Source organism: Alteromonas aestuariivivens, from assembly GCF_003367475.1.
GTDB classification, from domain to species: Bacteria; Pseudomonadota; Gammaproteobacteria; order Enterobacterales; family Alteromonadaceae; genus Alteromonas; species Alteromonas aestuariivivens.
Genome location: NZ_QRHA01000001.1, coordinates 57672 through 173014, shown reverse-complemented (window position 1 = coordinate 173014; position 115343 = coordinate 57672). Strand labels below are relative to the sequence as shown.

Sequence of the window (115343 nt, the reverse complement as noted above, 5' to 3'; positions counted from 1 at the left end):
TACCTTTCCACGGACCAGGCCACGGCCCAGTTACTGAACTATCTCGGCGACGAAACAGGTAACACCTCCGTTCGCGAGATTCGTTTCTCCACAGGTTATCGCAAGCGCTTCTGGCACAAGAACTGTGTCGCAATTGGCTTGTCTGCCGGTTTTCTGGAACCTCTCGAAGCGTCGGCACTGATGTTGATTGAACGCAGCGCCACCTTGCTGACCGACCAGCTCCCTGCCACCATCCAGGTGATGAACAAGGTTGCCAGACGCTTCAACCAGATACTGGAGTACCAGTGGCAGCAAACGATTGCCTTTCTGAAACTGCATTATGTGCTCAGCAACCGGGACGAAGCATTCTGGCGGGCCAACCGCAATGAAGACACCATCCCTGCTCCGCTGCTGGATTTGCTGGATGAGTGGCGCTACCGCCCACCACTGGACAGTGATTTCAGTCATGTTGCTGAGGTGTTCCCTGCCCAGAGTTACCGGTACATTCTTTACGGAATGCAGGCAAGCACAGACCCGACGTTTCTGGCGCGGACACTTCAGGATACCGAACAGGCACAACGCCAGTTTTCCCTCAATCGCGTGCTTAGCGAACAGTTATCGAGAAATCTGCCTTCGCACCGTACCCTGATCGAATTCATTACCAAGAACAACAATAAAAATATGTGAGTATTTGCCATGTCCGACAACAGCACTCTAACCCCACTTAACAGCGAACAGCACCGCAATCTGGGCCTGCTCGAAGACAAGAGCTACGCTCACAGCGCCCACTCAGGAGCAGTTGCCATTGCATTCAGTGAACTCGCATCCCTGTCTGGCTGCATGCCAATCGTGGCACTTAAGGGCACCGACAATCTGCCCCCGGCACTGAGTGCTTTACTGGGGTTCGGGCCTGCACAAAACCTGTTTCACCACAGCGGACAATGGATGGGGCACGCTGTCCCCTTGACTATTCAAAGCTACCCGTTCCACTTCACTACCCGGCAACAACACACCCTGTTGTTGATTGACGAAAACGCGGGCTGCATCAATAGTGCAGGTGCGCCTCTATTTGGTTCTGACGGCAGCGCCATGCCGATGCTCAAAGGGTATCAGGAGAAAATTGCCCAGTTGTCCGGCGGCCTGAAAATGAGTGCAGCCTTTATTGCCGAGCTGCAAAAACTGGACTTGCTATCGCCAATTAGCGTCACCTGCACAGGCGCAGATGGGGAAACCCATACTCTCGAAGGGCTGCTTTCAATAAACGAACCCCGCTTTCAGCAACTACCGGCCGAAACACTGGTTTCGCTCCATGAGAGCGGCATGCTGATGGGAATTTATGCCATGATGTTGTCCCTTCGTCAGTTTAACCGTCTGGTGCAACTGAGCCAGAACACCGCCAGCCCGGTCAAAAAAATCAGTATCCGGAAAAATTAGAACGCCCACTCAATCTCTCCACCCAAAAAACGGGGTGGAGAGTTAACCAAACGGCGCGCCAAAGGTGTAAAACCAGCTGCGATCAAACACCCAATACATGGCCACACAGCCAATCACGTATGGCGGTACTCTGGCCGTCCATACGGGAAATTCAAGCGGAAGCTTCTTAACCACACTTCCAACCAGAAGCACTGCTGTAACGAAAAGCAACTGCCCTGCCTCGACCCCGACATTGAAGGAAAACAACGCCAGCGGCACTGCCGTTTGAGGCAATCCTAGTTCAGCGAGGGCTCCGGCAAATCCAAAGCCGTGCAGCAACCCGAACACAAAGGCAACCAGCCATGGCCAGCGTGCCGTTAGTGAGTATTCACCACGCTGTTTATGCAAAATTTCCAATGCCACCAAAACAATGCTCAATGCAATCACGGCTTCCACTGGCGGTCCGGGTAGCCTTACATAACCCAGTGTGGCCAAGGCAAGGGTAATACTGTGCGCGAGGGTAAACGCAGTGATGGTTCCGATAAGCTTGCGCTTACCCTTCACTATCAGCAGCAATGCGAACACAAACAGAAGGTGGTCGATGCCCAGCAGTATATGCTCTGTGCCAAGTGTAAGGTAAGTTCGAAGCACCTCCCCATCACCGGCTGTTGCGGAAATCTCGGTGGATGGGGAGTCAGCCTGCAGGCGACGCACAAATTCACTGCCATCGGCAAAATCAACACGAATCAGGGCGTCGGTGAAGGTCCTGCTGAGGCCATCAATAGTAACCCGGGCTCCGGCAATACCTTGCGGGCAAGCCATTTGCCAACGCCGCACATGGGCTCCCCCGACAAATGTGCCCTGTGGTTCGCTCTCTTTGCAGGGCAGGCCTTCAAAGCGCACGTTCAATGCCAGACGCCCGGTATCTCCCCGGGCAGGCACTTTCCACATTACCTCGTAATTTGAGGCAGACGTCTGGGTGATCTGTAAAAACGCTGGGCGCAACTCATGGGCAGTGGCGGCAAACGCAAACCACCAGCCTGTAACGAGCGTGAGCGCTACGCGGCCCAATAGCGTCATCCTTCGGAATCTTTCGGTTGAGGCCACTCTATAGTCACCTGGTATTTGCTCAAAAGTTCATTTTCAATTTGCTTGCGAAGTGTTGTACGCCGTTCATGTTCCCACTCCCTGAGCGCAGCGCTGCGTATACTGGCAAACTCCGGAAGCCGGGCGGGTGTGCGCTGGTCAACGCGAACCAGATGCATGCCATAGCCAGAACGCACGGGCTGGCTCCAACGTCCAACCTCAATACCAGCAATCGCTTCAGCGAAATCTTTCCCGAAGGTTGCGGATACTTGCTGCAAGGAAGCCCCAACCATCAATTCAGGCAACAGGGTTGGATGCCCCTTGGGCTGCCCGCCCTGTTGCAACTGCGCCAGGGCTTCGGTAAACACCTTCCCGGCATCTCCACCCAACTGGGATGGATTAAAGAATATCTGTCGAAAGGTTATGGTTGAGGGCTGTTGAAACCGCTCCACGTTCTGCTGCACAAACCTGAGCAACAGATCGTCACTGGGTTCTGCCGCAGCTAAATCGTCGGTAAGAAACTCCATTTTTTGCCTTAATCGGCGACGTATCAGGGTATCGTTGTGGTCCAGACCCGCTGAAACCGCCTCCCGGTAATAGATTTCCTCAAGCACAAAGTCATCGACCATACTTGTCAGCTCATCCTTTGTCGGTGCCCGCTGCCAGGTCTGCTCAAAAATGGCAGCAAGCTGGGTAAGACGCCCGGGTGTTACGTGAATAACATGCTCTTGCGATGTTCTATTTTCAGGATCATAGGCCTGGTAACAGGCAAAAATAACCCCTCCTGCCAGCACAAAGTGCAGCAGAGGGGCTTTAATCAGATAAATAATGAAACCGTATGCTTTAGAGGGCTCACCCTGCATGCTCATATTCCTTTAAAATGCCAGCTCCAATCAATATCAGGGGGTGTACCAGACCGGTGAAGTCCAGGCTCGCTCCTGAATGCTCACAGGCACATCCTCTGGCCGCTTTAGGTTATTGCGCACCGCGTCATAGGTTGACCAACGGGGAGTAGGAATTTCAATCACCCGTGCGTAATACAAAGCCGGAAGAGCCGGATCGAAATCCGGGTCACTCCAGATTGCCATCAATTCGGTTTCTCCTATGCTGTTGCTGTAGGTCGCTTCTTTTTCGTTAACCGTATTGCCTACCGCAGGTATGGTTCCATCCGGGCCGGGCATGCGATCATCCGAAAGCGCCACATCGTATATGCTATGCTGGGGCTGACCACTGTTGTCTACCCAGCCCTTGATTATCTGAATGCGGTCCAGATTGGCACCGTCTGCTTCCTTAAGCGCGTGAACAATAAGCGTCGGAGCTTTTCCTTGCGGCGCAGACACTAGGTCGCCCCCCATGGGCACGCCTTTTTGATAGGCAAGTCTGAGCCCTTCTGTTGATGTCAGACTGATTCCAGTTAAATCCCAGCCTGCAAACAGGCGAACCTTCATGCGCGGGCCTGAGGTAGCGAAAGTTTCTTTACTGCGAATCGCATTAAAAATTCCCTGCCTGGTGTTGGCAGTTGCCCACACACCTGCCACACCTCCGGAACTAAAGCTTCTGACCTGCAAAGCGCCTTTTTCGTCTACCCCGGGCGGACCTTCCAGACGATGCTTCGCAGTAATTTCAAATCCAAACTTTCCAGTGTAATTGTCTTCTTCGATTGACGCCGCCGCATTATGGGTGTCGGAATCGCCAATGAAACCAAATTTGAAAGGATTACCATTACCTTCCTGTTGAAGCTTCAGCCCGCGTATCAACGCCTCTCGGGCGTAGCCGCCCTGTTTGTTTCTGGGAGGGGTAGCCGTTGCCGCCAGGGTGTAATCCCAGATCTCAAAATTGCCAAACTCGTCGTTCGGATAAAGTGCCGGGTGAGTTTCCGATGTGCCCTTTATCTGTGTGAGTTCATACACTGGCTCGTTACGCATGCGGGTTGCCGCATATTCTGCGTCCAGATCGCTGCCACCGTAGGAGGCACCAATAGGAAACATGATGCCGTCGCTGGCATTACCATTGTGAGGAACTGCCAACAGGTCGTTACCTGCCGCGCGTTGCGCGTCCATCCACTTCCAAAGATCTTCCGGCTTGCTGGAATCCAACGCGGTAAACGGAAGTTCGGGAACTTTCGTTGCATCCGGAAAAATCACCACCCGATGCATATTCCGCCAACTCGGAGCTGAGGTCCATTCGTAGCCGGGCATGGTGGTAAATTTACCCGGTTCGTAGTGACTGTCAGCAATGTCAACCACCTTAGACCACACTGTACGGGCCAGTTTGGAATCACCCAGAATAGGATCTACATTTGGCGGATCACTGTACATACCATCACTGATTTCGCCGTAGGCAGCAAACGACTCAGCCGCATCGCCGCCGGTGATGGCCGCGGCAAGCGGGTGTTTACTCACAGGGCTTTGCGGGTCGGCCATCATCGGCAAAGCCCCCAAATACTCGGAATGATCAGAAACGATGTACCAGTCAAGCGGCACATTAATTTTGAGCGGAATGCCGTGCTCTTCATCGCCGGCAATTTCTTCCCCCTTGGCCCATCGGTATGCATCGTCCGGGTCAGTCCAGGCGCCGTTGATGTATCCATCAAAAGACCAGCTGGTGTGTACATGCAGATTGCCAAAATACACATCTTTAGTTGGGTTAACAGGGACTTCCTTATCATCACTGCTTGCGGCAGCGTTAAAGCACACGCCTACAATGAGCGCGCTTGCGAACGCCTTCAGGTTAGAAAAACGTATGAGTTTCATCGCGCAGTTTCCGGTTCTCGGCCACAGAGTGAAAAGTATAGTTTCTAATTCTAAAGGTGAGGAATTTTGAACAGGCTGTATGAGTAAAACTAACAAAAATTGGCTTGGGTGAGCACTTAAGCCGCCGCATTGCACGACGGCTTACTAACATGCTAGTGCTTGTCGGCGCGGCTCTGGAACTTGCGCTCCTCGGTATTCACCTTAATCCACTCTCCGGTGCTGATGTATTCAGGTACCTGCACAACCAGACCGGTAGAAAGGGTAGCGGGCTTGGTACGGGAAGTGGCCGACGCCCCTTTGATGGAGGGATCGGTTTCCACCACTTCCAGTTCCACGCTGATGGGCAAATCCAACGCCACCGGCACTTCACTGACAATAAGAACCTGTATGCCGTCAGTACTTTCGTTGATGAACAGCGCTTCTTCGGCAATGCTGTCTTTGTTCATGTGATAAGGGGTGTAATCTTCCTTATCGAGAAACACATACTCGTCACCGTCCATATAGGAAAACATCGCCGGGCGACGAACCAGATCCGCCATTTCCAGCATGTCGGAATCTTTAAAGGTTTCATCAAACTTTGCACCGGTCACTACATCGTACATGCGCATACGATAAATACTGCCGCCTGCACGCCCCTGGGGAACCGAGCGTTCAATGTCCCGTACAATACAGGTTTTACCGTCAAACACGATGGTGTTATTTTTTTTGATTTCGCTTGCCTTTGGCATGTGTTAGTCCTGCTATTAATGGCCCGCCCAACTGGCATCAAGCCTTTACGTAAAGGCCCTATTCTCCGCGATTTCACGCCAATGAGAAAGCCTGTTAGCGGGTAAAAATACAGATTTCAGCATCTGTGCCGACCAGGACAGCTTACACAGAGTCACACCTGGCTTACTTTAAGTAAATACCAGCCAGGAAATCATTTGCTCATTCACTCACCACCAGGCACGACAAACTCTAACAAAACCCTAACATTACCTCTTAACAACGTTAATTTCATGTTACGCTCTGGCTGCGCCGTTTTTGCGGTTTTTTTTATATAAAACATAAGACGTATTGATACTAACGAGTCTCAATTTTTACATCTGATCGTCAAGAGGTTTGAATGTCTTCACTGCCCCCCTACATACGTATACAAAACCAAACCACCAGCCTTGTTTTCGATTGCCACAGCCGGGTGCCAACGCTGCTTTACTACGGTAGACGTCTGGCAGATAACAGCACCGAGGACATGCTTGCGCTGCTAGCCACCCGTCAGGAAGCCAAGTGTTCCCCGGCCATTGAACCCGATTTAAGCCTGGTTCCCACTCACGCTGATGGCTTCACCGGCAACCCGGGCGTTCTGCTTGCCGGTAAGGGCGATGAATGGGCCGCTGGGTTTGGTTTACAAAAAGTTGAGCAGACTGGTAATACTGTTAAGTTCAAGTGTGAAGACAGCCAACGCCAATTGCAGTTAGTTATAGAAGTCAGCCTGAATGACGCCAGCCCCATTGCCACATTCCAGTGCGAATTTACCAATGGCTCTGCAAACCCGGTGGATTTACAATGGTTATGTGCCGCCACTTTCCCGTTACCTGATCACATCAGTATGCTGAAAACCTTTGAAGGGCGCTGGTCGAACGAATTTCAAACCCGGAACCACGAACTTTTCATGGGCAGCTATGTGCGCGAAAACCGCCGCGGCAAAACCTCCCACGACACCTTCCCGGGCCTGATTGCCTATGCTCGTGGCGCAATGGAGCACAGTGGCGAATGTTACGGCTTCCACCTTGCCACCAGCGGCAACCACAAACTTCAGGCCGAGCAGATGGCCGATGGCCGCAGCTATGTGCAAATGGGCGAGTTACTGTTCCCCGGCGAAGCGGTGCTGTCGTCCGGCCAGAGTTACCGGTCTCCCAAGCTGTATATTGGCTACAGCGAAGAAGGCTTCAGTGGCCTCTCGCGTCATTTTCACCAGTACATCCGCAAGAATATTCTGCGTCATTCCCCCAGCAGCAAGCCACGCCCCATTCATTACAACACCTGGGAAGGGATTTATTTTGACCATGATGCGGAAACGCTAAAATCCCTCGCAACCAAGGTAGCTGACCTTGGGGTAGAGCGATTCGTGCTGGATGATGGCTGGTTCAAGGGCCGCCGCTCCGACAAAGCCGGACTCGGTGACTGGGTGGTAGACGAGGATGTTTACCCACAGAGTCTGCAACCGCTGATTGATCATGTGAACCAGCTGGGCATGGAGTTTGGCATCTGGTTTGAACCTGAGATGGTCAACCCGGACTCAGACCTGTACCGGGCTCACCCGGATTGGGCATTGGCGACCGACGGCAACCCACAGGTACCGTTTCGCAATCAGTATGTGCTGGATCTCTCCAATCCAGAGGTGACCGACTACCTGTTTGAGGCAATTGACAAGATCCTGACCACCTACCCGAACATTCGCTACATCAAATGGGACATGAACCGGGACATCAATCACCCGGGCAACCATATGAACAAGCCTGCAGTGCATCAACAGGTCCAGTGCCTGTACAAGCTCATTGCGCGGGTGAGGACGGCTCACCCCGGAGTGGAGATCGAGAGCTGCTGTTCCGGTGGTGGCCGTATTGATTTGGGTATTTTGCCTTATACCGACCGATTCTGGACGTCGGACTCCAACGACGCACTGGACCGGCTCAAAATTCAGCAGGGTTTCTCTCTGTTCTTCCCTCCGGAGGTGATGGGTGCGCACGTGGGCCCGCGGGACTGCCACATTACCGGCCGCCATATTTCAATTGAAACCCGCGCCGCAGTGGCACTGTTTGGTCACATGGGCATGGAAATGGACCCCAGAGAACTGACCGACCACGAAGTCGGTGTGCTAAAAAGCGCGTTTAGCCTCTATAAACGCTATCGCCCGTTAACCCACAGTGGTGATTTATATCGCCTGGATGACGATGGCATGAACGTCAATTTTGGTGTGGTAGCCAAAGACAAAAGTGAGGCCCTGTTCGCCTACAACAGCATTCTGGAAACACCTCGCACCACACCGGGCAGGTTCCGGTTTGCCGGTCTGGATCCCAACAGGCGCTATACGCTGTCACGGGTGTGGCCACAGCAGCTTAAGGAATACTCACCTTCGGTGCTGAGTGTGGTGGACGGCAAAGTGTTCAGCGGCCAGTTGCTGATGCAGGCGGGCCTGCAATTGCCAGTGCTGTTCCCGCAAACTTCGCTGGTATTTGCGCTGACCGAGGCACAATAGGAGATCCAGAGCCGGCCCTGCGGTGGAACAGTCTGCCGCAGGGCCTCCATGGCCGTTAATGCGTATTAACGGGTTTTGCTTTTGTGTTCCATTTTCATGCCTAACCCGTAACGGTGATCGAACCCTATCCACGGCTGGGCCAGATTGCCGTACTCCCCGGCCTGATCGCTGTTACCTGAAACCTCTAAATACTCACAGAAATCTGCCAGTTTACGAACATGGCATTGCATCCACGCCAACGCAAAATGCTTGTTGATGTCATTGAGACTCTGGGATCGCCAGGCCGGTTCGAAATAATGGCCGATGTCCAGTTCATTGCCCATGGCTTCACGGGGGGCCGGATGGGGGGCAATGTTGTGTCTGGCATTGTAGTAAGTCAGCAACTGGCTGTCGGAAGAACCGGTTTGCTCGAAAAGCCAGCGAATTCGCTCATAGCCGGATATATCATCGTGATCACCCGCCACGTACAGCACCGGGAGGCGAATTTGCTGCATATCGGATGCGCTGAACAGGTCAGGCGTGCCGCCCCAGGGTGCCAGTGCCATCATGGCCTTCCAGCGCGGGTCAACCTCTGCGGATGATGCCTTGCCACCAGCACAGCTGTTCAGTTTACCGCGCAATACCTCGGCCGCCGCCGGATCCTGGGTGCCGGTAAATCGGCCCGCCGACGTCACGTCAAATGCGTAGCACCCTCCCACGGTATTTACAGCACCGAAGCCTCCCATCGAATAGCCAATCAGTCCTGCATCATCTTTGGCAACCACGGCTTTGAACTGAGTCAGATTTTGCACCGCATCCAAGGTGAACAACTGGTCTCGCGAACGGTTAAACAAGGTGCTTGGAAAACCGGCAAACGGCCCGCTTTCATGATCGATGTCTTCGTTGGTCGAGTCAGTATGGTCAATCCCTGCAACAATATACCCATGTGACGCAAGATGTTCACCCAGGTAATACATGATAGTGCGATAGCCGGTATAGCCATGGGAAAGTACAACCACCGGAAATTTTTGCGCTCCACCGGCCACCGCCACATCACGGCTGGCACCCGCTTGCACCGAAAAAACCCTGCCGCTGCGGGTCTCATTGATGTACTCAGCCGGTTGGGTCGACTCTGCCGCCGGGTACCATATTTCCAGTTTGAGGGAACGGTCCGTCAATTCGTTGCTGAATAACTGGGGTTGGTCAGTGTTGGTTACGGTAACCTCGGTTACACCAACCGCATATTGCCCCGAGGCACTCAGTTCGGGGGTCACATCGGCTGGCAATGGGGCATAAAGGCTTTGTGGTTCAGCAGCCTGAACATGGGTTTGGGCAGCAAGTAATATCAGGCAGCCGCAGATCCAGTATTTGGTATTTTTCATAAGCATTCCGTTTCCTTGTATATCGATTACCTTAAAACGTAACTCAATGACCCCGTTCAACCGGGTTTTACGGCACGATAACGCGGCCATTGAGTTTCGCCTCAGTAAAATTTATCCCACCTTCGCCGAATTTCAGCTTAAGTTAAACGTTTACCCATGTTAACATCGCTGCAATATTTTTATTAACTTTATTAACCAGTTTTTCAGAGTGTCACATTTATGGGCCAAGCACTGATTCGATTTTTGATGATTTGGAGCCTGGCCACAGGCTTGTACGCCGAAGAATTTCACGAGGACAAAATGAGTAAGCACCCCTGGGAAAACCCGACCATTTTCGAACAAAATCGCTTGCCTGCCAGAGCGCACTTTTTCGCTTTTACCCGCGATCCGGGCCAGTTTGTCTATTCTCCCTGGGAAAGCCAGGATTACCTTTCTCTGAACGGTGACTGGAAATTCAGCCTGGTGGCCAATCCATTCGAAGTGGACGCCAATTTTGCCAGCGCACAATTCAACGACAGTGACTGGGGAACGATTCCGGTTCCCGGTAACTGGGAACTCAATGGTTACAGCTACCCGAATTACGTGAATACTCTTCCGGACTTCGAACGGCAGGAAGAGCTGGGGCACATTTCCCACACCAACAACCCGACCGGGCTCTATCGCACCCTATTCACCCTGCCGCCGCAGTGGGCGGGCGACGAAGTGGTGCTGTACATAGGCGCGGTAAAATCTGCAGTCAAAGTATGGCTCAACGGCCAGGATGTTGGGTATTCCCAGGACAGCAAGACTGCGGCCGAATTCAACATTACGCCTTACCTGAAAAGTGGCGAGAACGTCATAGCGCTGGAAGTTTACCGCTGGTCGGACGGTTCTTACCTTGAGCTGCAGGACATGTTTCGCCTCAACGGCATTGAGCGGGATGTTTACCTTTACCGCCGCCCGGCCACTCACATTCGTGACATTCACACCACCGCCACACTGAGTGATGACTACCAGGATGGTATATTGAAGGTCAACCTTGATATACAGGGCAAGAGGAATGCAGAATCGGTCTCCCTGACCCTGTTCAACCCTCAGGGCAAAACCGTCTGGACCAAACAGCAAGCCTTGGCTGCAGGCGAGTTTGCAACCGGCACGATCATAAATGCGGTTGAGCGCTGGTCTGCTGAAAGCCCCACTCTGTATCCTTTGCGAATAGCACTGCTCAACAGCAACGGCGAAGTGGCGCAGGCTACCTGGCTGCGGGTTGGCTTTCGCCGCAGCGAGCTGAAAAACGGCAATGTGCTGGTCAATGGTCAACCGGTGCTGTTTAAAGGCGTCAACCGTCACGAGCATGACCCCAAAACCGGCCACGTGGTTGACGAAGCGTCCATGCGCCAGGATATGGCGTTGATGAAACAGCTGAATATCAACGCAGTACGTAATTCCCACTATCCCAACAACCCGTTGTGGTATGCGCTGGCTGATGAAATGGGCCTCTACGTGGTTGACGAAGCCAACATTGAATCCCACGGCATCGGCGTTGCTAACCAGGGCCAGTTCTACAAGCCGGAACAGCATATGGTCACCCGCCCGGAGTGGCAGGCAGCCTACATCGATCGCGTAAGCAATATGTATGAAGCCAGCAAGAACCACGCTTCTGTGGTGATCCTCTCGATTGGTAACGAAACCGGCGACGGCCCCAATACGGAAGTGCTCTACCACTGGCTGAAAGAGCGTACATCGCTGCCGGTGATGTCGGAGCAGGCGCAAATGAAGCCCCACACAGACATGTACGCACAAATGTACGCCAGCATTCCGCTAATGGAACACTTTGTTGAGCTGGGTAGCGATCGCCCGATGATCCTGTGTGAATACGAACACGCCATGGGCAACTCGGTAGGTAACCTGCATGAATACTGGCAGTTGATCCGTAAACACCCTTCCCTGCAGGGTGGGTTCATCTGGGACTGGGTAGACCAGACCATCACCACCTCCTCAGAAGATGGCGTTGAGTATCAAGGCTATGGCGGGGATTTTGAACCCCAGGGCGTATACCACGACGGTAACTTTTCGGCCAACGGCCTGCTTACTGCAGAGCGTGAATTTCACCCCCATGCCTATGAAGTCAGGCAGGTTTATCAGGATGTGGAAGTGCAGGCCGAAGCACCGGAAAGTGGTAAAATCGCAATCTTTAACCGCCGGTTCTTTACCGATTTGAGCGACCTGGCCCTCAACTGGACACTGGAAGCCAATGGCGAACCGGTAGCATCCGGCTCGCTAGACTCCCTAACCACAGGGCCGCGCCAGTGGCAAAACGTGCAGCTCGGCCTTCCCGCCGAAAGAGAGGCAGGCAAACGCTACTACCTGACCCTGCGCTTCGTGCAAAAGCAGGCCATCGCAGGCGTCGACACCGGCACCCTGATGGCGACAACGCAACTGGCACTGTCCTACGTTGCCGCCACAAAGCCGGTTGTAAAAAACGCGGCGCCAGAAGTTATCAATGCCGGCAACATCACCGTTCTGAAAGCCACCAACACCGAATACCACTTCGACAGCCACACCGGCTGGCTCAGCGGGCTAACGGTAAACGGGCAGCAAATCCTGGCCTCCCCCATGGTGCCCTGGTTCTGGCGAGCCCCCACGGACAACGATTTTGGTGAAGGATTTCCGGAAAAAGCCCGGGTATGGAACAACATTCACCAGCAGGCCAGCCTCACTCAGTGGTCGCTGGAAGAAACGTCTGATGCGGTGATTCTGCAAACCGAGCATCAACTGCCACCGGTAGAAAGCCGCTACCGCAGCAAATACACCCTGGGTTCTGACGGCAAGCTGACAGTGGCGGTTGAGTTTCTAGCCGCACCAAACCACTTCTACCCTGAGCTGCCCCGTTTGGGCCACCGCTTGCAACTGCTGCCCGCCTACAGTGATGTCAGCTGGTTCGGTCGCGGGCCGCACGAAAATTATTGGGATCGCAAGCAATCGGCGCTGTTTGGCCGCTACTCCATGCCAGTTGACGCTTTGTCACACGGCTATGTTCGCCCCCAGGAAAATGGCCATCGCAGTGATGTTTACGAAGTGACGTTCAGTGGCACCAATACACCGGCAGTCACGTTTGAAGGCGCTCCCTGGATAGGCTTCAATGCCGAACATCATGACAGTATGGATTATGATCAGTTTGAGAAAGCCGGCTTACACCCGCACGACATTCCCAGGCAGGATACTGTCTATGTGAACATAGATTACAAACAGCGTGGGGTTGCGGGAACCGATTCCTGGATGACAGCACCGCTGTTTAAATACACCCTGCCGTGGCGGGACTATCTGTACTCCTTCACCATTTCGCCCGGTCACTGATCAGGGCTTTCGCCAGGCTGGTCACAACATTTGAATTTGCTTGTGATCAGCCGTTGAGTAAATCAATAAGTTCGCTGAGCTGGGAGCGCATGGCAGCTTCTGCCGTTTTTGCATCGCCGGACGCAATGGCCTCATAAACCGTTTGGGCCTGTTTCAGATTGAGCTCCAGCCCTCCCCGGATCTTACTGGTGTAGCGTTGTGTTACCCGCAGCGCGGTGCCAACAAAATCTGAAAATTGAGCTAAAAAACGATTGCCGGATGCGTCCAGTATTGCAGTGTGAAATTCCACTTCAGCCTCTAATGGGTCGTCCAGACCAACATCGGCTTCATTCAGCCGAATCAGCGCCCGTCTGATCCCGGCAATGGCTTCTTCGTTACCGTTTTTGGTTGCCAGTGCAGCGGCCTGGGGCTCGATGACCACCCGCACATCGAGAAATTCTTTCAATAATTCCAGGGTAGGCTTGCTGACCAGGATCCATTTGAGCACATCACCGTCAAACATGTTCCAGTAGCGCTCCTCCTGGATACGGATCCCCTGCTTGGGCCGGGACTGAATCAACCCTTTGGCAGACAGCATCTTCACCGCCTCACGGGTAGAACTTCGGCTTACTCCGTACTGATGGCAAAGATCTGCTTCCGAAGGCAGAGCACCTGCGTACTCTCCTCTGACAATGGCAAGCCCGAGGGTATTGGTGAGGTTATGGGTAATATTCAGTGTGGTTGGGCCTAGCATGAGTTCATTATTGTTGGAATTTTAACGTGTCCAATTTACTGATATTTAGTAAACCGGAAAGCTGCTAGTGTATACACAAACACCTGGCGAATAAAAGTGTCTCGACGCTTGCCACTTACCCACAGCAAAACCAATCCACCCGCAAGTGCTCTGGTTTATTGCAGTTAATGGCGATTCGTTGATATAACTCTCTGCAGGACAAACACAACAACCCATGGGAACAGGATAATGGCCACCATAAAAGACGTCGCCCGGGCAGCTGGGGTTTCACTTGCCACGGTATCCCGGGTGGTTAACGATGGCCCTAAAGTGGGGGACGCCACCCGCGAGCGGGTCAAAAAAATCATGCAGGAACTGGGCTATCGCCCGAATGCCACCGCCCGCGCACTGGTGACACAAAAGAGCGCTTATCTCGGCGTGGTTATTGCCGACCTGCAGGCGCCTTTTTTTGCGTTACTCGCCCACGGAGTAGAAGTCGTCACCCGCAAGAATAATGTGCGCATCCTGCTGAGCGCCGGCTCGCTTGAAAAAGATACTGAATTACAGGCAATTGAAACCCTGCTGGAACACCGGGTTGACGCAATGGTGGTGCACAGTAAACTGCTGGACGATGAAACGCTGATCGACTTTGCCCGCCAGGTGCCCGGATTCATTCTCATTAACCGCTACATTCCGCAAATTGGCAATCGCTGCATCTGGCTGGATAACGTGGCCGGCGGGCGAAGCATGGCACAGTATGCCTATCAGCTTGGGCATAAGAACATTGCTGTCATCAGCAGCCGCATTCAGATTGACGACCCCCACCTGCGGGTTGCAGGCATAAAACAGGCAGCCGCAGAGGCAGGCAGGACCATTCCCGACAGCATGATTGAATATTCCAGCCCGGATCAGGAAGGCGGTGAACTGGCTACCCAGAACTTGATCGCTTCCGGCCAGCAGTTTTCCGTTATTCTGGCCTACAACGACGCCATGGCAGCAGGCGCCATGGCCACTTTGCTGGACCACGGCATCAAAGTACCCGAAGAGGTTTCGGTGATGGGTTATGATGACCTGGAGCTTGCCAAGTTTTGCCGGCCTAAACTCACTACCCTGCGCTATCCGATTGAAATGATGGCCAGCAAAGCCGCGGATCTCGCTCTGCGCTACGCTTCAGGAGAGGAGCCAGGAGAAGGACTCACGTTCAAATATACTCCGACCATTGTCAAACGGGATTCATTGATTGCGCTAAAATAAGTTCTGAAGCGGAGGAGCAACTGTGAATGGCTGACCACAACCACACCCGCCGGGTGGCCTACCAGATCCTCACCCACTTCGACCAGAGTTACCGCTGGTTCAGCCGCATCACAGGTGGTGCAAAAGAGCGTTTTGAAAAAGGCCTCTGGCAAGAAACCCTGACCGCTTCCAAGCAGCGCATTACCATATATGAACAAAGCCTGTCTGAGGCAGTGGCCGCTGTTTATCGGCAATTATCCATACACCGCAGTGATAATCGGTTCTGGGCCAGTCTCAAACAGGCTTATGCGGCTTTAATTGAAGGCCATCCCCAGTTTGAACTGGCAGAAACTTTCTTCAACTCGGTAATAGGGCGCCTGTTCAAGCATCAAAAAATCGATAATCGCTTTATGTTCGTGCTTTCCGACCGCTGCTTTCTGTCAGGCCAGGACCGGAATAATGTTCTCAATGCCTTTGATACCGCCACCACGGTAGGCGAAATGTATGAATCCGTGTTTCGCATTTACCGATTTAATATTCCCTTTGAAGACTACCAACGGGACCTGAACCATCTCGACATGGCGCTCCGGCGCAGGCTCAATCAGGATCAACTGGCTTCCGTCCATACCGCCGAACTGCTCAAACCCGTCTTTTACCGCGGCAAGGCAGCCTATCTCATTGGCCGAATTTGCATGCCAGATGAAACCCTGCCCTTTGTGATCGCGCTGCAAACCAACCTACAAAATCAATTGTTTGTTGATGCGCTGCTTACCGACCGCAAGGATCTGAGCATTATTTTCGGCTTTGCCCGCAGCTATTTTATGGCCGATACCCAATACCCCGGTGAGGTAGTGGCGTTTTTGCAGGAGTTGCTGCCAAACAAGAAATATTTCGAACTCTATATTGCACTGGGGCATTACAAACACGGCAAAACCGTGTTCTACCGCAACTACCTCCAGCATCTGGAATACAGCGATGATGAGTTTGAAGCAGCACCTGGCGTGCGCGGGCTGGTAATGATGGTGTTTCATTTGCCCTCCTACGGTGTTGTGTTCAAGGTCATTCGGGATGAATTTGCCGAGAGTAAAAAAATTACCCGGGAACACGTAAAAGACTGTTACCGGCTGGTAAAAATGTCGGACCGTGTCGGGCGTATGGCCGATACCCACGAATACGTGAATTTTCGCATTCCGCTTAACCGGATATCAGAAGACTTATTCAAAGAACTGCAACGCTCCTGTGCTTCCAGTCTGGAAACCGACGGTGACGAACTGATCATCCGCCACCTGTACATCGAACGTAAGCTCACACCGCTGAATCTCTACCTGCAACAGGAAACCGATCCACAAAAGATTCGCCATGCACTTAACGAACTGGGGCTGTGTATCAAACAAATTGCCATGGCGAACATTTTTCCCGGTGACATGCTGCACAAGAATTTTGGTATTACCCGCAACGGGCGGGTGATTTTTTACGACTACGATGAAATTTGTCTGATGAAAGAACGCAATTTCCGTGCCCTGCCCGTGTCCGACGACCCTTTTGCCATGGATACCCTGTCTGTCGCGCCAAACGATGTGTTTCCCCAGCAGTTTGAACACTTCATTGTCGGTAACCGTAAAATGAAGGCTATTCTAAAAGAACTGCACGGCGAGTTGATGACCCCCGAATACTGGCAGCAGGTGCAAACCCTAACCGCCAGTGGTGACATCCCCAACTTCACCCCGTACAACCCGGCCATGCGCTTTCCCCGCCCCCTATCGGAAAAAATAATATTGGGTAAAAGTGATCGCCTGGGCACCGAAACCCAGTAGTTAAAACATCCAATTACGGCAAAAAACATAATAAAATCAAATTATGAAAGCATTAATAATTGAAGATGACAGGGAAGTGGCCGCTTACGTCGCCAACGGACTGGAACACGCCGGGCATCATTGTGAACAGTGCCACAATGGCACTGAAGGGTTGAATCGGGCGCTGAGCGCAAGTGTCGATGTCATTATCCTGGATATCATGTTGCCGGACGCCACTGGAATGGAAATACTCACGGCAATACGAAACTCCGGTTTGCAGACCCCGGTGCTGATTCTGAGTGCCAAAAGCCAGGTGGACGACAAGGTTCTCGGCCTGCGCGCCGGCGCCAACGATTATCTCACCAAACCCTTTGCATTTGAGGAACTGCTCGCCCGAGTTGAAGGCCTGGCGGGGCGCCAGTCAGATGCTGAGCAGCCTACCCGCATCAGCGTGGGAGATCTGGTGCTGGATCGTTTAACCCGCAAAGTCACTCGTGGTAACACCGAAATTGAGTTGCAGGGCAAAGAGTTTCAGCTACTGGAATGTCTGCTCAAACACCGGGGTAAGGTGGTAACACGGAGCATGCTGCTGGAGTCTGTCTGGAATTACCACTTTGATCCCCAGACCAACGTTATTGATGTGCATATCAGCCGCTTGCGCCAGAAAGTCGACAAAGCTTTTCATGTACCTTTGATAGAAACGGTGCGGGGAACCGGTTACCGCATTGTGGAGCCGGATGTATGATCGCCATTGGCACCTTCACCCGTAGTTCCAGTTTTCGGGTCGGGGCACTTTTCACCCTCCTGTGCATCGGCACCATGGGGTTTATTCTGTATTTCTGGTCACTGGCTAGCAACCAGACCTTCCTTCGCGAAGCACAGGCAGCCCTGGGTGCAGAGCGTTATGCCATGCAGGCCATCTATGAGACAGGTGGAGAAACAGCTCTTGTTGCACGAGTCACTGAGCGTGCGTCAACCGCTGAAACACGCAATCTTTATGGTCTGGTTCGCAGTCACCGGTTAATTGCGGGAAACCTGAAAACTCTGCCGGAACTGGTGTTCAGCCCGTCGGCTGATTCCGCTTTGCTGGAACTGGATTGGGCAGCAATGACGACAGGCGCGGAAAAAAGTTTTGAGGGCCTTCAGCAGGTACTGGTAACCCGTGTTGAATTGCAAAACGGTGATGAGCTGATTCTGGGTCGAAACGTCGACGACCTGCACTATGCACAGCGGATTGGTCAAACCTTCAGTTGGGCCGTTGTGTCCCTGCTGTTGCTGATAAGTGTTGTCAGCTTTTGGGTTGCGCGGTACGTGGTACAACGTATTAACCGTATGGCCCATACCGCAGACAACATCATGCAAACCGGTGATCTCAGCCAGCGCCTTGAAATTGACAGCAATTGGGACGACCTCAGCAAACTCGCCATAGTATTCAACCGAATGCTCGCTACCATCGAGTCGTCTGTACAAAGTATTAAAACCGTGAGTGACAATATTGCCCACGATCTGCGCACTCCGCTGACCAGGCTCAGAAACACCCTGAGCCGCTTTCCCGCGGGCGAACAGCGCGAGCAGGCACTGTCAGAAGCCGATAACCTGCTGGCCATGTTTAACGGCTTGTTGCGGATTGGCCAACTGGAATCGGAGCAACAACGTCAGGGTTTTACCGCAATTGATTTGGACAGCCTGATACAGGATGTGATCGCATTATATGCGCCGCTGGCAGAGGAACAGCAGCTCAGTCTGACAGCAGAATTACAGCCCGTGCCTTACTTTGCCGACCCGGACCTGATGTTTCAGGCTGTTGCCAATTTGCTGGACAACAGTCTGAAATACGCCCCTGCCGGTTCACAAATCATTGTTACTCTGTCTCTCAGGCAGGACATCATCTGCATCCGTGTGGAGGATACCGGCCCGGGTATGAACCCGAACGACTTTCACCAGCTTACCCGCCGGTTTTATCGTGCCGATGCAAGCCGTTCTACCCCTGGCAACGGCCTTGGCCTTTCCATGGTTGAAGCGGTCGTTCGCCTTCACCACGGCCGCCTCTGGTTTGTCGATAACCCTCTGTTAACTGCATCGGGCTTTGGAGCGACCATTACGCTGCCCAGACGCTCCGTCAACGCTCCGGATTGTCCTCGTTAAGCCAGGCCAGTGCTTCAATTTCATCCTCAAAAAAGCGCACCTCTCCGGCAACGAACCAGCTGGCCAGGCTGGCGGTGGTCTTTTGCCACCTTTGATTGCCAACCACCGCAACCTTGTCCATCTGCCGCCCATGCTTCAGGCCGAGTCTGAAATCATCCCAGGCAGCCCGAAGCTCCCAGCCTTCAAACTCCGTCACGTCCACCAGCATTTTGACGTGCGGGTGCTGTACTTCGGCCAAGGCTCCGTCCAGCATTGGAGTGATGGTTTGATAATCACCATGAGTTAACTTACCTACCGCCTTGAACGTCACAAAAAAGGCGGTGTCAATTCGATGAATCCCTACAGTCAGGCCATGGCGCCGGAATGTCATAGTCCCCTCCGTATCACGCACAAACAGTTATGCAGACAGTATAGAAGGATTGCCAAAGGATGACGTGGTTCGGCAGTTCCCAATATCAATTCTGGGGTTGCTTTTGCATGAATATGGTTACCTCTGCCATGACCAGGCCAAATTTACGGATATAAGACCGGTTCATCATGGTGTCTTCACCCAGGGCGAAGAACCAGTCATCGAAACTGACCATGTAAGACGTATCATCCACGGGTAAGTCCATTTCATAATGGAAACGGAACGCATTGCCGTAAGGCTGCCCCGTGGCCATACCCTCAATGTCGTTTGCCTGCCCCTGATAACTGCCGTCGGCCAGCTTACGAATCAGCCAGGTGCGGGACTCTGGCCCTTCCCCCAACTGGTAGGTGAAGCGCTCATCCAGACGAATCGCGTTACCCTCCCGGTAACCATCAATGTCCACCACAAATCGCTGAACCACCTCCCCCGAGCGATTTTGTACAATGCCCCAGGCACGGACCGGTCCGTCAAAAAAACGCTCGATATCGAATTTGGGTGTTTGCCCGAGATAATCTTTTCCGTCAGGCGAATGTGAACACCCTGCCACAAACACCAGCAGTAACAGTATTATCGCCCGCATGTCAGTTCCCTCCGCGCACCAGTTCCTGTCTGAGTTTGGGCTCAGACGTATTTTCACCCAGCCAGATATTGAAAAACCGCTTACCGAATTCCGGATCGTCTACGCTGCCAACAAGCTCACTGTTAAAGTAGAAGTGGCTGTTTCCCTGTTCATCCAGCACTCCGGTGAGGGTTTGGTACTTTTCAACATCCGGAAAAATTTCCTGCATGGCAGCCAGCCACTGCTGGCCTTTAATGTTGTCATTCAGGCCCTGCTTCTGCATTTCTCGCAATGAGCGCTGGGCAATCTGCTCACCGGTAAAATCCCTCAGATATGTCAGGGTAAGAGCAAAGGGCTGTGTGCTTTGCCAGTCTCCATTAGGTGCAAACAGCGCAATGTCATAAACATTCCAGAACAGATAGGTGTAGCGGCTCTCACCCACCAGCTGAGCATTCGGCACCCAGCGCTGTATTGGGCTTGACCACACGCTGAACGAGAGCGCGGTTAAGGCGAAAACGGTTATTTTTATCCTGATCATACTTCAAACCTTAGTCAATTCATCTGACATTTATTACCCCGTTTGGCCTCACAGCGATCATTAACAAATGTTAATATGGGCACAGCCAGACCGAATGTATGAACCTGTGACATTAATGAATGAAGCGCTGCCTGAACTGAACCTTCCCTCACCCGCTCAACCTTTCAGACCAGACTGGGCAAATGCCGACAGCCTGCAAATTTGGGTAAAACGGGACGACCTCATACACCCGGTAATCTCTGGCAACAAGTGGCGCAAGCTCAAATATGCCCTCCCTTCCTCCTGTACGGGTGCAATCCTGAGCTTTGGTGGTGGCTATTCAAATCATCTGCATGCTCTGGGCTACGCGTGCAATAAGTTGGGGCTGCCTTTTATCGCTGTGGTGCGGGGGCACTATCAAAGCCAGATGACACCCACCCTAAAAGACCTGGCTACTTGGGGGGCCAGGCTCCATTTTGTTGACCGCAAGCAATACGCCCTGCGCGACGATCCGGCTTTTCTGCAATCACTTCAGACACAGTTTCCTGCTGCCACCGTCATCCCTGAGGGCGGCAGTCAGCAAGCCGCCATCCGGGGTGTTAGTGAGCTGCTGACGGAACCGGGCCCGGATTTTGACGTAGTAATGGCCCCAGTGGGAAGTGGTGCCACCCTGGCAGGCTTGATCACCGAATTAAAACCCCACCAGTCTGCAATCGGGGTAGCTGCCCTCAAGGGCCAGGGTTATCTGGAAGAACTGGTCTCCCGTCTGCTACCGCACCGCTACCCACGCTGGCATATTGAACATGAGTTCCACAACGGTGGTTTTGCCAAAGCCTCCCCGGAACTTATCCACTTTTGCACGGTCTTCAACAGTGAACAGGGCTTTGCCATAGAACCTGTTTACAGCGGCAAACTTTTTCACGCTGCCAAATCGCTGATCGAACGAGGCACTTTTGCCCCCGGTACCCGCCTGTTGCTTTTACATACCGGTGGCTTACAGGGTGCGCGAAAAAGTGATCTTTGAACAATCTCATACCGTTCTATTGTTGAGAAACTGCCCGGCCAAACTGCAGTATCAGATTGGCATCCCGGATTTTGTGCATTCATGTAAGGGGATTTATTGTGATCCACGGCCCGCAAAATTTGTCCAGACCACTTCAGCTTCTGGTGGTTCGAGCCCTGTCTCTGTGTGAACTTATTCTGCCTCACACCCGTTCGGTTTTTCCGTTTGCGGCAATTTATGAAAATGGCAAAATCGGCTGCCTGTTCACCGATGAACGTGCCCAGGGTGCGGGAAAAAACAACCTCATTGAACAACTTCAGTGGCGAATCATTGATACTACCACCGATACTGAGAGCTACAGCGTTCTTGTCTATTCCGCGACTGTGAAAACCGATCACAACAAATCCCTCGACGCCATTGCCATTAATGCTGGTCAGCCAAACGATGAAGAAACAATCCTGCTCTACCCGTATTTTCGGGTAGGTAACCGTATAGTGGTTTCTCCGCCCATCAGTCGCTGAGCTGACAACTTCCCACGGCAACCATTCCGCTCGTCCGGCGTAATGCTATTATAATCGCCACTAAGAGCAAAAAATTAAGCAGGCAGAGCGACTTCACTTGCCTATTTGTGGTTCTCTGCTAGCATTCAGCGCAAAATTTGTCAGCCTTGGGAAGTGAACAATTATGTCTCGAGTTTTAATCATTGGAGCAGGTGGTGTTGCCGCCGTTACCGTAAAAAAATGTGCCCGTTTGCCGGAATTCTTTGATGAAATCTTTCTGGCCAGCCGCACCCTATCCAAGTGCGAAGCCCTTCAGCAGGAAGTAGGCGCGGACCGTGTCAAAGGTGTGTTTGCACTTGATGCAGACAATGCCAGTGAAGTGGAAGCCCTGATCAATGAAGTAAAACCGGATCTGGTTATCAACCTGGCATTGCCGTATCAGGATCTGCCGATTATGGATGCCTGTCTGGCTACCGGCACAGATTATCTGGATACTGCCAACTACGAACCTAAAGACGAAGCCAAGTTCGAGTATTCCTGGCAGTGGGCTTACCAGGACAAATTCAAACAGAAAGGTATCATGGCCCTGCTCGGCAGCGGCTTCGACCCGGGCGTAACCAACGTCTACACAGCTTACGCAGCCAAGCATTACTTCGACGAAATCCACTACCTGGACATCGTTGACTGCAATGGCGGTGATCACGGTCAGGCATTTGCCACCAACTTCAACCCGGAAATCAACATCCGTGAAATTACCCAGCGCGGTCGCTTCTGGGAGAATGGTGAGTGGAAAGAAACCGACCCGCTCAGCGTGCGCGAAGATTTGGATTATCAAAATATTGGTGTGCGCGCATCTTACCTGATGTTCCACGAAGAGCTGGAATCACTGGTTAAGCACTTCCCTACCCTCAAGCGCGCCCGTTTCTGGATGACCTTCGGTGACGCCTACCTCAATCACCTGCGAGTGCTGGAAGGCATCGGCATGACCAGCATTGAGCCAGTTGAATTCCAGGGCCAGAAGATTGTACCTCTGGAATTCCTCAAGGCCGTCTTGCCCAATCCGGGATCTCTGGCCGAAGGCTATACCGGCATGACCTGTATCGGCACTTACATTACCGGTATCAAAGACGGCAAAGAGAAAACCATTTTCATATACAACAATTGTGATCACGCCAAATGTAATGAAGAAGTAGGTGCACAGGCAGTTTCCTACACCACCGGTGTTCCTGCCATGATTGGCGCAGTAATGATGCTGAAGGGGATCTGGAAACAGGCCGGCGTGTGGAACATGGAGCAATTTGATCCGGATCCATTCATGGACATGCTGAACCAGCACGGCCTGCCCTGGCACGTAATTGAATGTGACGAGAGTCCATTCAGCCGCTAAGTGGAGAATCAGCGTTGACGGACCTAACTCAAAGGGGCGACCTGCCGTCGCCCTGCTATGTGCTTGAAGAACAGAAGCTACGCAACAACCTGGAATTAATGAAACGGGTGCAGGATGAATCCGGCGTACGCATCATTCTGGCGCTCAAGGGCTTTTCCATGTGGTCAAGCTTCGACATCATCAAGCCTTACCTGCACGGCGCAACCGCCAGTTCTGTGTGGGAAGCCAAACTGGCTTCGGAAATGGGCAAGGAAGTCCACGCATACGCACCGGCCTACAAGCGCTCAGACATCGCTGAACTGAAGCAGCTGGTTAACCACCTATCCTTCAACAGTCTCGGCCAGTGGCAGGCATACAAACATGACCTGCCGGGAGTTTCTCTGGGCTTGCGGGTTAACCCGGAGCACCAGGAAGCGGAAACACCGCTGTATGACCCGGCCGCCCCGGGCTCACGTCTGGGTATCCGCGCCGCTCAGCTGGAGGGCGTTGACCTGAGTGGTATTGAAGGCTTCCATTGCCATAACCTGTGTGAATGCGATTCGTTTGCTACTGAGCGCACACTGAAAGCCATCGAAGCCCGCTTCGGCAAATGGCTGGGGCAGTTGAAGTGGCTGAATCTGGGAGGCGGGCACCTGATGACCCGCTCCGGCTATGATGTTGAACACCTCATTGCAACACTGAAAGACTTTAAAGCACGATATCCACATCTGGATGTGATTCTGGAACCGGGCTCAGCCGTAGCCTGGCAGACCGGCCCGCTGATTGCGGAAGTGGTCGACATTGTTGAGAACGAAGGCAACATTGCCATTCTGGACATATCCGCCACCGCGCACATGCCGGACGTGCTGGAAATGCCCTATCGCCCCACGGTGCGAGGTGCTGGCATGGCGGGAGAAAAAGGCTACGACTACAAACTGGGCGGCAATTCGTGCCTTGCCGGTGATGTCATTGATACCTATTCCTTCGACCAGCCACTGGCAATTGGCGATCGGTTGCAGTTTGAGGACATGATGCACTACACCATGGTAAAAACCACGTTTTTCAACGGTGTTGTGCACCCAGCTATTGCCATTCTACGCCCGGACGACCGTCTGGATGTGGTGCGTACGTTCTGCTACGAGGACTTCAAGTCACGCCTATCCTGACAGCCGTACCAACAGCTGTTTGCAGCCGCTCGACAGGGCGGCTACAACACTCCACTTCCCCTTACATAACCACTTTCACCAACCTTGCCTTCCACCAGCACTTCATCGTCCAGAAACAATTTGAATGGCGTCTGCTTCGGTGCGGCAATGTTATAGTCAAAACCATAGAGGTGATCTTTCTGCAGGCTGATGGAAGCCTCCTTCACCGGGTAGACCAGCTCATAAACGCCATTGTCGTTACTTTCTTTGTAAACATCCACCATCCAGGTGCCCCTGGGTATGTCGATACGCAGAATTGAACCGTTCACTTAGCCCCTCACCGTAGGAAGTCTGCTTCAGTCTTCCCCTGCAAATGTGAGGCCGAATTGATAAAGTGTGTTTTTTTTCAGATTGTGATGTTTCGCCACTATGGCAGCGGCCTTTTTAAGCGGCAGAACTTCGCACAGGTCCCTGAGCAGAAGCTCTGCATCTGCGGAAATTTCCGATTCAGCCAAATCCGCACCGCCAATAATCAAAACAAATTCACCTTTTTGGTGCGCAGGGTCCTGTTGCAACCAGTCAATGGCCTGCGCTGGCGTACCATCAATATAGGTTTCAAAGGTTTTGGTCAGTTCCTTGGCCACAACTATATGCCGTTCGCCCAATACCCGCTGGACATCCTGCAGGGTTTCCAGAATCCGTCGGGGTGCTTCGTAAAAAACGCTGGTGCAGGTGCGATCTGACAGCGACTGCAACAGGTTGGTTCGGGCCTGACTTTTCACCGGCAGAAAGCCTTCGAAAATGAAGCGGTCGGTTGGCAGCCCGCTGGCACTCAATGCCGTGATAGCGGCACATGGACCTGGTAAGGCCACAACGGGGATCCCCTCTTCCCTGCAACGCCTGACCAGCACAAATCCAGGATCACTTATCAGAGGAGTGCCTGCATCACTCACCAGCGCCACAGATTCACCATCTTTGAGGCGATGGCACAACATAGCCGTGCGTTTATCTTCGTTATGCTCGTGCAGCGACAGGGTGCGGGTCTGAATAGCAAAATGCTGCAGTAACCTTTGTGTATGCCGGGTATCTTCTGCTGCTATCCAATTCACCTGGCTCAATGTTGCCAGGGCACGTTCGGAGATATCCTGCAAATTACCGATAGGGGTAGGTACAATAAAGAGAGTTGCCGTATCAGACATGGAGTTGTCAGTTCAATCTTGAAATATTCGCAGTGTAGCACGGCTTAGGCACAGTTTATTGTCACTAACGTAGATTTTCCCCGCGGTTTGGTTAAACTTGGCTGCGAACCCGAGTATAAGGAAGCATTTGTGAGTCTGGCGCGATTATTTCTATTCAGTAAACCAATCACACTATCTGCCGCAGCGCTGGCCCTGGCGGCCTGCAGCAGTCGCCCGGTAACTATCTCACAACCCGAACCAGCTTTGCCGGATGTGCCGGTTTTGGAAACACAGACACCGGATACGCCGGAGCATCTGATAGAACAGGCCCGTCGTGACTGGCGGATCAATCAGGACCTTGTCTCCCGCAACAAAACGCTGCTGCTTGCTGCCGAAGGGTACATTGATCAGCAACAACCCGCCAAGGCACAGGTGCTGCTTAAAGCCATTCATCAGAACCCCGGTTCGGATGGGATTGCTCAGCAGGCGAATCTCATGATCGCACGTATTTACCAGAATGAAGCAGACGCAGAAACCCTGTTACCGCTGGTACAGTCACTTTCCTTCCAACCCGAGGTCCGACGCCAGCAGCTGTTGTTACAATCTGATTTATTTGCCCGCAAGAATCAATGGCTGGCTGCCGCAAATGCCCTGGCTCAAGGCGCTGAGCCTTCAGAACAAACCGTAAGACAGATATGGCAATGGGTGAATCAGGCGTCCCCCTCAACCACAGATTTGTCCCAATCTGACTATACCGCCATCCGGCCCTATCTGGCATTGCAGGAATTACTCAAAACAGAAGGTCTTCACCGCAATCGTCTTCGCCGGGCCGTTGATCAGTTTCAACAGGTCTACCGTGGGCACCCTATCGTGGAATACTGGCCGCAGGAAATTACCCAACTGCTCGAAATGTCTCCTCCGCGTTTGGAAGAAGTCGCTGTATTGCTGCCATTGAGTGGTCGCTACGCCAGCACCGGAGGCACCATAAAAGAGGGCATTCTGGCCGCCTATTTTGAACAACAGGCCAAAGGGAACGCGCTGCGCAATCAAACCAGGCTTCGATTCATAGATACCCTGGACAAAACTCCGCAGCAACTGGTTGAAGACATCGGCGAAACCCAGTGGGTAATAGGCCCGTTGCTCAAGGAAACCGTTGACGGGCTAATGAAGGTTTTACCCACACACGTGAATCTTTTGGCACTGAACCGCCTTTCTCCACTGGCCGATACCACGCCCCAGGAGAACCCTTTACCGGACCATAACGCCTATTTTGCCCTGGCGCCGGAAGACGAAGCCCATCAGCTGGCGGAACATATTTTTCAGCACGGCTACCGTACACCCGTCGTTGTTTCAGCAGAGAGCGCCACACAGCAACGTATGCTGGAAGCCTTTGAACTACGCTGGCAACAGTTACACAACGAGGTTTCCAATCTCCGTCCTCTGACCAAGGTAACCTTTACTGACAGCAATTCCCTGCGCCAGGGGATCACGGCGGCGTTGGATGTTGCCCAAAGCAAACAGCGTATTGACCAAATCCGATACATGGTAAACGAGGAATTATACAACGTTCCCCGCAACCGTCGGGACGTAGACGCCATTGTCGTATTCGCATCTCCGGAACAGACTGAACTGCTTAACCCGATGATAGAAGCCAGTTTGTCACCGTTTGGTGACAAAACCGTTCCCGTGTTCGCCACCTCAAGAAGCATGGAATATAACCGCGGCAAAAACCAGTGGCGGGACCTGCAGAATGTGCGTTTTCTGGATATGCCATGGATGCTTCCTGACACCCCCTGGCCTGAGCTGAAAGCCCAAACCCAAACGCTGTGGCCGCAGCGCAGCACGTCCATGTCACGCCTGTTTGCGTTTGGTGTAGACGCCTACCAGTTGCTGCCCTACCTTCCAAACCTGGCATTGTTACCTCAGGTATCCGTTAACGGGCTTACCGGGCAGCTCGCCATGAACGGCGAACGGGAAATTGTGCGCACACTGCCACAGGCGGTGGTTGACAACGAACGAGTCAAGTTGCTGGCTGACTGAATCATGTCACGGGCCATTGGTGCACAAAAGGAATCGGACGCCTGCCTTTATCTTCAGCAGCAGGGGCTGACACTGGTACAAACCAATTTTCACACCCGTTACGGCGAGATAGATTTGATCATGCGGGAGGGCGACACATGGGTGTGTGTTGAAGTAAAATACCGCAGTGCAAATCAGTATGGCGGTGCACTGGATACCGTAACGCCCGCCAAACTCAGCAAACTCCGAATGGCATTTGAACAATTTGTCATTGGTAAGGGTCTTAGCCCCGTGACCACCCCCATGCGCATAGATGTGGTAGCATTGGACGGTTCTGCCCTGCAATGGCTAAAATGCGTTGATTAACGCCTTGCCCGCGACAATATAGTGATAAATATGATTGATAAAATTAAAGCGAATTTCACCGAAAGCATCCAAACCAAAATTGCCGCTTCCGAAATTCTTCCCGAGGCGATAGAAAAAGCCGCTTCCATGATGGTGGAAGCCCTGATCCGTGGCAACAAGATCCTCAGTTGCGGTAACGGCGGCTCGGCAGGCGACGCCCAGCATTTTTCCTCTGAAATGCTCAACCGTTATGAGCGTGATCGCCCCAGCTTGCCTGCCATCGCACTGAGTACTGATACCTCTACCCTCACTTCCATTGCCAACGATTACAGCTACGATGAAATTTTTGCCAAACAGGTACGGGCACTGGGGCAACCCGGGGACATCCTGCTGGCCATTTCCACCAGCGGTAATTCCAGAAATGTGATCGCTGCCATGGAAGCGGCCCTGTCGCGCGACATGACCATAGTTGCATTGACCGGCAAGGACGGTGGCGAAATGGCCGGATTTTTGAGTGAGCATGACGTGGAAATCCGGGTGCCATCCAACCGCACCGCACGTATCCAGGAGGTACACCTGCTGGTAATACATAACTTATGTGAATGCATTGATGACAGCCTGTTCCCCGCCGAACACGGAGATGAGCACTAGTATGAATATAACAAGGTTAACTGCCTGCTTTTTGGCCTTGTTTGCCCTCACCCAACTTCAGGGCTGTGCCGTTGTTGCGGTTGGGGCGGCCGGTGCGGTAACTGCCAAGGTTGCCAAAGATCGTCGCACTGTTGGTGTTCAGCTGGATGATCAGAACGCTGAAACCCAGGTCGCATACCAGTGGTCAAAAAGCGAGGCACTGAAGCAGCACGCTAACCTGCAGGTTGACGTTTATAACGGTATTGCCCTGCTCACCGGGCAGGCACCGAACCAGACGCTGATCAACGAGGCCGTGGCTGGTGCACAGAAAATCGGCTACATCAAAAAGATTCACAACCAAATCCGTTTGGGCACGCCGATAGATGCCACCGACCAGGCTAATGACATCTGGCTGGCTTCGAAAGTTCGCACCCAGCTGGTTGTGGATGAACGGGTTCCCAAACTGCAGGTCACGGTGGTGGTACAAAATGCGGAAGTGTTTTTGATTGGCAGGGTCAACAACCAGGAAGCCACCGCAGCTGTCGACATCGCCCGTAACGTGGACGGTGTTTCCCGGGTCATCCGGGCTTTTGAAATTATGTAATACCCCCCGATTTACTGGGTAAAGCGGCTGAAAACAGGCCGCTTTTTTGTTTGTTATCACGCATTGTTGTAGCAATGGATTCCGCCAATCCATACACGTATTTGAGCACGCCAAGAATACACAAAACATTAACAACCCAACCACTTTGTCGACAAAAACACCATTAAACACTTGAATGACATCACCAAAAGGGCTAAATTGTCGACACTTAAAACAAGAACCCAACAGATCCCATGGAACTGGCCTCCGAAAAGCCCATTACCAACGCCGACCGTACCTTTTATCAGCTGAGAAAGGACATCGTCGAAGGTGTAATCGAAGCTGGCAGCAAACTCAGCGAGACTGAATTGTCGACAAAGTACTCCGTAAGCCGGGCAGTGATCCGGGAAGCCATTAATCGTCTCATGAGCTGCCATCTGGTTGAACGCAAAGCCAATGTGGGTGCACGGGTCGTTGCACTGACGCTGTCAGGGCTTGCGGAACTCTACCAGGTGCGGGAAGCACTGGAAGGTATGGCTGCCAGGCAGGCAGCGCGGAGTATGCCTGAGGCGGAAATCGCAGAGCTGCAGATTCTGATGAATGACCATTTCGAACGGGTAAAAAGCGGTGACACTTACTACCAGGAAGCCGGAGATGTGGATTTTCACTACCGCATTATTCTGGGCAGCAAAAACCAACATCTGATTTCCATATTGATTGATGGGCTCTACCACCTGGTAAGAATGTACCGGGTACAGCTTGGTATGGCTGGCCCCCGGGTTACCACCGCCTACGACGAGCATCGCAACATTGTTCAGGCCATCGCCAACCGCGACGAGGAACTGGCCGAACTGTTGATGCGCAGGCACATTCTGTATTCCAGGAACAATATCGAAAACAAGTTGCGCCTTTCCCCTTCAACCCTATGACAAGAGAACCAACATGAGCGCAGGAAAGAAATTTCGCCAGGCCCTGGCCGAACACAAGCCACTGCAAATCGTGGGAACCATCAACGCCTATTCAGCCATGATGGCAAAACAAATCGGCCACCACGCCATCTACCTGTCTGGCGGCGGCGTTGCCAATGCGTCTTACGGCTTGCCCGATCTTGGGATGACGTCGCTTAACGACGTACTGGTGGATGTTCAGCGCATTACCTCTGCCTGCGACCTTCCGCTGTTGGTTGACATCGACACTGGCTGGGGCGGTGCTTTTAACATTGCTAAAACCATAAAAGACATGCAAAAGGCCGGAGCAGCCGCGGTGCATATGGAAGATCAAGTGGCACAAAAACGCTGTGGTCACCGCCCGAATAAGGAAATTGTTTCCACCAGCGAAATGGTGGACCGGATTCGGGCAGCCGTCGATGCCCGCACGGACCCGGACTTTTTCATCATGGCCCGCACCGACGCGTTTGCCCAGGAAGGCCTTACGGCTGCCATCGAGCGGGCTCAGGCATACGTAGAGGCGGGCGCGGATGGCATCTTTGCCGAAGCCATTCAGACTGAAGCACATTACCGCGCGTTTGCCGATGCCCTTAAAGTCCCCATTCTGGCCAATATCACCGAGTTTGGTAAAACCGAACTGTGGAATGCCCGCCAGTTGGGAGAATGGGGTGCCGCCATGGTGCTCTACCCGCTCAGTGCATTCAGAGCCATGAACAAAGCCGCGGAGACGGTTTATCACGCCATTCTGACCGACGGCGATCAAAAGTCGGTGGTAGATTTGATGCAAACCCGAATGGAGCTCTACGATTATCTTGGCTACCACGAGTACGAACAAAAACTGGATCGCTTATTCGCCGAGGGCAAAAACAAATAATCACATTGCTCTCAACCTTTGAACCCTACAATCAGATAAATCAGGAGAACAACTATGGCCAAACAACTCAGCGGCGCAGGCCTCAGGGGGCAGGTCGCCGGAAAAACGGCTTTGTCCACCGTCGGTAAATCCGGCTCAGGCCTGACCTACCGGGGTTATGATATCAAAGACCTCGCCAGCCATTGCCAATTCGAAGAGGTGGCCTACCTGATCCTGAAAGGCAAACTGCCAAACCAGCGCGAGCTGGATGATTACAAAACCAAACTGATTGGCCTCAGAGCTCTGCCACAAGCGCTCAAAGACGTGCTGGAACGCATTCCTGCCGCTGCTCACCCAATGGACGTATTGCGCACCGGCTGTTCCATGCTCGGCAATCTGGAAACCGAACAGGATTTCAGCCAGCAGCAGGAGGCCACTGATCGCATGCTGGCGTGCTTTCCAAGCATAATCTGTTACTGGTACCGCTACAGTCACGATGGCGTTCGCATCAATACCCAAACCCACGATGATTCCATTGGCGGGCATTTCCTGCATATGCTGCACGACGGCGCCCCAAAAACGCTGCATGAGCAGGTGATGCACGTCTCTCTTATTCTCTACGCTGAACATGAATTTAACGCTTCAACCTTTACCGCCCGGGTATGCGCCTCTACGCTGTCGGACATTCACTCCTGTGTCACCGGAGCAATTGGCTCTTTACGCGGTCCTCTGCATGGTGGTGCCAACGAAGCGGCCATGGAGATGATTGAAAAATTCACTTCCGCTGACGATGCCGAAAAACAGATGCTGGGTATGCTGGAGCGCAAGGAGAAAATCATGGGCTTCGGGCATGCCATTTACTCCGAATCAGACCCTCGCAATGCCATCATTAAAGGCTGGGCAGAAAAACTGGCGCAGGACACTGGTGATACGGTGCTGTACCCTGTTTCCGTGCGCTGTGAAGAAGTCATGTGGCGGGAGAAAAAACTTTTCTGTAATGCCGATTTTTTCCACGCCTCGGCCTACAACTTCATGGGCATTCCCACCAAACTGTTTACCCCCATTTTTGTGATGTCACGCCTGACGGGCTGGGCTGCCCATATTATGGAACAACGTGCTGACAACCGCATAATTCGCCCGTCGGCGGAGTATACCGGTGAAGCGCTGCGCAGCGTTCCCCCTATCGCGCAACGAGACTAATCGCTTCAGCGGCTGGCGAAATGCCCGCCGCCACGCGTTTTTTTGCCGTTCAGGAGAGCTTATGAATTTTGATTATCGCAAACCCCTTCCCGGCACGGGGCTGGATTACTATGACGCCCGCGAAGCCATAGACGCGATCAAACCCGATACCTACCGTACCCTGCCCTATACAGCAAGGGTGCTGGCCGAAAACCTGCTGCGCAAGTGCCCGCCTGAGACACTGCATGCCTCTCTGGAGCAAATCGCTTATGGCCGGCAGGACCGGGATTTTCCCTGGTACCCTGCTCGCGTGGTTTGCCACGACATTCTCGGCCAGACCGCACTGGTTGATTTAGCGGGGCTGCGAGATGCCATTGCCGCCAAGGGCGGCGATCCGTCAAAAGTAAACCCTGTGGTACCCACCCAGCTGATTGTTGACCACTCACTGGCGGTAGAGCACGCCGGGTTTGAAGCCGATGCCTTCGAGAAAAACCGTGCGATTGAAGATCGCCGTAATGATGACAGATTTCATTTTATCAACTGGACCAAAACCGCATTCAGGAACATTGATGTAATAGGGCCGGGAAACGGCATCATGCATCAGATTAACCTTGAACGCATGTCACCGGTGGCCCATGCCAAAGATGGTGTGGCGTTTCCGGATACCCTGGTGGGCACAGACAGTCACACCCCCCATGTGGATGCCCTGGGCGTAATTGCCATTGGCGTAGGAGGGCTGGAGGCTGAGAGCGTGATGCTGGGCAGGGCATCGTACATGCGCTTGCCCGATATTGTCGGTGTGGAACTTATTGGTAAACCCCAACCCGGGATCACCGCCACAGATATTGTACTGGCTTTGACCGAATATCTGCGCCAGCAAAGAGTGGTATCGGCGTTTCTTGAGTTTTATGGCTCAGGGGTTGCCCATCTGACTCTTGGCGACCGAGCCACCATTTCCAACATGACCCCGGAATACGGTGCAACGGCAGCCATGTTCTACATTGATGATCAAACCCTCGACTACCTGAAACTGACCGGGCGCAGCAGCGAGCAGATAGAGCTTGTGGAAACCTATGCCAAACAGACCGGGTTGTGGGCCGACACTCTAAGAGATGCCAGGTACCAGCGCACCCTGCAGTTTGATCTCAGTCAGGTGGTACGCACTCTGGCAGGGCCATCAAACCCGCATGCCCGCCTGCCCACTTCAGAATTGAAGTCCAGAGGCATCAGCCAGCCAATTGAAATCAACAACGAGCGGATGCCGGACGGCGCCGTGATCATCGCGGCAATCACCAGTTGTACCAATACCAGCAATCCACGTAACGTAATTGCCGCTGGCCTGCTGGCCCGTAACGCCAATGCCAAGGGTCTTGTACGCAAGCCCTGGGTAAAAACATCGCTGGCACCCGGCTCAAAAACCGTCAAACTCTATCTGCAGGAATCCGGGCTGCTGCCGGAACTGGAAAAACTGGGCTTCGGCGTGGTGGCATTTGCCTGCACCACCTGCAACGGTATGAGCGGTGCTCTGGAACCAGAAATTCAACAGGAAATCATCGACAATGACCTCTACGCCACGGCGGTGTTATCCGGCAACCGAAACTTTGACGGCCGCATTCACCCCTACGCCAAGCAGGCATTTCTGGCCTCGCCACCACTGGTGGTTGCCTATGCCATTGCCGGTACCATCCGGTTCGACATTGAAAAAGACCCGCTTGGCATCGATGCCAATGGCAACCCGGTAACACTCAAGGACCTATGGCCCAGTGACGAAGAGATTGACGAATGTGTTTCCCGTTTTGTCAGACCGGAGCAATACCGGCAGGTTTACGACCCCATGTTCGACCTCAGGGTAGAATACGGAGCCCACCTGAACCCTCTCTACCAGTGGCGGGAAATGAGCACTTACATACGTCGGCCGCCATACTGGGAAGGTGCTTTGGCCGCCGAGCGCACACTTACCGGCATGCGCCCGCTGGCCATTTTGGGTGACAACATCACCACTGATCATCTTTCACCGTCCAACGCCATTCTGCCAACCAGCGCAGCCGGTGAATACCTGGCCAAAATGGGCCTGCCGGAAGAAGACTTCAACTCTTATGCCACTCACCGTGGCGACCACCTCACTGCACAAAGGGCTACTCTCGCCAATCCGAAACTGTTGAATGAAATGGTGATGGAAGACGGCCAGGTGCGCCAGGGATCACTGGCCCGTGTTGAACCAGAAGGCAAAGTCACGCGGATGTGGGAAGCAATTGAAACCTACATGCAAAGAAAGCAGCCGCTGATCCTCATTGCGGGGGCTGACTACGGCCAGGGTTCATCACGTGACTGGGCGGCCAAAGGCGTCAGGCTGGCAGGTGTAGAAGCGATTGTCGCCGAAGGATTTGAACGAATTCACCGCACCAACCTGATTGGAATGGGTGTATTGCCGCTGGAATTCAAACCCGGCACCAACCGCAAAACCCTGCAACTTGATGGTACCGAAACCTACGATGTCACAGGTAACCTTACCCAGGGTGCAGAGGTAACACTGGTCATCACACGCAACGATGGCAGCCAGGATAAGGTAGCGCTTATCAGCCGGCTCGACACCGCTGAAGAAGTCTCTATATATCAGGCTGGCGGGGTGTTACAGCGCTTTGCACAGGATTTTCTGCAAGCCGATTCAGCCCATGTTTAACCATTAAGGAGTCACAGAGATGCATTGGCCTGCCCAAATCCGTATTCCCGCCACTTACATGCGCGGCGGCACCAGTAAAGGCGTCTTCTTTAATCTTGCAGACCTGCCTGAGCAGGCGCAATACCAGGGTAAGGCAAGAGATGCCCTGTTGCTGCGCATTATCGGCAGCCCGGACCCCTATGCCAAGCATACCGATGGCATGGGGGGCGCTACCTCCAGCACCAGCAAAGCCGTGATCGTGAGCAAAAGTGCCCGTGAAGGCTTTGATGTGGACTACCTGTTCGGTCAGGTAGCCATCGACAAACCGCTGATAGACTGGAGTGGAAACTGTGGCAATCTGACCGCTGCGGTAGGTGCATTCGCCATTCACCAAGGCCTTGTTGAGCCTGACAGAGTTCCGCAAAACGGGCACGTTACGGTGAGAATATGGCAACAGAACATTGCCAAGGCGATTTTGGTGCAGATCCCGGTTTGCAACGGACAGGTGCAGGAATGCGGAGATTTCGAACTCGACGGTGTGGCCTATCCGGCCGCCGAGATCCGGGTTGAATTTATCGATCCGGCCGACGGCGAGGGCGCGCTTTTTCCCTCAGGTAACCTGACAGACACACTGACAGTGCCAGGGCTGGGAACTGTCAATGCCACCCTGATCAACGCAGGCATTCCGACAATTTTCGTTGATGCCGAAGCGCTGGGCTTCAGCGGCTGTGAATTACAGGGAGACATCAACAGCAACGCGGATGCCTTGAAGACGCTGGAAGCCCTGAGAGCCGCAGGTGCAGTAAAAATGGGGCTGATTTCCGATGCAGCCCAGGCTGCAAACCGGCAGCACACCCCAAAAGTTGCTTTTGTTGCTGCTCCCAAAAACTATGTATCCTCAAGCGGCAAACCCATTGATGCAGGCAGCATCGATTTGCTCGTGCGCGCCATGTCAATGGGCCAGTTACATCACGCCATGATGGGTACTGCGGCGGTAGCCATCGCAGTGGCAGCAGCCATTCCCGGCACTATTGTCAACCTGGCTGCCGGCGGTGGTGCACGGGATTCCGTGGTGTTCGGACACCCTTCAGGTACGCTGAAAGTGGGCGCCGCAGCCAGCAGAGACAACGGTGTCTGGCGGGTCAGCAAAGCGATTATGAGCCGCAGCGCACGCATTCTCATGAGCGGTGCAGTGCACGTTCCGGCCGATTCCCTCTGCCAGGCTTCGACTTAGCTGCGCTGTATCAAATTTTTGAGACGGGCCATCCGGCCCACTCAGTAATTTTCTCTTCATTTTCATCATTACGGTTCAATTATTGCTTAGTAATCAAGCGGTTCCTCAGCAGTAATAGGAAAATGGAAAGATGGAGTTTGGCTGGCTTCTGATTTGTTCAGTACTGGTCTTTTTGATGCAGGCAGGGTTTCTGTGCCTGGAGACCGGGAAAATACGCAGTAAAAACAGCATCAATGTGGCTGCCAAAAACCTCGCCGATTTTATTGTCTGCACCGTTCTGTTCTGGCTGTTTGGGTTTGGCGTCATGTTTGGTGACAGTCTTTGGGGAATCATTGGCACCTCAGAGCACCTTTTTGGTGCAAACCAATCCCCCTGGCAAATTGCTTTCTTCTTCTTTCAACTGATGTTTTGTGGCACAGCGGCTACTTTGATGTCCGGCGCTGTGGCAGAACGCATGTCCTTCGCCGGCTATCTGGTGGTTACTGTGTTGTTGTGCAGTGTGATTTACCCCGTCATTGGCCACTGGTCCTGGTCCGGCATCTATCAGGCAGACAACCCAGGCTGGCTTGAGGCAAAAGGGTTTGTGGACTTCGCCGGTGCCACGGTGGTGCATTCAGTTGGCGGCTGGGTTGCCTTGGCGGCAACCATCGTCATTGGCCCCAGACTCGGCCGGTTCAACAAGCAACGCCAGTTTCCGGTAGGAAACAATCTGCCCCTTTCCACGCTGGGGACACTAATGATTTTTGCTGGCTGGTTTGGTTTCAATGGCGGTAGCACTCTGACTCTCAATGACCAGGTACCGGGCATATTGCTGAACACCTGCCTGGCAGCAGTATGGGGAGGGTTGGCAGCATCCGCACTGTCATACGCCCATAAACGCTTTATCGACGTTTCTTTTATTCTCAACGGCGTAATTGCAGGCCTGGTAGCCATTACCGCAGCGGCGCATTGTGTATCCCCGGCTGCAGCCTCGCTGATTGGGGCTGTCGGTGGTGTGGTCATGTATGCCGGTAGCCTGCAGCTGGAACGCTGGCGTATTGACGATGTACTCAATGTGGTGCCGGCCCATCTTTTCGCTGGTATTTGGGGTACCCTTGCCGTAGCCCTGTTTGGTGCCCCCGAAAAGCTCACAACCGGGCTGGCTTTTGGCCAGCAACTGGCGGTCCAGCTGTTTGGAGTAATCACTATTGGCCTTTATTGCTTTGGTGTGAGTTTCGCCGCCATTCTGTTACTCAACCGTTATCTTCCCCTGAGGGTCAGTGCCCGCAATGAGCATCTGGGCATGAACGTTTCCGAGCATCGCGCCACCACCGAATTGCTGGATTTACTGTCCTCCATGCAGTCTCAGGCCAAACGCGGTAATTTCTCTTTGTCTGTGCCGGTGGAGCCCTTCACTGAAGTAGGCCAGATTGCCCGCCAGTACAATCAGGTGATCCAGCGGGTACGCGATGAAATGTCCGAGCGGGATTTTGCCATCGACAATTTCCGCTCCAGTGAAAAACGCAAAAGCGCCATTCTGGAATCGGCCATGGACAGCATCATCACCATTGATTTTGAGGGTAAAATAATCGAGTTCAACCCCGCTGCGGAGCGCACATTCGGATTGCGCAAAACCCAGGTGCTGGGCAAACGTTTCCTTGATTTATTCATTCTTGACGAAGACCGGCAACTAGTCGCTCACAGTCTTGAGCACAAGTTTTCTGCCTCAAGAGGCTTGCTGCTAAATCGCCGCAATACCATCATCCTGCAGCGCAATTCCGGCGACGAATTTCCCGCCGAAATTGCCATCACCGGCGCCAGTCTGGGCCTGCAGTCAGAGAGTGAATACACTCTGCACATTCGCGACGTAACCCGGCAACGTAAACTGCAGAACAAGCTCAAGCAACTTGCCTACAGCGACCCTCTTACCGGTTTGTACAATCGCACCTACCTACTTGAAAACCTGCAGAAGCGACTGGACCGTTCCAGTGCCGACGGACAGCGGGTTGCCGTGTTCTTTCTGGATTTGGACAGGTTCAAAAAGATCAACGATACCCTTGGTCACAAAGCCGGCGACGAGTTGTTACTGGAGGTGGCCGCCCGCCTGATGCGGGTTACCCGTGCAACAGACACCATTGCACGCTGGGGCGGGGACGAATTCGTTATTTCCATGGCCGGCAATCTCACCGAAGAGGCCGTACTGACCACCGCCAGCAAGATCCTGGACGCCATGCGTGCACCAGTACTCTTAAACGGGCGGGAACTGAAAATTCCCACCAGTATTGGGGTAGCCCTGAATACCGATAACACGCTGCGGGCTGAAAATCTGATTCAGCAGGCAGACATCGCCATGTATTTTGCCAAGGAAGATGGCCGCGACAACGTCAAAATATTCCAGCCCGAAATGGCCAATCAGGCATCCAGGCAATTTCATTACGAGCAGGCCTTGCGTATTGCCATTCAGGAACAATCCCCCTTTGTGGTGGTTTATCAGCCAAAAGTCGATGCCAAAGGTACGATTGTCAGCCTGGAAGCGCTGGTACGCTGGCACCACAGCGACGGAACGGTAATTTCACCCGGCCAGTTTATTCAGGTGGCCGAGGAAGCCAACCTGATTATCGAATTGGAAAAACTGGTGATCAGCCGGGTGATTCATCAGGTTGCCCTCTGGCGAAACAAAGGCCTGCAGCCTATTCCTGTAGCCATTAACCTTTCAGGCCGCCACTTGCTGTCCAGGGAGCTGTATGGTTTTGTCAGTGAGTTACTGGACCAGCTGCAGGTGCCCGGTGAGTGGCTGGAGTTTGAAGTTACCGAAGGCGTATTTGTAACCGACATTGTAAAATGTATCGAGATTCTTACCACTCTCAAACAGCGGAATATTTCCATTGCCATCGACGATTTCGGAACCGGTTATTCGTCACTGAATTACCTGAAAACCCTGCCCGTGGATGTATTGAAAATTGACCGGACATTTGTTGAAGACTGCGCCATTTCGCGGGAAGACGGTAAAATCTGTGACACCATTATCAGTCTGGCTGCCAGCCTCAATCTGAAAACCATTGCCGAAGGTGTGGAAACGCTGCAGCAATTCGAATTTCTGCGCAACCTGGGCTGCAACGAATTCCAGGGGTTTTACTTTTACCGCCCAATGCCGCTGGAAGACATTGAAGCACTGCTTGAACAACTTCCGGCCAAGCAGTTGTCCAACCAGCTACTCGCTTAAGGGCGTTCCTGTTTGAAGGAGCACGAGCTACATCCAGGAACGGCGGCTCTTTTCGACATGATAGAGGGTGAGATCGGCCAGCTCACAGGCGATTCCGGCTGGCAGATACGGAATGGTCACACTGCCACTGGCCAACACCAGTTTCACGGTTGCCAGCTTGCGTACCTTCATCCAGTAACTCTGGTGAATTTTCACCTGCTGAACTTTAAAAAACTCAAAACAGCGTCTGTCGATGCCCACAATACCGCTTCGCACATACACATAGCGGTTGTCCCAAGCCACACCCCAGCGGCGATAGCGAAACTGAACCAGCAAGGAGGCAATCAAGGCCACAGCAACAGAGAGGGCCAATCCCTGCCACAATCCAATCCAGATGGATGTGCATATCATCCCTGCACTCAATGGCATTAGCCACACCAGATACTGGTGAAGAATAAAACGTTTGTTCACTGGCAGATAATCGGCGTCATACATCCTGTTTCCCGGCAGGGCGTCACCCACCAGTTGCCGTACCTCACTGTTGGTAACCGACGGCACCACAAGTTTATTTGCCGCCATCAGTTCCTGATTGGGATCCGTACCCGTCAGGTTTTGCTCAAAAAACAGATTAGCCCGTTGCAGTAACCTGTCCAGCCAGTCCTGCCTGGCTGCTACCATCTGCAAACGTGACAGCTTGAGACTGACTTCCTCCGTACTGAGTAACCCACTTCGGCGAATATAGCGGTCATGCTGTTTGCTCAGTGTGTAACCGTAATAGGTCAGCAGCGAACCAATAACCGAAAGCAAAGCCACAAATGTCATAACCAGCAACAACAGCGACATACCGTATAACCACAGTTGCCACCAGGACTGAACCCCCTGATTGATAAGAGCCTCCAGGTCAATGCCAAGACTGTCGAGCCAGAAGTACAGGAAGTCAGATATTTCATCAAAAAACGGGGCCAATGCACCAAGCAGAATCCAAACCCGGTTATTGGTGACACCGTGAATGACCAAATCTTTAATGCTGCGGGTGTTGAGTACCGTCTCGCAGATTTCAGGAGCACCGTTGCCGTGGTCAATCGTTACCGTTTCCCCGGCCTGGCCTTTAAGATGCTGTTGCCTCTCAAACAGAATCTGTTGTTTCAGAGTCTCGGCGTAATCCCTGGGTACCGCCACCAGTTTCGCCTCTTCGTTCGAAGAACCGGCGGTATCCAGAATTACGACGACAAAACGGGTTAACCTGAAATATACGGGTTGCTCAATTTTAACGCTTTGAATACGCCAGAAGGGCAAATTGATGTGACGACGCTGCAGCACCCCCTCCCGAATATCAAGATGACGCGCTGAAATTCTGAAATGGAAAAACAGATGATTGGCAATACCGCTACCCGCCATGGCCAGGGCAATACACAGGGCAACCGGCCAGAACCATTGTGCCTCGGCAATGCGCGTGATATTCAGGCCCACCGCTACGGCCGGGATCATAAACACCGCAAAGCTAACCAGTTTTCTGATATTACTCGCAGTGAAATAAAGGATGGCCAGGGGCGACAGCCGCTGCCACTGTGCAATCACTGAAGTGGCAGGCCCCACAGACACCGCTTCAGCACCCGTTGGTGAAGAGGAAGAAGAGACTGTCATAGCTGGCCTGTTTGAGCACCCTGATCCTTGTGCTCAAGAATAAACTGGCGCAGTTTGCGTGCCTGCCCGTCAGGCAGGCCCGGGATCTCAAAGGTATGACCGGCGCCGCCAGCAGAGAACACCTGCAGCCGGGTCATTCCTGCCAACCGGTCGATCGGCCCCCGCTTTAATTCAATATGCTGAATACGCAGAATTGGCTGACACAATTGTTTGGTAAAAATAAGCCCCCGCTGCAAAACCAGATCCCTTTCACGCAAGGCAAAACGAACAAGCGGGTCGGCGTAAAAATGGTAAACAGCAAATCCAATACACATTATCGCAAGGCAAACCAGCATATAGGGATAAGCCCAGACAAAGGATTCTGGCAGCCGCCACCACGGCTGCCAGCGGATAAGACTGACCAACACGATCAACATAGCGTACAGGCCGATTTCTAGGGCAATATTCACCCACCGATAACGGGGTGAAACGGCTTGCATGGGCAGGGAAGCAACGCTTGGCAGGCTATCCACCGATACCGTAGCGTTGCTGAAAACCGAATCCTGCATATTTTTCCTCTCGGCGGAGATCAGTCATCCACCATTTGTTCATTCAACCACTTCTGCAAGGCCTTCATGTCATGCTGAACCGCCATTTGCAGTTCCTCGACCCAGTCGTGCACATTCTGCCACCAGGCCGGATGATCGCCCTGCTGGATTTGATTGGCTATGCGCTGCACCCGTGATAACCCGACCGAGCCCGCTGCTCCTTTGATTTTGTGCGCCTGGGAACAGACCTCAGATTTTTCATCTGCACTCAGGCTCAATTGCAGAATCTCCATATACTCGGGCATCTTGTCCTGGAACACCTTAACACTGGCGCGCACCATATCTTCGCCGATGGTATCGACCAGCATCTGCAACAGATCCATGTCCAAAATGTTGTTCAGCGATTTGCTGGAATCACTCCTTGCCGGTTCGGTTCTGGCAGGTTCAGCGCCGTTCACAGGGTCTACAAACAGGGAATTGAACACTTCAATTACCCGGCTCTTTTTAATCGGTTTGGCAATAACATCGTCCATACCATTTTGCAGGTATTCTTCACGCTTTTTAATAACATTGGCAGTTAACGCCACAATAGGCGTCTGCATTACCAGGTCCTCTTCATGCAGAGTGCTGGCAACATCAAAGCCCGTCATATCCGGTAGCTGGATGTCGAGCAGGATCAAATCGTACTGATTCGCTCTGGCCTTATCGATGGCTTCCTGTCCGGTCATTGCCACGTCTACGTGCTGGCCGAGTTTTTCAAGCAGAGCCTTGGCCACCATAACGTTAAGTTCAATGTCTTCAACCAGCAGGATATTCAGGTCACTGACCTGAAGCTTGGCAACCTGCATCGGCCGTTTGGAAATCTGCAACGGCAGTTCAATTTCAAACCGTGTGCCCTTGCCCACTTCACTGGACACCCTGATTTCACCGTGCATCAAGTCAACCATCTGTTTACAGATTGCCAGCCCGATACCCGTTCCTGTGGCTGACTGGTGGTCCGGATGATCAACCTGGTAATACATGGCAAAGATTTTATCCAGTTCCGATTCAGGAATCCCGACACCGGTATCCTCAATAATGTAGGTTACCACACTGACGTCGTTCACCGGGCGGGTTGCCGAAACCGATAAACTCACATGCCCTTTTTGTGTGAACTTCACCGCATTAAACAGAATGTTCCACAGGATCTGGCGCAATCGGGTGCCGTCCACTTCCACCAGCTGCGGAAGGGGCTCGATTATGCTGGTTTTCAGCTCCAGAGACTTGTCCCCAGCCAGCAGCCGGATGATGCTGCTGAGTTCCTCGGTAAAGTCCCGTAAAGATACTGTCTTGAGACTTAATTCCAGTTTGTCTCTGTCAAGCTTGTCGAGATCGATAATGTCATTGAAAATATTGCCCAGAGTAATGGCACTGGCGTAAATGGTGCTGACCCAGTTGAACTGCTCTTCCGTCAATTCGGTATCACGCAGCATGCGGCTAAGACCCACGATGCCATTCAGCGGCGTTCTCAACTCATGGCTGATGGTAGCAATAAAGCGGGTTTTATCGGTGCTGGCCTTGGCCGCTGCACTTTCTGCCTGCTTACGCTCAGTCATATCACGGCCAAATGCCAGCAGACCCAGACGGTTACCCTCATTGTCAAAAAACGGAACCCGTTTCATTTCAAAGTAGCGACGCCGACCGTCAGCAAAGCGCAACCACAATTCTTCGGTCATACTGGCGTTGGTCTCAAGAACTTCATGGTCGCTGGCCACAATTTGGCGAGCTAGCTCCTCCTCAAATACATCGTGTACCGTCAGGCCCAGAAGATCCTTCTCGCTTTTACCGGTCATCAGTTCTGCAACCCGGTTACAGCCTGCGAATCGACCTTCTTCGTTACGATAGTAAATCAGGTCCGGTGATGCATCGATGATAGAACGAAGCAACATGGACAACCTTCTGGCCTGCTCCTCGGAGTAAGATTTCTCTTCGATTTCCTTTTGCAGATCCTTGAATACCGCTTCGCGATCATCCTGGGCCCGTTTGCGCTGCTCAATTTCATGATTCAGCTGGCGAATGTTGGACTGCAATTCACGATTCAGAAATACATCTTCCTCGCGCAGGCGCTCGAGCTGACTGACGACTTCCTTGAGGTTAGTGCGCGAATTTTCCAGTTGCTTGACCAGCTCACTGAGAAAATACAGCACCCAGGGAGCAGACAACATGGTAAGAATAACGGAACTGATAAAGTCATCAGGGTGAACTTCACTGCCAAGGCTGACCCGAATCACATAAGAACCGCCAAGGGTAAAAACCAGCGTCAGAACTACAAAAAGAATACTCAGCTTGAGCGTTCCGAAACGCTTGACGAACTGTGCGAATCGTATTGCCCAGGCGTCATTGGTAAAATCTTGATGCATATTGATAACAACATTAACTTTTTGGATATCCTAGCAGGTCTTGAGTGGCGGGAAAACGATTAGCCGATCTCACAACCTCTGACCAGATCCGGATTGCTCATTTTTTGCACAAGCGGATAACTCAGCGTATAGTGGCTACGGGGAATTTCTATATGACCGAGTCGTCTCTAATATGGAAATCCCGTTGCCTTTTAGCCGTCTGGACGGATACTTCATTTTTCAATAATCATTCATTCCGCCACCCATTTTTTAAATATATAACCAATTTTATTGCATCTTTATTCAATTTGAAGGGGTTAGTCGACACTGGGGATTAGTATAATCATACTAAATCTGAGGGGAAAAGCCCAAAATGCCGGTAATTTAACCACACCACGCAACATAGTAAGACATTGTTTTTTAACGATTTCTCATTAATCAAACAAAGATCGGCGGATCGGGACAGTAATAGCATTTGATTTTATTTTTCAATATGGGTATTTTGTACGGCCCGCTGAGCAATAGTGCATAAAAATGCGGTGTACGACTGGTACCCTCAAATAATAAGTAACGACAAAAAATAGACGCGCCGAATATCGCCACTAATCCGATATTTGAAGCGAACGTCTGAACACTGTTGTGATACGCCGCAGCGCGTAGCATTGAGCAACATGTACCTTGCCCAGTCAAAGGTTGAAGGAGTTATAGATGAGTTTATACAATCCCAACGATTCAAGGGATAACTGTGGGTTCGGCCTGATTGCCCATACCCATGGGGAAGCCAGTCATCAACTGGTCCAGACTGCCATTCAGGGACTGGACCGGATGCAGCACCGGGGAGGCATTGCGGCCGACGGTAAAACCGGCGACGGTTGCGGTTTGCTATTGCAAAAACCCGACGCATTTTTTCACGCCATTGCAGAAGAGCATGGCTGGAAACTGAGTAAAAAATACGGCGTAGGCATGATCTTCCTGAGCCAGGACCCAGTTCTGGCTCAACAGGCCCGTGAAGTATTAAATGAAGAACTGGAACGGGAAACCCTCAGCGTAGTAGGCTGGCGTGAAGTTCCTGTCAATCATGACGTTCTGGGTGAACTGGCCCGCACGGGTGTTCCGCAGATTGAACAGGTATTCGTGAACGCTCCCGCCGGGTGGCGCAAGCGCGACGTTGAACGTCGCCTTTATATGGTTCGCCGCCGCGCTGAAAAGCGCCTTGAAGAAGACGCGGATTTCTATGTCGCCTGCCTGTCCGGGCTGGTAACCATTTATAAAGGCCTGGTCATGCCGAAGGACCTGCCCGCGTTTTATGCCGATTTGGCCGACGAACGCCTGCAAAGTGCCATCTGCGTATTCCACCAGCGTTTTTCTACCAATACCTTGCCACGCTGGCCGTTGGCCCAACCGTTCCGCTTTCTGGCTCACAATGGCGAAATCAACACCATTAAAGGTAACCGCGACTGGGCACTGGCGAGAACCGCAAAGTTTGCCACTCCGTTGCTGCCCGACCTGAAAGACGCGGCCCCTTTCGTTAATACTGAAGGCTCCGATTCTTCCTCACTGGATAACATGCTGGAACTGTTTCTAGCCGGTGGAATGGATTTGTTCCGTGCCATGCGTTTACTGGTTCCGCCTGCGTATCAAAATAACAAAACCATGGACGATGACCTCCGTGCGTTTTACGAATTCAACTCCATGCACATGGAGCCCTGGGATGGCCCTGCCGGTATCGTTTTGACCAATGGCCGACATGTGGCCTGTAACCTCGACCGCAATGGCCTACGCCCGGCTCGCTACGTGATCACCAAAAACGGGTTTATCACCCTGGCCTCAGAAGTGGGGATCTGGGATTACCTGCAGGAAGACGTCATTGAAAAAGGCCGTGTTGGCCCCGGCGAAATGCTGGCTGTAGACACTTACACCGGCAAAATCTGGCGCTCTAACGAAATCGATGACGACCTGAAAGACCGCCACCCTTACCGCGAGTGGCTGGACAAACACATTCGCCGCCTGACTCCGATTGAGCAAATGGACGCCACACTGATCGGTCAGCGAGTCTTTGATGATGACACCATGGCGGTTTACCACAAGCTGTTTAACTACAGTTACGAGGAAATTCAGCAAGTGGTTAAAGTACTGGCCAAAGACGGTCAGGAAGCGGTAGGTTCAATGGGTGACGACACGCCAATGGCAGTGCTGTCCTCCAAACCCCGCACTCTGTATGACTATTTCCGTCAGCAATTCGCGCAGGTTACTAACCCGCCGATTGACCCATTACGTGAAAACCATGTGATGTCGCTGGCGACCTGTATCGGTCGTGAACAAAACGTATTCAGTGAAACCTCAGGGTACGCTGACCGGGTGCTGTTTGACTCACCCATCCTGATGTATACCGACCTGAAGCAACTACGGGAATTCAACCCGGACAACTACTACTCAGAAGTGGTCGAACTTCAGTATCAGCAGGAAGAAGGCCTGAAGAAAGCCATTGAGCGCATCTGCAACGAAGTCGAATATCTGGTTAAACAGAAGCGCGCGGCCTTTGTGATCCTGTCAGACCGCAACATCAAGCCCAACCGTTTGCCGGTTCCGGCAGCAATGGCGGTTGGTGCTGTGCAGCGCCGCCTGGTAGACCGCGCACTGCGCTGCGACGCCAACATTGTGGTCGAGACAGCCAGCGCCCGCGACCCGCATCACTTTGCGGTATTGATTGGCCTCGGTGCCACGGCAATTTATCCGTTCCTGGCCTATGAGACCATTGAACAGCTGTGTGACAAAGGTGAGCTTGATATCAGCGTGATGCAGGCCACTCTGAACTATCGCAAAGGCATCAACAAAGGCCTGTACAAGATCATGTCCAAAATGGGCATCAGTACCGTTGCCAGTTATCGCTGTGCCAAACTGTTTGAAGCTGTGGGCATTAATAAAGAAGTCACCGAACTGTGCTTCAAAGGGGTACCTTCTCGCATTGAAGGTGCCGGATTTGAAGACTTCGAGCAGGACATCATTAACCAGACGCGCATTGCCTGGCTGAAACGTAAGTCCATCTCTCACGGTGGTTTGCTGAAATACGTTCACGGTGGTGAATACCATGCGTACAATCCGGATGTGGTGACATCACTGCAAACCGCGGTGGTTAGCGGCAACTACGATGATTATCAGGTATTTGCCAAACTGGTTAACGAGCGTTCACCGGCCCATTTCCGCGATTTGCTATCGATTGAATCGCCATATGATGCCATCGACATTTCCGAGGTAGAAAGCGAAGAGAACCTGTTCCCGCGCTTTGATACCGCAGCCATGTCCATAGGCGCCCTGAGCCCGGAAGCCCATGAAGCACTGGCCATTGCCATGAACCGATTGGGCGGTCAGTCCAACTCGGGCGAAGGTGGTGAGCACCCGTCCCGTTTTGGCACTGAAAAGAATTCCAAAATCAAACAGGTTGCTTCCGGACGCTTTGGTGTAACCCCACATTATCTGGTGAACGCCAGTGTCATCCAGATCAAGGTTGCCCAGGGTGCCAAGCCCGGGGAAGGTGGTCAGTTACCGGGTGACAAGGTCAACAAATACATTGCCCAGCTGCGCTTCTCGGTTCCTGGTGTGACGCTTATTTCGCCTCCTCCGCACCATGATATTTACTCGATTGAAGATTTGGCCCAGTTGATTTTTGACCTTAAACAGGTCAACCCTACTGCGCTGATTTCAGTCAAACTGGTATCTGAGCCCGGGGTGGGCACCATCGCCACCGGCGTGGCTAAAGCGTACGCTGACCTGATCACCGTGTCCGGGTACGACGGCGGAACCGGTGCCAGCCCGCTGACGTCAGTGAAATACGCCGGTAGCCCGTTTGAACTGGGCCTGGCCGAAACCCAGCAGGCGCTGGTAGAAAACGGCTTGCGTCATAAAGTACGGGTACAAACCGACGGTGGTCTGAAAACCGGCCTGGATGTGGTGAAAGCCGCTCTGCTTGGTGCAGAAAGCTTTGGTTTTGGCACCGGCCCAATGGTGGCATTAGGGTGTAAGTACCTGCGCATTTGCCATCTGAACAACTGCGCCACCGGTGTTGCAACCCAGGACCAGAAGCTGCGTGATGATCACTTCATCGGTTTGCCGGACATGGTGATGAACTACTTCAAGTTCATTGCTCGCGAAGTCCGTGAAATCATGGCGGCCATGGGCGTACGCAGGTTTGAGGATCTGGTTGGTCGCACCGAATTGCTGAAAGTACTTGAAGGCGTTACCGCCAGACAAAACAAGCTGGATCTGTCGCCTCTGCTGGTGAAACCCACCGAAGGTGAACATACCCGCCTGTTCTGTTCACAGACCACCAATGCGCCGCTGGACAAAGGTGTTATGAACGCCACCATGTTGCAAGACGCTAAAGAAGCCGTTGTTGCTGGAAAAGGCATCAGCCTGAGTTACGCAATCCGCAACACTGACCGTTCTGTGGGCGCCCTGCTTTCCGGTGAAATCGCCAAACATCATGGCAATCTCGATATGGAAGAAGCGCCGGTTAAGATCCAGTTCATCGGCACCGCTGGCCAGAGCTTTGGTGTGTGGAACGCAGGTGGCCTGCACATGCGCCTGGAAGGGGATGCTAACGACTACGTGGGCAAAGGTATGACCGGTGGAAAGCTGGTTATCTACCCACCGAAAAACATCAGTTTCAATGCCCACACCAGCGCCATTATGGGCAATACCTGCCTGTACGGGGCAACAGGCGGCAAACTGTTTGCCGCAGGCCGAGCTGGTGAGCGCTTTGCAGTACGTAACTCCGGGGCCATCGCCGTTGTGGAAGGCATTGGAGACAACGGTTGTGAATACATGACCGGAGGTATCGTTGCCGTACTGGGGTCTGTTGGTGTGAACTTCGGAGCCGGTATGACAGGTGGTTTCGCGTATCTGTATGATGAGACCAACGACCTGGACAACCGGGTCAACCAGGAACTGGTTGAAGTAATGCCCATCGAGGACAAGGTGATCCTGGCTGAGCATTTGCGTGGCCTGATCAATCAGCATTACGAAGAAACCGGCAGTGAGCATTCGTTATCTTTACTGACTGACTTTGCCCAGACACTGACCCGATTCAAGCTGATCAAACCCAAAACCAGTGATGTGAAAAACCTGTTGGGCCACATCAGTCGTTCCAGCGCCGAGCTGCGCATTCAGGCTCAATAGGAGGTTGTCCGTTTATGGCTAAAAATGTTTATCAGTTCGTCGATGTAGAGCGCATTGATCCGCCCAAGAAGCCCATTTCGGTCCGCAAGAGCGAGTTCGCTGAAATTTATCAGCCACTGAGCCAATCGCAGACCGAAGGCCAGGCCGATCGTTGCCTTGACTGTGGTAACCCCTATTGTGAATGGAAGTGCCCGGTTCACAATTTCATTCCCCAGTGGTTGAGCCTGGCCAACGAAGGCCGGATTCTGGAAGCGGCGGAGTTATCGCACAAAACCAACAGCCTGCCGGAAGTGTGCGGGCGGGTCTGTCCTCAGGATCGCCTGTGTGAAGGTGCCTGTACCCTGAATGACGAATTCGGTGCGGTCACCATTGGCAGCATCGAGAAATACATTACCGACACAGCGTTTAAAATGGGCTGGCGCCCTGACATGTCTGACGTGGTATGGACAGACAAGAAAGTCGCCATTGTCGGTGCCGGTCCTGCCGGCCTCGCCTGTGCCGATATATTGGTGCGCAATGGCGTAAAACCGGTGGTGTTCGACAAGTACGAAGAAATTGGTGGTCTGCTGACCTTCGGCATTCCGTCTTTCAAGCTGGAAAAAGACGTAATCAAGCTGCGTCGCGAAATCTTTACCGAGATGGGTGTGGAATTCGTACTCAACACCGAAGTTGGCAAAGACATGCCGTTCCAGAAACTGATGGACGACTACGATGCCGTATTCCTGGGTATGGGTACCTATAAATCTATGCAGGGCGGTTTCGATAACGAACAGGTGCCCGGCGTTTACGAAGCCCTGCCGTTTCTTATCGCCAATACCAACCGGGTAATGGGGCTGGAGAAAGATCCAGCCGATTACATCGACATGAAAGACAAAACCGTGGTGGTTCTGGGTGGTGGTGACACCACTATGGACTGCGTTCGAACGTCCATTCGCCAGGGCGCCAAACGGGTTATCTGTGCCTATCGTCGTGACGAAGAAAGCATGCCCGGTTCCCGCCGCGAAGTGGTAAACGCCCGCGAGGAAGGGGTGGAATTCATGTTCAACCTGCAACCTCTCGACATCGCGGTTACCGAGGAAGGCAAGGCTGCTGGCGTACGCCTGGTTCGCACCGAAATGGGCCCACCGGACGCCAACGGTCGCCGCCGCCCAGTTGAAGTGGAAGGTTCAGAGCATGTGCTTGAAGCCGATGCGGTAATCATTGCGTTCGGTTTCCAGCCCAGTCCGGCCAGCTGGTTTGCCGACTACGGGATCATTCTCGACGAAAAAGGTCGCGTAAGAGCCCCGGCAAACGGCAAGTTTGCCTTCCAGACCAGCAACCCCAAAATATTCTCCGGTGGTGATATGGTGCGTGGCAGTGACCTTGTGGTCACCGCCATCGATGAAGGCCGCAAAGCGGCCGAAGGCATCATGGATTACATCGGCGTATAGATGTGCAGTTTCCGGTAAGCCTTAGGGCTTACCGGTGCTTTACTTTGTTCTTCATCAAACACATACCCTTATACCCTCCTGCACTCATACATACCTAACACTGCTCCACGCTGATTGCCTTAACCCGACACAACTCCTATAGTAACCTCAGTAATTTAGCATTAGCTCAGATACGCAACGCTGCGGCAGTAATAATTGAGAAGTAACGTTATGATGAAGTTTCCCTGGAAAAAATGCGTGATGGTAAGCGCCTGTCTGTCAGCAATGGCCAGCGCCCAAAGTGAAATCAATCAACCTGACGTTGCGCCCTGCCCTGCAGACTTTTTTTCAGTCACCATTCCTGAACAGGCCCGTCAGTGCCAGATGTTCGATGTGGATGTACCTGCCTCTATGGTGTTTTACACACCACAGGACAAATCCACCGTAATGGCCTATTACCAGAGCACTCTTCCGGCCCTTCAGGTACGTTCAACCTTCAATGAACGAACTCTGATGGCCATTGGCAACCAGCTTCGGATTGTTGTCTCGCCCGATGGCAATGGTTCGCAGGTTGATATACTGGTAATGGACGATTTTCATGCTGATGTTTCGTTCGAAACGCCTTCTCACACAACAGGCGATCACCTTGTTATCGACAAGAGTGATGAAAGCTCGGTTGAGCCGGCTGTTGATGAAACCGCCGCCATCGAAGAACCTGTTGTAGAAGCTACCACAGCAGAAGAAACGCTGCCGGAACTGACCGCAACCCATCCTGAGCTGTTTGATGAAGCAGAGCCGGCTGTTGAAGAAACCGCCGCCATCGAAGAACCTGTTGTAGAAGCTACCACAGCAGAAGAAACGCTACCGGAACTGACCGAAACCCATCCTGAGCTGTTTGAAGCAGAGCCGGCTGTTGAAGAAACCGCCGCCATCGAAGAACCTGTTGTAGAAGCTACCACAGCAGAAGAAACGCTACCGGAACTGACCGAAACCCATCCTGAGCTGTTTGAAGCAGAGCAGGCCAATTTGGATACTGCCAACGAGCTGGCAACTGAGGCTGATAGCACAGAGCAGGAAACAGCTTCTTCCGGCTTCAACCGTGACGATTACCCCTATATCCAGACTGAAGAGTCGGACTGGCTAGAAGGCGAAAATGCAGGCACCTTCATCGCAGAGGAAACAGCAGATGAAGCGAGTACCAGCAATGATCACACCAATGCTGCTGAATCTATCGCTGCAGAGTACGATGATCGCGAGAACGCCCTCGCGGAGGCCCTCAATTCCGCGCCGTCAGCAGAATAAACGAATTATCGTTGAATCAAAGACGGGGCCAAGGCCCCGTTTCAGAGTGTTGATAAAGTCTGGCTATTCACATTAAACACTCTGCAGACTGGAGACAAACGTAGCGAGCGAAGAAAGTGCAAGGAAAAAGTCGCCGAGAAACCGCAGTTTACAAATGGTAAATGAGGATTTTGAGAAGACTTTTGACGCCGCAATTTCGAGCGCAGTAGTTTGTATCAGTCTGAGACGGGGCCAAGGCCCCGTTTTTGTGTGCCTTTTCAACACCTTTCCAAAACACAGCCGTCAAACCTCACCTTGGCACCCCCTTTGCAATTCCCTCTATGTAACTATCAATAATCCGAAAAAACGTCAAAAGTCTGACGAAAATGCGGTTATCAATGCGAGGACTAACATGGAACTGGCTATTATTCTCATGATGCTATTGATTGTGGTGTCTCTGGGCGCCATGAAATTGTCGGATCAGGGTGTCGCTTTCCCGTTTCGGCGCAAATCGCAACTTTTTACCCCTGTTGAGCACTCGTTCCTCAATTTAATTGAACAGGCCATGGGCCGAGAATTTCGCATTCTGTGTCGGGTACGCCTGAGTGATCTGGTGCAGGTCCAGCAACAGGCCGACAAAAAACTGGCCAGTTCAGCCTTGTCTCGTGCATCAGCCAAACAACTGGATTTCGTCCTCTGTGAGCGCGAAAGCATGACCCCTGTTCTTGCCATCGATCTGGTCAATAAGATTGGCAAAGAAGGCTACAAAGCCCAGCGTGACTGGTTTGTCAGTGGCGCCCTGGACGCAGCGGGATTGCCCCATGCACGCATTAAAGTGCAGTCGGGCTACACAGTTGAAGAAATTCGGGAGTGCCTCGAGACCAAGCTGATTCCGTACCGACGCAAGGTCAATAAGCTCGCACAGACACCGCTGCACAATCCTTCCGTCCCCAAGCGGCCGACCCGCCCACTGCGCTCAAGCCGGGCTGCAGCATAATGAATTCTGTTGTGCAGTGCCCCTGACTGACTCAGGCACTGCATAACAATCCTACAATTAGGCTGTCAGTTTATCGGCTTTGCGATTACAATTGCGCCCTTTTCACCGGGCGACTACCGTTCCCCCTTTTTTAACGCCAGCTTGACGGCGACAACAGTAAAACGAATCAACGCTATGAAATTAGGTATTTTAGGTGCCATGGACCAGGAAGTGGCACTGTTACAATCATCAATAACCGACGTGCAAACCTTTGAATGGGCACACCTGACTTTTTACGCTGGCAAACTTCATGACGTTGAAGTGGTTGTTGTCAAATGCGGTATTGGCAAAGTGGCCGCTTCTGTTGCCACCACTGTCATGATCGACCGGTTTGCACCGGACTTCGTGATCAACACAGGTTCGGCCGGTGGTTTTGACACTGCCTTGGAAATTGGCGATCTGGTGATCGGAAGTGGTGTGCAGCATCACGATGTAGACCTGACACATTTTGGCTATGCGCTCGGGCAGACTTACGGTATGCCGGACATCTTCCCCTGCGACGAAAGACTGATAGTAGCGGCAGAGACTGCAGCCGAAGAAGTTCTCCACATAACCAGTAAGCGCGGCCTTATCTGTACAGGTGACTCTTTTATCGGATGCGACGATGCGGCTTCCCGTTTGCGTGGCATGTTCCCGTCAATGTGCGCTGTAGAGATGGAAGGCGCAGCCATTGGCCAAACCTGCTTTATGCTCGACACACCATTTCTGGTTATTCGCTCATTGTCTGACATCGCTGGCAAAACGTCATCGATGTCGTTCAAGGAATACATCGACATTGCCGCCAAACACTCCGCCGAGCTGGTGATGGGGATGATCAGGGTTCTCAAGGCCAACCCGCTGATTAAGTAACCAATGAACGAGGCCGTACTTTCACACCCCACATTGCAAACACTGCTGGTGCTTTGGGTGGCGGTACTGCTTGATGCCCTGTGGCGCTGGCCGGCAGCCAGCCATCCGCTGACACTGCTGCGCTACCTTGCTGAAAAGCTGGCACAAAAGGTTCTGCCAGCCCACGGGGAACCCGCTCGCCAACATTTGATTTCAGGTTCACTGGCAGCAGCGATATTAACCTTACCTGCAGCAGGCTTGCTGAGCTTTCTGCTGGGCATTGCTGAATATCCCTGGTTCTTTGAAGCCGTGCTTCTGTTTGCCCTGCTGGATTTTGGACCAGTGCGATGGCGGTATCAGCAGGTGTTGCTCGCATTAGGCCAGAATAAAAAAGTATTGGCTCGCAACCAGGTTAGCCAACTCGTCATGCGGGACTGTGAGCCCCTATCTGAAATCGGCGTGGCCAAAGCGGCGATGGAATCGCTTATCCTGAGATTCTGTTTTCAGTATTCATCCGTATTGCTGTGGTATGTCATCGTTGGCCCCATTGGCGCACTGATGTACCGAATGCTGCTCACGCTCAGCTGGCAATGGAACCGCAGGCGTAGCGGGTTCGCAGGGTTTGCCACACCGTCCCGCTCACTGGCGCGCCTGATGGGTGGGATACCGGTTGTCATTACTGCTGTGATCATGATGATGGTAACGCACCCCGTGCATGCATTGAGGGCACTCAGACAGTCTCTGCCCAGCGACGGCACTGCCAGGCTGCTGGCTTTATTTGGTGGCGGGCAAGGCATCCAGCTCGGCGGGCCGGTAATGTATGCCGGTAAAAAAATCCGCTACCCCAGAGTCGGAGGCCAACGCGAAGTGCGCTATTCTGATCTGAGCTACACCCGTCGGGCTGTATGGCGCGCTGCGGTTTTGTTGATAGCGTTGATATCTCTGGCTCTGCTGGCAAAATGGCAACTCACTCCCCATCTGGTACAGGTAATAGAATGAAATACCTAGCGGGCTGTATGGTGCTGTTTTGTTTTTGCATTCAGGCTGAGCCGCAACGCATTATCACACTCTCCCCTCATTTGACGGAATGGGTCTACAGCCTGGGTTTACAGGAGCGCCTGGTGGCCGTCAGCGCCCACAGTAACTATCCACCAGAGGCACAGTCGCTCCCCATTGTTGCCGATTACAACGGTGCTGACATCGCGGCCATTGTGGCGTTAGAACCAGACCTGATACTGGCCTGGCAGGGAGGCAACAAACCTCAGGATATCAGCCGCCTCAGCACACTGGGTTACAAGCTATACCTGTCCAGCCCGCATCGTCCGGAAGATATTGCCCGGGAACTGGACGAAGTGAGTCAACTGCTCGGCACCAGCGCGCAATCCCGCTCCCTGACCGATGATTTCCTCAAGCAGTTACAAGCGCTTCGCCAGCGATACCATCGCGAAGCCCCACTCGATGCATTTTATTATCTGTGGTCTCACCCGCTGATGACTGTCGGGGAGCAGGCCTGGGCCAACCAGCTCCTCAAAGTGTGTGGTGCCCAATCCCTGTTCAGTGACTCTGCCGTGGATTACCCCCAGGTCAGCGTGCAGCAGGTGCTTCGCCGGCAGCCTGATGTACTTATTGCTGCCAGTCAGGCCAACAAAAAGAGCCTGGAAACCTTCTGGCAGCCTCACCGCCAGGTTCTGTCCGCACCGCTAATTGTAACCGACCCTGATAAACTCAGCCGTTACACATTGCGTTTGCTACCGGCGCTTAGCACTCTGTGTGATCAGCTCCACAACCACGCCAGCCAGCCTTAACAGCCCTACCCGCCAGGCCGACATATTAAGCCTGCATTCCTTCTGCACTCGACTATCATCAGTAATGATTGAAATTTGTACGCAATTGTTAAATTATTGGTAGCGCTGTACCACTCAGGACAACCACTCTCACCAGCGGAAGACGGCATTTATGAAACCAGATGATCATGTAATGGCAACGGGCGACTACAAAGTCGCAGATATTTCACTCGCCGAATGGGGGCGCAAGGAACTCACTATTGCCGAAAGCGAAATGCCGGCGCTTATGGCAATCAGGAATAAATATCGTGCCCAGCAGCCACTCAGGGGAGCCCGCATTCTCGGCTGTATTCACATGACCATTCAGACCGGCGTGCTGATAGAAACCCTGGTGGACCTGGGCGCACAGGTTCGCTGGTCGTCGTGCAACATTTTCTCCACCCAGGATCACGCCGCCGCCGCCATAGCTGCCGCCGGAGTACCGGTTTATGCCTGGAAAGGAGAAACTGAACAGGAATACGATTGGTGCCTTGAACAAACCATCGTAAAAAATGGCAGCCCCTGGAACGCCAACATGGTGCTCGACGACGGTGGTGATCTGACCCAGATGCTGCATGAAAAGTACCCTCAGGTTCTGGACAATGTGCACGGTATTACCGAGGAAACCACCACAGGTGTTCACCGCCTGGTTAAAATGCTCAAAGCCGGCACCCTCAAAGTACCCGCCATCAACGTGAATGATTCGGTAACCAAATCCAAGAATGACAACAAGTATGGCTGTCGCCATAGCCTCAATGACGCCATCAAACGCGCTACTGATCACCTGCTGGCAGGCAAGAAAGCACTGGTAATTGGCTACGGCGATGTGGGCAAGGGCTCAACCCAGTCACTGCGTCAGGAAGGCATGATCGTTCGCGTTGCGGAAATCGATCCCATCTGCGCAATGCAGGCGTGTATGGACGGCTTTGAAGTGGTATCCCCCTATATAGAGGGCATCAATAACGGTCAGGCGGACAGCATCAACCAGCCCTTACTTCAGAACACGGATGTCGTGGTTACCACCACCGGCAATATTGGTGTCTGCAATGCCAACATGCTCAAAGCACTCAAGCCGGGGGCGGTTGTGTGCAACATTGGGCATTTTGATAACGAGATCGACACCGCTTTTATGCGCAATAACTGGCGCTGGGAACAAATCAAACCCCAGGTGCACAAAATCTATCGCAGCGAGGATGAAAAAGACCATTTGCTGTTGCTGTCGGAAGGGCGGCTGGTTAATCTTGGCAATGCCACCGGCCACCCGTCCCGCATTATGGACGGTTCATTTGCCAATCAGGTGCTGGCGCAAATCCACCTTTTTCAGCAAGGTTTCGCAGACCTGCCACCGCGGGAGCAAGCCCAGCGTCTGGGTGTGGAAGTTCTTCCAAAACAGCTTGACGAAGAGGTGGCCAGATACATGGTCGAAGGGTTTGGCGGGGTGATAACGAAGTTAACCCCCGAACAGGCGGAGTACATCCATGTGGGTGTACAAGGGCCCTTCAAGCCCGACAACTACCGCTACTAAAACGGTTAAAAGCAGGGCAGTCAGGGTAACTATATGAAGCATCAGACATTAATTATCGCAGTTGTGCTTACGCTTCTGCTTTTACCTGCCCTGTACAACCGGGCGGAAACCACGCCGCCCGGCACTGTCCAGGCGTCGGCAGAATTGTTGGACAAAGTCAGTCAGCAGGACTGGTTGCTGATTGACGTACGCAGCGCGGAAGAGTTTGCAGAAGGGCACATACCCGGCGCCATTAATATGCCCTATGACAAAATCGGCGAATACGTGAGTTCACTAAGGGCATACCAGAACAAGCCCGTTGTCTTGTACTGCCGCTCCGGCAGACGGGCCCGTCTGGCAATGGAAGTACTGGCAGAACACCAGTTCAATGACCTTCGCCACCTGGAAGGTGACATGATGGGATGGTATGAGGCAGGTCTGCCCATTGACCAGATGTAAAGGATGCCGGGATAGTCAAAACCTTCGGGCGTTGCTACACTGGCTAATTACTGATTATGCTGTTAATGATCCTTGCGAATGATAATTGATATTGCTACTCCGGCCATGCTGTTTCCGGCCATATCCCTGTTACTGCTTGCCTATACCAACCGCTTTCTGGCCCTGGCCACCATCATTCGAAATTTCACCCGTGAAATTATGGATCACAATACGTCGGCCCAAATCCGCAATTTGCGCCAACGCATACAGCTGATCAAGAGAATGCAGATTGCCGGCGTCATCAGCTTCTTTTTGTGCGTACTTTCCATGCTGGCTATTTACCTGACCTACCAGACTGCAGGCAACTGGATATTTGCCGCCAGTCTGGTCTGCCTGCTTTATTCGCTATGGATGTCGGTAAGGGAAATCCTCATATCGGTGGAAGCCCTGGATGTGCACCTGGAAGCAATGAAGGGCCGGCATGACCAGTAGTGTGGAATACACACCTCTGGATCCGGGTCATTTTGAACAAGTCATTACCCTGGGAAACGAGGTTCATGGCGACAATTATCTGTCGATGTCGTCAATAAAACACATTTATCAAAAGAGCTGGCATCATAACATTAATGCCAGCTGGGTTGCGTTGCAGAACCAGCAGATTGTTGGCTTCCGCCTCACCTACGCCCATTCCCAGTGGCAACCGGACAAATGGTGCAGCCCTGAGAAGTGGCCCGTCGATGCCGAAAAAGTATGTTATTTCAAATGCAATACGGTTTCTCCCCTGGCACAGAAACAAGGAATTGGCAGCAGATTACTGCAGTTGTCAATTGAACGTGCCGCTCAGCAAGGCGCTCAGGCAGGTCTGGCCCATATTTGGCTGGCCAGCCCCGGCAACAGTGCCTACCGGTATTTTGTCCACAACGGTGGCCAGCTCATCAAGGAGCACCCCAATAAGTGGCGCCACGATTCTTTGTACGAAGGCTATGTTTGCCCGGTGTGCCCGGGGCCTTGTGAATGCACAGCCGCAGAAATGATGTTACGGTTTAAATGAATTACGACCCTTTAAGAAGTTTTGGCGTAAGCCCACACCATCCCCATGCCAGCAGTTATTGGCGGGCTAATTTCACCCCCTGCAAGTTTGACACTCTCAATTCCGACGTTACGACCGATGTGGCCGTGATAGGCGCAGGATATACCGGACTGTCCGCGGCCTGCGAACTGGCCCGTCAGGGTCAGAACGTTACTGTAATCGACAGTCACGAAATCGGATTTGGCTGTGCGGGGCGCAATGCCGGATTTGTTCTTTCTGGCACCGGGCGCCTGAGCCTGACAGACATACAAAAAAAGTGGGACAAAGCCACTGCCCTGGGCATGCAAAGAGAGTTTTCCGATGCAGTGACTGAACTCAAAAACCTGATTCATGAAGGTGATATCGACTGTGACCTGGCCGAGGGGCCTTACTACAAAATCGCCCACAGCACCAGGCAGGCTAGTTTGATGCAACAACGCCTGACCCACCTTCAACACCACTTTGATTCCGACGCAGAATATCTATCATCAGCTCAGTTGCAGTCCAGAATGAATATCAGCGGAGCCCATGGCGCCACCGTCCAATCCGGGCTTGCCCTCAATCCGCTCAAGCTTATCGACGGTTACGCCGGACTCGCGAACCGGTTAGGCGCCAGCATTTACACCCAATCGCCGGCAATGGCGCTGGAACGTTCACTTGCCGGCCATCGAATACACACTCCTGGCGGCACCATTACGGCCAAAAATTTACTTGTAGCCACTAACGCGTACACGCCAAAGTCCTTTAGCCCTGCCGTGGATGGCCGTCAGTTTCCGGTGCAGTCCAGCGTACTGGTTACCGCGCCACTCAGCGAAGCCCAACGGGCCTCAACAGGGCTGGCGGGCCCCATGACCATGATGGATACCCGCATGATGAAGTACTATTACCGGGTATTGCCCGATGGTCGTCTGCTGTTTGGGGGGCGCGGGGCCGTGAACGCCAAACAGGCAGACAATCAGTCTTCCTGCCAGCGCCTGACCAGAGCCATGCTCAAAAGCTTCCCGTCGCTGTCAGGGATAGATGTGGATCACTTCTGGAGCGGCTGGGTCAGTGTCTCACTCGACAGTCTGCCCCGGGTAACTTTCGACCCTCAAACCAGGGTTGGGTATGCCATGGGGTATTGCGGCTCCGGCGTTTCGTTTGCCAGCCTGGCAGGAAAACGGCTGGCCCAACGGGCGATGGGCATGAGGGTTAACTTCCAGCTTCCTATCTATCAGGGGGCGCTGCCACGTTATCCTTTTCCTGCGGCAAGACGCTTGGGGCTGCGCGCCCTGTATGGTTGGGCGCGCGTGGCGGAATAATCTAGTTTGTCAGGGTTACCCGGGCAAACTTACGCTTGCCCACCTGATACACCTTTTCTCCCGGCTCGGTCAGCACCAAGCGCGTATCAGTTACCTTTTCACCGTCAATTTTTACCGCGCCCTGTTTGATCATGCGCATTGCGTCGGATGTAGAACCCACCAAATCCGCTTCTTTCAGCAAGTTTCCAATTGCAATTTCACCGTCGGTCAGAGCAAGAGTAACCTCGGGCATATCATCCGGAATGGCGTTTTTCTGAAAACGCTGAATGAAATCCTGATGTGCAGCTTCGGCTGCCTGTTCGTCATGGAAACGGGCAATCAGTTCCTTTGCCAGCAGGATCTTAGTGTCTCTTGGGTTTGCACCAGCTTCCACCTGGGCTTTTAATTCTGCGATCTCTTCCAGTGGGCGGAAACTCAGCAAATCGTAGTATCGCCACATCAAATCGTCGGATACCGACATCACTTTGCCGAACATGTCGTTTGGTGCATCAGTAATACCGATATAGTTATTCAAAGACTTGGACATTTTCTGAACGCCGTCCAGCCCTTCCAGCAAAGGCACCATAACAATGGCCTGTGGTGACTGTCCATTGTCTTTCTGCAGCTCCCTGCCCATCAGGAGGTTGAAGCGCTGATCGGTTCCACCCAGCTCCACATCAGCTTCCAGCGCCACCGAGTCCCAACCCTGAACCAGCGGGTACAGAAACTCATGAATGGCGATTGGCTGGCCGTGGTTGTAGCGCTTTTTGAAGTCATCACGCTCCAGCATACGGGCAACTGTCTGGCTGGCTGCCAGCTTGATCATGCCTGCGGCACCGAGCTGATCCATCCACTCCGAGTTAAACCGGATTTGGGTCTTTTCAGGATCAAGGATTTTAAACACCTGTTCCTGATAGGTTTTTGCATTTTCCAGCACCTGATCGCGATTTAAGGGCTTGCGCGTCACATTTTTCCCTGTAGGATCCCCAATCAGGCCCGTAAAATCACCAATCAGGAAAATCACATTGTGGCCAAGCTGCTGGAACGCACGCAATTTGTTGATCAAGACAGTGTGACCAAGATGCAGGTCTGGCGCAGTAGGATCGAAACCGGCTTTGACCGTGAGGGTTTTTCCTGATTTGAGTTTTTCAATTAGCTCTTCTTCAGGCAGGATTTCATCCGTACCCCGTTTAATTTCAGCCAATGCTGTTTGCCAGTCGCTCATGCTTGATCCCACACTGTATATTTTTCGGGTTGTTACTAGGCCGGGCATTTTACGCATCAGAATGAACCATTGAAAGGTTTGAGCGTCAAAAAGCCGGTTGTAAACCCCATCCACAAGATAAAAAGTTGCTTTTTTGAGCAGTTGATGTAGAAACTATACTGTGAAAGCGATATTCTCAGTTTGGGTTGTATTATGAGAATGAAATTGAATACTTCCGTGATCCTAAACACGTTAAAAACCTTACCCAGGCCCCACCGGGCCGGGCTGGCAGTGGCAAGCTTCTTTATCAGCGCGCTGATTTTCCTGCCTTCCGAACCGGTAGAAGCCAGCCGCCATAAAGACTCCACCATCCTGGATGCCGGAGTCAGGTATCCCCTTACCATCGAACTCGAAGAAGCTCCAGACATTCTGCTCAGCGAAGACGAGACCGACTGGCAGGTTTTCAAGGTCGGCAATGGCGATACACTGGCCAAAATTTTCAAACGAGCCGGGCTTTCAGCGCAGGATACTTACCGCGTAACCCATGCAGGCGAACTGGGTAAAAACCTGGTAACCTTGTTGCCTGGCGACGAACTGGCTCTGAAAACCGGTAGCAACGGAGAGTTTGAGAAACTTCGTTACGAGCTTTCCCCTACCCAGACACTGATGATCGTGGCCGACGCTGATCAACCTGAGTTGCAGGCGAAACTGCAAACCAAGGAAATTGATGTGCGGCACAATTTTGCTCAGGGTGAAATCACGTCCAGTTTCTGGAACGCCGGTGTTGCCGCCGGGCTTACCGACAATCAAATCATGCACCTGGCGGGCATTTTCGGCTGGGACATCGACTTTGCCATGGAAATCCGACAGGGCGATACCTTCAACGTGGTGTTTGAAGAACAGTACATTGACGGCGAGTTTGTTGGTTATGGCGACATTGTCGCCGCAGAGTTTATCAACCAGGGCGAACAGTTCCTGGCAATTCAGCACGAAGACGGTAACTACTACACGCCGGAAGGCCGCAGTATGCGCAAGAGCTTCCTGCGTGCTCCGGTGAGCTTCAAATACGTCAGCTCCAACTTTACCAAGGCTCGCTTCCATCCGGTACAAAAGCGCTGGAAAGCGCACCGCGGAACCGACTATGTGGCTGCAGTGGGTACCCCAATTATGGCGGCCGGTGACGGCAAAGTTATTGAAGCAGGTTACAACAAATACAACGGTAACTATGTATTCGTCCAGCACGGTGAAAAATACACCACCAAATATCTGCATTTAAAAAGCAAAGCCGTAAAAACCGGGCAACTGGTCAAGCAGGGCCAGACTCTGGGTTATCTTGGCAGCACAGGGATGGTTACCGGCGCCCATCTGCACTACGAATTTTTGGTCGACGGTGTGCATCGCAACCCGCGCACGGTAGAGCTGCCCAAAGCCATGCCGATTGACGACAACCAGCGCGAAGCCTTCATGGAAATCGCCCAGCATCGCATGGAACAACTGAATACGACCAAGCGTATTATGCTGGCCATGAAGTAGCCTTATGGCCTATTTCATCGGCCTGATGTCTGGCACCAGCATGGACGGCGTTGACGCCGTCCTGTGCGACATAACAAAAAGCAGTCTTAACACCCTGGATGCCGTCAGCGAAACTTACCCTCCTGCATTACTAAACCAACTGCATGGACTCTGTCAGCCCGAAGCGGATGAAATTAACCGTTTAGGGTTTGCCGATACTGCGGTCGCCAGGGTGTACGCACAGGCAGTGTTCCGTTTGTTGAATAAAGCGGGCGTGCCTGCATCAACAATCAGGGCCATCGGGTCTCACGGCCAAACCATACGGCATTACCCGCCAGCTGAAACTCATGGTTTTACCCTTCAGATTGGCGACCCCAATACTCTGGCCGCACTAACAGGCATTGACGTAGTCGCGGATTTCAGGCGCAAGGACATGGCTCTGGGCGGTCAGGGTGCACCTCTGGCCCCCCGCTTCCATCAGGCACTGTTTGCCGATGAAAATAATCACCGTGCGGTCATCAATATTGGAGGGATAGCAAACATCACCTTACTGCCCCCCACCAGCTCAGATCAGGCCGTAACCGGCTTTGACACCGGCCCGGGTAACACCCTGCTCGATGCATGGTGCATGAAACACATAGGGAAGGCTTTCGACCAGGACGGTCGCTTCGCCAGTTCGGGAAAAGTCAGTCAGAATCTGCTCAACGACTTGCTCGGTGACCCGTATTTCCGCTTATCCTCTCCAAAGAGCACCGGGCGGGAATACTTCAATCTTGCATGGCTATCCGCGTATTTAAGCGGCTATTCGCTGCCTGCCGAGGATATCCAGGCAACGCTGGTTGCGTTAACGGCACACAGTATCGCCCAGTCACTGCCTCTAAACAATGAGGTGAGTGAACTGTATGTGTGCGGAGGAGGAGCCCACAACCCGGTTCTGATGGCTTTGCTGATGCAGTGCCTGCCCAAAATGCGGGTGACTTCAACCTCTGAGTTAGGGCTGGCCCCACAGTTGGTTGAAGGCGCGGGCTTTGCCTGGCTGGCCTGGGCATACATAAACCGGGTTACCGGGAATCTGCCCAGCGTTACCGGTGCCGGCCGCACCGCCGTATTAGGAACACTTTGCCCGGGCGAATGATTAATCCTGAACCGTCAGACTTTTGTATTCATCGTACGCAAATTGATCCGTCATGCCACTGATAAAATCCTGTATCAGGCGGCAACGACAATATTTTTCCCAGATTCGGGGCGCATTTACCGCTTCCTCAATCGGGTTTTCAACCGCATTTCGGTATGCTCGTACGTGCTTACGCGGCAGTTTGTTTATCAGGCGCTGTTCAACCGGATGCTGCCGGGAAAAGCCATAATCCCGCTCAATCAAGCCGCCAAATGCGTCCTTGGGCAGCAACAAAAGCGGCATATAATAGTCCAGCAGGCCCGACAGAATGCGATGCCCCCTGAGCTCCTGCAGTTCAACCTCGCTGTGGCAGAACACCTGCTCAAGGGCCACCTTTTTAAACGCCTCAGCCACAAAATGCGCCGGACTGTGGTCCTCCAGCAAGGGGGCGTTAAAGGTACCGGCAAAGATGGCATCGAAATTATCGACAAAACGCTTTGCAGCAAAATTTACCAAAATATGCTGCAACTGAACCCGCAGAGAGATAAAAAACTGGTGATCTTTATCAACCGTCTCGCGGCTATAGCTCTCGTACGCCGTTTTCAGCATATCCGTAAAACGGATTCTGCGGCCGAAATACTCCAGCGTAGGATCATCAACCTTCTGCTTCAGCGATTCAAAGGCCTCGGGTAGCAACGTCATCAGTTCGTTGACACTGAGAATATTCTTTTCTACCGCATCCTCAATGTCTGCAAAGCAATAAGAAATATCATCAGCGGCTTCCATGATATAGCTCAGAAAATGCCTTGACTGCGACGACATATTCAGTGCCCTGTACATTTCTTCTACCTGTGTTTTTTCCGACAGATAATACCCAGGCTTTCTCATCAGGTAAGACCGGGCTTCAGGAATGTCTTTTTTGTCCAGATACGCCGGGCGGGTATATTTGGTCAGCCCCGCTATCTGGCTGTAGGTAAGATTCAGATTCAGCAGCGACGTAACAATACGTATGGCCTGCGCGTTTCCCTCAAACTGCCTGAGGTCATTACTGACGGAAAAATACAACAATGGCGCTTCAAGACGAAGATCGTTGGGAAGTATGCGTTGCAGGTTGTGGGCGAACCAGTCTGAAATGGCCTTCTCGCCAAAGTGCCCGAATGGCGGATTACCAATATCGTGCATCAGGCAGGCCATTTCCACCAGACTTTCAATTGCGCGGAACCATTCACGACAATCGCCAACAATCCCCCGCTGTAACTTTGATAACCGGTACTCGATTTGCTGCACGATGAAACGGCCGACCTGCTGAACCTCAAGGGAATGAGTCAGGCGGCTTCGGACTGCTGCGTTGCGTTCCAGCGGAAACACCTGGGTTTTCTGCTGCAACCGTCTTACCGCCGCAGAGTTGATGATCCGCCCCCGATCGCTTTCAAGCGCGGTCTGCAAAATTGCCGCTGGCTTTCCCAGTTTTCGCTGTGAGGTAAGTTTTGTCGAGAAATCAATCGGTTTCATCTGTGGTTCTGGTCCTTATTGGCACTGCACCAGCCACTCTACTATAAACAACCCTGCTAATGCCATGGCCCCTGGAGCACGCTTCGGCAATTCTGCGCCCTCCTATGAAGGCGTATTTTATAAGGAAGGCTAAAACTTCAGCTGAGACAATTTTTCAAGGCAGTCTACCCAACCCAGTTGGTGCTGATCCCGTTCGGTCTTATTCATAAACCCACTGTGCAACAGGTGCACAGACGACAAATTTGGCCCCAATGCCTCAAATTTTATGTCTACGCTGGTGATAACACTTTCCTCCCGATTGTCCTCCCAGGCCCAGGAAAAGACCAGCTCCTCGTTGGCCAGAATGGTCGCGAACTGGCCGGTCAGCGAGTAACTATCACCGCTGGGTTCCATCATGCTCACCCGGTAGCGCCCGCCTTCGGCAAAATTGGACATCACCTGGGTAATTTGCACGTCTCCGGGGGCAAACCATTGCATCAGCAAATCCGGTTTGTGAAATGCGTCAAACAGATGGGTAACGGAAAAGGGGAAGGTCGCTTTCAGCGTAAAGTGATACATACCAGCACCGGATTAACTTGCTCCCTCACAGTATCGGCAAAGGAGCGATTTCTTGCAAAGTATCCCGTCACCGACTGTATGTCAGGCTAACCAGTCTGCCACACTGCGGAGGCCGCCGTGATACTGTTCACAGACCCGGAGACTGACCTTAAGATACAGTGCATCAATTTCAGATGCCGACATAAAACCGGCTGAAAATCCGGGTACACTGGGGTCAATGAAATGAGCGGCGGTCACAATGAAATGTGCCATCAGCTGTTTGACGTTGTCTGTGCCCATAGCTATTCGCATGGTCGTAGGTTCAATACCCGCTTTCTTCTGCTCTTCGAAACTCATTTCAGAATGCGATGTCAGCGCCGGACATAAAATAATGGTGTTGTTCTGACCAATGCTCACCTGGTGGCTAAAGGCAGGTTCAAGGGCATCAAAGAAACGACGAAATTCTGATTTGGTTAACCCTGCGGGTGCCATATCTACGGTAAACAGGGGGCAGGGCCAGCCATATTTGTGCTGCTTTTCTTTTAGCCCCGCATTCGGATGTTCAACCAGGGCATGGCTGTTTACCCGTATTTTAGGGTGATGGGCAAGAAATTCCGTAAACACCTGGGTATTGATGACCTTGCTCAGCATACGCTGTTCAAGGGTCTTCATTCCATTTAGCACATCAAAAGCCTTTTCCGAATCCAGAAAGGCACCTTTGATGTAGTAAACATCCCAAAACAGGGTTTTCGACCAGTCCACCCCGTTTATGCATTCGCCTTTGGGCTGGAACATCCGGTAAGTTTCACCGATGATCACACCTGCGGTTGTCGCACCACTGCCACAAATATCCTTGGTATAACTGTGCACTACGTAATCCGGGCGCGCACACTTGTCCGGGTGGCGCAATGGCTGATGTAAAACCGGTGTGGCCAGGGTCGCGTCCAGCATCACCAGGGCGTTGTGTTTATGCGCTTGTCGGCATATGGCCGGCACGTCCAACACATAACCGTGCGGGTTACAGGGCGACTCCAGATATACATGCATGGCCGCTCCGGCTCCAAGTTCCATTTCATAGCGGCGTCTGGTGGCTGCCATGAATTCGATAAACTCCTGCTCAGTGTAGCCATCGAACCAGGCCAGCTTAATATCAAACCGCTCCGCCTTGGCGTAATAGTCGTGCAACAACTGATACACGCCGCCATAGACATTGCGGGAAACAATCAGGATGTCACCGTGATGCAATACATTCGAAAGCAAACCATCAATTGCAGCCATTCCGGAATTGAAATTCCAGGCCAGATAGCCTTCTGCATACGGGCCCGCTTCCAAATCCACGATGGCGTTTGCCAGCGAAATGTTGGTGGGATTGAGTAAACGGGAATAAATTTGGTGAGTAGCTTCCTTACCCTGGAACGCATCGTCTACCCATTCGGTACAGGCATATACATAGGTTGCTGTGCGCACCACCACCGGAGTCGCCGAAAAAAGCGCGGTCACATTATCAAACAGCGGGTAATGGTTCTGCCCCCCATCGGGACCGGCCAAACTTTGATACACTTTTCGAAACGGGTTCTGTAGGCTGTCGAGGATTTTGGCAATCTGAAACGACAAAAACTTCTTCGCGTTGAAATACGCCACCCTGTCTTCTTTACTTAACGTTTTCAGTGTGTTGCTGGTAATATTCCACAGCTCCATTACATCGGCCTGGGCCTCGTAGAGATGTCGGGCAGTAGCGCCAAGTGCCTGGCCATAATCACTTTGCCCGTCAATTCCGAAGTGTTGTAATTGCTCAGAAACCAAGGTCTCCATGCTGGTTGCCTGGGTTGAATTTCGCATTGGTGACAGTATTTTAGCTTGTTGTAATCGAGTCATTAGCGCTTCCTTTTGGTGTTACAAAAATGTAAATCGACATTTGCCTTTAATAAACAGCCAAAGAGAAAGTGATAATTCCGCCATAAGGAAACAAATCTTTACTATGAATGCCGCAAATGTTCAGCCTGCTTTACACATCAGTATTTTAAGTGCAGACGCCAATGCGTATGAGGCTCAACTGAATGCCTGCCTTCCACACAATGCCAGAGTGATCCAGGCCGCCAGCAACAGTGATCAGATTGATTGCAGTAAAATTAGCATCCTGCTGGCTGATCCTAATCTGGCAGCCCAGGTAATTCCGCACAGCCCCGGGCTTATCTGGTGCCAGTCAACCTGGGCGGGTAATGCGCCGCTGCTGAAACTGGCCAGGCGGGATTACCGACTGACCGGTGTAAAAGGCGTATTCACCCGACAAATGCGGGAATACCTGTTTGCCTATCTGCTGCATTTTTCGCGCAATGTGGACGGGTTCAGACAAGCGCAGTTGCAGGCCCGGTCCCGTTGGTCAGTTCCCGGGTACTTCTCTTTGCAAAACAAAACGATTGGTATTTTAGGCGCAGGTTCCATTGGGCAATCGCTGCTGCCAGCGCTACACATGTTCGGGCTTCGCTGTGTGGCTCTGGTCAATTACGGGCGGCGTATGGAAGGATTCGATGCCGTATACCCCCCTGATCAGAAAGCCGGGTTTGCGGCCGAATGTGACTTTGTGTTCAATCTTCTTCCGGACACACCATCAACCCGCCATATGATTGACGCTGAATTTCTGAAAAATCTCCATCCGGAGGCAGTGCTGATCAATGCAGGCAGGGGATCAGTGCTGGAGGAGCAGGCATTGCTCGAAGCGCTGGACAACCAGCAGTTAAGGGCGGCGGTGCTGGATGTATTCGAGCAGGAACCTCTACCCGACGAGCATCCTTACTGGTCTCACGAAAAAATCTGGATAACCCAACACACAGCAGCAGAGTCGCAGCCCGAAGATATTGCAGAAGTGTTTCTGAACAACCTGTCACGCCTGCAACAAGGCCTGCCGCTGCTGTATGAATTTGATTTCACGAAAGGCTATTAACCTCATTCCCGTGGATCGGTGGCGGTAATCTCTATACGATCCACGTGCTTCTCGCGAAACGCTTTAAGATGGTCATATCCTTTCAGGCTGTGCAACTGGCGAAATTCAACCCAGTCGATTAGGGTATAAAGGCAGATTGCCGGGTAATCCCAGCCTTCGAAACCACCCAGTGCAACCTGCTTGTTCAGCGCTGCCAGCGTGGCCTCAACCCGCTCCTTCTGCAACCGCAAAAACAACCGGTCTTCCCCTGTATCATAGTCAGAGCGCTTCATCAGCAGCAAAGACACCAGCGAATCATTGGCTGCGTCCACCAGTGTCAACTGGTTTTCCTGCTCCCAGTTCAGTGTCGTAAAATCAAATTTGTCGGCAAGATAGCGGTAAATTACCCTGGAATCGAATATCATCTGCCCCTCGTCTTCCAGGCATGGTACCTTCAGCGCAGGATTTCGGTTTGCCAGGGTATCGCGGTCATCGCCCTCAAAAATTTGCAGATTGATAAACTCATGTGGCGTTTGTGAAAGAATGATTCGAATGCGTCGCACATAAGGTGACGTAGTGGAGCCAAAAAGTTTCATATGCCTACTCACGTTCCAACCGGGTGTTTTGTGATAATGGATCACCAAAAGCTAACATAGTTTGACAGACAATAGCGAAAACGGAAGGTTCCGCCCAGTAAAAGCCAGTAAAAGTGAATAATCGAAGTGCAGTCTCGGAAGCCTGGGCGCCACCACTGGCTGACGCCCTGAACTGAATCAGATACTGAAGCTGGAGCCACACCCACAGGTTGTTGTAGCATTGGGGTTATTGACCAAAAACCGGGAACCTTCAAGGCCATCGACGTAATCCACAGTGCCGCCAACCAGATATTGCAGGCTCATAGGGTCAACCACCAGAGTCACATCTTCCTTTCTGATGGTCATGTCACCTTCGTTAACTTTTTCGTCAAACGTAAAGCCGTACTGAAAACCGGAACAACCTCCGCCGGTCACGTAAACACGTAATTTCAGTGCCGGATTTTCCTCCTCAGTTACCAGCTCTTTTACCTTGCGGGCAGCGGCGTCGGAAAATTCAATCGGCAAGGCCATCTCAACAGACATAGTTACCTCATAATGATTTACCCGGCGGGACCTCCCGCAGAGCTTTCCTGCAGCATCGAGGGCAGGAAGATTAGCTGGCAATTATCTAATAACTGCCAGCGTCTATCAACTCATTAGCGCCAGTCTCGCGGGAGCCAGCGTCAGGTTCATCATACACCTGCAACCAGGCCACGCGCCGCTGATAGTCACCCCGCTTGGTTGTGTACTGATACACTTCGGTGGAAAACTCAATGTACTCCGGAGTAAAGCCTTCGGGTAACTGAAACGGAATTTCCACTGCCTGAAAGTACTTGAAACGATAGACCAAGTCGCCTTCGGGCATAAAGTCAGGCTGACCGGGGTTCAGCTCGGCCGGTTTATCACCCAGCACCCCGAGAATTTTAATCGCCAGCTTGCCTTTCACAACCGCTTTGTTCTGACGCTGCTGCAATAACACGAAACTCAGGCGATAAAGGCCACCGCCACTTGGGTTGACCTGCAGTCCGTCGACAGCGAAGCCATCCTGTGTCGTTTCGGGAGCAACCACCCGCTGATAAAATCCCAACTTTTGTTGTTGCTCACGGCTCTGCTGGTTCAACTTAATCATTTCATCCTGCAAAGATAACAATGCCCGTTTGGAGAGTTCTGCATCCACCTCCAGACGGGCCAGTTTATCCCGCAGCCCGGCATTTTCCTCCACTAGCATGGCACTGGTTTGCATGGCGTTATCAAGTACTTTGGCGTTGTTGTGCCAATGATAGCCGGCCAGGCGGTACCCCAGATATACCATGGCCAGCATGGCCGCAGTAATAAGCACCGTGAGGCGCAATGGATTGAACTGTCGCTTGAGGTCAGACAGTGATACCACAGTCAAAAATCCTGCCAGTTGAAGGGAGTCGTCATTAGATTCACCTTACATGAGTCATAACATTATGAAAAGCAAACGCTTGTGGTAAGCTAACCAACATACGCAGTTTATCTGAATTTTCCATGCGCCTTTCTGCACTCAGACAAGAATTAGCCCACCCCCGTACCACGGTGCAGCTTTGCCTGCTAGGTATTGTCGGAGGAGTCTGCGCCGCTCTGCTGATCATTCTGTTTAGACTATGCGTGGAATGGCTGCAACACAACGCCCTGACCCATTATCAACTGTGGCTGGGCGATGCCGGCTATCTGGCCTGGGCTCTTTTGCCCATATCTTCGGTTTTGCTGATTCTGCTTATTGCCTTTATCACCGGGTTCAAACATTACCGGTTAGGCATTCCGTTTGTCATTCACCGGGTGAAGTACTATTACGGGCACATTCCTTTTCGTACCACCATAAATCAGTTTTTCGGTGGCATGCTGGCGCTCGCCGGTGGATTTGTCGTTGGCAGGGAAGGCCCATCCGTGCACCTTGGCGCTGCCGGCAGCAGCTTTCTGGGGCAATGGATGCGACTGCCCTACAACAGTATCCGGATTTTGGCTGGCTGTGGTATTGCGGCAGGCATTTCCGCGTCGTTCAATACCCCATTTGCCGCAGTCATATTTGTAATGGAAGTGGTACTCAGAGAGTACAAAATCCATATTTTTGTACCTGTTATGCTGGCCGCTGCCTGTGGCTCTGTGCTTACCCGCATGGTGTTTGGCGAGGTCAATGAGTTATCCTTTCTGTCCTTTGCCGCATTCAGCCAGTGGATGTATCTGTACCTGATTTTACTGGGCATAAGTCTGGGCATTCTCGCCACTCTGTTCAACAACCAACTGATGAGAATAATGCAACTTTTCCGGCCGGTGAGCATGGTTTGGCGACTGGTACTAGCCGCTGCCATAACCGGCACCGTCGGAGTGTTCCTGCCTGAAGCAATGGGGGCGAACTCTCTGGACATCGACCGCTTCTTTGATTCAAACCCCACCACCCTTCTGCTGATTGGCGTGCTGATTGCCAAATTTGTGCTGGCGGTATTTGCCATAGGACTGGGTGTGCCCGGAGGCATAATTGGGCCGGTGGTGATTATTGGAATGCTGGCGGGGGCGGTACTGCTGATGCCGATAAGTTCGCTGCTGAACACAGAACAGTACACAAGCAGTTTTGCGTTGCTCGGTGTCGCCGGAATGCTCACCGCAGTGCTGCATGCGCCACTGGCAGCCTTGTCAGCAGTGATGGAGTTGTCCTACAGCCCGCAAATTATTCTTCCCGCCATGCTGGTAATCGTTCCGGCCTATGTTACCTCAACCCAGTTTTTGGGTAACCGCTCTATCTTTATCCGGCAGCTTGACTACCAAAACCTGCCTTACGCCATATCTTCCATTCGCGAAACGCTTGAAAAAACTGGTGTGCTGGCGGCGATGGAGACCCGCTACAAAGTTTTTCACGACGCTCCGGCCAGAGCACTGCAAAATTACCTGTCCCAACATCCGACCGATGTCGTAGTTCAGGTGTCCAGATTTGAAATTGACGTGCAGTACAAACTGGTTCAGTTTGATGTGAGCCTCGATCACAACGCCCAGCCACTGATTTACCACCAGATGGAGGGCCTCAATGCACAGTCCACGTTGCATGAGGTGTATGAAAAACTGCGCAACAGTCGTTCTGGTGCAATTTATGTTTATGACAACGAACCACAGGAAATCATTGGCGTCGTTACCTGGAACACGTTGCAGAGTTTTTTGCAAAAAGCGCAATATTAACCGTGAGTTGGGCGCGGTATTTCAGTAGACTAAAACGCATCGCCTTTAATTTACCGCCATACTATGTCGATACTCTGGCTTAAAGCACTGCACATTTTTTTCATGGTTGCCTGGATGGCGGGGATATTTTACCTTCCGCGCCTGTTTGTGTATCACGCCATGAGCGACAATCAGGAAGTTAAGGACCAATTTAAAATCATGGAACGCCGTCTATGGTTTTTTGTGACTCCTTTTGCATTTCTGACCCTGATATTTGGTGTCGCCCTGATTTGGACCTACGGCCTGAGTTGGTTTAAGTTATCCCATTGGCTGCACATCAAGTTCATTTTTTTACTTGCCATTTACATTTATCACTTCTATTTATTTAAGCTGATGAAGCAATTCGCCAATGATGATAACCGCCATTCAAGCCGGTTCTATCGTTTTCTGAATGAGGCTCCGGTTCTGGTGCTTTTGGCAATAGTCGTTCTGGCCGTGGTGAAACCACTTTAAAACCCACTCGGAAACAGCCACAAAAATACCGGGTAAAACCGCACCAAACATCCAGATGGTACGTATCTGTTTACGGATACAACACACAACAGACCAATTTCCCTCGGGGGGCTCTATGGATGTAAGCAACGAACATCTGAAGTATCTGCTGGACCGCACAGATGTGGCTTTTCAGGCCGTGATGCGTGAACCTGAATGCGATGAATTACATTTAGAATATGAATACGCAAAAACCGAATTGGACCAGTACGTTGCGGTGGTCAGGCAGAATCTTACTTCCCGCTAGTTTCCCTGGGGTCGCGGCCACGCTGGAATGTTTCAAACTGATTCGGTAGAGCACCAGCCAGTTCACCGGCCAGTGTAACGTATTCCACCAACATTGCCGGCAACTGCGCGAACAGTGTCGGCAAGTTCTGCCTTAACTGTTTCGATGCCGTTTCCGGCCTGCAATCAATCGCCAGCTTCGGATTGGCAAGTACAGTAAACAGCTTCAGACAACGGGTTAGCCTTTTCGCAGGGTCTTCGCCGGGTTGAAGCGATGCCCGGCTCCAGGCCTCCTGCCAGCACGCTTCGAGCCTTTGATGACCATGTAACAAACCCGTTAACCAGGATTCCAGCTCCATGCGCTGAGCAGGCATTTCCGACCATTGGCACGCCGCAGGCAGCAAGCGTTTCTGATCTCGCATAGCCTGAAGCGTTGCACGTAACTCTGCCATTAACGCATCAGCAATGGTATTGACGTGGTCTGCGGTATAACGGGCGCCCTGACCGTCAATGACCCAAGGCATCCATGTTTCAGGCATTGGAATTTCGGGGCTCGCAGCCACGGCAAACACATGCCCTTTAACAAAGAAGAGCGGTGGTAACTGCTGCCGCAGATACGGTTCCTCATACAATTTCGCTAATTGCGCCAATTTTGGCCTCGCTTGGCTATACTGATCACTGCTGAACGGGTGCCTTCCATTACTGTCTTTGCCATGCATGGGAGAGCTCAGCCCTGTCCACAGACTATCATACCAAACCTGTCACAGGATCACTCTATGGCGAAGGATAAATCCGGATTCATCATTGCAGCGGCATTTATCGGCCCCGGCACAATCACCACCGCCAGTGTTGCAGGAGCAGATTTTGGATTTCATCTGGTCTGGGCACTGCTGTTTTCGGTGGTAGCCACCATTGTTCTGCAGGATATGGCGGTAAGGCTGGGTGTAACAACCGGTGAAGGCCTGTCAGCTAACCTCAAAAGTCTGGTTACCCGGAATTGGCTGCGCTGGTTGTTTTCCGCTCTGATTGTTGCCGCTATTGGCATTGGCAATGCGGCCTATGAATCAGGCAACCTGACAGGAGCGGCGATAGGTTTGAACAGTTTTCTCGATATTGGTGTAGGGAGCTGGGCTGTTGTACTGGGAGGACTCGCCGCTGTATTACTTTGGAGCGGACATTATCAGCTGATTGAATCCGTATTAGTCTGGCTGGTGTTTGCCATGGCAGCGGTGTTTCTGCTCACTCTTGCCGTTTCACAGCCTAATCTCGGCGAACTGCTTTATCAACTCACTCACCCCCGGCTGGACGACGCGTCTATTACCCCAATTCTGGCCCTCATCGGCACCACCATAGTGCCCTATAACCTGTTTTTGCACGCCAGTCTGGTTGCAAGACACCACACTCCTGGCAATACGGCTGAAGCGATTTCTGAATGTCGCCGTCAATCCGCCCAGGCCATCAGTCTGGGTGGGTTTATCACTGTGGTAGTAGTGGCAACCGCCAGTATGGCCTTTTACAAACAGGCAATTGAGTTGGATGCCAGCAATATGGGGCAACAACTGGCACCAGTTTTGGGTGACTGGGCCCAATGGTTCTTTGCCGCAGGCCTGTTTGCCGCCGGACTGACCAGCGCAATTACCGCTCCCCTGGCAGGGGCCTATGCAGTGTGTGGGGCACTTAACCAGCCGAGCGATTTGAGAAGTGCACCATTCAGGCTGGTATGGATGAGTATAATTGGCGTCGGTGTTGCCATAGCGGCGGCAGGTTTTAAACCAATCGTTGCGATTCTGTTTGCCCAGGCAACTAATGGCCTGTTACTGCCGATCATCGCCGTGTTCCTGCTGCTGGTGATGAACCGAAACCAGCAGTTGGGACCGTTTCGCAACGGTCCCTTTAGCAACCTGCTCGGCACGCTGGTGGTTGGCTTTATCCTGCTACTCGCAAGCTATAAATTGTGGCAATTATTTAGCACTTAACCGGGAAACTATTTCCTTCAGCATAGCGCGGCTGCAACCATAATTGATACGGAAACACTGGTTATTCCCAAAATCCGCGCCTGGTGAAGGCCCTACCCCGCGCTCTTCGGCCCACTTCTGAACGTTATCAACCCCCAAACCGCTGGCATCTATCCAGGCCAGAAAGGTCGCCTGTGGCTGAAGCACTCTCAGCCCTTTGATGGCATTGATGGATTCAACCAGAATTCGACGATTTTCCCGCAGGTATTCCAACTCAGCCTGATGCCAGTCATCGCATTGGGTAAATGCCGCTTCCGTGGCAACCAGGCCCAGTACGTTAGCCCAGGGTACTATGCCTGCTGCGGCCTGGGTAAACTGCTGGCGAAGGCGACGGTTGGGAATGATGGCAAACGACGTTCCCAATCCTGCAACGTTAAATGTTTTGCTCGCAGCCATCAGGGTTATGCTGTTCTGCACCAGCAGAGGATGCTTTCCAGCAGGTACGTGTTTTATCTGAGTGTCGAGGATCAAATCACAATGAATTTCATCAGAACAGAGTAATACGTCATTTTGCTGGCAAATATCAGCCACCCTGTCCAGTTCTTCCCGGGTAAATACACTGCCCACGGGATTCATTGGGTTACACAGGATCAGTAACTTGGCTTTGGGATCAGCAGCCTGCTCCTGCAAAGCATCAAAATCCAGTGTCCAGCGCCCTTCCCGTTCAACAGTGCCAATATCAATCCGCTCCAACCCATTGAGCCTTGGAGCTGCAAGCAAAGGCGGGTAATTCGGTGTCTGAACAATCACCTTGTCACCCGGTTCACAAAACGCCTTACACACCACATTAAAGGCGGGCACTACCCCAGGGTTCCAGACTATCCAGTCCGCTTCAATTTTCCAGCCATGTTTGTCACGCAACCAGCGCATCACCGCCCGGTTGGCAGGCTCGTAGTTGGCGGGTAAGGTATACCCCAGGTTACCGTGTTCAACACGGGCGTTCAGGGCTTCCAGGATTGGATCGGCGCAGCGAAATTCGGTATCGGCTATCCACGTAGGGATGATGTCCTTGCCTTCGTAACGCTGCCATTTCAAGGCAAAGGTACCCTGCCGGGAAGGGGGATTGTCAAAACTGTACGACACGGATTTTCTGACTCCTGAGAAAACTGAGCTGCCCAGTGTAATGATTCCCGCTGGCTGATACCAGTCTGGAGTTATACTGAAAAATCACATCTTAGTTTCGAGCAATCCCCGGATTTTTTCGATCAGGTCGGGAAGTACCACTGGCTTGGCAAAGAAAGCCACAGCACCTAGAGCCCTGGCGGCTAACACATCGTCACGAAGCGCGTCCGCTGTCACCATGATAAAGGGTATGGATAACTCCTGAGCGCGACAAAACTGCAGCAAACTGAGGCCATTCAGATGGGGCATGTTCTGATCACTGATGATCACATCCAGCGATCGGGAAGTTGCCTGCATAAGAAAATCCCGTGCCTGGCGGCTATCGGGAAACGCCAGCACTGTGGCATCAAAGAATTTTTCCAGTGTGCGACACAGGATCTCCATGGCGACGGGATCGTCGTCAATCACAGCAATGGTATTGGAGGGCATGAATCACAATTTCCGTTTTTCTGGTGTGTTCCTGCTATAAAAAAGGCGGGAAGTTCCCGCCTTTTTTTTGCATTTATTATGCTTTGTCTTTTTCCCGCGAAGCGCGTTTACGCTCGTTTTCGGTCAGCAATTTCTTACGGATGCGAATGCTCTGTGGAGTCACTTCAACCAGTTCATCGTCATCAATAAACTCAAGCGCCTGCTCCAGAGACATAACGATTGGTGGTACCAGGTTCTGCGCTTCGTCAGTACCTGCTGCACGCACGTTAGTCAGTTGCTTGCCTTTCAGAGCATTAACGGTGAGATCGTTGTCACGGCTGTGAATACCGATGATCATACCTTCGTACACTTCCACACCATGCCCGATAAACAGACGGCCACGCTCCTGCAGGTTAAACAGGGCGTTGGTCAGCGCTTTACCGGCGGCATTGGCAATCAATACACCGTTTTTACGCTGGCCAATTTTGCCACCTTTGTGAGGACCGTAATGATCAAACGTGTGATACAGCAATCCGGAACCGGAAGTCAGAGTCATAAACTCGGTCTGGAAACCAATCAGGCCACGGCTTGGAATGATGAAGTCCATGCGCACCCGACCTTTACCGTCCGGAGACATATCGCGCATTTCCGCTTTACGCTGGCCAAGCTGTTCCATGATGGAGCCCTGATCTTCTTCTTCACAGTCGATGGTCAGGGTTTCAAACGGTTCCTGCAACTCACCATCAACAGTTTTGAGGATTACTTCCGGACGGGATACCGCCAGTTCGTAACCTTCACGACGCATGTTTTCAATCAGAATACCCAGGTGCAGCTCACCACGACCGGATACACGAAACTTGTCCGGATCGCTGGTTTCTTCAACGCGCAAAGCCACGTTGTGCACCAGTTCATCACGCAGACGATCAAGGATATTACGTGAGGTAACGTACTTGCCCTCTTTACCGGAAAACGGTGAGGTGTTGACCTGGAAAGTCATCGTTACTGTAGGCTCATCGACCGTAAGCGGAGGCAGTGCTTCAACCTGGTTAACGTCGCAGATGGTATCGGAAATCTTCAGCTCACCCAGACCGGTAATGGCAATAATATCACCGGCGCTGGCAGAGTCTGTTTCGTGGCGATCCAAACCGAGGTAGCCCAGTACCTGGCCTACTTTACCGTTACGGGTCTTACCGTCTGCGGTAACCACAGTCACCTGCTGATTTGACTTAACGCTACCACGGGTGATTTTGCCAACTCCGATAACACCCACGTAGGAATTGTAGTCCAACTGAGAGATCTGCATCTGGAAAGGACCATTTACATCGGTCTGTGGTGCGGAAACCTGCTCGACAATGGTTTCAAACAGAGGAGTCATATCGGTTCCGGTTACGTCCGAATCCATTGAAGCCCAGCCATTCAAAGCCGAGGCGTAAACCACCTGAAAATCCAGCTGATCATCAGTCGCACCCAGATTGTCGAACAAATCAAACACCTGGTCCATTACCCAGTCAGGGCGCGCACCGGGCTTGTCGATTTTGTTGATAACCACAATTGGCTTCAAACCCTGCGCGAAGGCTTTCTGGGTTACGAAACGGGTTTGTGGCATTGGCCCTTCCTGAGCATCAACCAGCAACAGTACAGAGTCCGCCATAGACATAACCCGCTCAACTTCACCGCCAAAATCGGCGTGTCCGGGGGTGTCTACGATATTAATGCGATAGTCATTCCAGTTGATTGCAGTATTTTTAGCCAGAATGGTAATACCGCGTTCCTTTTCGATGTCATTGGAATCCATGACTCGCTCCTGGACTTCACCGCGACTCTCCAGCGTGCCGGACTGCTGAAGCAGTTTGTCTACCAGGGTGGTTTTACCGTGGTCAACGTGCGCAATGATCGCAATATTTCTTAATTTACTAATGTCAGTGGTATTCATGAGGTCGGAGCCTGTATAAATCTGTACGACGAGGCCGGAATAAGCCGCACAACTCGTGTTGCTAGATTGGAATAGAAAAAATGTGCGCGGATTGTACAGAAAATCCAGACCAAATGCGCCAGTTTTTTTTAAGTTCGGAACTTAAAGCCAACAATTCCACACTTCTGACGCGCACAACGGTTCGAATGTAGTAATTTTCTACCAAAATCTTGTATTCAGCCTCTAGCGATGCCGCACACTTTCCTCTAGGCTAGGAGTTGAGGCGAACCACTGGCTGCACCATAAAGATCCTATTATGCACCATAATGAGTCAAAACTTGGCCTTTATTGCATCCCAGTCCCCTTCTATCCCTTACTTATTCGTTAGCGGATAGCTGGCATGAATATCGCTTCACCGAATCCTAACTTGTAGGAGTGGCCAAGGATCACTTCACATTATTAAGTAATAACCTGGAGGACACGATGTCAGTAAAAAAGGCATTAGAACTGATTAAAGAAAGTGAAGCGAAGTTTGTTGATCTGCGCTTTACCGATACCAAAGGTAAAGAGCAGCACGTCTCAATCCCGGCACGCACTGTGGATGAAGACTTTTTTGAAGAAGGTAAAATGTTTGACGGTTCCTCCATCGCCGGATGGAAAACCATCAACGAATCCGACATGGTTCTGATGCCTGATCCAGCTACAGCAGTATTGGATCCATTCGCAGAAGAAACCCAGGTTAACATTCGCTGTGACATCCTCGAGCCTTCTACTATGGAAGGTTACGATCGTGATCCTCGCTCTGTTGCACGCCGCGCAGAAGAATACCTGAAATCCACCGGTATCGGTGACACCTGTTTCTTCGGTCCAGAGCCAGAATTCTTCCTGTTTGACGATGTGAAATTCCACACTGACATGGCCGGTTCTTTCTACAAAATCGATGCAGCCGAAGCCAAATGGAATTCCGGTGAAGACTTCGAAGGTGGCAACATGGCCCACCGCCCAGGTGTTAAAGGCGGTTACTTCCCGGTTCCTCCAGTAGACTCTGCTCACGACATCCGTGCCGCCATGTGCCTGGTTATGGAAGAAATGGGGCTGGTTATCGAAGCTCATCACCACGAAGTAGCCACTGCAGGCCAGAACGAAATCGCTTGCCAGTTCAACACCCTGGTAACCAAAGCGGATGAAATCCAGATTTACAAGTACGTTGTACACAACGTAGCGCACGCTTACGGCCAAACCGCCACCTTCATGCCTAAGCCTCTGGTTGGTGACAATGGTTCTGGTATGCACTGCCACCAGTCTATCTCCAAAGACGGCGTAAACATCTTTGCGGGTGACAAGTACGCAGGTCTGTCTGACGAAGCTCTGTACTACATCGGTGGTATCATCAAGCACGCTCGCGCAATCAACGCGTTCGCAAACGCTTCCACTAACTCGTACAAGCGTCTGGTTCCTGGATTCGAAGCTCCGGTAATGCTGGCATACTCTGCACGTAACCGTTCTGCATCTATTCGTATTCCTCACGTAACCAGTGAAAAAGCACGCCGTATTGAAGTTCGCTTCCCTGATCCGACTGCCAACCCATACCTGGCATTTGCAGCAATGCTGATGGCTGGCCTGGACGGAATCAAGAACAAGATCCACCCTGGCGATTCAATGGACAAAGACCTGTATGACCTGCCAGCAGAAGAAGCAGCGGAAATTCCAACTGTTGCAAGCTCACTGGAAATGGCTCTGGAAGCTCTGGACAGCGACCGTGACTTCCTGAAAGCTGGTGGTGTATTCTCTGACGGTATGATCGACGCATACATCGCGTTGAAATCAGAAGACGTGACCAAGCTGAACATGACCACTCACCCAGTTGAGTTCGACATGTACTACAGCGTGTAATCACAGGTATTACCGCCAATAACAAGCCCGCATACGCGGGCTTTTTTGTACCCGGACATGTACTATATTGACAATAAAGCCAATCAGAGCAGGGCAACTCCATGACAAGACTGAACCACGCATGCGCTTTACTAATATTAACTGCAACATTTGCGTCGGCAGGTCCGCTGTACAAAATTGTAAAAGACGATGGCAGCGTAGTTTACACTGACCAGCCGGGCCCCAATGCTGAGGAAGTGATCTTAAGCAGTTCCACAGCCAATACAGCTCAGGGAATGGCGACCCCCCCTCCACCACCTATAGAAAGCAGAAGATTCAATCAACTCCCCCCCCAACAATACCAGGTACGAATTGTTTCGCCCCAACCTGAAGCAACCATCCGCAATACACAGGGCATGCTCACCATCGAGGCGCAAAGTGAACTGGGAAACGACGCCATATACGAACTTTGGTTTGACGGCAGTGCCGTCAGCAGCAATTCCAGTGGCGTTTTTCAGCTTCAGGGGATCAATCGTGGTGCGCACCAGTTCTTAGTTAAACTTCTGGACAATACGGGCAAGACTCTTGCATCTAGCTCAGAACAGACACTGTATTATCACAAACCATCAGTGTTAATTAATCGAAATTAGCGGTTGGCGTTAGGTAACTGGCGCACCATAGGGGGTCAGACAAAACTGATCTCCACCAGGGTTGAACCGCAATGAACTGAGTTTTAAAATTTTCGCACCATAAGAGTGCAAAGGAGAACAGCTCGGCATGCAGGCCACCGAGTTAGAAGCAACCCATTTGTTGGACAGCCTGAATACGGCGTTGGTAATGATTGACGGTAATTTGATCATCAAGTACGCCAACCATGCAGGACAAGCGCTGTTCGAAACGGGTACAAAACAATTGTATGGCCATCCGCTGTCAGATTTTCTCATGCCGCATTCGCTGGACAAATCCAGATTGCGCGCAGCGTTTCGCCGTGGCGAAGACTTTACCGAAAATGAAGTCAGGCTTGCCTTTAAAGATAACCGCTATGTACTCGCCGATTTAACCGTTACCAATCTCAACACCGAACAAGGCCGGCTGTTGTTGTTTGAAGTGAAAAAGATCGATCAGCAAAACCGCATATCCAGGGAAAATCTGCAAAACGCCCAGCACTATGCCGCACGGGAACTGATACGCGGCCTTGCCCATGAAATCAAAAACCCCCTTGGCGGCATTCGCGGCGCAGCGCAACTGTTGGAGAAGGAACTGCCCACCGAAGGCCAGCGCGAATTTACCCAGATGATCATTGAACAGTCTGATAGATTGAGAAATCTGGTTGACCGACTTTTGGGGCCCAATTCCCTTCCGCGATTGCAGTGGAGCAACCTGCATCAGGCGCTGGAAAAAGTTCGGACTTTGATGAAAGTCGATTCGGAAACACCGGTAACCATTATTCGGGACTACGACCCCAGTATACCGGACATTCACATTGACCAGGATATGATCCAGCAAGCGGTACTCAACATAGTCCGCAACAGCATGCAAGCGTTGGCAGAACATCGCACGCCTGACCCACAAATCAGGCTGGTAACCCGCATTGAACGGCAAATGACCATGCACGGAAAGCGTCATCCTCTGGTGGCAAAGCTCACTATTATTGACAATGGTCCGGGCATTCCGCAATCCATCAGGGATACGCTGTTTTATCCCATGGTCAGTAGCAAGCGGAATGGCAGCGGACTGGGTCTGTCCATTGCCCAAACACTTATAAACCATCACGGAGGCAAGATTGATGTTGACAGCCGGCCAGGCCACACCGAATTTGTGCTCTATCTACCCATCGACAGAAAGGAGTCGGCGATATGAATAATGAGTCCGTTTGGATAGTGGATGACGACAGCTCCATACGCTGGGTACTCCAAAAGGCCCTGCAAGTGGCCAATATTGCCTGCTGTTGTTTTGAAAACCCCCAGGATTTGCTGTTGCAACTTCACAGCGGCCAGGCACCAGAGGTGATTGTCTCAGACATTCGCATGCCGCAGATGGACGGAATGACCCTGCTGAAAGAAATTCACAGTACCCATTCCAATATTCCGGTGATCATAATGACGGCGCACTCGGATCTGGACAGCGCGGTTAATGCCTATCAAAGTGGTGCGTTTGAGTATCTCCCCAAACCTTTCGATGTGGATGAAGCCGTTACTCTGGTGCAGCGAGCCCTGGCTCACGCCAGAGAACAAAGCCGCAGCAGCCAGGCTCCGCATGAGGAACCAGGTACCGAGATCATCGGTGAAGCCCCGGCCATGCAGGAAGTATTTCGCGCCATTGGCCGACTCTCGCGTTCATCCATTAGCGTGCTCATAAACGGCCAGTCCGGTACGGGTAAAGAGCTGGTTGCCCAGGCACTGCACCGGCATAGCCCCAGGGCGGCGAATCCGTTTATTGCCCTTAATATGGCTGCCATTCCTGCCGATTTGGTGGAGTCTGAACTTTTCGGCCATGAAAAAGGCGCCTTTACCGGCGCACAGACAGCCCGTCAGGGCCGCTTTGAACAAGCCAACGGTGGCACCCTGTTTCTCGACGAAATAGGAGACATGCCACTGGACGTGCAAACCCGATTGCTTCGTGTACTCGCAGACGGACAATTTTATCGTGTTGGGGGGCATCAGTCAGTCACCGTGGATGTGCGAATTATTGCTGCCACCCACCAGAATCTGGAAAAGCGTGTCGCTGAAGGCAAGTTTCGTGAGGATCTCTTCCACCGGCTCAATGTAATCCGTATTCATATACCGTCCTTATCTGAACGCAGAGAAGACATTCCGTTACTTGCCCGGCATTTTCTGCGAACGGCGGCCAAGGAGCTGAACGTAGAAACCAAGTCTCTGAGCAAAGAAACCGAAAAGCTGATGACTCAGCTCGCCTGGCCCGGTAACGTGCGTCAGCTTGAGAACGTCTGTCGCTGGTTAACCGTTATGGCCAGTGGTCAGGAAGTGTTACCCGGCGATTTGCCACCCGAAATACATTCGGAAAGCGGGCTGGAAACGGTCAGCGAGCAGGCGGGCGACTGGCCGGAACTGCTGGCAACCTGGACCGACAAACAACTGCGGGATGGCAACTACAACATTCTCAATGATGCCATGCTGACATTTGAGAAAGTGATGCTGGAGCGAGCATTACAATACACCCATGGCCACAAGCAGGACGCGGCAAAACGGTTGGGATGGGGAAGAAACACACTGACCCGCAAACTCAAAGAACTGGATATTGCAGGCTGACGCCAGACTCGGTGACCAGCGCCATTCAGCAACTCACAGCGAACCGTGTTGCTGAATGGTTAATCAATGATCGCCCAGTAAGAACGCCAGTTTGTGTTTGTTTCTGCGGGACAGTGTCAGTGCCTGCCCCTGCTTGAGCAGGACAGCGTAATCCCCGTTGTTGGTGGGCCGTAATTCTGCGATGTGGCCACAACGCACTATTGATGAACGATGAATTCGCACGAATACCACGGGGTCAAGCTGGTGTTCGAGACTGGTCATGGTTTCTCTGTGCAAAATGGCACTGCCATCCAGCAAATGTACTTCTGCGTAATTTCCCGCCCCTACTATGTAACTAATATCGTTCACATCCACCAGACGAATACGCCCGGGCTCCTTTATAACGAGGCGGGTTTTATAGGCCATCGACCCGCCACTTTGGCTCTCCGCGCCATGCCTGGGTTGCTGAGGCCAGTAAGCATTCCCGGGGGGATATGTTTTCAGTGCCTTGTCCAGCGCTCCGTACAGTCGAATTTCGCTAACCGGTTTAAGTAAATAATCGGCTACGCCAAGCTCGAATGCAGATACGGCAAACTCCTGATATGCAGTAACAAACACAATTGCCGCCTTACCCTGAAGTCGACTCGCAATTTCAATGCCGCTAAGACCGGGCATCTGGATGTCCAGGAACACCACATCTGGTGAGTGAGCTTCGGCCAGTTCAAGTGCACGTATGCCGGATGCGGCTTCGTAAACAACTCCAACATCAGGTCGCCGGCCTAGTGGTATGGTTATAGCTTGCCTGGCCAGACATTCATCGTCGGCCACCAGCACCTTTATCATAGGCGTCTCCGAAAAGGAAAGTGGCTGGATTACGCCTTACTGAAACTCCAGCCATGTCTGTACCGCCGAGACGGACTTCACCTCAAATCGGGCCCATATCACTCAGACTGAAAAATACCGGCACAATGTGTTTTAAGGACATTCTGCCTCAGATTCGATGTTAAAAAGAGCATGACAACCCAGCAAAAGTCTGACACGCACACGGGTTGCCCCTACCTGACACTAAGGATGGTTGAGGAAGATGAATTTTGCCGGGTTTTAAATGTAACCATTTGTAATAAGTTCCATCCGTTTGTCACGTTTCTCACCCGCTTAATCACACCATTCAAGCCTTTCGTGTATAGGTGCTGAGCCGGGCTTCCCTAAGCTCAAGCTATCTTCTAGCTTCTTAATTGCAGTTGTTTGATCACATTTCAATAAGACCTGAGAGGTTACACTCATGCTCACTCGATCCAAACTTGCGCAATCCATTCAAGCAGCACTGTTAGTGGGGTCAACCAGTCTGGTAACTCCTGCCCTTATGGCACAGGAATCAGACTCCACAGAAGCCACTGAACAGTCTGTAGAACGCATCGCCATTACCGGTAGCCGTATCCGTCAACCCGGAGCGGTTTCCGCCAGCCCCATCTTTTCTTTTGACGAGAAGGACATCGACTTTTTACAAGAACCTGAAATGGAGAAGGTGTTGCGTGTTCTGCCCTCTACCATTCCTGGAGATGGCGGTAACGTAAACAACGGTACTGCCGGTGCGGCAACCATTGACCTTCGGGGCCTTGGCCCGGAACGTAACCTTGTGTTGTTACAGGGTCGCCGTATGGTGCCATTTAACTTTAACGGTGAAGTTGATACCGCGACCATTCCCACGGCACTGGTCGAGCGTGTCGATGTGGTCACCGGCGGTGCGTCTGCGGTCTACGGTTCCGATGCCATTGCTGGTGCTGTAAACTTCATTCTCAAAGACGATTTTGAGGGAGTGGAATTTGAAGCCAGCCATTCTCAGACCGGTGACAGCGATGGAGATACTGATAACCTTTCCCTGACATTAGGCTCCAGCCTGGCTGATGACCGCGGCAACGTGGCACTATCGCTGTCCTGGATGAACCGCGACCCGGTCATGCTTGGTGACAGACCGCTTGGACTACTGGGCATCGACACGGCAACTGGTGCAAACTACGAACAGTTTCTCAATGGCGAACCCCCTCTGCCGCCACCCAGCGGCTGTGGAGGCCCGGACGTTGCAGCATCCGGAGGTTCAACCACAGCGATCCCTACTCGTTTTGCCATCGTAGGCGGTGGTGCTGCTTCGGCTGGCCAGTTCCGCGAAGACGGTACCATTGGGGACGAATGTAGCGTATTCAATTTTAACCCTTACAATTTCTATCAGACCCCCCTGGAGCGCTACTCAGCAACAGCGCTGGCCAAGTACTATCTGAACGATGATCTGGCCACCTACGCGGTCTTCAACTACACCAATTCAACGGTGGTGCAACAGGTGGCGCCCTCCGGTACCTTTGGTCAGGCATTTGATCTCCCCCTGCGCAACCCGCTGATTGGCGATCAGGCTCGTCAGTTTATGATTGACGCCGGTAATACTGCACTGGGCAGTGGCCTGCTCTCAACGGTAGGGCCTGCAGCTAACTGGCAGGACATCAACGGTAACGGTGTCGTAGACGCTGACGACTACCTGCGGGTCCAGTTACGCCGGCGCACTGTAGAACTCGGTCCACGTACCGAACGTTATGATTCCAATATGTTCCAGATGACGGTGGGCCTGGAAGGCATGCTGTATGGAGAATGGGCATTTGATACCTTCTTCCAGTATGGCGAGTCAAACCGCTCCACCGTGCGCGATGGTTACACCAATCTCGGTAACATACAGGAGGCGCTGGATACGTTCGATGGCGTAACCTGTAACAGCGGTACCTCAACCTGTGTTCCGATCAATCTGTTTGGTGGGTTCGGCACCATTACCGAAGAAATGGCTGGCTTTGCCCGGGCCATTGCGCTGCAGACCCAGAATTACGAGCAAACCATTTTCCATTTCAGTGTCGACGGTCCGGTTGATTTCATCGAACTGCCTACCGCCAGTGCTCCTCTGGCCATGAGCGTTGGGTACGAGAGCCGCAACGAGAAAGGTTCACTGGAACCGGATGAGTGTTTGAAAGAGGCCCCGTCAAGCTGTCAGGGGGGCGCGGGCGGAAACTTACTCCCCATCTCTGGCGGCTACAAGGTTGATGAATTCTTCATTGAAGGGATGTTACCGTTGCTTGAGGGCGTAGCCTTCTCTGAAAGTCTGGATTTTGAATTTGGCTTCCGCTGGGCTGACTACGATACCGTTGGGTCAAATGATACCTGGAAACTGGGCCTCAGCTGGCGTCCTGCAGAATCTGTTCTGGTCAGGGTCATGCAGCAACAAGCCACCCGCGCACCCAACGTAGGTGAACTGGCGTCTCCGGTTGTAACCGGTCTCGACAACGCCAAGCAGGACCCTTGTTCGGTCGCCAATGCCGCCAACATTGACGCCACACTGCGGGCACTGTGTATTTCCACCGGTATGACGGATGCTCAGGTAGGTGCCGTTCAGGATGTGATCTCAGGGCAGGTTAACACCTTTGACGGCAGCGATCCGGAAAATCTTCCCGATGCAGAAGAAGCTGATACCTTTACCGCCGGTATTGTATGGACGCCCGACTTCAGCGCCTTTGACAATTTCCTGATTTCACTGGATTACTACGATATCGACATCACCAACGTAATCGGTGAATTCTCAGCACAGGAAATTCTGGATGCCTGTTACATCGGTGGCAACACAACTGAATGTGCCAAGATCAACCGCATCGGTGGCGATTTGACCATCTCAGGAGCAGGAATAGAGCGTTTTACTACCAACCTGAACTATCAGCAAGCTGAGGGGCTTGAGCTTGCAGTGCGATTCGGAATTGATATGGAAGATTTAGGTGACCTCCAGATATCCGCTAATATCAACCAGTATCTGACCCAGGAATCACTCAGCTCGGATTTCGCTACCCCCATCGAATGCCGCGGCTATTATGGTACTTCCTGCGACCCGTTACCCGAAATCAGGATGATTCAGCGCACCACCTGGAACTTTAATGATCTCACCGTTTCACTGCAATGGCGCTACCAGGATGCAATTGACGTGGAGAAAGCTGAAGCTGCAGGCGTGTATGAACCTTTCAGACACATTGGCAGCTACAGTTACTTTGATTTGTATGCCAGCTATCAGGCTACGGAAGCCATCAGTGTAAGCCTGGGTGTGGACAACTTATTTGAGAGAGAAGCGCCGGTAGTAGGTAACGAGGCGGGTGATACCAGTTCAAACTCAGGTAACACCTTCCCCAGCAACTACGACAATCTGGGCCGCATTTTCAAAGCGTCCGTTAAGGTTCGGCTGTAACCCAGCTTGATGCAATCCAAAGCGGGGCCGCTGTGGCCCCGCTCTCATTCTTTCCCGCTTACGCCGACTTGGTCAACAGGCCGGTCATGGCCTGATTGAACAGCCTCACCCACTTCATACTGAACTGGCCTTTGGCAATCCGGTTGATCTTAATTACCGCCTGCTTTTTGGAAAGCTGCGAATCGCGATTGTGAGCACGTGAGTGCGTCAGCGCATCATAGGTATCAAGGATCGCCAGCAACCTGGCCCCATCACAAATGTCCTCTTCCTTGAGACCGAGCGGATATCCGCTACCGTCAACCCGTTCGTGGTGCTGCATAACAATTTTACGTGCGTGATCCCATTGCTCTAGGTGCTCCAGCAACCGTGCGCTCTTGTAAACGTGAGAGCGCATCAGTTTGAATTCATTGTCAGAATAGGCATCGTTTTTGTGCAGCAATTTAAGAGGCATAAATGCCATACCAAAATCGTGTACATAACAGGCAACAGCGAGCTGGTCCTGATCGATAGGCTGACCAGCGAGGTTATTAATATACAGAGCCAGCTTGGCGATCCTGTCTCCGCGCCCAGCCCAATAGTTCGAGCGATGCTCGATGGTTTTCATCATCTCGCGGAAAAACAGAATGTCCATCTGCTTTTCTGCACTCAGATCCTTGGGAATACCGGTATTAGCCAGTGTCGCCGGCGCTTTTGCGTTGTCCGAGCCAAATGACTTCACATCCAGTTTGGGATTGAGCAGGAGTACCGTTTCCCCTAAGCGACGCTCATGCTCATTCTGGTTTTCAGGCGTAATACGAGAAAGGGCCAATGCCAATTGCTGGTAGAGATCGGCGTTATAGTTCACCCTGCCGGTATTCATGATCTCCTGAACAAACGCCTTAACCCTGTCCATGGTCAGCAATACCAAATCACTCATATTACTGGTGTATTCCACCTGACCTTTACGCAGGTAGTCGAGCAGGTCCTCAACATGTTGAAGAACCGGTATCAGCGGGCTGAAGTTCACCAGCCCGAGATCACCTTTTATGGTGTGAATTGAACGAAAGAGAGCCCGTTGAAGTTCTTTGTCCTGAGGTTTGAGTTCCAGTTCAATCAGAGTCTGTTCGCTGGCTTCATACAACTCATTAATTTCTTCCATTAAATCGTTGAGAATGTCATCTTCTATGTCGTCTGGAACGAATGTCTGCATCTTGAGTACCGCAACTGCGTTATGATCAAATAATACGAAAGCTTTCAGGGTTATCGTTATTGGGCCGCAGCACTTTAATATTTGGGCTGATAAATTTCAAACACTGATCGGACATGTGGCCGAGCCTCTTTCCCTTATACTGCGCCGCAAACTGAAAAAAAGGAACCCCTGTGCTCGCTGTACTTCGCATTCTTATCCTGCTGCCAGCTTTTTTGCTCATCAACCTGGTTATTCTTTTAGTGTGTGTGTTTCGACCATTTCACAGTAACAACGTCCATTTTGCCGGTCAGGCTTACTCGCTAATGTCCCGTATTGTCGGCCTGAAAGTCATCGTGCGTCGCTCGGACAAGGTAACACTCAACGAACCGTACGTATTCATTGCTAACCATCAGAACAGCTACGACATTATCACTGTGTGCAAGGCCGCCCTGCCCGGTGTAGTTACCATCGGTAAAAAGAGCCTGAAGTACATTCCGGTATTCGGCCAAATTTACTGGTTGTCCGGGAACATCATGATAGACCGCAAGAATTCCGGCAAAGCCCGCGGCACATTACAGTCCGCTGCCGAAAAAATTCGCCAGAAGCGCACATCGGTTTGGGTGTTTCCGGAAGGCACCCGCAGTAATGGCCGCGGGCTGTTACCGTTTAAAACCGGCGCGTTCAGGCTGGCCAAAGATACCGGAGAACCCGTGGTTATGGTTACCGCCAGCAACCTTCACAAAAAGGTGAACTGGAATCGCTGGAATAATGGCATTGTACTGGTCGATATTGACGCGCCTCAACCCATGAGCGACGAACTCTCGATCAAACAATGGGCGGAACACTTCCACAGCCAGATGGCACAAAAACAAAGCGAACTGAATGCACAGGTCGCTGAAATGGAAAAAAGCAGTTAAACTAGCCCCATCTGCGTTTATTTCCCAATATTATGACGACCCAATACGAAGAACGAGAAGAATGGTACGCTTTCAATCAGGAAACCATTGATGCCCTGCTTGAAGACGGTAGCCAGGCTGATGCCGATTACACCATCGAACATCATTTCGCTTCCAGCGATTTTGATATGCTGGAAAAAGCCGCTGTCGATGCTTTCAAAGCTGGCTTTGAGGTGACCGATGCCGAAGAGTTGATGCTGGACGATGGTGGCACGGTATTCTGTTTTGACGCCATTGTTGAGCGTAAACTTGACCGTGCCAAATTGGATGTCGATACCGACACACTGTTAAAAATTGCTGACAAACACAAAGTTCACTACGACGGCTGGGGCACCTACTTTATGCCTCATGAAGGCGAACTGCAGTAACCACTCCCCCCACAGCATGCTGGTGAGCGCTTCTCGCCAGCGCTTTGCCATTCCTTTTGCCTCTGAAACCAAGCCATTATTTCAAAAATAAAAGAGATCGAAACATGACCGCCAATCTGAAAATTGAAGACCTCACCGAGGGCAATGGCAAAGTCGCAGAAAAAGGCGCACTTATCACTGCTCACTACTGTGGATATCTGGAAGATGGAAGCGAATTTGACTCATCCTATAGCAGAGGCCGCCCATTCCAGACTGTGTTATCAAAAAACAAAGTGATTCAGGGCTGGTTTATTGGTTTGCAGGGCATGAAAGTAGGCGGTAAACGCAAGTTGTGGGTGCCTGCTGAACTGGCCTACGGCGAGCGCCAAATCGGCGACAGGATCCCCGCCAACAGCAACCTGATATTTGAAATCGAATTACTCGAAGTACTTACCCGCGACGACTGATATCGATTACCGGCTTCCCCTGCAGCCGCCCCAGCAGGTGTTCCGTTTGGTTAAGCCTGCTTTCAGCTTTGGTTCATTTTTAGTGAACCACACTGTGAAGCAGACTCATCAGACAAGGAACTTCACGAATGAAGCCATCACGTTCAACACGCCGATTGACCTGGTACCTGATGGTGCTGATTGCAGGGGTGTCAATGCACGCCCGCGGGGATACAGCCAAAACACTGGTTCATGAATCCCAGTTTTCACAACCTTTGCCCTCCTCCACCAATAGCAGCGCAGATTTTTTCCGGACACCACCGGCGTTATCACAATTTCAGCCCCGCTATCGCTCGGATTCCGCTTCGCAGGATCAGGTCAACTTTTGGATCTACGACTCCTGGCTGAACTATTTTGAAGACTTCGATTTGGATTACGATGGTTACTACAGCCGTTTCAGTGTGGAGTTTGATGCCGATACGGTTTTTGCCCGCGTCCCCGTATACGCCGTAGTTTACCTGGGAACCCACGACCGCTTTGAAGCTATCCACGTTTCGTCCGTATTTCATATCGATGGCGACGACAGCCGCGACAGCTTTGTGATTGATTCCACATTGGTGCGGGGGTTTCCTCCACGGGACTACGAAGTACTGATTGAACTGTACGATGCTCACACCGACGCCCAGCTTACCAGTACCGATGGCTACAGTGACGCCGATTTGGCTTTCGTCAGCCTGGAAAGCCAAAACTACGACACCCCCTATACAGAAGGCCCGGTCGTTATTGTTGAGGAGTACGGGGGCTCCCTAATGTGGAGCAGCCTGTTAATCCTGGGGGGGCTGGCTATGTGGCGACGCTCTCACCGGCAGAAATCTGGGCGGTAAATGCTGAAAACCTTCACACGCCTGTCGGTATCTGCTGTTCAGGCACAGCAGATACCAGTTTTACCTTAAATAGTAATAACTTGCTCGACCACTTAATTTTCGCTTCAGGTCATCATCGTCAGCTTTTATACTGAGTGCCGAACACAAGGAGTAGGGTTATCGTGACGTTGTTGAAGCTGCCCGCAGTATGGGTAAAGTCGCTGATATGTGCATTACTGCTTGTTCTTTATTACCCGGCCGGGGCCTCATCTGCCGAAGACAGTTCACTCATCGGACGCACCCAGGCAGCGCGTCAGCAGGGCAACATGGACCTTGCTGATCACCTTGCGACGCAGTTATTCCAATCCGCGCAGCCACAAAACAATCCGGCACTGAAAGCAGACGCACTCTATCAGCAGGCGCGTAACGCCATGGAGCGCAACCTGTATCCCCAGGCATTGGCACTGTTGGACGAAGCCGCTAGTCTCTACAAAATATCTGAAAACCCCAAAAAGCTCGGGCACGCGCACCGTCAGTTAGGGCTTACTTACCGGTATCTGGTCAACTACCCCGAAGCACTCAAACAGCTCAATCTTTCACTGCAACTATTCCAGCAAGTGGGCGACCCTTCCTCCATAAGCAGCGCTCGCAGCAGTCTGGGTGTAGTGCTGGAAAAAATGGGGCGCTACGAAGAGGCCATTGAGGAACACCATCTGGCGCTGGAACTGAATTACAAGCTGGGGGATAAATCCGGCGTCGCCAGTGCCTTGTATAATTTGGGACATCTTCGTGCCAACCTGGGTGACGACCAGCAAGCGCTGGCCTACTTTCAAGACGCCCTGAAGCTGGACAAAGAAGCCGGTAATCTAAAAGACATCGCGTACAGCGAACACAAAGTGGGATTTATGCTGTTAAAACTCAAAAATTACCCGGCGGCCAAACAGCATATCCAGGAAGCTCTGAAGCTTTTCCGCCAAATTCAGGCTCCCCGGGACATCGACTGGGCATTGACCACACTGGCAAGACTGGAAATGCTGCAGGATAATCTGAGTGAAGCTACAGAAATTATTGAGGGCGTCATTAGCAGAAGTGAACAGCAGGGTTACTTGAGCCTTCTGGTGGACGCGTATCTGGTCGCAGCCGAGCTGGCCTACCGCCAGGAGAAATATGACAACGCAGCACATTACATCACCGCAGGGATTGCCCAGGCGCAGCAAAACCAGGAATCCTCCCAGGAAGCGGAACTGGCCGCTGTCGGGGTAAAGGTATTTGAGCAAACCGGTGACATTCACCAGGCCTTTAGCATGCTCTCCAGGCAAAAGCAGCTCGAAGACAACATTCTGAATAATGAACGCCTTAAGGCCGTTGCGCAGCTTCAGGCTCGCACCGAGTTTGTTCGCCGCGCCCACCAAATTGAACTGCTGGAAAAGGAAAAGGCTCTGCAGCAGGCCATCATAGAACAGGATCAACTGTCCCGAAACCTGTGGACAATTGTTATTATCGCAACACTTATCCTGTCGGTTTCCCTGTACATCAGGATCCTGCAGAGCCGCGCCAACCACAAACTGACTCAACAGGTCGCGCTGCGCACCCGGGAGTTGAGCGAAAAAAACACTCAGCTTGAACAGGCATTCCAGCAGGTTGAGCACATCAGTCTTACCGATCCCCTGACCGGGTTGAAGAACCGACGTTTTCTGGAAAACCAGATCCAGGCAGATTTGAACCACAGCGTCCGCCTTTACCAGGACTGGCTTAACGGCAAAAGTCATCAACCTCAACAGGCAGACATCGTGGTATTTGTTATCGATATGGACAATTTCAAAGCCGTCAACGATACCTTTGGCCACAACGCCGGTGACAACGTTCTCAGACAACTGGCGACCCGCCTGAAAAGCGTATTTCGCGAGTCCGATTATCTGGTCCGTTGGGGTGGCGAGGAATTTGTGGCCGTAGCACGCTTTATTGCACGCCGGGACGCACCGGTTTTAGCCCAACGCCTGATTGAGGCTGTTGCCGGCTCTCCTTTTGAACTTTCGGCCGGCCACACGGAAGCGCAAACCTGCTCTATCGGCTTTGCCTGTTACCCAGCCTCGCCCAAGCAATCAGGATACCTTAGCTTCGACGACTTAATTGGTTTAGCCGACCATTGTCTGTACGCAGCAAAATCAGAAGGGAAAAACACCTGGGTAGGCATTGATACGGTAAATAGTGAACTACCCGCTCAGGGGCCTTTAACTCCGGCTCAGTTCGATGCCCTTATCGAAAACAAAAAACTCATACTCAGGCGGCCATTCGCGCTAGCCGCCCGGAAAGCAGAAACGCTTCCTGAGGTTGCCCGCGCAGACCTACAATGATACAACTCCATGTAAACACGGCCCTGAATTCACTATGAGTAGCCCACTGACACACCGCCAGGCACTTCGTTATAACCGCCAGATCCTGCTGCCGGGCTTCGACATAGACAGGCAGGAAGCCCTTGCAGATAGCTCAGCATTGATTGTGGGAATGGGCGGCCTGGGGTGTGCCTGCAGCCAGTATCTGGTTTCCAGCGGTATTGGACACATTCTGATAATGGACGCAGATACCGTCGACGCCTCCAATCTCCCCCGCCAGGTGCTGTTCGATGAGCAGCAAGTGGGTGAACTCAAGGTCGTTGCCGCGCGCCAGGTATTAAACCGGTTAAACCCGGACTGCCAGATTGACTGTTTAAACCATGCCTTTACAGAAGCCAGCATCACAACCCTTCCGGATAACCTCGACATCATCATCGACTGCACTGACAACCTCAACAGCCGCCAATTGCTAAACCGCCTGTCGCTGGAACGCGCTATCCCGCTGGTGTCCGCTGCCGCCATTCGTATGGAAGGCCAGCTCAGCAGTTATATTCCCGGCGATTCCAACCCCTGCTATGAATGCGTGAGCAGCCTGTTCGGTGAACTGGAACTGAGCTGTGTCGAAAACGGCGTCATGGCGCCAGTGGTGGGGATAATGGGCAATATGCAGGCGTTAGAAGCCATTAAAATACTCACCGGTTTCGGCCAGCCACTGTGTGGGAAGTTGCAGACGTATGATGCCATGACTGGCGAATGGAACCAGTTTACCCTGCCCAAAAGGCCGGATTGCCCCGCCTGTGGCACAAAAAAAATCACCACCTCATAATGGCGTGGTGATTTTTCGTTTAATGTGACCTTACTTTACAGCGCGCTGATGGTTGCATGCTGCTGTTTAAGTTTCTCCAGTTGAGACTCCGCATCGGCAAGCTTGGCACGCTCTTTCTCAATCACCGCTTCAGGCGCATTACTGACAAATTTTTCGTTTGAAAGTTTACCCTGGGTTCTGGCGACTTCTTTTTCAGCCTTGTCGAGTGCCTTGGCCAGACGGGACAATTCCGCGTCCTTGTCTATCAAACCGGCCATGGGGATAAGGATCTCCATGTCGCCCACCAGTGCAGTGGCACTGGCCGGAGCCGATTCATCCGCCCCCAGCACCTTAACGGATTCCAGACGAGCCAGCTTGTCGATGAAACCACGGGCGGCATCCAATTTGCGGCTGTCTTCCGCACTCACATGCTTCAGCAGGGCATTAAGCGGCTTGTTGGGGGAAATGTCCATTTCACCACGAATATTACGAATGCCGACAATAAAGCGTTTTACCCATTCAATATCGCTGAGAACCTGTTCATCTTGCTTACTGGCATCCTGTTCAGGGAACGCCTGTACCATGATGCTGGGCTGCTCACTGTCACCCTTAAGTTGAAGGGTGCTCAGCGGAACCACCCGCTGCCAGATGGTTTCGGTAATGTAAGGCATGAACGGGTGCAACAGGCGCATCAAGTGTTCAAGCACGTTGATAAGGGTATGACGTGTACCACGCTTTTCCGCTTCACTGCTGGCATCACTGTTCAGTACCGGCTTGGTCAGTTCCAGATACCAGTCACAGAACTGGTTCCAGGTAAACTCGTAAACCAGATTAGCGGCAATATCAAAGCGGTAGTCTGCCAGCGCCGCTTCAAATTCTTTCAGTGTTTGCTGGAAGCGGGCCCAAATCCAGCGATCCGCCAGGCTCAGCACCATTTCACCACCATCTCGACCGGTATCTTCCGTCTCAGTATTCATCAACACGAACCGTGAGGCATTCCAAATCTTGTTACAGAAATTGCGATAGCCTTCTACCCGGCCCATATCAAAGTTGATATCACGGCTGGTTGACGCCATGGCCGCAAAAGTAAAGCGCAGGGCGTCAGTTCCATAGGCGTTGATCCCCTCAGAAAACTGTTTGCGGGTACGCTTGGCGATTTTTTCCGCCAGCTGCGGCTGCATCATGCCGGACGTACGTTTGGCAACCAAAGATTCCAAATCTATACCGTCAATCAAGTCAATCGGGTCAAGCACGTTGCCCTTGGACTTGGACATCTTGTCGCCGCTTTCATCCCGAATCAGACCGGTGATGTAAATGTCTCTGAATGGGATCTTGCCGGTGAATTTCTTGGTCATCATGATCATCCGGGCAACCCAGAAGAAAATGATGTCAAAACCGGTAACCAGCACCGAGGATGGTACAAAGGTTTCCAGCTCAGGGGTTTGTTCCGGCCAGCCCATGGTGGCAAACGGCCACAATGCAGAGGAGAACCAGGTATCCAGTACGTCTTCATCCTGGCGCAAGGTAACATCGTCAGTCAGGCTGTATTTTGCACGCACTTCAGCTTCGTCACGCCCAACGTACACATTGTTGCTGTCGTCATACCAGGCAGGAATGCGGTGGCCCCACCACAACTGGCGTGAAATACACCAATCCTGGATGTTATGCATCCACTGGTAATAAGTTTTGTTCCAGTTCTCCGGTATAAAGCGAATCTCACCGCTCTCTACAGCTTCAATGGCCGGTTTGGCCAAAGATTCCACCGCAACATACCACTGGTCAGTCAGATAAGGTTCAATGACTGCACCGGTGCGATCGCCGCGCGGTACTTTGAGTTTGTGATCGTCAATTTTGACCAGCAGCCCAGCAGCGTCGAGATCGGCAACGATCTGTTTGCGCGCGTCAAAGCGATCCATGCCACGATAAGCTTCGGGGGCTTCATCGTTGATTTTGGCGTCCGCGGTCAGCACATTGATCATGGGCAGGTTATGCCGCTTACCCATGTCGTAGTCATTGAAATCGTGCGCCGGAGTAATTTTAACGCACCCTGTACCGAATTCCGGGTCAACATAGTCATCTGCAATAATGGGGATAAGGCGGCCAGTCAGCGGCAGCTTGATCTCTTTACCGATGAAATCCTGATAACGTTCATCTTCCGGGTGCACCGCCACAGCGGTGTCGCCGAGCATGGTCTCCGGGCGGGTAGTAGCCACCACAATGTGGCCGCTGCCATCAGCCAGCGGGTAGCGCATGTGCCACATGAAGCCGGCTTCTTCTTCATTCACCACTTCCAGATCGGACACCGCTGTGTGCAATACCGGATCCCAGTTAACCAGACGCTTGCCGCGATAAATCAAACCTTCTTCATGCAGTTTGACGAATACCTCAGTCACCGCTTTGGACAGGTTGTCATCCATGGTAAACACTTCACGATCCCAGTCCGGTGATGTGCCCAGGCGACGCATTTGCTGGGTAATGGTGCCGCCACTGTGCGCTTTCCATTCCCAGACTTTGCTCAGAAAGTCTTCCCGGCCCAGATCGTGACGGGTTTTGCCCTCGGCATTAAGCTGGCGCTCTACTACCATCTGGGTAGCGATGCCAGCGTGATCCGTTCCCACCTGCCAAAGGGTATTGTCGCCCTTCATGCGGTGGTAGCGGGTCAGTGCATCCATAATGGTGTGCTGAAAGGCATGGCCCATGTGCAGGCTGCCGGTTACATTAGGAGGAGGCAGCAAAATACAATAAGGATCACCGCTACCGGAGGCCTTAAACAGGCCGTTGGATTCCCATTGCTGATAACACTGCTGCTCAATGGATTGCGGTTCGAAGGTTTTATCCATACTTACTCTCAATTCTCGGCCGACAAAAACTGCATGGTGCAGCCGGCCTGCTGATACTGTTTATAACGGATACGTGCCGCCTGCTTTTGTTCTTCAGGCTGGGGCACAAAATCGATAATGGTTTGGTGTTGCTGAGGTGCGCTCAGCATGGCTTGGCTTAAGTTTATCACGAAGGGGCGGCGGGAAAGCTGACTTTGCTGCCAGCAAATTTCAACCGGGGTACCGCTGCCAGGGCCCTCGCCAAACAGATTGTGCGGCACGAAGCGCTCCGCCGGCAACTGCCACAGTAACTCGTCCACCCGTTCAGCGGTTTGCTGATCCGGGCACAAAATACTGCAGCGCTGACGGCGACCGGCGGCATCTGCAGCCAGCGCACAAGCCTGCTTTGCGGCGGCATCATCCTGAGCCGACAAAGCGTAAAACGTCACCTGAGGCATAACGGCTTAATCCTCTTGCTTTATACCTGCACGGTTCATCAGAAACTGTGACAGCATGGGTACCGGGCGGCCGGTGGCGCCTTTGTTCTTGCCACTGCGCCAGGCCGTTCCGGCAATATCCAGATGCGCCCAGTTGTATTTTTTGGTGAAGCGGGACAGGAAACACGCCGCGGTAATGGAACCTGCAGGGCGGCCCCCGAGGTTGGTCATGTCAGCAAACGGGCTTTCCAGCTGATCCTGGTATTCATCCCATACCGGCAAACGCCAGGCCCGATCAGAACTTTGCTCAGAAGCGTTCATTAATTCGTGAGCCAGCGGGTTGTGCGTGCTCATCAGGCCGGTGGCATGGTGGCCCAAAGCAATGATACAGGCACCGGTCAGGGTAGCCACATCAATCACCAACTCTGGTTCATAACGCTCGACGTAGGTTAGAGCGTCGCAGAGTACTAAACGTCCTTCCGCATCGGTATTGAGTACCTCAACGGTTTGACCGGACATGGTGGTGAGAATGTCACCGGGGCGATAAGCATTGCCGTCGGGCATGTTTTCACAGCCAGCCAGAACACCAATCACATTAATCGGCAGATTCAGTGCTGCTACCGTATGCATTACGCCTAACACAGAAGCAGCCCCGCCCATGTCGTATTTCATCTCATCCATGCCATCACCTGGCTTGATTGAGATACCGCCAGAATCGAAGGTAAGCCCCTTGCCGACCAGAACAATCGGAGGCTGATTATCCGGCCCACCACGGTGGTACATGATGCTCATCAGTGATTCATTGTCTGAACCCCGGCCAACGGCCAGATACGCCTGCATACCCAGTTCGGACATCTGCGCTTCGTTTACCACTTCGGCAGTAACGGAATCATACTCCGCTGCCAACGCCTGGGCCTGCTGCCAAAGGTATGCAGGGTTGCAGATATTTGGTGGCAGGTTGGCGACGTCTTTGGTGGTCTTCGCCCCTTTGGAAATGGCGAGCCCGTGTTCGACGGCCCGCTCGCCCACTGTCAGTTCACGGCGGGTCGGAACGTTAAATACAATCTTGCGCAATGGGCGACGAGGCTCACCTTTCTTGGTTTTGAGTTGCATAAAGGTGTACAGGGTGTCTTCGGTGGCTTCCACCGCCTGACGCACTTTCCAGTATGTGTCGCGCCCTTTCACATGCAATTCAGTCAAAAAGCACACCGCCTCCATGGAGCCGGTTTCATTCAGCGTTTTGATGGTTTTGGAAATGATTTGCTTGTACTGGCGTTCATCCAGTTCCCGCTCCTTCCCACACCCCACCAGCAGTACACGTTCACTGAGAACATTCGGCACATGGTGCAGCAACAGCATTTGCCCGGCCTTGCCTTCCAGGTCTCCCCGGCGCAGCAGATTGCTGATGTACCCTTCGCTGATTTCATCCAATTGCTCAGCCACCGCAGTTAAGCGTCGTGGCTCAAACACGCCCACCACTATACAAGCGCTGCGTTGTTTTTCCGGACTGCCACTTTTTACACTAAACTCCACGATAATACCTCGCTATTGTTGCAGGGGTGTTTGCATGATAACTAAATACAAATAACGTTTTGCGCTGCTTTATGTTTTAATACGCAGCCTGACTTGCATGCTGACGAAGAAGAGCGCAAATTGACCAAATCGGCACCCGATAAAGGCGTCATTGCGCATGGGATTCATGCAAACGGAAAATGATTACAGGCAAAACTTGTAAAAACAGTAAGTTTACTCAAGATTGTGGTTTCTTTCACTAAAAATCCAAATTTTCCCGTAGGGCCGCGATGCTGATTTTTCGCTATTTGCTAAAGGAAACGCTGAAGTCGCAACTTGCCATCTTTTTTATTCTGATGGCCATTTTCATCACTTTACGATTTGTGCGGGTCCTCGGTGACGCCTCCGATGGTGACATCCCTGCCGGGCTGGTGGCGGGCTTTTTGGCTCTGTATGCGCCCATATTATCTTCTTTGGTACTGCCCATCAGTGCCTACCTTGGCATTATGCTGGCTCACGGGCGCCTGTACGTAGACAGTGAAATGACTGTAATGCGGGCCTGCGGTATCAGTGAATGGTACGTTGCCAGGGTGATGCTGTTTTTGTCACTGCTGATCATGGTCGTCACTGGAGTTATCACCCTTTACCTGTCCCCCTCTGCCGCGCAGAATGAATATGAATTGCGCGAAAAGGCCCGCTCCGAAGCCAGTTTTTCCGCCATAATTCCGGGCCGGTTCCAGCAAACCGGCAACGAAAAAGCGGTGATTTTTGTCCACGACGTTGACTCCGGAAATAATTCACTCAACCGGGTATTTCTCTCCCAGCACCAAAATGAACTTGGGGAGCAGAAAGTACGTGTGGTGTACGCCCAAAGCGGTAATGTGAATACTAATTCTGACGGCACCCGTACACTGGTGCTCAATGAGGGAGTGCAGTACGAAGGCGTTCAGGGGCTCAAAAATTATCGCAAAGTGGCGTTTGACGAATACCAAATCCAGATCAGCGATTCCAGCCCAGAGCAGCAGCGACGCAAAGTAAGTGTCCTTTCTACAGCTGAATTGTTGAACGACGATTCCATTGAAGCTCATGCGGAATTGCAATGGCGACTGGCAATCCCGCTGTCGATTCCATTTCTGGTGCTCATCGCCGTGCCCCTGAGTTCGGTTGATCCCCGCCAAGGGCGCTTTGGCAAAATGTTCCCGGCTATTCTGCTGTATCTTGGCTATTTTCTGCTTCTGCTTGCCAGCCGCCGCTTGCTGGAAGACGGTAAAATGCCTACATCCGTTGGATTATGGTGGGTTCATGGCATCATGCTGATCATTGGAGTGACCCTGATTGTTCGGGATCGTAAAACCGGCACCCAATTGCGGGCGAAATTACTGGGGAGGAAATGATGTTCAAGATCCTCGATTTATACATCGCCCGTACCTTGCTTGGCACTGTGACCGTTACCCTTTCCGTACTGATAGGGCTGAGTGCCCTGATCAAATTCGTAGAACAACTGCGCAAACTGGGTGAAGGCGACTACGACATGGTTGTAGCAGCGGCTTATGTTCTGTTGAGTTTGCCCCGTGATCTGGAGCAGTTCTTTCCAATGGCGACCTTGCTTGGCGGGCTAATTGGTATGGGCCTGCTGGCCAGTAACAGTGAACTGGTGGTGATGCAGGCGGCGGGTCTGAGCCGCTGGAATATTATTGGCTCGGCAATGAAGTCAGCAGTGGTCATGATCCTGTTTGTAATGGCAGTAGGTGAATGGGTGACACCGTTCAGTGAAGCCAAGGCCAAGGAACTGCGCACCCAGGCGATATCGGGTGGCAGCCTGTTTTCTTCCGATCAGCTGGTCTGGGCCAAAGATGGCGATCATTTCGTCAGCATCGGCCAGGTTCTGACCCGGGAGTCTCTGCAGGACATCAGCATTTTTGATTTCAATACCGACTTAACGCTGAATGCCATCACCTATGCCAAACAGGGCAGCTACGATGGTCAGGCCTGGTGGCTGAACGGAGTTTCCGTAACCACATTCAGTGAAACCGAAGTGTCGATAGCTGAACAACCCAAAGTTCGATGGAGCTCTACGCTGACTCCGGACAAACTGGGTATTGTGGCGGTAAAACCGGAGGCATTGTCCATTCAGGGGCTGGCTGATTATGTCAGCTACCTTGACAACAACGATCAGGACTCCAGTCGCTATGAACTGGCGTTATGGCGTAAAATTCTTCAACCAGTATCAATATGCGTTATGTTGCTGATGGCTTTGTCGTTCATTTTTGGCCCACTGCGCAGCGTAACCATGGGTGCCAGAGTGATTATGGGTGTACTCACCGGCTTTGGCTTTTTCATCACCAATGAAGTGTTTGGCCCATTAAGCCTGGTTTACCAGTTGCCGCCGTTCCTGGGCGCGCTGCTTCCCAGCCTGCTGTTTGCCATTGTGGCCACCTTACTGCTGCGCCGGTGAATGCTGGCTTAGACGACTTGTAGCCTGCAAATTGCAGCTCCACTACCAGTTTTTATGGTGGTTGGCTTCTTTGGTTAGTTTCAGCACCTCGGTTCTGGCAACACGGTCTTGCAGTGCGAGTTTGTTTTTGAAATCCACCAATACCAGCAAGGTGCCCAAACCCAATAAAGAGGAAACCAGTCTCAAGGCCAGCCGTGACCAGGTCATCGGCTGATCGTCAGTGCTGTAAATCCTTAAACGCCACGCCCGCATTCCTATCGTCTGACCGCCCTTTTTCCAGAACCACAGAAAGAAACCCGCTACCCACAACACAACCCAACTCTGGAGCAGGATTTTATAACCCAAAGAAGCCTGTATCAGGTCTGCAGGCTCTGCATAGCCCTGCAAATCCAGCACGCCGTTTTTCAACAGCACAATCATCGGGACAAGCATTACCATGGCGGCACACATGCCAACCGCCGTAGCTACCAGCGTATCGTAGACCATGGCGAGCAAGCGGCGAAAAAAGCCAGCGCGGGGCATATGTTCTGATTCTGCCCCATCACCAGACTCAACCTTGATTTTGTTAATGTGTTGCTGTTTATTCGACACTGCAAACAACCCGTTAGATAACCATTAAAAAATTGGCGGTTAGTGTGCCATAGCCAGCATACAGCCTCCACTTGAACTTGATTCCGGCTTTCTCCATGTTGCAAATGGCAATCAAAATTTTCTGCTGGAACAGCCCACAGAGAAAAATGATCCCGGTGTTAAAAATTGAAGATCATCAAAATCCGAGCACATTTTGACCACTTGTTCCAACACCTGCAAAAAATCTTGTTAAAAGGCTTGCCAGCGAATCAGACATAGTTATAATTCGCAGCCTAACAACGCAAGTGTTAGTCAAGCACAGCTATCAATGCCAGAGTGGCGGAATTGGTAGACGCAGCGGATTCAAAATCCGCCGCCCGTGAGGGTGTGCCGGTTCAAGTCCGGCCTCTGGTACCATAATCTGGTATCAAAATTTTGAAAGCAGTGCTCACATCAAACCGACGAAAGTCGGTTTTTTTGTGCCTTGTCATGGCGCCTTGCCGTCAACCAGAGAACTTTGTTCCAATATTCCTTGCTAAACCTTCCCTAACGGAGTGTTTGTGCTTTAGACGATGTCTGTTCTGACAACTTTTCTAGTAATGCCGCCATTTCCCTGACTGGCCAAATGTAATCTTTCTGACCTTTAACTCCGCAGGGCCTATGGCTTAAGTCTGCGCTGTATCGGTACGGGCTTATATCTGCTACCGACATGCTCTTGTAATACAACCCGTAATCAATTTCCTGAGCCACCTGATTCATCGTACCTTGTACCGAACGATTGCAGTTTGTATCGAACCTGAGTGGCTGGTAGTTCGTCGCAGCGGAATTAACGAGCTCAGACGGCATATCGCTTTTCAGCAAGGTATTAATCAACACATCGTTAAAATGCCAATCAAGACTAGCGAAATCTTTCTTGGTCAGGCATGGAATAAACAACGTGAAACGTGTTGTATCGTGCACTGCAATTACACATTGCCTGCGCTGAATAGTGATGAGATTTGCATGCCAGTTTATCCACTGTGCCTGAATGCCTATAGCTGTAGCTGGTTGCTCTGCAGCTTTTACTTTCTCAGGTAGCTTTGCATAGAGCTTCTTGGTGCAATGGAGGATCACGTTTGGCCTCCATTGCTCTGTTCTTTCGTTATATACCCGGGTGCAATTGTCAGGTTCGGTACATTGTTTAAAGTGAATCGATTCAACAACCAAAGCTGATATTCAGGACCTCGCAAGATTCCGCGCTCAGTACAGTCCACATTCCACCGTCGCAACAGGTAACCTGCCATTGCCGCTCTTACTTCAATAAGCAGTTGCTTGTTTTCCATGCCGTAATCCATTTCAATCGCGGTGGGATGCTGAACATTTTTTGGATGTGGCACAATTTGAAGCGGAACAAGGCACTGCCATTCAGTATCTGCTTGGGCGCTTTCTTCCGGATCAGGCATGTCTTTAATCGTTACTTTGCTAATTCGCGTTAACACGAAGTCCCGGAAGCTCTGACTTTTTCGATCAAAGGCGCGAACGTGCCAGCGTAGGCCATTATCTACGATGGAATGCGGAACGAGTTCTCTTGCACCTGAACCACTAGAAAGTGAGGTGTAAATGATGCTGACCGCTTTGTTATTGAGAATGGCTTGCACCAGACGTGCAACGATAAAGATGTCTGGCACATTGAGACTGGATGGCGCTTCAACAGGAAAGTGAATATCGCCGATGGCATCGAATCCATCTGATATATTATTGGCGAGCTTGGTTAAGGTAATCTTTGCATCGTGTTCAAAAACGGGCTTAAACTCCGTTGTCTGCAAGTAGCGTTTCTCTCGCGAGTCGTAAGACAAGTTATCCGGCGCAAGCTCTTTGTAAATACTGAAATCGCGTGAGCCTGCCGACAAGCCGACCTGAAAACGGCTAATTAAGTCCTGACGATAAATTGAGCCCTTAAACAACAGGCAGAAATCGATATAAGCAAGACGTTGTTTCTGAGCAAAACCGATGGACTCAAGCATCATCCCTTTTCTTTATACTCATAATTTTGCCCAGCATGGTTCATTTTAAACCGGTTGTAAAGCCTATAGATTATTAACTACTGAGCAACCGCTTTCAGCGAGGGTATGCCAACCGCCTTGTTTACCCCAGATTTAAAACCATGACCTATGTGTGTTTTCCTATTACACTTGTAAGCGGATGTTCCGGTTTTGGAAATAGAAAATGTACGAAGAGCAAGTCACTGATGTACTCAAAATACATGAGTGCGGCTTAAAACAGGGTCTGTTTTGTCGTTAGTATCAAATCTCGTCCAGCGCACTTTTTAAAGCTGAACACCCAAGTTCGATGATTTGGACGCCACCAAAACCAACCACTCAAAAGATTCAGAAAACGAACACGCCAACAAAACCACGTTATTTTGTTGAAGGAAAAACAAGTGGATCTCAACTTCGTCCAACCAGCTAAGGTTCAGCGGACGATTTCGCACTTACTGTTTGAATTAGAGCCGGTTTACCCGCGAGGGCAAGGCCCGAGAGAAAACTAACCCATGATGCGCTGATTTCGATCCTGTCCGGCCACACACTTAACTGAGTTATTTGCCGCCCAGCGTATACGCGCTAAAGGTGACTCAATCGATAGGAACTCTCACTCAACGATTAATAATAATTCAGGTAAAAGGTCAGTCCGAATGACACTAAAGAAGCAACTCAGATCATTACTCGCTGACAAAAGGGGTCAAGCAGAACAGTTACCGCAATCGCCGATAGACTGGTTATCACAGCCTTTGGCTCGTTTTCTCAAAATAGAAGCGGCGGCAGGATTGGTGTTGCTGTTCTTTACCCTGCTGGCCCTTTATCTAGCCAATTCCTCGTTTAGCGCACATTTTGTGGCTTGGTGGGAAACATCAATTGGTTTCAAAGTGGGTTCGATAACCATCGAGCATTCGTTACACACCTGGATCAACGATGCGTTAATGACACTGTTTTTCTTTCTGATTGCCCTGGAGCTTAAACGTGAACTGGTACTCGGAGAGTTGCGCAAGCCTAAGCTTGCGATGTTATCTGTAGCTGCAGCAATTGGCGGCATGCTTGTACCAGCTTGTATCTATGTATTCTTACAACTGGGTGAGCCGGGCCAGCATGGCTGGGGAACAGTTATGGCAACAGACACAGCGTTTGTCATTGGTTGTCTGGCCCTGCTGGGTAAGCGCATTCCCAAAAGTCTACGCGTGTTCATGCTTTCACTGGCAATTGTCGATGACTTAGGTGCAATCATTGTTGTTGCTATCGGCTATGGCAATACCATCGACTTATTAAACGCTGGTTTGGCCTTAGCAGGCTTTGCCGCCATTAAGCTAATGTCCCTGTTAGGCATCCGAAGTATTGTCTTATTTTTCATTGCCGGTGCCTTTTTATGGGTACTGGTCGATGCCTCTGGCATTCACCCCACCGTCACGGGCGTAGTTCTAGGATTGATGACACCTACGACTAAATGGGTCAGCGATGAACGTTTACACAATATCGTCAATGCTCTTTGGGCCCACCCAGAAAGCGGTCACAAACGAGACCATCACATAAATACCAAATTATTAAAAACGGCTGAAGCTGCAGCTCGTGAAGCATTGTCACCGGTCGAGCGACTCGAACTCATGCTTCACCCATGGGTTGGCTTTCTAGTAATGCCCTTATTTGCCTTTGCTAATGCCGGCATTCCGTTATCACTGCAGGAGATGTCCGCTGCAATTTCTATGGCAGTGTTTATTGGATTTGTTGTTGGAAAGCCCCTCGGGATCTGTTTGTTCAGCTGGCTCGCTGTGCAATGCGGGCTGGCAGAGCGCCCCTCGGATTTATCATGGAGTTTGATATTTGCGTGCGGGGTTTTAGCCAGTATTGGTTTTACAATGGCAATGTTTATTGCCAACCTTGCGTTCGCACCTGAACACATTAACGCAGCCAAGTTCGGGATACTTTCCGCGTCATTGTTTTCAGCGACTCTGGGTATCGCTTTGTTGTTTATGGTCACCAAAAAAAATGATACTCAATTTGAACAACGCACCATCAACACTGATGCACAGTGACAAGATGAAAAATTCAGGCGAATAGGCGTATGAAACGGTTTAAGGTTATACATCAAACAATTTATGAATATTCCACCCCTGTAGAGCTTCAAGTCCATACTCTGCGACTAAGACCGCGGGAGGATCACGATCAACATATCGAATCATCTCAGCTGAATATCAACCCTCACGCAAGCCTGCGTTGGCATCGGGATGCGGAGAGCAACTCAGTGGCCATTGCCACGTTTTCCGAACCCACTGATCGTTTGGTGATTGAAAGCACGACGACTGTTCAAAAATACGATGTATTGCCTCATGACTTTTTAATCTCAGATTTTGCTGTCTCGTTTCCGTTTGAGTATGCTCAAGAAGACCGAATAACGTTGATGCCGTATTTACGTAATGAGAGCACAGGCAATAACCCCGAAGTGGATAACTGGATAAACAGGGTTTATTTACAGCGGCAGTCTATTCAGACATTTGAACTTCTTCTGTTGTTGAACCAGCAGATTTATAAATATATTCAATATGTTAAAAGAGATGATGAGGGAGTGCAAAGTTCGTCCATCACGCTCACTACCAATAAGGGTTCTTGCCGCGACCTGGCCAGCCTTTTTATTGATGTTGTTCGTCATCTTGGGTTTGCAGCGAGATTTGTCAGTGGTTACGTCCACACCGATTCTTCAGGTGACCTTCCTGAGACCACTCACGCATGGGCTGAAGTATTCATTCCCGGGGCAGGATGGAAAGGATTTGATCCCACGCATGGATGTTTAGTAGGTGCCCGGCACATCGCAGTAGCCGTTAGCCGACTGCCTGAACTGGTTCCACCTGTATCAGGCGCATTTTGGGGTGCACCCGGCTCGTTTCTAAAAGTGAATGTATGGACGACTGACGTGAGTTAATGTGAGGGTCGTTCAAATGTTTGGTTTCTACTTCGACGACCAGGCAAGCCCCACTTCTGGCACGCGCACTTGATATACGCTGCAGTCCGCTGTCCACTTCCCCTAAGATCCGCTTCCCATTGAAAAGTGATCCAGGTTCTAGCTCCCTTGATCGAAAGTACACCTTCATACGATAGCGAAACTTGACAAAGAGGGTTGGTTCAAATCTCGATGCAAGCGGTGAATCAGATTTTACTGCAACTCAAAAATTAGCATCAATAGAACTATCATCAAGTATACTAGATGTGAGTGCTATCTGTGGGAAAAGAGAATAGCTTTGCCAAAGCTTCTTGTTTAGAAAGTAACTCACTGAATTTACATTACTACTATAGACACTAACTTTTCAAAATCTGCCGGTGGTAACACGGTGCCGTCAGAAAGCTCGGCTCCGCCAAGCCCTGCCTCTTGAACCATAGTCTGGTATCAAAATATTGAACGCAGTGCTCACAAACCGACGAAAGTCGGTTTGATGTGCCTGAAAATCTACACTCCATCTGTTAAGTTTAATCTCTCGGCATCAGGTAAGGTGCCAGCGGTGGACGCCGCGCGCTAGTTTTGGGCCCGTACCAGGTGGAAAGGTAATCGAGAATAACCGGCTCAGCGTCACCGAGTGGCCACAACTTTTGCGTGTTTTGCATCCATCGAATGATTTGCAACCACCTTTCACGGCTCATAGCATTCTGGGTTATGAGTGACGGCGAATGGCATGCACTGCAATGAGCAAGCACCAAACTGAATCCATCAGCCTTTATCAGTCCTGATTGCTGGTCTATCTGCGTACCCGGATTCACTGTTGGCCCGTTATCATTAGCCATCAGAGCGGCCGAAAATATCATGGATAGAAAGGCAACTGGCAATAACAAACGGAGTCTCATAGCGTCATTCCCGATTTGCTCATACCACAACACTGACAGCTATGCGGTGACACGCATTATTCAAATAGCCTTTCGGATTCCAGCCCGGCAGCACCATTGGCTGAGTACGCCCATTTTGATCCTCGGCTTTCGCCCAGATTTCATAATATCCTTCACGCTGAAAGGTCATTTTTGTACTAAAGTGCTGCCAGGCATGCCGGTTTACAGGGCGGGTAAGCGTTGCCAGTTGCCATGTCTGGCCGAAATCAATGGAGGTATATACCTTTTCAACCGGAGTCTCGCCACACCAGGCGTGCCCTCTTACTTCCAAAGCCTGAGCCAGTTTATGCTGAATACCGGACTGAGGGTAAGTAATCAGTGACTTCACCGGCATCGCTTCAATAATACACATGTTTTCATCTGCCACATCCGCTCCGGGTGCGATCGGTTTGCATGGCATACGGTACGCCTTGCCCAGCATTTTTGCACCATCATGAACCTGATTACGAACCACGATTTTCTTAAGCCATTTACCCGAGGTCGATGCCGGCCAGCCGCCGAAAACCAGTCTCAGCGGAAATCCGTTCATAAGCGGCAAAGGCTTGCCATTCATTGCCCAGGCTATCAGGGATTCGTCCTCCATTGCTTTATCAACAGGTACGCCTCTTGATATCGCCGCTTTGCCTGGCGTTCTGCTCAAATGCTGATCATCACCGTAATAGCCAATGTAGACTGCATCGTCTTTTATACCCACGGCGTCCAGTACGTCTTTCAAGCGCACACCCGTCCAGCTGGGGCACCCCACTGCCCCAGTCGTCCACTGGTTACCGGTGGCTGCAGGCGAAAACTCTGCTCGCCCGTTGCCACCGCATTCGAGCGTTAACTGGTAGGTATAGTGCTTGAACTGTTGTTTCAGTTCATTGAGGGAGAATGTTCTGGATTGTTTTGCTGACTCACCTTCAATGGTAAGGGTCCAGCTGTTGGCATCGGGGCTTTGTGGAACGATGCCATTATTGCGTACGAAAAAACGCGACGCCGGTGTAACGTCGTCGTCAAGTAAATGAGCAGGTGTTTCAGCATTGACTGGCCGATCGTTAAGTATCACCAGCCCGTCTTTGCCTTCGATTACAAAGGGTGAATCCGACTGTGCAAATGCAGCAGGGATCAACCCTGCTGGCATAAACTGTCCGTACACAATCTCAGCGCCCAGCAGCAGCGACATTGATTTCAAACCAGAGAGAAAACCCCTTCGCGTAACGCCGTTAGTGGTTCTGCCAAACACACTTTCGTCCGCTTTTACCGGGTCTTCTGCGTAGAGTTCATGAAGGCCGCGTCTTTTCACTGTTCACACCTCGTTTTGTGAAAGCCTGCTTGCGAACGCGAGCGAAAATCGCCCGCGAATCGCTTATTTGATCAGGTACAGGTAGCCAAGAATAAACAGCCCTATCCAAAGGGTTTCAGTGACTATGATGACAATCGGAAGCACGCCCACCTCAGCTAGCTTGCCCAGGTTTGACTTCATGCCAATTGCAGTAATGGAAACCACAAGGAAAAAGCGCGAGATTGAGGTACCCGTTTCAATCACCACGCTGGGCAGAGCAACAAAACTGTTGAGTAACATCAACAATATAAAGCCCACCAGAAACAGCGGCATTTTTGGAACGTTTGCGCTGTCAGCCTGGTTTTTTGCGGTATAGAATCGCTTTATCACCATCATCATAATGATGACCACCGGCACGAGCATTGCCACCCGTACCAGCTTGGTTAAAGTGGCCATATCGCCGGCATCCTGTGATACCGAATAACCCGCCCCCACAACCTGTGCAACATCGTGAATAGTGCCGCCCAGGAAAATACCCGCCTCGGTGTCGTTCATCCCCAATTGATCAACCACAATGGGGTATACCACCATGGCGATGGTCGACATCGCCGTCACGCCAATAACGGTTAGCAGTGTGTCGCGCTCATGATTTTCTCCCTTGGGTAAAATGGTCGAAATCGCCAGCGCTGCGGACGCACCGCATATGGAGACAGACCCGCCCGTCAAAGCACCAAAGCGCTTTTGAAGCCCAAGAAATTTCGCCAGCACAATGCCAAGTACAATGGTGAAAAATATGGCCCCGGCTAACCAAAGAGCGGTCTTCCACCCCAGCACGGCTAAATCGCCCAGTGCTATTCTCAAGCCCAGCAAGACAACGCCCGCTCGCAACAAGGTGCTTGCGGTAAACTCAATACCACTCGCACAGGGCTTGTCATCCTGGTAAAGGAATGACACCGCCATTCCCAGCAACAATGCGAACAACATTGCAGGCGCGTGGTAGTGTTCACTCAGAAACAACGCAGCCATTCCCGTGATGGCGGTAATACCAAGGCCCGGCCAGATGTTCCTGCATTTTACCGCAAGGTCATGCATCGGAGTTATCGCTCAGATGCAACTAACGCCACCAGCACCACGCGCTTTCTGTCTCCAGAATAGGGGCGGCGACCGTGCATGGCCCGGTAGTTATCCACTATGGCCACATCGCCATCCTGCCATGCCAGATCGAAGGTAAATTCTTCAGCCAGCTCAGCGATACGTTCGAGACCATCTTTAGGAATGGGGCTGCCATCACCAAAAGTGATGGTTGGCGATGGGTTTTCCCGCACACCATGCCACCCCATATAGGCTGCAATAAGCTGGTTGTAAAACACTTCAGAACCGTCGGCCAAATCAATCACCGCCGGAAGTGCAGGTGTCACTGCTTTCAGGCAGCCATCCTCCAGCCACTGCCAGCTGTAACCCAGCTCTTTCAGCTTAGCTTCCGCATCATCAACCGTTTCTACGCTCAGCGTACTTTTCCAGCTTCGGCCCTGACCTGAATTTGCATCATTAGCTGCTGGCATCACAGTGGTGTATTTAACCCCTTTCTCCTTGAATTCGCTGGCCAATTTCGGGCTTTCAACTCTGAGCGCGGCAAACAGTTTGTCTGAGCGACACAATGGTGTTGCGCCACCTTCCTCTGCGGCCGACTGGCAAAAGAAAAACAGCTTGCTCGGTGAAATAGGCGTTTGTGCCATTTCGTGATGTAAGAAAATCTCAACATCCTTGGGCGCTTCGTTCGCGGTAAAAACACGCTCAGTGAAGTTAATGCGCACCGCGTTAGAGAGCGATTCCTGGTAGGTGAAGTTAGGATAACCGAAAGCGGCAGAAAAAACGTCAAAGGTTTCTGCCGAGTCAATAGGGAAACCTCGAAATAAAAGCGCACCGGCCTTAGCAAGTTTCGCCTCCAATTCCGCCTGATTCGCCTGAACAAACGCTACGGTTTCCGCTAGCGTTTTACAGTTTGCATTGTTTACGACTATTTGCGGAAACACATCACCATCATAAGTGTGCTGAGTGTCAACCTTCGCGTATTGAACACCGGCATTGCCATTGACTTTATTCATAACTCACTCCTAGTCGTAAATGGGGTGGAAGCGACCAAAAGCAGCTTCACAGAATTGACCCGGATCATTGAACCGACGATTCACGTTTAAAGCTGAAATCGCCTGCATTTCACTGTCACTAAGGGAAAAATCAAACAACGCAAGATTTTCTTTCATGCGCTCAATTTTTGATGTCTTGGGAATAATGGCGTTTCCACGCTGAATACCCCAACGCAGCACAATTTGCGCCGGTGTTTTACCGTATGCCCGGGCTGCCGTTTTAACTGCATCCTGTTCAAGTACCGACTCTGCCTGGTCAGCCATTTCAAGCTCCAGATAAGACAGTGCCCCTAGCGGAGAAAACGCGGTTACATCAAGCCCATACTGTTTGGCCAGTCGGATTAGTCTCTCTTGCGTAAGGTAAGGGTGAGACTCAATTTGCAGCATAGCCGGTTTTATCCGTGCATAGCTCATCAAGTCATTGAGCAAGCCTGAGTTGTAGTTGCACACTCCGATTTTTCTGACCTTGCCACTTTCCGCCAGCCGCTCCATCGCTTCCCACGTTTTGTAGAGCGGAACTGCGGCCAATTCCATTTTCGGCTCGGTGGCGCCCGGATCGGCAATCCACTCTGGCGGGTAGCGGGTTTCAATCGGTACGAATTTTTGCGCGATCGGAAAATGGATGAGGTATAAATCCAGATAATCCAGCTGCAGATCCGACAAGGATTTATCAAGTGCAAGCTCTGCGTGTTCGGGGGCATGAAAGGTATTCCAAAGTTTCGATGTCACCCATAGTTCGTCCCTTGTACAAAGCCCGTCAGCAATGGCCCGACTAATGCCTTCGCCAACTTCCTTCTCGTTACCGTAATCGGCAGCACAATCCAAATGACGATATCCGGCTTTAATCGCTTCATAGGTGGTATCCGCACACTGTGCTTTGTCCACTTTCCAAAAGCCAAAACCTACTTCTGGTATTTTTTCCATCGCGTTATTTACCTTGGTAAATGAGTATTGAGAGCAGGCGTTAATAACACACCTATGTCTTATATAAGACACAAGTTATTACACACCAATAAGCATGTCAACAGAATGTTAACAACGTTATTACTTAGGGGCAGATAGCCTCCGTTAAATTGAATGGGGCGGGAATCTATGCACAGCGACTGGCTGTGTGATTGAGATAAGCAATTGTTTTTTTTGCTAAAAGAGAGAACGAAAAAGACCAGACTGGAATTGCAGGGTTAATCCAGTTCTACATGATAATGGTAGTGATCTGTACGGCATTTGCTTTCGCGATACTCTATGAGTTTGCCGTCAATGGATTCGGTGACACGGGTCACCAGCAACAGAGGCGCCCCCTTCTCAACACCCAAATTTTTGGCATCGGATTTTGACGCCAATACCGCTTTTAGACTATCCCGGGTTTTGAACACGGTTTGGTTGTAGTCGGTCTGATAGAAGTGATATAGCGTATGCGGGATATCCTCTCGTTTTTCAATGTCAGCGAACAGCTTCGCAGGCAGATAGATGGTCTCCACCATGCAAAATTCATTATTAAGAATACGTCGCCGCTTCAACCTGGCCACCTTGTCTTTGGCTGAGACAGACAGCGCCTGTTGCACAACATCAAGTGGCTCAACCAACTCTTTGCTGAGCAATTCGGCCTTTGGCAATTCAGCGCCTTTTCCATCGGCCTGAAGCGGGAAAAATCGATACAGCGCGTCTTGTGCTGTGCGCTCTGACACAAAGGTACCCACACCTTGCCTTCGGGCCACAATTTTAGTGTCTGAAAGTAACGTAAGCGCTTTTCTAACCGTACCCTGGCTAACGTTGAGCTCGTCAGCCAGTTTAAACTCACTGGGCAACATCTCGCCTGGCAGCCATCTGCGTTCAACAATCAACTGCTTAATATATTCAGCAACCTGTTGATAAAGAGGCTGAAAGGCCAGGCTTGGACCGCCAAGCTTGTGGTCAAATTGAGATGCTGACATATAACCTTAACCCAGTGTAAATCGGCAGAAAATTGTATCATACACAAGAGTTATAGCGCATTTTTGTTTTAAATCACATAGGCTTGAGTCTGTTAGCTGAATCATATCCGCTTTGACTAAACGCCTACTTACCCGTAAATTACCAATTGCTGATTGACACCATTGTTACATTTAATTAACTTATGTCTTATATAAGACATAGTGGATAATGTGCAGATGAGTGATGCGTTTAGTGTAATTGAACCAAACTGGAATGACATAAAAGCGGCTGAAATAAACTCCGAGCCCTTTCTGACTAGCTACAACGAACTGATTGTCCCTACCCAGTATGGTGATTTACGACTGTCTATCAGCAACTTTGGATTGCGCATTCAATCCGGAAATGGTGACTCATCCCTCTATGGCATGCTAGCTGCCGAACCTCATCTGGAAAGCTTGTATTACTCTGGAACCCAAAGCCACAGCACATTGGTAGGTGGTGAATATCGGGTAGAGCTTTATTCTTCCCCTCTGCATTTCAAGTTATATAAAAATGATGTGCTGATACAACAAAGTGCCACTGACGGGCATTTCGTCCGTCAACACCGCTTACCTCCGTTTGCCAAAACAGAAGCAGGCTGGCTGGTAAGCCTTGAGCTAGGCTATGATGAAGCGATTTATGGCCTGGGTGAAAAATGGGGCAAGCTTGACAAGCGCGGCCAGCTCTTGCGCTCGTACAATCATGATGCCCTCGGCGTCAACGCGGAAAAATCCTATAAAAACACGCCCTATGCCTGGAGCCCTAACGGCTGGAATATGTTCGTACACACGCCAGCCCCTGTAACACATGGCGTAGGTTACGCCCTTTGGTCACAGCGTGCGTATGTGTGTATGGTCGAAGATGACCTGCTAGATATGTTCATTTATCACGCCGACACCCCGGCAAAAGGCATTCTCACGTACAGTCAACTTACTGGGTTTGCCCCTGAACCTCCTACCTGGAGCCTGGGCGTTATTCTATCCAAAGCGTATTACAAAGATGCCGAAGAGCTGCTTGCCGTCGCCCGGGAAGTGCGCGAGAAGAAAATGCCTTGCGATGTTATTACTCTTGACGGGCGTGCCTGGCAGGACACCGATACGCGCTTTGCATTTGAGTGGGATCCTAAACGCTATGCAGATCCCAAACCGGTTATGGATGAATTAAAAACACTGGGTTTCAAGATTTGCGTATGGGAATACCCCATGATCTCGGTGAAAAACCCCTTGTTCCAAAAAGCTGCCGACAAAGGCTGGCTTATCAAGGACAAACGTACCGGTGAGCCCTATCGTTACGAATGGGACTTAAGTCCGTTTGGTGAGGTACTTACACCGCTGCCTGATTCCGGAATTTTGGATTTTACCCACCCTGAAGCGTTTGAATTCTGGCGAGAGTCTCATAAGCCGTTGTTCGATCTGGGCGTCGACATGATCAAAGCCGACTTTGGCGAGCAGTTGGAAGACGACAACATGCTG

96 protein-coding genes and 1 tRNA gene (2 of these 97 cut by a window edge) are annotated in these 115343 nt (G+C 51.7%); 58 read left to right on the top strand and 39 right to left on the bottom strand.

Annotated elements, in window-relative coordinates; translation table 11 throughout:
- Positions 1-666, top strand: the final stretch of a protein-coding gene (locus DXV75_RS00700) for a tryptophan halogenase family protein (RefSeq protein ID WP_115591310.1). It extends 879 nt beyond the left edge of the window; the window shows 666 of its 1545 coding nt (coding positions 880-1545); its start codon lies off the left edge, out of view; it ends in the stop codon at positions 664-666.
- 9 nt (positions 667-675) lie between these two features.
- The gene (locus DXV75_RS00695) at positions 676-1413 is read left to right on the top strand and encodes a SapC family protein (RefSeq protein ID WP_115591309.1); all 738 of its coding nucleotides are present in this window, start codon (positions 676-678) and stop codon (positions 1411-1413) included.
- Between the two features lie 42 nt (positions 1414-1455).
- Here the strand turns inward: DXV75_RS00695 and DXV75_RS00690 are convergent, their stop codons facing one another.
- From DXV75_RS00690 to efpL, 4 genes are all read right to left on the bottom strand, one after another.
- Positions 1456-2472 (bottom strand): HupE/UreJ family protein, encoded by a 1017-nt coding sequence (locus DXV75_RS00690; RefSeq protein WP_115591308.1) that lies wholly within the window; start codon positions 2470-2472, stop codon positions 1456-1458.
- Positions 2469-3341 carry a peptidyl-prolyl cis-trans isomerase gene (locus DXV75_RS00685; RefSeq protein ID WP_181898313.1) on the bottom strand — a complete coding sequence of 291 codons (873 nt, stop codon included), beginning with the start codon at positions 3339-3341 and terminating at the stop codon, positions 2469-2471. Before DXV75_RS00685 ends, DXV75_RS00690 begins: the two co-directional genes overlap by 4 nt.
- A 36-nt stretch (positions 3342-3377) precedes the next feature.
- A complete protein-coding gene (locus DXV75_RS00680; protein ID WP_115591306.1) occupies positions 3378-5231 on the bottom strand; it encodes a DUF3604 domain-containing protein in 1854 nt (617 codons plus the stop codon).
- 152 nt (positions 5232-5383) lie between these two features.
- A complete protein-coding gene (gene efpL, locus DXV75_RS00675; protein WP_115591305.1) occupies positions 5384-5959 on the bottom strand; it encodes an elongation factor P-like protein EfpL in 576 nt (191 codons plus the stop codon).
- Positions 5960-6336: 377 nt separating this feature from the next.
- On the opposite strand from efpL, the gene DXV75_RS00670 reads away from it, so the two are divergent.
- A complete protein-coding gene (locus tag DXV75_RS00670) occupies positions 6337-8469 on the top strand; it encodes an alpha-galactosidase (RefSeq protein ID WP_115591304.1) in 2133 nt (710 codons plus the stop codon).
- Between the two features lie 65 nt (positions 8470-8534).
- Here DXV75_RS00670 and DXV75_RS00665 read toward each other — a convergent pair whose 3' ends face one another.
- Positions 8535-9830: an alpha/beta hydrolase family protein gene (locus tag DXV75_RS00665; protein WP_115591707.1), complete on the bottom strand. Its 1296-nt coding sequence runs from the start codon at positions 9828-9830 to the stop codon at positions 8535-8537.
- 219 nt (positions 9831-10049) lie between these two features.
- Between DXV75_RS00665 and DXV75_RS00660 the strand changes: the two genes are divergently transcribed.
- A complete protein-coding gene (locus DXV75_RS00660; protein ID WP_245953072.1) occupies positions 10050-13166 on the top strand; it encodes a glycoside hydrolase family 2 TIM barrel-domain containing protein in 3117 nt (1038 codons plus the stop codon).
- A 46-nt stretch (positions 13167-13212) separates the two neighbouring features.
- On the opposite strand, the gene DXV75_RS00655 is transcribed toward DXV75_RS00660, so the two are convergent.
- On the bottom strand, positions 13213-13899 hold the full coding sequence (locus DXV75_RS00655) for a FadR/GntR family transcriptional regulator (RefSeq protein ID WP_115591303.1): 687 nt from the start codon (positions 13897-13899) through the stop codon (positions 13213-13215).
- Between the two features lie 228 nt (positions 13900-14127).
- On the opposite strand from DXV75_RS00655, the gene DXV75_RS00650 reads away from it, so the two are divergent.
- The 4 genes from DXV75_RS00650 to DXV75_RS00635 are packed head-to-tail and all read left to right on the top strand — an operon-like array spanning position 14128 to position 19049.
- The gene (locus tag DXV75_RS00650) at positions 14128-15132 is read left to right on the top strand and encodes a LacI family DNA-binding transcriptional regulator (protein ID WP_115591302.1); all 1005 of its coding nucleotides are present in this window, start codon (positions 14128-14130) and stop codon (positions 15130-15132) included.
- Between the two features lie 26 nt (positions 15133-15158).
- Positions 15159-16925, top strand: a complete 1767-nt coding sequence (aceK, locus tag DXV75_RS00645) for a bifunctional isocitrate dehydrogenase kinase/phosphatase (RefSeq protein ID WP_115591301.1) — start codon at positions 15159-15161, stop codon at positions 16923-16925.
- A 43-nt stretch (positions 16926-16968) separates the two neighbouring features.
- Entirely contained in the window at positions 16969-17649 is a 681-nt protein-coding gene (locus tag DXV75_RS00640; RefSeq protein WP_115591300.1) for a response regulator transcription factor, read from the top strand.
- Entirely contained in the window at positions 17646-19049 is a 1404-nt protein-coding gene (locus DXV75_RS00635) for a sensor histidine kinase (RefSeq protein WP_115591299.1), read from the top strand. The genes DXV75_RS00640 and DXV75_RS00635 overlap by 4 nt, the downstream gene beginning before the upstream one ends.
- On the opposite strand, the gene DXV75_RS00630 is transcribed toward DXV75_RS00635, so the two are convergent.
- The 3 genes from DXV75_RS00630 to DXV75_RS00620 form a co-directional block, all read right to left on the bottom strand.
- Positions 19024-19419 (bottom strand): SpoIIAA family protein, encoded by a 396-nt coding sequence (locus DXV75_RS00630; RefSeq protein WP_115591298.1) that lies wholly within the window; start codon positions 19417-19419, stop codon positions 19024-19026. The genes DXV75_RS00635 and DXV75_RS00630 overlap by 26 nt on opposite strands.
- Positions 19420-19504: 85 nt before the next feature.
- Complete coding sequence (locus DXV75_RS00625) at positions 19505-20038, bottom strand: DUF3833 domain-containing protein (RefSeq protein WP_115591297.1); 534 nt, start codon at positions 20036-20038, stop codon at positions 19505-19507.
- A gap of 1 nt (position 20039) precedes the next feature.
- Entirely contained in the window at positions 20040-20555 is a 516-nt protein-coding gene (locus DXV75_RS00620; RefSeq protein WP_115591296.1) for a chalcone isomerase family protein, read from the bottom strand.
- A 115-nt stretch (positions 20556-20670) separates the two neighbouring features.
- Between DXV75_RS00620 and DXV75_RS00615 the strand changes: the two genes are divergently transcribed.
- The 4 genes from DXV75_RS00615 to nspC all read left to right on the top strand — a co-directional run bounded on the left by DXV75_RS00615 (position 20671) and on the right by nspC (position 24569).
- On the top strand, positions 20671-21558 hold the full coding sequence (locus DXV75_RS00615; RefSeq protein WP_115591704.1) for a 1-aminocyclopropane-1-carboxylate deaminase/D-cysteine desulfhydrase: 888 nt from the start codon (positions 20671-20673) through the stop codon (positions 21556-21558).
- A 98-nt stretch (positions 21559-21656) separates the two neighbouring features.
- Positions 21657-22058 carry a hypothetical protein gene (locus tag DXV75_RS00610; protein ID WP_115591295.1) on the top strand — a complete coding sequence of 134 codons (402 nt, stop codon included), beginning with the start codon at positions 21657-21659 and terminating at the stop codon, positions 22056-22058.
- Between the two features lie 163 nt (positions 22059-22221).
- Complete coding sequence (locus DXV75_RS00605) at positions 22222-23424, top strand: saccharopine dehydrogenase family protein (RefSeq protein WP_115591294.1); 1203 nt, start codon at positions 22222-22224, stop codon at positions 23422-23424.
- 14 nt (positions 23425-23438) lie between these two features.
- Positions 23439-24569: a carboxynorspermidine decarboxylase gene (nspC, locus tag DXV75_RS00600; RefSeq protein ID WP_115591293.1), complete on the top strand. Its 1131-nt coding sequence runs from the start codon at positions 23439-23441 to the stop codon at positions 24567-24569.
- 41 nt (positions 24570-24610) lie between these two features.
- Here the strand turns inward: nspC and DXV75_RS00595 are convergent, their stop codons facing one another.
- A complete protein-coding gene (locus tag DXV75_RS00595; protein WP_147291777.1) occupies positions 24611-24877 on the bottom strand; it encodes a hypothetical protein in 267 nt (88 codons plus the stop codon).
- 27 nt (positions 24878-24904) lie between these two features.
- Complete coding sequence (rsmI, locus tag DXV75_RS00590; protein WP_115591291.1) at positions 24905-25747, bottom strand: 16S rRNA (cytidine(1402)-2'-O)-methyltransferase; 843 nt, start codon at positions 25745-25747, stop codon at positions 24905-24907.
- 129 nt (positions 25748-25876) lie between these two features.
- On the opposite strand from rsmI, the gene DXV75_RS00585 reads away from it, so the two are divergent.
- The 10 genes from DXV75_RS00585 (at position 25877) to amt (ending at position 39377) form a co-directional block, all read left to right on the top strand.
- Positions 25877-27766, top strand: a complete 1890-nt coding sequence (locus DXV75_RS00585) for a penicillin-binding protein activator (RefSeq protein ID WP_181898312.1) — start codon at positions 25877-25879, stop codon at positions 27764-27766.
- 3 nt (positions 27767-27769) lie between these two features.
- The gene (locus tag DXV75_RS00580) at positions 27770-28111 is read left to right on the top strand and encodes a YraN family protein (protein ID WP_115591289.1); all 342 of its coding nucleotides are present in this window, start codon (positions 27770-27772) and stop codon (positions 28109-28111) included.
- A gap of 30 nt (positions 28112-28141) precedes the next feature.
- A complete protein-coding gene (locus DXV75_RS00575) occupies positions 28142-28741 on the top strand; it encodes a phosphoheptose isomerase (protein ID WP_115591288.1) in 600 nt (199 codons plus the stop codon).
- Position 28742: 1 nt separating this feature from the next.
- Positions 28743-29324 (top strand): BON domain-containing protein, encoded by a 582-nt coding sequence (locus DXV75_RS00570; RefSeq protein WP_115591287.1) that lies wholly within the window; start codon positions 28743-28745, stop codon positions 29322-29324.
- A gap of 233 nt (positions 29325-29557) precedes the next feature.
- Complete coding sequence (locus DXV75_RS00565) at positions 29558-30232, top strand: GntR family transcriptional regulator (RefSeq protein WP_115591286.1); 675 nt, start codon at positions 29558-29560, stop codon at positions 30230-30232.
- Between the two features lie 13 nt (positions 30233-30245).
- Entirely contained in the window at positions 30246-31124 is an 879-nt protein-coding gene (prpB, locus tag DXV75_RS00560) for a methylisocitrate lyase (RefSeq protein ID WP_115591285.1), read from the top strand.
- A gap of 54 nt (positions 31125-31178) precedes the next feature.
- Entirely contained in the window at positions 31179-32303 is a 1125-nt protein-coding gene (gene prpC, locus DXV75_RS00555) for a bifunctional 2-methylcitrate synthase/citrate synthase (protein WP_115591284.1), read from the top strand.
- Between the two features lie 61 nt (positions 32304-32364).
- Positions 32365-34962, top strand: a complete 2598-nt coding sequence (gene acnD, locus DXV75_RS00550; protein ID WP_115591283.1) for a Fe/S-dependent 2-methylisocitrate dehydratase AcnD — start codon at positions 32365-32367, stop codon at positions 34960-34962.
- A 19-nt stretch (positions 34963-34981) separates the two neighbouring features.
- Positions 34982-36175 carry a 2-methylaconitate cis-trans isomerase PrpF gene (gene prpF, locus DXV75_RS00545; protein ID WP_115591282.1) on the top strand — a complete coding sequence of 398 codons (1194 nt, stop codon included), beginning with the start codon at positions 34982-34984 and terminating at the stop codon, positions 36173-36175.
- Between the two features lie 130 nt (positions 36176-36305).
- Entirely contained in the window at positions 36306-39377 is a 3072-nt protein-coding gene (gene amt, locus DXV75_RS00540; protein ID WP_115591281.1) for an ammonium transporter, read from the top strand.
- A gap of 27 nt (positions 39378-39404) precedes the next feature.
- On the opposite strand, the gene DXV75_RS00535 is transcribed toward amt, so the two are convergent.
- Genes DXV75_RS00535 through arcB form a run of 3 tightly spaced genes read right to left on the bottom strand, consistent with a single transcriptional unit; the run spans position 39405 to position 43926 of the window.
- Positions 39405-41000, bottom strand: a complete 1596-nt coding sequence (locus tag DXV75_RS00535; protein WP_115591280.1) for a PH domain-containing protein — start codon at positions 40998-41000, stop codon at positions 39405-39407.
- Complete coding sequence (locus DXV75_RS00530) at positions 40997-41548, bottom strand: PH domain-containing protein (protein ID WP_115591279.1); 552 nt, start codon at positions 41546-41548, stop codon at positions 40997-40999. Before DXV75_RS00530 ends, DXV75_RS00535 begins: the two co-directional genes overlap by 4 nt.
- A 20-nt stretch (positions 41549-41568) precedes the next feature.
- The gene (arcB, locus tag DXV75_RS00525; protein WP_115591278.1) at positions 41569-43926 is read right to left on the bottom strand and encodes an aerobic respiration two-component sensor histidine kinase ArcB; all 2358 of its coding nucleotides are present in this window, start codon (positions 43924-43926) and stop codon (positions 41569-41571) included.
- Between the two features lie 687 nt (positions 43927-44613).
- Here arcB and gltB point away from each other — a divergent pair.
- The 12 genes from gltB (at position 44614) to DXV75_RS00465 (ending at position 59769) form a co-directional block, all read left to right on the top strand.
- Positions 44614-49080, top strand: a complete 4467-nt coding sequence (gene gltB / locus DXV75_RS00520; protein ID WP_115591277.1) for a glutamate synthase large subunit — start codon at positions 44614-44616, stop codon at positions 49078-49080.
- 14 nt (positions 49081-49094) lie between these two features.
- Entirely contained in the window at positions 49095-50510 is a 1416-nt protein-coding gene (locus DXV75_RS00515) for an FAD-dependent oxidoreductase (protein ID WP_115591276.1), read from the top strand.
- Positions 50511-50720: 210 nt separating this feature from the next.
- On the top strand, positions 50721-51791 hold the full coding sequence (locus DXV75_RS00510) for a hypothetical protein (RefSeq protein ID WP_147291776.1): 1071 nt from the start codon (positions 50721-50723) through the stop codon (positions 51789-51791).
- Between the two features lie 391 nt (positions 51792-52182).
- Positions 52183-52767 carry a DUF2726 domain-containing protein gene (locus DXV75_RS00505; RefSeq protein ID WP_115591702.1) on the top strand — a complete coding sequence of 195 codons (585 nt, stop codon included), beginning with the start codon at positions 52183-52185 and terminating at the stop codon, positions 52765-52767.
- Between the two features lie 174 nt (positions 52768-52941).
- Positions 52942-53655 (top strand): 5'-methylthioadenosine/adenosylhomocysteine nucleosidase, encoded by a 714-nt coding sequence (locus DXV75_RS00500; protein ID WP_115591274.1) that lies wholly within the window; start codon positions 52942-52944, stop codon positions 53653-53655.
- Positions 53656-53658: 3 nt separating this feature from the next.
- Complete coding sequence (locus DXV75_RS00495; RefSeq protein ID WP_115591273.1) at positions 53659-54633, top strand: cobalamin biosynthesis protein; 975 nt, start codon at positions 53659-53661, stop codon at positions 54631-54633.
- Entirely contained in the window at positions 54630-55439 is an 810-nt protein-coding gene (locus tag DXV75_RS00490) for a cobalamin-binding protein (protein WP_115591272.1), read from the top strand. The genes DXV75_RS00495 and DXV75_RS00490 overlap by 4 nt, the downstream gene beginning before the upstream one ends.
- Positions 55440-55590: 151 nt before the next feature.
- Positions 55591-56982: an adenosylhomocysteinase gene (ahcY, locus tag DXV75_RS00485; protein WP_181898311.1), complete on the top strand. Its 1392-nt coding sequence runs from the start codon at positions 55591-55593 to the stop codon at positions 56980-56982.
- Between the two features lie 33 nt (positions 56983-57015).
- Positions 57016-57420, top strand: a complete 405-nt coding sequence (locus DXV75_RS00480) for a rhodanese-like domain-containing protein (RefSeq protein ID WP_115591271.1) — start codon at positions 57016-57018, stop codon at positions 57418-57420.
- Between the two features lie 78 nt (positions 57421-57498).
- Positions 57499-57891: a DUF2721 domain-containing protein gene (locus tag DXV75_RS00475; protein WP_115591270.1), complete on the top strand. Its 393-nt coding sequence runs from the start codon at positions 57499-57501 to the stop codon at positions 57889-57891.
- Positions 57881-58450 carry a GNAT family N-acetyltransferase gene (locus DXV75_RS00470; protein WP_115591269.1) on the top strand — a complete coding sequence of 190 codons (570 nt, stop codon included), beginning with the start codon at positions 57881-57883 and terminating at the stop codon, positions 58448-58450. The genes DXV75_RS00475 and DXV75_RS00470 overlap by 11 nt, the downstream gene beginning before the upstream one ends.
- Positions 58447-59769, top strand: coding sequence for an NAD(P)/FAD-dependent oxidoreductase (locus DXV75_RS00465; protein ID WP_115591268.1), 1323 nt, complete (start codon positions 58447-58449; stop codon positions 59767-59769). The genes DXV75_RS00470 and DXV75_RS00465 overlap by 4 nt, the downstream gene beginning before the upstream one ends.
- Position 59770: 1 nt before the next feature.
- Here DXV75_RS00465 and tyrS read toward each other — a convergent pair whose 3' ends face one another.
- Complete coding sequence (gene tyrS, locus DXV75_RS00460; RefSeq protein ID WP_115591698.1) at positions 59771-60973, bottom strand: tyrosine--tRNA ligase; 1203 nt, start codon at positions 60971-60973, stop codon at positions 59771-59773.
- Between the two features lie 192 nt (positions 60974-61165).
- On the opposite strand from tyrS, the gene DXV75_RS00455 reads away from it, so the two are divergent.
- Together DXV75_RS00455 and DXV75_RS00450 are read left to right on the top strand one after the other, a co-directional pair.
- Positions 61166-62485 carry an OapA family protein gene (locus DXV75_RS00455; protein WP_115591267.1) on the top strand — a complete coding sequence of 440 codons (1320 nt, stop codon included), beginning with the start codon at positions 61166-61168 and terminating at the stop codon, positions 62483-62485.
- A 4-nt stretch (positions 62486-62489) separates the two neighbouring features.
- Positions 62490-63599 (top strand): anhydro-N-acetylmuramic acid kinase, encoded by a 1110-nt coding sequence (locus DXV75_RS00450; RefSeq protein WP_115591266.1) that lies wholly within the window; start codon positions 62490-62492, stop codon positions 63597-63599.
- Here the strand turns inward: DXV75_RS00450 and dgt are convergent, their stop codons facing one another.
- From dgt to DXV75_RS00435, 3 genes are all read right to left on the bottom strand, one after another.
- A complete protein-coding gene (dgt, locus tag DXV75_RS00445) occupies positions 63600-65090 on the bottom strand; it encodes a dGTPase (protein WP_115591265.1) in 1491 nt (496 codons plus the stop codon). It lies immediately after the preceding gene.
- Between the two features lie 129 nt (positions 65091-65219).
- Positions 65220-65648 (bottom strand): SRPBCC family protein, encoded by a 429-nt coding sequence (locus DXV75_RS00440; protein WP_115591264.1) that lies wholly within the window; start codon positions 65646-65648, stop codon positions 65220-65222.
- An 81-nt stretch (positions 65649-65729) separates the two neighbouring features.
- Positions 65730-67502, bottom strand: a complete 1773-nt coding sequence (locus DXV75_RS00435; protein ID WP_115591263.1) for a trans-sulfuration enzyme family protein — start codon at positions 67500-67502, stop codon at positions 65730-65732.
- Between the two features lie 103 nt (positions 67503-67605).
- Here DXV75_RS00435 and DXV75_RS00430 point away from each other — a divergent pair, with 103 nt between their 5' ends.
- Positions 67606-68568 carry a D-2-hydroxyacid dehydrogenase gene (locus DXV75_RS00430; protein WP_115591262.1) on the top strand — a complete coding sequence of 321 codons (963 nt, stop codon included), beginning with the start codon at positions 67606-67608 and terminating at the stop codon, positions 68566-68568.
- A gap of 2 nt (positions 68569-68570) precedes the next feature.
- On the opposite strand, the gene DXV75_RS00425 is transcribed toward DXV75_RS00430, so the two are convergent.
- From DXV75_RS00425 to DXV75_RS00415, 3 genes are all read right to left on the bottom strand, one after another.
- Positions 68571-69143 carry a glutathione S-transferase family protein gene (locus DXV75_RS00425; RefSeq protein ID WP_115591261.1) on the bottom strand — a complete coding sequence of 191 codons (573 nt, stop codon included), beginning with the start codon at positions 69141-69143 and terminating at the stop codon, positions 68571-68573.
- Between the two features lie 177 nt (positions 69144-69320).
- Positions 69321-69665, bottom strand: coding sequence for an iron-sulfur cluster insertion protein ErpA (gene erpA / locus DXV75_RS00420; RefSeq protein ID WP_115591260.1), 345 nt, complete (start codon positions 69663-69665; stop codon positions 69321-69323).
- 85 nt (positions 69666-69750) lie between these two features.
- Positions 69751-70512, bottom strand: a complete 762-nt coding sequence (locus DXV75_RS00415; protein ID WP_115591259.1) for a DUF6776 family protein — start codon at positions 70510-70512, stop codon at positions 69751-69753.
- A gap of 122 nt (positions 70513-70634) precedes the next feature.
- Between DXV75_RS00415 and DXV75_RS00410 the strand changes: the two genes are divergently transcribed.
- The 3 genes from DXV75_RS00410 (at position 70635) to DXV75_RS17080 (ending at position 73092) form a co-directional block, all read left to right on the top strand.
- Complete coding sequence (locus DXV75_RS00410; protein ID WP_115591258.1) at positions 70635-72314, top strand: chloride channel protein; 1680 nt, start codon at positions 70635-70637, stop codon at positions 72312-72314.
- A gap of 63 nt (positions 72315-72377) precedes the next feature.
- Positions 72378-72806, top strand: a complete 429-nt coding sequence (gene hemJ, locus DXV75_RS00405; protein ID WP_115591257.1) for a protoporphyrinogen oxidase HemJ — start codon at positions 72378-72380, stop codon at positions 72804-72806.
- A 115-nt stretch (positions 72807-72921) separates the two neighbouring features.
- Positions 72922-73092 (top strand): hypothetical protein, encoded by a 171-nt coding sequence (locus DXV75_RS17080; protein ID WP_181898310.1) that lies wholly within the window; start codon positions 72922-72924, stop codon positions 73090-73092.
- On the opposite strand, the gene DXV75_RS00400 is transcribed toward DXV75_RS17080, so the two are convergent.
- Complete coding sequence (locus DXV75_RS00400) at positions 73079-73789, bottom strand: UPF0149 family protein (protein ID WP_115591256.1); 711 nt, start codon at positions 73787-73789, stop codon at positions 73079-73081. The two genes, DXV75_RS17080 and DXV75_RS00400, sit on opposite strands and share 14 nt — an antisense overlap.
- Positions 73790-73846: 57 nt before the next feature.
- Between DXV75_RS00400 and DXV75_RS00395 the strand changes: the two genes are divergently transcribed.
- Complete coding sequence (locus DXV75_RS00395) at positions 73847-75046, top strand: Nramp family divalent metal transporter (RefSeq protein ID WP_115591255.1); 1200 nt, start codon at positions 73847-73849, stop codon at positions 75044-75046.
- On the opposite strand, the gene DXV75_RS00390 is transcribed toward DXV75_RS00395, so the two are convergent.
- The 3 genes from DXV75_RS00390 to typA all read right to left on the bottom strand — a co-directional run bounded on the left by DXV75_RS00390 (position 75032) and on the right by typA (position 78548).
- The gene (locus DXV75_RS00390) at positions 75032-76168 is read right to left on the bottom strand and encodes a MalY/PatB family protein (protein WP_115591254.1); all 1137 of its coding nucleotides are present in this window, start codon (positions 76166-76168) and stop codon (positions 75032-75034) included. The two genes, DXV75_RS00395 and DXV75_RS00390, sit on opposite strands and share 15 nt — an antisense overlap.
- Before the next feature lie 84 nt (positions 76169-76252).
- Positions 76253-76636 (bottom strand): response regulator, encoded by a 384-nt coding sequence (locus tag DXV75_RS00385; protein WP_115591253.1) that lies wholly within the window; start codon positions 76634-76636, stop codon positions 76253-76255.
- Between the two features lie 76 nt (positions 76637-76712).
- A complete protein-coding gene (typA, locus tag DXV75_RS00380; protein WP_115591252.1) occupies positions 76713-78548 on the bottom strand; it encodes a translational GTPase TypA in 1836 nt (611 codons plus the stop codon).
- Between the two features lie 462 nt (positions 78549-79010).
- Here typA and glnA point away from each other — a divergent pair, with 462 nt between their 5' ends.
- The 4 genes from glnA to glnG all read left to right on the top strand — a co-directional run bounded on the left by glnA (position 79011) and on the right by glnG (position 83668).
- A complete protein-coding gene (gene glnA / locus DXV75_RS00375; RefSeq protein WP_115591251.1) occupies positions 79011-80420 on the top strand; it encodes a glutamate--ammonia ligase in 1410 nt (469 codons plus the stop codon).
- Between the two features lie 101 nt (positions 80421-80521).
- A complete protein-coding gene (locus tag DXV75_RS00370) occupies positions 80522-81049 on the top strand; it encodes a DUF4124 domain-containing protein (RefSeq protein WP_115591250.1) in 528 nt (175 codons plus the stop codon).
- Positions 81050-81176: 127 nt separating this feature from the next.
- Entirely contained in the window at positions 81177-82259 is a 1083-nt protein-coding gene (gene glnL / locus DXV75_RS00365; RefSeq protein ID WP_115591249.1) for a nitrogen regulation protein NR(II), read from the top strand.
- Positions 82256-83668, top strand: a complete 1413-nt coding sequence (gene glnG / locus DXV75_RS00360) for a nitrogen regulation protein NR(I) (RefSeq protein WP_115591248.1) — start codon at positions 82256-82258, stop codon at positions 83666-83668. Before glnL ends, glnG begins: the two co-directional genes overlap by 4 nt.
- 63 nt (positions 83669-83731) lie before the next feature.
- On the opposite strand, the gene DXV75_RS00355 is transcribed toward glnG, so the two are convergent.
- Positions 83732-84490 carry a LytR/AlgR family response regulator transcription factor gene (locus DXV75_RS00355; RefSeq protein ID WP_115591247.1) on the bottom strand — a complete coding sequence of 253 codons (759 nt, stop codon included), beginning with the start codon at positions 84488-84490 and terminating at the stop codon, positions 83732-83734.
- 439 nt (positions 84491-84929) lie between these two features.
- On the opposite strand from DXV75_RS00355, the gene DXV75_RS00350 reads away from it, so the two are divergent.
- On the top strand, positions 84930-87908 hold the full coding sequence (locus tag DXV75_RS00350) for a TonB-dependent receptor domain-containing protein (RefSeq protein ID WP_115591246.1): 2979 nt from the start codon (positions 84930-84932) through the stop codon (positions 87906-87908).
- Between the two features lie 58 nt (positions 87909-87966).
- Here DXV75_RS00350 and DXV75_RS00345 read toward each other — a convergent pair whose 3' ends face one another.
- Complete coding sequence (locus DXV75_RS00345) at positions 87967-89097, bottom strand: HD domain-containing phosphohydrolase (protein ID WP_115591245.1); 1131 nt, start codon at positions 89095-89097, stop codon at positions 87967-87969.
- 170 nt (positions 89098-89267) lie between these two features.
- Here DXV75_RS00345 and DXV75_RS00340 point away from each other — a divergent pair, with 170 nt between their 5' ends.
- The 6 genes from DXV75_RS00340 (at position 89268) to moeB (ending at position 94847) form a co-directional block, all read left to right on the top strand.
- On the top strand, positions 89268-89993 hold the full coding sequence (locus DXV75_RS00340) for a 1-acylglycerol-3-phosphate O-acyltransferase (protein ID WP_115591244.1): 726 nt from the start codon (positions 89268-89270) through the stop codon (positions 89991-89993).
- 32 nt (positions 89994-90025) lie between these two features.
- On the top strand, positions 90026-90400 hold the full coding sequence (gene rraB, locus DXV75_RS00335) for a ribonuclease E inhibitor RraB (protein WP_115591243.1): 375 nt from the start codon (positions 90026-90028) through the stop codon (positions 90398-90400).
- Positions 90401-90504: 104 nt separating this feature from the next.
- Positions 90505-90846: an FKBP-type peptidyl-prolyl cis-trans isomerase gene (locus DXV75_RS00330; RefSeq protein ID WP_115591242.1), complete on the top strand. Its 342-nt coding sequence runs from the start codon at positions 90505-90507 to the stop codon at positions 90844-90846.
- 128 nt (positions 90847-90974) lie between these two features.
- A complete protein-coding gene (locus tag DXV75_RS00325; RefSeq protein ID WP_115591241.1) occupies positions 90975-91709 on the top strand; it encodes a choice-of-anchor H family protein in 735 nt (244 codons plus the stop codon).
- Between the two features lie 161 nt (positions 91710-91870).
- Complete coding sequence (locus tag DXV75_RS00320; RefSeq protein WP_115591240.1) at positions 91871-94042, top strand: tetratricopeptide repeat-containing diguanylate cyclase; 2172 nt, start codon at positions 91871-91873, stop codon at positions 94040-94042.
- 34 nt (positions 94043-94076) lie between these two features.
- Positions 94077-94847 (top strand): molybdopterin-synthase adenylyltransferase MoeB, encoded by a 771-nt coding sequence (moeB, locus tag DXV75_RS00315; protein WP_115591239.1) that lies wholly within the window; start codon positions 94077-94079, stop codon positions 94845-94847.
- A 35-nt stretch (positions 94848-94882) separates the two neighbouring features.
- Here moeB and DXV75_RS00310 read toward each other — a convergent pair whose 3' ends face one another.
- The 3 genes from DXV75_RS00310 to pepA are packed head-to-tail and all read right to left on the bottom strand — an operon-like array spanning position 94883 to position 99615.
- Entirely contained in the window at positions 94883-97666 is a 2784-nt protein-coding gene (locus tag DXV75_RS00310) for a valine--tRNA ligase (RefSeq protein WP_115591238.1), read from the bottom strand.
- Between the two features lie 8 nt (positions 97667-97674).
- The gene (locus tag DXV75_RS00305; RefSeq protein ID WP_115591237.1) at positions 97675-98103 is read right to left on the bottom strand and encodes a DNA polymerase III subunit chi; all 429 of its coding nucleotides are present in this window, start codon (positions 98101-98103) and stop codon (positions 97675-97677) included.
- Positions 98104-98109: 6 nt separating this feature from the next.
- Positions 98110-99615 (bottom strand): leucyl aminopeptidase, encoded by a 1506-nt coding sequence (pepA, locus tag DXV75_RS00300; RefSeq protein WP_115591236.1) that lies wholly within the window; start codon positions 99613-99615, stop codon positions 98110-98112.
- A 269-nt stretch (positions 99616-99884) separates the two neighbouring features.
- Here pepA and lptF point away from each other — a divergent pair, with 269 nt between their 5' ends.
- Complete coding sequence (gene lptF, locus DXV75_RS00295; protein WP_115591235.1) at positions 99885-100988, top strand: LPS export ABC transporter permease LptF; 1104 nt, start codon at positions 99885-99887, stop codon at positions 100986-100988.
- Positions 100988-102049, top strand: a complete 1062-nt coding sequence (lptG, locus tag DXV75_RS00290) for an LPS export ABC transporter permease LptG (RefSeq protein WP_115591234.1) — start codon at positions 100988-100990, stop codon at positions 102047-102049. Before lptF ends, lptG begins: the two co-directional genes overlap by 1 nt.
- Before the next feature lie 42 nt (positions 102050-102091).
- On the opposite strand, the gene DXV75_RS00285 is transcribed toward lptG, so the two are convergent.
- Positions 102092-102571, bottom strand: a complete 480-nt coding sequence (locus DXV75_RS00285) for an RDD family protein (RefSeq protein ID WP_115591697.1) — start codon at positions 102569-102571, stop codon at positions 102092-102094.
- A gap of 378 nt (positions 102572-102949) precedes the next feature.
- Between DXV75_RS00285 and DXV75_RS00280 the strand changes: the two genes are divergently transcribed.
- Positions 102950-103036, top strand: a tRNA-Leu gene (locus tag DXV75_RS00280).
- A gap of 129 nt (positions 103037-103165) precedes the next feature.
- Here DXV75_RS00280 and DXV75_RS00275 read toward each other — a convergent pair.
- Together DXV75_RS00275 and DXV75_RS00270 are read right to left on the bottom strand one after the other, a co-directional pair.
- On the bottom strand, positions 103166-103732 hold the full coding sequence (locus tag DXV75_RS00275) for a DUF6933 domain-containing protein (protein WP_115591233.1): 567 nt from the start codon (positions 103730-103732) through the stop codon (positions 103166-103168).
- Positions 103729-104622, bottom strand: coding sequence for a WYL domain-containing protein (locus tag DXV75_RS00270; RefSeq protein ID WP_115591232.1), 894 nt, complete (start codon positions 104620-104622; stop codon positions 103729-103731). Before DXV75_RS00270 ends, DXV75_RS00275 begins: the two co-directional genes overlap by 4 nt.
- A gap of 668 nt (positions 104623-105290) precedes the next feature.
- Between DXV75_RS00270 and nhaA the strand changes: the two genes are divergently transcribed.
- Together nhaA and DXV75_RS00260 are read left to right on the top strand one after the other, a co-directional pair.
- The gene (nhaA, locus tag DXV75_RS00265; RefSeq protein WP_115591231.1) at positions 105291-106679 is read left to right on the top strand and encodes a Na+/H+ antiporter NhaA; all 1389 of its coding nucleotides are present in this window, start codon (positions 105291-105293) and stop codon (positions 106677-106679) included.
- A gap of 29 nt (positions 106680-106708) precedes the next feature.
- Entirely contained in the window at positions 106709-107563 is an 855-nt protein-coding gene (locus tag DXV75_RS00260; protein ID WP_115591230.1) for a transglutaminase family protein, read from the top strand.
- A 542-nt stretch (positions 107564-108105) separates the two neighbouring features.
- Here the strand turns inward: DXV75_RS00260 and DXV75_RS00255 are convergent.
- The 6 genes from DXV75_RS00255 to DXV75_RS00230 all read right to left on the bottom strand — a co-directional run bounded on the left by DXV75_RS00255 (position 108106) and on the right by DXV75_RS00230 (position 113852).
- A complete protein-coding gene (locus tag DXV75_RS00255) occupies positions 108106-108417 on the bottom strand; it encodes a hypothetical protein (RefSeq protein ID WP_245953093.1) in 312 nt (103 codons plus the stop codon).
- A 79-nt stretch (positions 108418-108496) separates the two neighbouring features.
- Positions 108497-109798 (bottom strand): sulfite oxidase, encoded by a 1302-nt coding sequence (locus tag DXV75_RS00250; protein ID WP_115591229.1) that lies wholly within the window; start codon positions 109796-109798, stop codon positions 108497-108499.
- Between the two features lie 63 nt (positions 109799-109861).
- Entirely contained in the window at positions 109862-110869 is a 1008-nt protein-coding gene (locus DXV75_RS00245) for a YeiH family protein (RefSeq protein ID WP_115591228.1), read from the bottom strand.
- A gap of 5 nt (positions 110870-110874) precedes the next feature.
- Positions 110875-111882, bottom strand: coding sequence for a TauD/TfdA family dioxygenase (locus tag DXV75_RS00240; protein WP_115591227.1), 1008 nt, complete (start codon positions 111880-111882; stop codon positions 110875-110877).
- Between the two features lie 9 nt (positions 111883-111891).
- Positions 111892-112845, bottom strand: coding sequence for an aldo/keto reductase (locus DXV75_RS00235; RefSeq protein WP_115591226.1), 954 nt, complete (start codon positions 112843-112845; stop codon positions 111892-111894).
- Positions 112846-113102: 257 nt separating this feature from the next.
- Complete coding sequence (locus DXV75_RS00230; RefSeq protein WP_115591225.1) at positions 113103-113852, bottom strand: GntR family transcriptional regulator; 750 nt, start codon at positions 113850-113852, stop codon at positions 113103-113105.
- Between the two features lie 216 nt (positions 113853-114068).
- Between DXV75_RS00230 and DXV75_RS00225 the strand changes: the two genes are divergently transcribed.
- Positions 114069-115343, top strand: the 5' portion of a protein-coding gene (locus DXV75_RS00225; protein ID WP_115591224.1) for a glycoside hydrolase family 31 protein. The gene runs 795 nt beyond the window's last position; 1275 of the gene's 2070 nt are visible here — the first part of the coding sequence; the start codon lies at positions 114069-114071; the stop codon falls past the right edge of the window.

Bases quoted from the DNA above. Each gene is read 5' to 3' on its own strand.
- DXV75_RS00695 (WP_115591309.1), top strand. From the start codon at position 676: ATGTCCGACAACAGCACTCTAACCCCACTTAACAGCGAACAGCACCGC.
- DXV75_RS00690 (WP_115591308.1), bottom strand. From the start codon at position 2,472: ATGACGCTATTGGGCCGCGTAGCGCTCACGCTCGTTACAGGCTGGTGG.
- DXV75_RS00685 (WP_181898313.1), bottom strand. From the start codon at position 3,341: ATGCAGGGTGAGCCCTCTAAAGCATACGGTTTCATTATTTATCTGATT.
- DXV75_RS00680 (WP_115591306.1), bottom strand. From the start codon at position 5,231: ATGAAACTCATACGTTTTTCTAACCTGAAGGCGTTCGCAAGCGCGCTC.
- efpL (WP_115591305.1), bottom strand. From the start codon at position 5,959: ATGCCAAAGGCAAGCGAAATCAAAAAAAATAACACCATCGTGTTTGAC.
- DXV75_RS00670 (WP_115591304.1), top strand. From the start codon at position 6,337: ATGTCTTCACTGCCCCCCTACATACGTATACAAAACCAAACCACCAGC.
- DXV75_RS00665 (WP_115591707.1), bottom strand. From the start codon at position 9,830: ATGAAAAATACCAAATACTGGATCTGCGGCTGCCTGATATTACTTGCT.
- DXV75_RS00660 (WP_245953072.1), top strand. From the start codon at position 10,050: ATGGGCCAAGCACTGATTCGATTTTTGATGATTTGGAGCCTGGCCACA.
- DXV75_RS00655 (WP_115591303.1), bottom strand. From the start codon at position 13,899: ATGCTAGGCCCAACCACACTGAATATTACCCATAACCTCACCAATACC.
- DXV75_RS00650 (WP_115591302.1), top strand. From the start codon at position 14,128: ATGGCCACCATAAAAGACGTCGCCCGGGCAGCTGGGGTTTCACTTGCC.
- aceK (WP_115591301.1), top strand. From the start codon at position 15,159: ATGGCTGACCACAACCACACCCGCCGGGTGGCCTACCAGATCCTCACC.
- DXV75_RS00640 (WP_115591300.1), top strand. From the start codon at position 16,969: ATGAAAGCATTAATAATTGAAGATGACAGGGAAGTGGCCGCTTACGTC.
- DXV75_RS00635 (WP_115591299.1), top strand. From the start codon at position 17,646: ATGATCGCCATTGGCACCTTCACCCGTAGTTCCAGTTTTCGGGTCGGG.
- DXV75_RS00630 (WP_115591298.1), bottom strand. From the start codon at position 19,419: ATGACATTCCGGCGCCATGGCCTGACTGTAGGGATTCATCGAATTGAC.
- DXV75_RS00625 (WP_115591297.1), bottom strand. From the start codon at position 20,038: ATGCGGGCGATAATACTGTTACTGCTGGTGTTTGTGGCAGGGTGTTCA.
- DXV75_RS00620 (WP_115591296.1), bottom strand. From the start codon at position 20,555: ATGATCAGGATAAAAATAACCGTTTTCGCCTTAACCGCGCTCTCGTTC.
- DXV75_RS00615 (WP_115591704.1), top strand. From the start codon at position 20,671: ATGAATGAAGCGCTGCCTGAACTGAACCTTCCCTCACCCGCTCAACCT.
- DXV75_RS00605 (WP_115591294.1), top strand. From the start codon at position 22,222: ATGTCTCGAGTTTTAATCATTGGAGCAGGTGGTGTTGCCGCCGTTACC.
- rsmI (WP_115591291.1), bottom strand. From the start codon at position 25,747: ATGTCTGATACGGCAACTCTCTTTATTGTACCTACCCCTATCGGTAAT.
- DXV75_RS00580 (WP_115591289.1), top strand. From the start codon at position 27,770: ATGTCACGGGCCATTGGTGCACAAAAGGAATCGGACGCCTGCCTTTAT.
- DXV75_RS00575 (WP_115591288.1), top strand. From the start codon at position 28,142: ATGATTGATAAAATTAAAGCGAATTTCACCGAAAGCATCCAAACCAAA.
- DXV75_RS00570 (WP_115591287.1), top strand. From the start codon at position 28,743: ATGAATATAACAAGGTTAACTGCCTGCTTTTTGGCCTTGTTTGCCCTC.
- DXV75_RS00565 (WP_115591286.1), top strand. From the start codon at position 29,558: ATGGAACTGGCCTCCGAAAAGCCCATTACCAACGCCGACCGTACCTTT.
- prpB (WP_115591285.1), top strand. From the start codon at position 30,246: ATGAGCGCAGGAAAGAAATTTCGCCAGGCCCTGGCCGAACACAAGCCA.
- prpC (WP_115591284.1), top strand. From the start codon at position 31,179: ATGGCCAAACAACTCAGCGGCGCAGGCCTCAGGGGGCAGGTCGCCGGA.
- acnD (WP_115591283.1), top strand. From the start codon at position 32,365: ATGAATTTTGATTATCGCAAACCCCTTCCCGGCACGGGGCTGGATTAC.
- prpF (WP_115591282.1), top strand. From the start codon at position 34,982: ATGCATTGGCCTGCCCAAATCCGTATTCCCGCCACTTACATGCGCGGC.
- amt (WP_115591281.1), top strand. From the start codon at position 36,306: ATGGAGTTTGGCTGGCTTCTGATTTGTTCAGTACTGGTCTTTTTGATG.
- DXV75_RS00535 (WP_115591280.1), bottom strand. From the start codon at position 41,000: ATGACAGTCTCTTCTTCCTCTTCACCAACGGGTGCTGAAGCGGTGTCT.
- DXV75_RS00530 (WP_115591279.1), bottom strand. From the start codon at position 41,548: ATGCAGGATTCGGTTTTCAGCAACGCTACGGTATCGGTGGATAGCCTG.
- arcB (WP_115591278.1), bottom strand. From the start codon at position 43,926: ATGCATCAAGATTTTACCAATGACGCCTGGGCAATACGATTCGCACAG.
- gltB (WP_115591277.1), top strand. From the start codon at position 44,614: ATGAGTTTATACAATCCCAACGATTCAAGGGATAACTGTGGGTTCGGC.
- DXV75_RS00515 (WP_115591276.1), top strand. From the start codon at position 49,095: ATGGCTAAAAATGTTTATCAGTTCGTCGATGTAGAGCGCATTGATCCG.
- DXV75_RS00510 (WP_147291776.1), top strand. From the start codon at position 50,721: ATGATGAAGTTTCCCTGGAAAAAATGCGTGATGGTAAGCGCCTGTCTG.
- DXV75_RS00505 (WP_115591702.1), top strand. From the start codon at position 52,183: ATGGAACTGGCTATTATTCTCATGATGCTATTGATTGTGGTGTCTCTG.
- DXV75_RS00500 (WP_115591274.1), top strand. From the start codon at position 52,942: ATGAAATTAGGTATTTTAGGTGCCATGGACCAGGAAGTGGCACTGTTA.
- DXV75_RS00495 (WP_115591273.1), top strand. From the start codon at position 53,659: ATGAACGAGGCCGTACTTTCACACCCCACATTGCAAACACTGCTGGTG.
- DXV75_RS00490 (WP_115591272.1), top strand. From the start codon at position 54,630: ATGAAATACCTAGCGGGCTGTATGGTGCTGTTTTGTTTTTGCATTCAG.
- ahcY (WP_181898311.1), top strand. From the start codon at position 55,591: ATGAAACCAGATGATCATGTAATGGCAACGGGCGACTACAAAGTCGCA.
- DXV75_RS00480 (WP_115591271.1), top strand. From the start codon at position 57,016: ATGAAGCATCAGACATTAATTATCGCAGTTGTGCTTACGCTTCTGCTT.
- DXV75_RS00475 (WP_115591270.1), top strand. From the start codon at position 57,499: ATGATAATTGATATTGCTACTCCGGCCATGCTGTTTCCGGCCATATCC.
- DXV75_RS00470 (WP_115591269.1), top strand. From the start codon at position 57,881: ATGACCAGTAGTGTGGAATACACACCTCTGGATCCGGGTCATTTTGAA.
- DXV75_RS00465 (WP_115591268.1), top strand. From the start codon at position 58,447: ATGAATTACGACCCTTTAAGAAGTTTTGGCGTAAGCCCACACCATCCC.
- tyrS (WP_115591698.1), bottom strand. From the start codon at position 60,973: ATGAGCGACTGGCAAACAGCATTGGCTGAAATTAAACGGGGTACGGAT.
- DXV75_RS00455 (WP_115591267.1), top strand. From the start codon at position 61,166: ATGAGAATGAAATTGAATACTTCCGTGATCCTAAACACGTTAAAAACC.
- DXV75_RS00450 (WP_115591266.1), top strand. From the start codon at position 62,490: ATGGCCTATTTCATCGGCCTGATGTCTGGCACCAGCATGGACGGCGTT.
- dgt (WP_115591265.1), bottom strand. From the start codon at position 65,090: ATGAAACCGATTGATTTCTCGACAAAACTTACCTCACAGCGAAAACTG.
- DXV75_RS00440 (WP_115591264.1), bottom strand. From the start codon at position 65,648: ATGTATCACTTTACGCTGAAAGCGACCTTCCCCTTTTCCGTTACCCAT.
- DXV75_RS00435 (WP_115591263.1), bottom strand. From the start codon at position 67,502: ATGACTCGATTACAACAAGCTAAAATACTGTCACCAATGCGAAATTCA.
- DXV75_RS00430 (WP_115591262.1), top strand. From the start codon at position 67,606: ATGAATGCCGCAAATGTTCAGCCTGCTTTACACATCAGTATTTTAAGT.
- DXV75_RS00425 (WP_115591261.1), bottom strand. From the start codon at position 69,143: ATGAAACTTTTTGGCTCCACTACGTCACCTTATGTGCGACGCATTCGA.
- erpA (WP_115591260.1), bottom strand. From the start codon at position 69,665: ATGTCTGTTGAGATGGCCTTGCCGATTGAATTTTCCGACGCCGCTGCC.
- DXV75_RS00410 (WP_115591258.1), top strand. From the start codon at position 70,635: ATGCGCCTTTCTGCACTCAGACAAGAATTAGCCCACCCCCGTACCACG.
- hemJ (WP_115591257.1), top strand. From the start codon at position 72,378: ATGTCGATACTCTGGCTTAAAGCACTGCACATTTTTTTCATGGTTGCC.
- DXV75_RS17080 (WP_181898310.1), top strand. From the start codon at position 72,922: ATGGATGTAAGCAACGAACATCTGAAGTATCTGCTGGACCGCACAGAT.
- DXV75_RS00400 (WP_115591256.1), bottom strand. From the start codon at position 73,789: ATGCATGGCAAAGACAGTAATGGAAGGCACCCGTTCAGCAGTGATCAG.
- DXV75_RS00395 (WP_115591255.1), top strand. From the start codon at position 73,847: ATGGCGAAGGATAAATCCGGATTCATCATTGCAGCGGCATTTATCGGC.
- DXV75_RS00385 (WP_115591253.1), bottom strand. From the start codon at position 76,636: ATGCCCTCCAATACCATTGCTGTGATTGACGACGATCCCGTCGCCATG.
- typA (WP_115591252.1), bottom strand. From the start codon at position 78,548: ATGAATACCACTGACATTAGTAAATTAAGAAATATTGCGATCATTGCG.
- glnA (WP_115591251.1), top strand. From the start codon at position 79,011: ATGTCAGTAAAAAAGGCATTAGAACTGATTAAAGAAAGTGAAGCGAAG.
- DXV75_RS00370 (WP_115591250.1), top strand. From the start codon at position 80,522: ATGACAAGACTGAACCACGCATGCGCTTTACTAATATTAACTGCAACA.
- glnL (WP_115591249.1), top strand. From the start codon at position 81,177: ATGCAGGCCACCGAGTTAGAAGCAACCCATTTGTTGGACAGCCTGAAT.
- glnG (WP_115591248.1), top strand. From the start codon at position 82,256: ATGAATAATGAGTCCGTTTGGATAGTGGATGACGACAGCTCCATACGC.
- DXV75_RS00355 (WP_115591247.1), bottom strand. From the start codon at position 84,490: ATGATAAAGGTGCTGGTGGCCGACGATGAATGTCTGGCCAGGCAAGCT.
- DXV75_RS00350 (WP_115591246.1), top strand. From the start codon at position 84,930: ATGCTCACTCGATCCAAACTTGCGCAATCCATTCAAGCAGCACTGTTA.
- DXV75_RS00345 (WP_115591245.1), bottom strand. From the start codon at position 89,097: ATGCAGACATTCGTTCCAGACGACATAGAAGATGACATTCTCAACGAT.
- rraB (WP_115591243.1), top strand. From the start codon at position 90,026: ATGACGACCCAATACGAAGAACGAGAAGAATGGTACGCTTTCAATCAG.
- DXV75_RS00330 (WP_115591242.1), top strand. From the start codon at position 90,505: ATGACCGCCAATCTGAAAATTGAAGACCTCACCGAGGGCAATGGCAAA.
- DXV75_RS00325 (WP_115591241.1), top strand. From the start codon at position 90,975: ATGAAGCCATCACGTTCAACACGCCGATTGACCTGGTACCTGATGGTG.
- moeB (WP_115591239.1), top strand. From the start codon at position 94,077: ATGAGTAGCCCACTGACACACCGCCAGGCACTTCGTTATAACCGCCAG.
- DXV75_RS00310 (WP_115591238.1), bottom strand. From the start codon at position 97,666: ATGGATAAAACCTTCGAACCGCAATCCATTGAGCAGCAGTGTTATCAG.
- DXV75_RS00305 (WP_115591237.1), bottom strand. From the start codon at position 98,103: ATGCCTCAGGTGACGTTTTACGCTTTGTCGGCTCAGGATGATGCCGCC.
- lptF (WP_115591235.1), top strand. From the start codon at position 99,885: ATGCTGATTTTTCGCTATTTGCTAAAGGAAACGCTGAAGTCGCAACTT.
- lptG (WP_115591234.1), top strand. From the start codon at position 100,988: ATGTTCAAGATCCTCGATTTATACATCGCCCGTACCTTGCTTGGCACT.
- DXV75_RS00285 (WP_115591697.1), bottom strand. From the start codon at position 102,571: ATGCCCCGCGCTGGCTTTTTTCGCCGCTTGCTCGCCATGGTCTACGAT.
- DXV75_RS00270 (WP_115591232.1), bottom strand. From the start codon at position 104,622: ATGCTTGAGTCCATCGGTTTTGCTCAGAAACAACGTCTTGCTTATATC.
- nhaA (WP_115591231.1), top strand. From the start codon at position 105,291: ATGACACTAAAGAAGCAACTCAGATCATTACTCGCTGACAAAAGGGGT.
- DXV75_RS00260 (WP_115591230.1), top strand. From the start codon at position 106,709: ATGAAACGGTTTAAGGTTATACATCAAACAATTTATGAATATTCCACC.
- DXV75_RS00255 (WP_245953093.1), bottom strand. From the start codon at position 108,417: ATGGCTAATGATAACGGGCCAACAGTGAATCCGGGTACGCAGATAGAC.
- DXV75_RS00245 (WP_115591228.1), bottom strand. From the start codon at position 110,869: ATGCATGACCTTGCGGTAAAATGCAGGAACATCTGGCCGGGCCTTGGT.
- DXV75_RS00240 (WP_115591227.1), bottom strand. From the start codon at position 111,882: ATGAATAAAGTCAATGGCAATGCCGGTGTTCAATACGCGAAGGTTGAC.
- DXV75_RS00235 (WP_115591226.1), bottom strand. From the start codon at position 112,845: ATGGAAAAAATACCAGAAGTAGGTTTTGGCTTTTGGAAAGTGGACAAA.
- DXV75_RS00230 (WP_115591225.1), bottom strand. From the start codon at position 113,852: ATGTCAGCATCTCAATTTGACCACAAGCTTGGCGGTCCAAGCCTGGCC.